The following is a 109,004-nucleotide window of genomic DNA, read 5'->3' on the forward strand; positions in this document are numbered from 1 at the left end:
ATTGTCGCGCGACTGGACGAGCATGCCGCCCGCGATCGTCTTCATCGTCAGGCCGGGGCGCGCCGGATCGGGCAGGTCGCCGGTGAGCAGCAGGCGGAGATTCTTCTTCTTGGCGAACACCGCCTTGGCGGCATCGTCGGCCGACGGCGCGGCGACCACCTCGGTGAAGATACCGGAGATCGCCTCGGCCGTCGGCCCGTCGAGCGGGCGGTTGACCGCGATGATGCCACCGAAGGCCGACACGCTGTCGCAGGCGAGCGCGGCCTCATAAGCCTCCACCAGCGTGGCGCCGGTGGCGACGCCGCAGGGGTTGGCGTGCTTGACGATCACCACGGTCGGCGGGCCGTCGCGGAACTCACTGACCAGTTCCAGCGCGGCGTCGGCGTCGTTGTAATTGTTGTAGCTGAGTTCCTTGCCCTGCACCTGCTCGGCCTGCGCGATGCCGCGCGCCGAGGGTCCGAGCGGCAGGTAGAGCGCGGCCTTCTGGTGCGGGTTCTCGCCGTAGCGCAGCTCCGTGCCCTTCTTGATCGGTACCGACAGCGACGCCGGAAAGCCCTCGCCCTGATCGGCGAACGCGAACCATGAAGAGATCATCGCGTCATAAGCGGCCGTCGCAGCGAACGCCTTGGCGGCGAGCCTGCGGCGCAGATCTAGCGTGGTGGCGCCCCCGTTGGCGTCCAGCTCCGCGATGATCGTGGCGTAATCGGCCGGATCGGTCGCGATCGCCACGTAATGATGGTTCTTGGCAGCAGAGCGCACCATCGAGGGGCCACCGATGTCGATATTCTCGATGATCTCGTCGCGCGCGGCCCCCTTCGCGACCGTCTGGGCGAAGGGATAGAGGTTCACCACCACCAGATCGATCGGGGCGATATTGTGCTCGACCATCGCCTGCGCGTGCGCCGCATCGTCGCGCACCGCCAGCAGGCCGCCATGGACCATCGGGTGCAGCGTCTTGACGCGGCCGTCCATCATCTCCGGGAAGCCGGTATGCTCGGACACGTCCTTCACGCTCAGCCCCGCATCGCGCAGCGCCTTGGCGGTGCCGCCGGTGGACAGCAGCTCGACGCCGTGGCGGGCGAGCGCCTGGCCCAGCTCGACGAGTCCGGCCTTGTCGGATACCGACAACAGCGCACGGGTGATTTTCACGTTCGACATGATGTGTTCCTCGAAGCCTTTGGACGCGCCTCTAGCGGCAACACTTCGTCATTGCGAGCGCAGCGAAGCAATCTCGATCTGCTGGCGCGGCGCCGATGGATTGCCGCGTCGCTGCGCTCGTCGCAATGACGATCGGAGTGTCAGCTCGCGCGCTTCAGCGCCCAGGAGATGCTGGTGCCGCCGGCCGGCGTCTCGCCGGTGACGACGAGCTGGCTGGTGGAGGCGGGGCGGCCATCGCCGTCGATCCAGATGCTTTCCTCGATGGAGAGCGCGCCGCCGCGGCAGCGGAATTGCCAGAGCGGGCCGCCATCGACGCGCAGCAAGGCGCCGAGGCCATCGGCGGTGGCGGTCGGCTCGACGCCGGGCGCGAGGTGGAAGCGCAGCGCGAAGGTGACGAGGCCGTTCGACTTGCGCGATCCGGCGGGCAGCAGCACGTCCTCGCCACCCAGTTCGCGCCCGTCGGCGGCAAGCGCCAGCTTGCGGCGGTGCTGGAGGCCCAGGCGGCGGACATAGCCGTCGTGCGTGCCCTCGATGCGGCTCGCCGTCTCCTCCTCCCGGCGATCGAGTTCGACGAGCGTCACGCCCTTGCCGAGCGAGCCGTCGGCGTGGATCGCGGTGGAGTTGGTATCGGCCAGCACCAGCGTCGAGTGCGCGGCGCTGGTGCGTAGCGCCTCGGTGATCGCGTGGGGCAGCGCCGCCCACGGTTTGTCGCCGCCGCAATTGACGATGATCCGCTGCGGCCCATCCGAAAGTTCGAAGGCGAGGGTCGAGGCGCAGCCGCCGCGTGCCAGCCGCGAGGCTGGCGGCGGTGCGCAATCGGCCACCACCACAGTCGCACCGCCCGAGAGCCGCTGGAAACCCCATTCGCGCGACTGGCGCAGCGGCCGGGTGCGGATGCCCGAGGCCGCCACCGCCCGCGCGACCCGCTCCGGCGTCAGCCCGCAGCCGCCCTGCCAGCTGGACAGCGCGCCGTCGCCCATCGTCACGCCGAGTAGCACCGGCACCGCCTTGGCGAGCGCGTTGACCACCGGCGTCGGCGGCTCGCGGCGGCGCTCCTCATAAACCGCCAGCAACTGCGCCAGCAGCTCGATCAGCTCGATCATCTCCACCGGCGAGCGGCTGACGATGCCGCCGTCGGGGTGGACGCCCTGCCCAAGAGCCTTGGCGATGCCCTGTTCGCCATGGATCAGGCGCGGATCGCCGCCGGGGATCAGCAGGCCGGCCGCGATGGTGCCGGCATAGGCGGCAATGCGGGGCAGGCCGATCGGCGCCTTGTCGGCGGTGCGATCGAGATGCCGTGCGCCCCGCGCCAGCGTGTTGAGCACCGCCGAGCGATACACGAGGTCCGACGAGGACAGGATCAGCGGCGCGTGAGCCGCCCAGTTGAGGATGCGCTTGCCCCACAGGTCCGCGCGCCAGCCCGACTCATCCACCGCCTCGCCATGGCGCGCCAGCCAGCGGCGCATCAGGCCTTCGGCATAAGGTGCGCTGTCGAGCCGGGTGCCGGCGGCGGCGAGATCGCGCAGCCAGGCGAAGCTCTGCAGATGATCGGCGAAGCCCGCCGGGCGACCGGGCGCGGCGAAATCGAGCGTGGCGGTGTCGGCGCGCTGGCGGCCGAGCGTCACCTCGCCGTCCATGATGTCCAGCCCCGCCTCGCGATCGCCGGGGATCGGATCTTTCGGCACGCCGAGCAGCTTCAACGGGAAGCGCCCGCGCAGGCGGAAGCTGTGGAAAGGCGTGTTCCAGGTCAGCCGGTTGAAGTGGGCGGCCAGCCGCTCGGCGAGGCTCTGGCCCTTGTCGTCGCCGACGCGGATCAGCCGGCGGCCCGGCTCGATGCCATCCTCGGCCGGGAGCGGCTCGTTGGCCTTCTCGATCCGGCGGGCGACGACCATTCTATAGACCCCTCAGCGCGCGGATGTTGGCGGCGTAGCGATCCGGCCCGCCCTTGAAGGTGGCGCTGCCGGCGACCAGCGCGTCGGCCCCCGCCTCGATGCAGAGCTTCGCCGTCTCGGCATCCACGCCGCCGTCGACCTCCAGATCGATGTTGCGGCCGGTGGCGTCGATCATCGCGCGGATGCGCTCGATCTTCTTCAACTGCGAATGGATGAAGCTCTGTCCGCCGAAGCCCGGATTGACGGACATCACCAGCACCAGGTCGATCGTGTCGAGCAGATAGTCGAGCACATCCTCGTTGGTGGCCGGGCACAGCACCACGCCCGCATGCTTGCCCAGCGCCTTGATCGTCTGGACGGTGCGGTGAATGTGCGGCCCGGCCTCGGGATGCACGGTGATGTGATCGGCGCCCGCCTCGGCGAAGGCTTCCAGATACGGATCGATCGGTTCGATCATCAGATGGACGTCGAACGGCTTGGTGGTGTGCGGACGCAGCGCCTTTACCACCGCCGGGCCGATCGTGATGTTGGGCACGAAATGGCCGTCCATGACGTCGACATGGATCCAGTCGGCGCCGGCCGCATCGATCGCGCGCACCTCCTCGCCCAGCCGGGCGAAGTCGGCGGACAATATGGACGGCGCGATACGGACTGGTTTCACCACGGTTAAAGCGCGTAGCCGGAAGCGGGGTTGCGCTTCAAGAGTCTCGACGCCAGCGGGCGATGAAGAAACCGTCACACCCGCCGACTTGCGCCAGCGAACCGGGCGGGATGCGGACGAAGCCTTGATCGTTGGGTGCGAGACCGACGGGCAATTCCTCGGGGCATACGGGATCGATTGCGAAGCCGGGCGCGGTGAAGGCGGAGGCGACATCCTCCCCCTCCTGCGGCTCCAGCGAGCAGACGGCGTAGACCAGATGGCCGCCGGGCTTCACCCATTGCGCGGCGCGGGCCAGCATCGCCCGCTGCACCTCGGCCAGATCGGCGACGGCGCGCGGGCGGACGCGGTGGAGCACGTCCGGGTGGCGGCGGAAGATGCCGGTCGCCGAGCAGGGTGCGTCGAGCAGCACCGCATCGGCGGGTTCCTGCGGTTCCCAGCGCATCACGTCGGCCTCGACCAGATCGGCCGAGAGATTCACGCGCGCGAGATTGTCGGAAAGTCGTGCGAGACGCTTGGCGGCCATTTCCACCGCCGTCACCTGCCAGCCGGCTGCCGCGAGCTGCATCGTCTTGCCGCCGGGCGCCGCGCACAGATCGAGCGCCGTCCCCTCGCCTCGCCCGATCAGCCGCGCGGGCAGCGAGGCGGAGACGTCCTGCACCCACCACGCGCCCTCCTCGAAGCCTGGCAGGCTGGTGACGTCGGCATTGTCGAGGCGAAGGTGGCCCGGCATAAGGCTCGTCGCGCCGAGCTTCTCGGCCCATTCCGCAGTGGCGGAAGGATCAGCCAGCGTCAGGTCGAGCGGCGGACGATCGGAGAAATTCGCGCGCGCAGCTTCGGCCGCTTCTTCGCCCCACGCCTTCGACCAGCGCTCCGCCACCTCGGGCAACAGATGCGGCGGTTCGGCCAAAGTCGCGCCGCTGCGCATCAGCGTCCCGAACACACCGTGGACCAGGCGGCGCGGGCCGCCATCGACCAAAGGCAGCGCGGTCGCAATCGCCGCGTGCGGCGGCGTACCCAGCGCCAGCGCCTGCACCAGCGCGATGCGCAGCGCGAAGCGGGCCTTGGCGTCGTCCGGCAGCACGCGATCGGTGGTCTCGTCGATCAGCGCGTCGAGATCGGGCAGGCGCCGCAGCACTTCCGACGCGATGGCGCGCGCCAGCCCGCGATCGGACGGGTTGGGCAGGCCGTTGGCCGCCCCGAGCGCGGCCTCCAGCGGAAGGCCCTGCCGCAGCACCGCATCAAGCAGCTTGAGCGCCGCGCGGCGCGCGGGCGTGCCGGGCGGATCGGGTTCGGCTTGCGCTTTGGCCGGCGGGGGTCGATTGGGTTTCCTCATGACGACACGCCAACCCGGTGAGCGCCCTGCGCATGTGAAGGCGCCAGCGCATCTTTCGCCCAGTCCGCCCGTGCCCGAGCCACGCGAGGTCGCGCCGCCACCGCCCGAAGGCACCGGCGAGCGCCGCGAACCCACCCGCTACGGCGACTGGGAGAAGAAGGGCATCGCGATCGATTTCTGATCATGCACGGACCTCGGCGCTCAGCGGGCGGGTGAGCAGGCGTTCGACCACGGCGCCGACCTCCGCCTCGCCGGAGAGCAGCGCGCACACCGCCTCGGCGATCGGCATGTCGACTCCGGCCGCCCTCGCCGCCTCGACGAGAACGGGTGCGGTCGCAGCGCCCTCGGCCACGGTGCGGCGATCGGAAAGGAGGTCTCGGGCAGACTTGCCCTGCCCCAGCCCGACGCCAAGACTGAAATTGCGCGAACTGGTGGACGAGCAGGTGAGCACCAGATCGCCCAGCCCTGAAAGCCCTGCCAGCGTCTCCGGCCGCGCGCCGCGCGCCATGCCGAAGCGGGTCATCTCCGCGAAGCCGCGCGCGATCAGCGCGGCGCGGGCGTTCTGCCCGAGGCCCGCCCCCTCGACGACACCGCAGGCGATCGCCAGCACGTTCTTTACCGCCCCGCCGATCTCGGCTCCGGCAAGGTCGGTCGAGACATAGGGCCGGAAGGTCGGCCGGGCGATCAGCGCGGCGAGCGCCTTCGCCTGCGCCTCGTCCCCCGCCGCCAGCGTGATCGCGGTCGGCAGGCCCGCCGCGACCTCGTGCGCGAAGGTCGGGCCGGACAATACCGCGATCGGGGAGTCGGGATGCTCCTCGTGCGCGACGTCATGCAGCAGCTTGAGCGTGCCCGCCTCGATCCCCTTGGCACAGAGGATCAGCGCTTGCCCCGTCGGCGCCAAGCCGCGCAGGACCGAGCGCATGTGCTGGGCCGGCGTCACCACCAGCACCGCCTCGGCGCCTGCGATCTCGCCGAGATCGGATGTCGCGCGGATCAACGGGGAGAGAGGGATCTTCGGGAGGAACAGCGGATTCTCGTGCGCACCGTTGACCGCCTCCACCACCTCGGACTCGCGCGCCCAGAGCGTCACGGGGCGATCCCCGCTGGCGATCACCTGCGCCAGTGCCGTGCCCCAGGCGCCGCCTCCCAGTACCGCGATCGTCATGCCTTCACTCCTGCTCCACGCGCCTTTTCGGCATTCGGGTCGAGCGGCCAGCGCGCCCGCGCCGGCGTGTCGAGCGGGTCGTTGGCGCCCGCCTGAAACCGCTCCAGCCCGGCCCAGGCGATCATCGCCGCATTGTCCGTGCAGAGCCAGAGCGGGGGCGCCGAGAACGGCAGACCATATTGCGACGCCAGAGCCTCCAGCGCACCGCGCACCGCCTTGTTGGCCGCGACGCCGCCGGCCACGACCAGCGCGGTGGCGCCATCGATCGAATCGAGCGCGCGCCTGGTGCGATCGACGAGGCAATCGACCACTGCCTGCTGGAAGGAGGCGGCGATATCCTCCGGCTTGTGGATGCCGGCGTCGCGCGCGCGCAGCACCGCGCTCTTGAGGCCGGCGAAGGAGAAATGCGGCTCCGCGGTGCCGACCAGCGGGCGCGGCAGCGGCACCGCCTTGGGATCGCCGGAGAGCGCCGCCCGCTCCACCGCCGGGCCACCGGGGAAGCCGAGGCCGAGCAGCTTGGCGGTCTTGTCGAAGGCCTCGCCCGCCGCATCGTCGATCGTCGTGGCGAGGCGACGGTACTGCCCGACCCCCTCCACGAAGAGCAGCTGGCAATGGCCGCCCGAGGTCAGCAGCAGCAGATAGGGGAATTGCAGCGCCCCGTCGGCGAGGCGCGGCGAGAGCGCGTGCCCCTCCAGATGATTGACCGCGATCAAGGGCTTGCCCGCCGAAAGCGCGATGCCCTTGGCCATGAGCAGCCCCACCATGACGCCACCGATCAGCCCCGGCCCCGCTGTCGCGGCGATCGCGTCGACATCGGCGAGCGTCTTGCCCGCATCGGCCAGCGCCGCCTCGATCAGCGGCCCGAGCGCCTCGACATGGGCGCGCGCCGCAATCTCCGGCACCACGCCGCCGAAGGGCGCGTGCTGGGCCTCCTGCCCCGCAAGGCGGTGGGCGAGAATAGTCCGGTCACCGTCGACGAGCGCGGCGGCCGTCTCGTCGCAGGAGGATTCGAGTCCGAGGATCAGGGGCATCGCGCGCTTCCCTGCACCGCTTCGACCCATTAGGGCAACTTTTCGATGATACGCACCCGTCCCCTGCGCCTCGGCACCCGTGGTTCGCCTCTTGCTCTGGTCCAGGCGAACATGGTCGCCGCAGCGCTTCGCACCGCCCATGGCTGGGACGAATCCGCCGTCGAGATCGTGCCCGTAAAGACCACCGGCGACCGCGTGCAGGATCGTCCGCTGGCCGAGATCGGCGGCAAGGCGCTGTGGACAAAGGAACTGGATCGCGCGCTGCTCGATGGCGATATCCACTTCGCGGTCCATTCGATGAAGGATGTCGAGACGATCCGGCCGGAGGCGATCCGCATCGTCGCCATGTTGCCGCGCGCCGATGTGCGTGACCGGCTGATCGGGGCGGAGAGCATCACGGCCCTGCCCCACCGCGCCCGCATCGGCACCTCCTCGCCGCGACGCGCCGCCCAGTTGCGGCATCTGCGGCCGGACGTGTCGATCGTGCCGTTCCGCGGCAATGTCGATACCCGCCTACGCAAGCTGGCCGATGGCGAGGCCGATGCCACGCTGCTCGCCGCCGCCGGGCTGGAGCGTCTGGAGCGGCCGGATATCGGCGTCGCGATCCCGCTCGACGTCATGCTGCCGGCGCCTGCGCAGGGTGCCGTCGGCATCGAGGCGCGGGCCGACGACAGCGAGACGCAGGCCCTCCTCGCCGCCATCGATCATGGCGAGACGCACGCCTGCGTCGCCACCGAGCGCGCCTTCCTCGCGGCACTCGGTGCGGACTGCCACTCGCCGGTCGCGGCACTGGCGACGACCGGCGGCGGGTTGCGCGGCGAACTGCTGAGCGAGGATGGCGCCTACCACGTCACCGGCCATAGGACTTCGGCCGACCCGGCGGCGGCGGCCGAACTGGCCGACTGGCTGCTCGGCCAGGCGCCGCCGGCGATCGCGCGCCTCTTCGCGGGCCGATGATCCGTCCGCTGCTCGTGCTGCGGCCCGAGCCGGGCGCTTCGGCGACGGTCGTCCAAGCGCGGGCGCTGGGGCTGGAGGCCGTGGCGGCGCCTCTCTTCACGATCCGGCCGCTGGATTGGGATCTGCCGGACCGACTCCCCGACGCGGTGCTGCTCACGAGCGCCAATGCCGCTCGCCATGGCGGGACGGGTCTGTCCAGGCTCACCGATCTGCCGGCCTATGCTGTCGGCGCGGCCACCGCCGGGGCTGCGCGCGAGGCCGGTTTCGGCCGGGTTGTGGCGGGGGATGGCGATGCGGAGGCGATCCTCGCATGTGCCCGCCGTGACGGCGTGCGCGCGATCCTTCATCTCGCCGGCCGCGAGCATCGTGAAGTCATGCCGGACGACATCGCCATCGATCGCCGCATGGTCTACGCCGCCGAAGCCGTGGAGAACCTGCCCGAAGCGGCGCGTGCAGCCTTGCCGGACGCCGTCGCCCTCCTCCACTCGCCTCGCGCCGCACGTCTTTTCGCGCGCCTCGTCGATCCCGCCCGCATCGCCATCGCTGCGATCAGCCCGGCCGCGCTCGCCGCCGCAGGCCCCGGCTGGCGGATCGCCGAGGCGGCCGAGCGGCCGACCGACGCCTCGCTGCTGGCGGTCGCGGCCAAGCTGTGCAATCAACGGCGCTGATGCAGACGGGTTCGGGCATGGACAGCGACGACTATCCGGAGGAGCGCCGCTCGCGCGCCTGGTTGTGGGTGCTGCTGTCGCTGGTCGTCGCCTTCGCGGGCGGCATGGCGCTGATGGGCTATGTCCTCACCCACGATCCGCGCACGGCGGGCTGGCTTCACCTCGAAACGATCGAGCAGGCGCAGGCGGAAAAGGCGCTCGCCCAGCGCATCGTCGTCCAGCAGGTGCAGAAGCGCGCCGCCCTGCAGCCGGCGGCACCCGCCCCCCTGCCCTCGCAGGCGCAGATGGCCGATCGCGTCACCACGCTGGAGGGCAAGGTCGACGACATCCAGGCGCAGGCGACCGAGGCGACCGGCGATGCCAGCCGTGCTGAAGGCCTGCTGGTCGCCTTCGCGGCTAGGCGCGCGCTCGATCGCGGGGTGGAACTGGGTTATATCGAGGGTCTGCTGCGCCAGCGCTTCGGCGGCACCCAGCCGCAGGCGGTCGCCACCATCCTGTCCGCCTCTCACCAGCCGGTGACGCTGGCCGACCTGCAGAACGGCCTCGACGCGATTGCGCCGACGCTTTCGGCGGGCGGGACCGCGCAGAAAAGCTGGTGGCAGTCCTTCCGCAACGGCCTGGCCGGCATGGTCGTCGTGCGCCGCGCCGACGAGCCTTCCACGCAACCCGCCGATCGCGTGTCGCGCGCGCAGCGGATGCTGGAAGCCGGACAGGTCGATACCGCGCTGGCCGAGGTGGTGCGCTTGCCCGATCATAGCGCCGCCGACAAATGGATCGTCGCGGCGCGTCGTTACATCGCCGGTCGCGGCGCGCTCGATCTGATCGAGACGGCGGCCCTGCTCGATCCGGCGACCTCGCAGGGCGCACCCTGGCCGGCACCCACCAGGCCGCAACCGGCCGCCAGTGCGCCTGCCACCACACCCCCCGCCAAGGCGCCGGCTGTGATGCCCGTTAGCCCGGAAGTCGCCAAAGCGGTGCATTGATTAGACCATTTCGGATTCGACTCGGTTTTTCAGACCGATAAGGTGACGGTTCTCGACAGGGGGCTGTCCGGGTGTCGTTCGATCCGATTATCGCATTGGGGGAGTGCGCGCGCGAACTGGCGCTGTTCGCGGCCGCCGGCTTTCTGATCGGCGGACTCGACGATCTCGTCATCGATCTGATCTGGCTGGCGCGGCGGCTGTGGCGCAGGCTTGCGATCTACAGTCGCCATGCGCGCGCGAACGCTGCCAGCCTGATGCCGCCGGCAAACCCCGGCCGCCTCGCCATCTTCGTCGCTGCCTGGCAGGAATCGGCGGTGATCGGTGCGATGGTCGAAACCGCGCTGGCGCGGCTCCATCATCCCGACTGGCGGCTTTATATCGGCTGTTACCCCAACGATCCGGACACGGTTTCCGCGATCGAACGCACGGCGCGGGGCGATCCCCATGTCCGCATCGTCGTCGGCGACGAACCGGGGCCGACCACCAAGGCGGGCTGCCTCAACTGGATCTGGCAGGCGATGTTGACCGATGAGGCCGGTATTATGTAGCAAACGCACCAAGCCTCTGGCGAACGTCATCGCCCATGATGGCGTCGGTCCGCGTTTGGGAGGCGGAGCGTGATTAGCATGGCACTAGCCTTGTGGGCGATGAGCCACAGTGCGGTTGATCTCGGCAAGCCAGTAACCAGCCTCAAGGGGGTAGAATACGCCGCTAAAGCTCAAGTCAGCCTTACCCATTGGCGTGGTGTAGGAGAGAAGTCCGTCGAAAGTAGTTTCGCCTTCTTCCGATCGTTCAACCGAGAATTTTATAGGCAAATCGCGAGTTTTTCCAGATTCAATGGCTTCATCGGCGTGGACAACTTCCATACCCAGCTTTATCAGAAGGATAACAGCGACAGATCGGCCAAGATTGGCTATGCTAATTTTGAACGTGAATTTTCCGGACCTTCGATCAAACCTCGTTTCTCTACATTTAATTTGCAGAGCGGCTCCTTCAAGATTTCGGAACGCCCACAAGTTCTCTTCCGCAATGTCGGCACTTCGTTTGGTGTGGTAGGAAGCGCTCCACGCGAAAACGGCTGCTGCGACGGCGGCGGCGAGAGTAAGCAATCCCACAGCGAATTGCGGCCAGAGCAGCGCAGTCCCTTTGTCCGCATCTCTGGCCTGATCGACCGACGCCTTGGCAGCGATACCGTCGCAGGAAACCCCTGGCTCGCTACCGGGGTAACATGGCTGTTCTGTCTGTTGGGCGGGTGGGGCGTGTGGCGCTTGTGGAACCACCGCTGGCTGACTGGCGCTGCGTTGGTGGCCGTGATGCTGATCGGGCCTCTTGCCCTGTTCAGCGTTCCCTAGGATCAGGCATCCGAGACACGCAAGGATGATGCGCCAATAGCTTCGAGGCATTGGACCAGAAACACCGCTGTGAATTTACCCCGAGCGAGCTTGTTCCTTATATTCGGCTCCGAGTCCATCACGCCGATGTCGGCGAGCTTCCCGACTAGCTGGGCGTAGGTCACGCCGCGTTTCTTCAGCTCGCCCTTCAGCAAGCCCTTCACCAGCTCTTCCCATTCCTTGTCGGTGCGGGCTTCCTGCATCTGTATCTCCATAGACAGCAAATGCCATCATACGCGATGCTTTTGCCGTTGACAACGATACGTCATGCCATCATATGAAGTGCATAAGCACTGGAAATGATGACATGCAGCACTTCCTTCTCTCCGCCGCCGCCCGCTCGATCAGCCTCAAGGCTGTTTTCAAGATGGGCGAGGACAAGGCGTATGAGACGTTCTGCCAGCTTCGTTGGCCGGAGACGGAAGGCGAGGCGGTTTGCCCGTCGTGCGGCTGCACCGAAGTTTACAACATCACGACCCGCCGCCGCTTCAAGTGCGTTGCCTGTCACAAGCAGTTCAGCGTCACCAGCGGCACGATCTTTGCCAGCCGGAAACTCTCGTTCACCGATCTGCTCGCTGCCATTGTGATCTTCGTGAACGGCGCCAAGGGCGTCTCTGCCCTGCAGGTCAGCCGCGATCTGGACGTGCAGTATAAGACGGCGTTCGTCCTCTCTCACAAGCTGCGCGAGGCGATGGCCCGCGAGCAGGCGGAAGCGGGCAAGTTGACTGGCGTGGTCGAGACGGACGGCGCCTATTTCGGCGGGTACGTGAAGCCCGCGAACCGCAAGGCCGATCGCAAGGACCGTCGCTTCCTCGTCAACCAGAACGGCAAGCGCCAGTCCGTCATCGTCATGCGCGAGCGTGGCGGCGACACCCTGACCTTCGTGGGCAAGAGCGAGGCCGCTGGCGTTGCCCTGGTGCGCCAGCACGTTGAGGCGGGCGCCGTGGTCCATGCGGACGAGGCTTCGCATTGGGATGCCCTGCACGGCGCTTTCGACGCGCGCCGGATCAATCATAGCGAGGCTTACAGCACGGCCGACGCCTGCACCAATCAGGCGGAGTCGTTCTTCTCCCGCCTGCGTCGCGCTGAGATCGGTACGCACCACCACGTCGCGGGTCCGTATCTCGCTGCCTATGCTACCGAAATGGCTTGGCGCGAGGATAACCGCCGCGTGTCGAATGGCGGGCAGGCCGCGATGGTGGCGGAAGCCGCTATGGCTGCTCCGCAGTCGCGGGCTTGGGCGGGGTATTGGCAGCGCGAAGCGTGAACAGTGGTGGAACGCCAAGAGGCCGACGCCGACATAAGGAATCCCTTATATGGCTGTGCGGATAAAATGGCCTCAAAAATCGCCTACGGAGGCCGTACAGCGCGATTAACTATCCCAGGGGTGTCACACCCTATCCGCAATCAAAAATCGACTCAGGAGGCGATTTTGGCGGAATCAACTTGCAACTGACTCTAAAAGCACGCAAAACAAAACCCGTGACGTTGGCGCGTCACGGGTTTTGCGTTTGGATGATAACCGCGATAGGGCGCGGTTGAATTTGCTGCAGCGACGCCATTTCTGGGCGTCAAAGCCGGGAATGTCAACTGCGTTCTATCGCCTTGCACTAAGGCATAGAACACATGGATCGTAAGAGTTCCCCTCCGATCAGCCCGGAAATGGCTGCCCATATCCGCTTCCTCATTAAGGATCGCGGTCTTTTTCAGCATCAAGCCGCAGCGCTCTGCGGCGTGAATCAGGGTCGCGTATCAGAAGTGATGCGCGGCTATCGCCATCCGGACGTGCCGCCTGCTCAGGGGGCGTTTCCGTTCTGAGGCTGGATCGAGTCTAGGCGTTTGAGGGTGGAGGCTCAGGAGCCTCCACCCTGTTATGCCGCGACGGACTCTCTTGGTAATGTCGAATAAAGGCGACGTGCGACTTTCTGCACCGTAGCCTCATCCGGTGACTTGCCCAACTGCTTAGAAAGCACATTTCGAGCGACCTCTTCGGCTCCTGCCTTAGCTTTCTGCTGCCTGGTCATTTTCGACTCCTTAGTTGATATCGTCCCAAACTCGTTCGAGAATGAGATTTGTGAAATATTTAGGCCAATATTGTTGTTTGAGTTTTTTCTGACTTAAGAACGTCTGCAGGTTTTTGTTTACCTCGACAACGCCGACCAACGACTTAGCCACGTCATCATGACGAACGATCGCGCCAGCAGGAAAGTTGCCTTTTAGGTAATCCAGTAGCTCCTTGGCGGACGCCTCAAACACGGCGCGATTGTTGTTAAAATATGTGATGAGGCCGGCCTTCTCAAGCCGCTGCTCCTCTTGCTGAGTAAGCGCCATTAGTCGATATCCCCAACCGTCAGCATGCCCAATGCGGCGATCAGAGCGAGGGCTACGACGAGAAGCCCTCCCGCTATAGCGGCCGCCCATGCCATTTCAAAAATTTCTGCGCCCAGCGCGGTTAGCGCCGAAAATAGGCAAGCGTAAAAGACTGAGAACGCAAACCACGCCCGCCGCCGGTAAACGGGTCTGACGTCTGATTGATCTGCGGAATTTCCGTAACTGTCATAGCTGGTGGCGGTGTTCCCAAGGAACACCAGAGTTAGTCCGCCAAGCGCTGTCGCTGCGGCGAGAATGTCAGGCGCCGACTCTACCAGCTTCACCTTGCCCCTCCGTTTGCCCCAATCCGAAGCGTGATTCATTTGGGAACGACAGGCAAGAGATACATCGCCGACTTAGACCATTTAGGATGCCAACCACCACCGCAGCATTCCGCTCGGATCGTCCTTCTCCGACCGCACATGCCCGTTCTGGCGGAGCTTCAAGAGGCTATGCCCTGTCCGCTTGTGGATGAGCCGCAGCGCCCGCTTGTCGGTCGGGTCCATCGCCCGATCGGCCATAATCGCCAGCGTCAATTCGTGCGTGGTGAGGCCGTGCGGGGCTTGGCGTAGCTGCCCGAGGAAGAACCGGGCCATTTCGCCCCGGAACGCCGCGTAGGCGGGCGGGATGCGGTTCTGAGGTAGCGCCTCAACATCCATGTCCGGATCGAACAGCCGCAGCGTGGTTTCGAGCGCGCGTAAGTCTGCCACCTTCTGCGCGGTCTGCTGCTGTAGGGCCTGTATCTCTGCCACCAACGACGCTCGCTTGCGGATCAATCCGGCCTTGGTCTGGTCGTAGCCGTCGCCGGTTTCGGTGAGGTGTTTGGTGATGTCCTTCATACGATGACACTACGCATCGCAGGCGATTACGTCTGTACGCGTGTTGGTGCATCTGCTACATAATACCGGATGAGGCGGAGACCGGCGTTCCGGTGAAGGCGGTGGTGCTGCATGATGCCGAGGACATCGTCCATGCCGACGAACTGACCGTCTACGATGCGCTGATCGAGCGGTTCGCGCTGGTGCAGATACCGGTCCATGCCGTGCCGGTGCGCGGCTTCGGGCGCTGGGCGGAACTCGTGTCCGGTCATTATTGCGGAGAGTTCGCCGAGGCGCACGGCAAGCAGGTGGTGGTGCGCGAGGCGGTCGGCGCGGCGGTGCCCTCCGCCGGGGTCGGCTGCGCGATTGGAAGAAACTGGCTGGAGCGCATCGCCGAGCGTGGCCGCGGCCCGTTCGATCCGGACAGCCTCACCGAGGATTACGAGCTGGGCCTGCGGATCGGCGCGATGGGCGGTCGCGGTGCCTTCGTGCGCCTGCCGGCAGGCGATAAGGCCGGGCTGGTCGCGGTGCACGCATGCTTCCCGCACAGCCTCATGGCATCGGTGCGACAGAAATCCCGCTGGATCACGGGCATCTCGCTCGCCGGGTGGGATCGGCTGGGATGGCAAGGTGGTCTCGCCGAGCGCTGGATGCGATTGCGCGACCGGCGCGCGCTGCTCGCCGCGCTGGTGCTGGCGGCGGCCTATGCGGCGTTGCCGGTGTGGGGCGTCGCTTCGGCCGCGTCATGGTTCGCCGGCCAGCCGGTGGATGTGACCATCCCGCCCCCGCTGGTAATCGCCAATCTCGCCCTGCTGGGGTGGCGGGTCGCGATGCGTATGGCGATCACGGCGCGCGCCTACGGCTGGCGCATGGCCCTGCTGACGCCGGTGCATCTGGTGATCGGCAATGTCGTGGCGATGATGGCGGCATGGCGCGCGCTTGGTCTTTATGCCGGACTGGTCCGCCACGGCCTGCTGCGCTGGGACAAAACGGCGCACGTGTTTCCCGCCACCGGGCCGGCTGCCCCTTGAGCGGATCGCTGGCCCGCGCCGCGCCGGTCCGCTTCCTGATCGGGGTGGGGTTGGTGTGGACGATGGGACGCGGTCTCGCGGTGGTCGGCTGGAGCGCGCCGTCGCCTGCGTCTCCGACGGCAGCACCGACCCGGTCGAATCGTTCGCCGCCGGTGCCGCCCTTGCTGGCCGAGAGGGCGATGCCGTCTGGCCGGCAGACGATCGGGCCGCTGGGGCTGTTGCGGCTGGCATCGTTCGATCCGCAGCGCATTCCGTCGCGGGGCCTAGTGCGAACCTCGCCCCGACCGCTGGGCTGGCCTGACGACGACCGCTATGGCGCAACGCAATCGCTGATACCGACGGCCTATGGGGGCGGTTCGGCGGAGGTCTACCGGCGATCGAGCGGCCTTGCCGAGACCGCCGTCAGCGCTGGACAGCCGGCGAACACGCGCTGGTCGGGATCGGCCTGGGCGTTGTTGCGTGGCGGCGGGCGCGCCACCGCGCTTTCACCGGGGCAGGTCGGCGGCGGGCAGGCCGGCGCGCGCATCCTCTATCGGATCGACCGGCATCTCTCGGCGGCGGCCCGGATTTCCACCGCGATCGGCGGCGCGCGACAGACCGAGGCGGCGCTGGGGATCGACTGGAAGCCGGTCGATGCGCTGCCCGTCCACCTGATGGCGGAACGGCGCATCGCGATCGATCGGGGCGGGCGCAACGCCTGGACACTGGGCGCGGCCGGGGGCGTGTATGACGTCCATGTCGCGACAGGCTGGCGGCTTGATGCCTATGGCGAGGCCGGTGTGGTCGGCGTGCATCGACGGGATCTCTACGCCGACGGCGCGGCACGGATCGCGCGGGCGATCGATATGGGCGGGGGCACGTCGCTGGCGATCGGTGGAGGCCTGTGGGCCGCCGCCCAGCCTGGCGCCTCCCGGCTCGACATCGGGCCGTCGGTCGTGCTGCGCCTGCCCGTCGAGCATCGCGCCGTCGCCGTTGCGCTCGACTGGCGCGAGCGGGTGCTGGGCCATGCCCGGCCCGGATCGGGGCTGGCGCTCACCATAGCCTCCGACTTCTAACGGTCGCGTCTGGCTCTGGGCGCCTCGATCGGTTAGCCCTGTCCCATGCACATCTACCTGCCCATCGCCGGTCTTTCGGTGAACATGCTGGTGATCGTGCTGCTCGGCGCCGGCGTCGGCCTGCTGTCGGGCATGTTCGGGGTCGGCGGCGGTTTTCTGACGACGCCGCTGCTGATCTTCTACGGCATCCCGCCGACCGTCGCCGTTGCCTCCTCCGCCACGCAGATCACCGGCGCGAGCGTATCGGGCGTGCTCGCGCAGATGCGGCGCGGCGGGGTCGATTTCCAGATGGGCGGCGTCATGGTCGCGGGCGGTATCGTCGGATCGGGGCTGGGCGCGCTACTGTTCCGGTTGCTGCAGCGGCTCGGCCAGATCGATACGGTGATCGCACTCGTCTATGTGCTGATGCTGGGTTCGATCGGCGGACTGATGGCACGGGAATCGATCGCGACCATTCTGGCGCAGCGGCAGGGGCGCAAGCCGGTACGCAAGCCGCGTCGCCACAATCCGCTGATAGCCGCCCTACCCGGCCGCTACCGCTTCTACCGGTCCGGTCTCTACATCTCGCCGCTCGCGCCCTTCCTGCTCGGCGTTTTGACAGGCGTGCTCACCGTGAGCCTCGGCGTCGGCGGCGGCTTCGTGATGGTGCCGGCGATGATCTACCTGCTCGGCATGGCGGCGCAGGTGGTGGTGGGCACCAGCCTGTTCCAGATCCTGTTCGTCACCGCTGCGACCACGCTCATCCACGCCGTCACCACCGAAGCGGTGGACCTCGTACTCGCCGTCCTGCTGCTGATCGGCTCGGCGACGGGCGCGCAGATCGGCAGCCGCTTCGCGATGACGATGAAGCCCGAATATCTCCGCCTGATGCTGGCGCTGATCGTGCTGGCGGTGGCGGTACGGATGGCGATCGGGCTGACCTGGCGGCCGGGCGAACTTTACAGCGTCGAGCTGGGATGAGGCGCCTCGCAGCGTTTGCGGCCCTCCTCTGCATGGGCGCGGCCAAGCCGGTGCTGGTGCCCGACGTGTCGGACAACGAGGTGCAGATCGTCTACAGCTTCACCGGTGCGGAGCTGCTGCTGTTCGGCGCGATCCTCTATCCGCACGGCCGCCAGCCCGATCATCCGGCCGACATCGCGGTGGTGCTGAAAGGGCCGACCCAGTCGATCCTGGTGCGCGAGAAGCAGAAGGTCGCGGGGATGTGGCTGAACGCGGACAGCGCGCGCTTCCGTTCCGCCCCCAGCTTCTATGCGGTCGCCAGTTCGCGCCCGCTGGGCGAACTGATCGACGCGCGCACCGCCGCCATCTACGAACTGGGTCTCGACAGCCTGCAGATGTCGCCGGCATCGGGCGCGCCGCCGGCCGAACAGGCGCGGTTCGAGAACGGTCTCGTCGATCTCAAGCGGCGATCGGGCCTCTATGTGGAGGATGCGCACGGCGTCTCGATCCGCGACGGGGCGCTCTACCGCGCGCAGATCGCGATCCCCGCGCGCGTGCCGGTCGGCCGCTACGTCGCCGAGACCTTTCTGATTCAGGACGGCAAGGTGGTGGCCGGCGCGGTGCGTGAGGTCGATATCGGCAAGCAGGGATTCGAGCGCTTCGTGACGCTTGCCGCGCACCGCTGGCCGTTCACATACGGCCTCGTCGCGGTGGCGGTGTCGCTGGCCATCGGCTGGGGCGCGGGCGCGCTGTTTCGGCGCAATTAACCGCGTTCTCAGTCAATTCTTTACCCATGGCGCGCTAGGAGCGGCGGCTCAGGGGAAAGGAATGCGCACGTGGACGGACTGGGCTGGCGGGGGTTTGCCGAAGAGAGTTCCACTCCGGTGGCGCCCGAGCCGCGCCGCGACTCGCCGCTGACCGAGATCGGCTTCGTCCTCGACGTCGGCGGCGGCTCCGCCCGCGTGGTGTTCGACGCGCGCGCCATCCAGCGCCTGCATGACGGCGCCGAGACCGGCGGCGGCGTCGCGCTCGCCGGCGAGGTCGGCAGCCAGATCAAGATGCGCTGCGGCGATCTTTGGCTGGCCGCCAACGTCCGCTCGCTCAGTCTCGAGCGCGGTGACGGCGATCGTATCGCCGCCGACATCGATTTTCTCGGTGAGGGCCGGGCTTGCCCTACCACCGGGCGGATGCTGGAATTCCGCCGTGGCGTGACGCGCTATCCGATGCCGGGCGTCTCGGTCTATCCGGCCGGGCATTCGGACATGATGCAGATTTTCGCCGCCGAGGATCGCGCCCATATCGAGATCGGCACGGTCTACCCGACGTCGGACGTGCGCGGCTCGCTCTATGTCGATTCGCTGCTCGGTCGCCATTTCGCGCTGGTCGGTTCCACCGGCACCGGCAAGTCGACCAGCCTCGCGCTGATCCTGCACCGCATCTGCGAGATGGCGCCGCAGGGCCATGTCGTGATGATCGATCCGCACGGCGAATATCCTGCCGCGTTCGACGGCTATGGCGAACTGTTCGACGTCGAGAATCTCCAGCTCCCCTACTGGCTGCTCACCTTCGAGGAGCATACCGAGGTGCTGATCGGCACCGAGGGCGCCGAGCGCCAGCGCGACATGGACGTGCTCGCCAAGTGCCTGCTCGCCGCGCGCCAGAAGAGCCGCGCGGCGGAGGGCATCGCCAAGGTCACCGTCGACAGCCCGATCCCCTATCTGCTGTCCGACCTGCTGAACTTCATCGTCACCGACATGGGCAAGCTCGATCGCGCCGGCGACACCAGCTCGCACATGCGGCTGAAGACCAAGATCGAGGAACTGCGCGCCGATCCGCGCTACGGCTTCATGTTCTCCGGTATGCTGGTGGCGGACACGATGGCAGCGACGATCGCGCGGCTGTTCCGCCTGCCGACCCACGGCAAGCCGATCTCGATCATCGACGTGTCGGGCGTGCCGTCCGAGATCACCTCGGTGGTGGTGGCTTTGCTCAGCCGCCTGGTGTTCGATTACGCGATCTGGTCGCGCCACGAGACGCCGCGCCCGATCCTGCTCGTCTGCGAGGAGGCGCACCGCTACATTCCGTCGGATCGCATCCCCGGCCAGTCCGCCGTGCGCCGCGTGCTCGAACGGATCGCCAAGGAAGGCCGTAAATATGGTGTTTCGCTGGGGCTGATCACGCAGCGGCCGTCGGATCTGGCCGAGGGCGTGCTTTCCCAGTGCGGTACGATCATCGCGATGCGCCTCAACAACGAGCGCGACCAGGCGCATGTGAAGGCGGCGATGCCCGAAGGCGCGCGCGGCTTCATGGAAACCATCCCGGCGCTGCGCAATCGCGAATGCGTGGTGTGCGGCGAGGGCGCCTCGATCCCGATGCGCATTTCCTTCGACAATCTCGAAGAGAACAAGCGCCCGGCATCCGGCGATCCGCTCTTCTCGGTGCTGTGGAAGAACCAGGGCGGCGAAGCGGAGATGATCAACCGCGTGATCGCACGGTGGCGCAAGGGGAAGTAATCTCCCCTCTGGTCATTGCGCGCGTAACGGAGCAATCTAGCAGCCGGAATGGATCGCCACGGCGCTTCGCGATGACGATGGAAATCAGCCCTTGGCCGGCACTGTCTGCGCGCCGCCGACCGGCAAGCCCGTCCACCGCGCCATCATCGCCTTGAACTTCGCGAGCGCCCCGCCGCCGATCCGCTCGGTGCGCTCGAAGCTGGCGCTCGCCGGATCGATCGCCTGCCCGCCGCGATAGACCTCGAAATGGCAATGCGGCCCGGTCGAAAGCCCGGTCGATCCGACATAGCCGATCAGCTCGCCCTGTTGGACGGTCTCACCCGGCCGCACGATGATGCGGCTCATATGGCCGTAGCCGGTGCCCATCCCGCCATCGTGCGCGATCTGGACGAAATTGCCGTGGCCGCCATGCCAGCCGGCGAAACGCACCACGCCGTCCGCCGCCGCGACGATCGGCGTGCCGTAAGGGGCTGCGAGATCGACGCCCTGGTGCATCCGGCTGAAGCCGAGGATGGGGTGGAAGCGCATCCCGAAGCCCGAGGACATGCGCGCGCCGGAGACCGGCATGGTGAAGCCGTCGCGCGTCTCGCCCGCGCCGGACGCATCGAACCATTGCTCGCGCCCGCCGAGCGTCCAGCGGGCAAGGCGGAGCGTTTCGCCCTCATGCACGATACCGGCATAGAGCAGCCGCCCGGTCTGCACCTCGCCGGTGGCGGCGCGCTTGTGCTCGAACACCATGTCGAAGCGGTCCGACGCCATGATGTCGTCGATGGCCACGCGCTTCGCGATCGCCTTGATGTAGTCGGCCACCACGGAGGGCGGCGCCCCGGCGTTGCGCTCGGCTTCGTAGAGGCTGCCGCCGATCGCACCGGTGAGCCGCATCGGCGTGGCATCCACCGCGATCGGCAGGCGCTGCAGCGTGAGCTCACCGTTCACGCGAGTGAGGTTGAGCGCGAGATCGAAGCGCGCGCGGAAGCTGAGCGCGTCGATCGGGCGGTCCACCCTACGGCTCGGGCGGCGGCCGAGCGTGATGGCGAGCTTCGTCCCGGCCGCGATGTCCGACAGCGGCACCGCGCTCGCCACGAGGCTCGCGGCCTTGACGGCATCGTCATGCGCGGCGCCCTCGCGCTCCAGCACGCGGGCGAGGCCGTCGCCGAAGCCGAGTGTAGACTGGATGTCGATCTGGGGCCGTTCGGGGGTGGAACTGAGCGGCCGGGCGCGATCGGTGGGGGCGAGGCGGCGGCCTGTGTCGGCGCCGTAAGCGGTCGGCGCGATGGCGAGCGAGCGCATCTCGTCATATTGCGCGGGCGCCATGGCGGCTGGCGCCGGGATCGTGATCGGCTTGATGCCGGGCGCCAGCCAGATCGTCGTGCCGATCATCGCCGCCAGCGTCGCGAGGCCGCGAAACCATTCGCCCGTGCCGATGCGCGAGCCGAGGTCGACGACGAGATCGATGTCGGCCAGGCTGCGGCGAGGTCTGTGGAACGATCCGGCACGGCCGAAACCGGCGGAGCTGGCGGCGATCGCGCCCGCGCCGCCGGCCGTCCCGAACCCGTGCTCCTCGCGCTGGTACAAAGCGCCCATCCCCTTTTTGCGAAGGGGCGACTCTGCCCCAACAGGGTTAAGGTCAAGTTGACCGGGGGTGGCCTGCGCCGAACGATTCCGCAGATGCGACGAAGCGAATCGCTTTGACTCCCAAGGACTCTTGCCTTCGCACGCGCGAGATACCACCTTGCATTTCGGGATGGGTGGCTTTGTCAACGAGCGGCTGATCGCCGTGTTGGGCCCGACGAATACGGGCAAGACCCACTATGCGATCGAGCGTATGGTGGCCCACTCCTCCGGCTGCATGGGCTTCCCGCTCCGCCTGCTCGCCCGCGAGGTCTATGACCGGGTCGTCGCGATCAAGGGCAAGGACCAGGTCGCGCTGCTGACCGGCGAGGAGAAGATCCTGCCGCCGGGCGCCCGCTACTTCCTGTGCACCGCGGAATCGATGCCGACCGACCGCGATTTCGCCTTCGTCGCTTTGGATGAGGCGCAGCTGGCGGCCGATCCCGAACGTGGCCACGTCTTCACCGATCGCCTGCTGCGCGCGCGGGGCCGCGAGGAAACGCTGATCCTCGGCTCCGAGACGCTGCGGCCGATGCTGCGCGCGCTGACGCCGGATGCCGAGATCATCGGCCGGCCGCGTTTCTCGACCCTGTCCTATGCCGGCCCGAAGAAGATTTCGCGCCTGCCCAAGCGTTCGGTGGTCGTCGCCTTCTCGGCCGAGGAGGTCTACGCCGTCGCCGAAATGCTGCGCCGGCTGCGCGGCGGCGCGGCGGTGGTGATGGGCGCGCTTTCGCCCCGCACCCGCAACGCGCAGGTCGCAATGTATCAGGCGGGCGAGGTGGATTATCTGGTCGCGACAGACGCGATCGGCATGGGCCTCAACATGGACGTCGCCCACGTCGCCTTCGCCTCGCTGCGCAAGTTCGACGGCAAGCGCGCGCGCCGCCTCACGATCCCCGAAATGGCGCAGATCGCCGGCCGCGCGGGCCGCCACCAGCGCGACGGGACGTTCGGGACGCTCGGCTCCGAAGGATCGGGTGCGAGCTTCGATCCCGAGGAAGTGCTGGCGATCGAGGGCCACCACTTCAAGCCGCTCGACCATCTCTACTGGCGCAACGGCACGCCGGATTTCTCGTCCGTCGGCAAGCTGATCGCCAGCCTCGAGGCCCGCCCCGACCGCGACGGCCTCCGCGCCGCGCCCGAGGCGATCGATCTCTCCGTCCTCAAGCGCCTCGCCGCCGAGCCCGACATCGCCCACCGCGCGCGGGGCCAGGCGATGACTGAGCGGCTGTGGGCGGCGTGCGGCCTCCCCGATTTCCGCAAGACCGGCAGCGAGGCGCATGCCCGGCTGGTGGCGCGCGTCTTCCAGCATCTCTCCGAGGGCGACCGCAAGCTCCCCGCCCAATGGTTTGCCGACGAGATCGCGCGGCTCGATACCGTGCAGGGCGACGTCGAGACGATCGCCGACCGCATCGCCTCCGCTCGCACCTGGGCCTATATCGCCCACCGTGCCGACTGGCTGGCCGAGCCGGCGCTGTGGGCCGAGCGCACCCGCCAGCTGGAGGAGAAACTCTCCGACGCGCTGCACGATCGCCTCACCCAGCGCTTCGTCGATCGCCGCACCTCGGTGCTGCTGCGCGATCTCGACAGGAAGGGCGCCGAGATGCTGCCCGTCACGATCGGCGCCGATGGCGAGGTGAGCGTCGCCGACGAGCCGATCGGCCATCTCACCGGCTTCCGCTTCGTCGCCGACGCCAACGCCCGCCACGCCGACATGAAGCGGCTGATGGCCGCCGCCGAACGCCGATTGGGCGACGAACTGGCGCGGAGGGCTAAAGCCCTCGCGGGCGATCCCGACAAGGCCTTCACGCTCGCCACCGACATCGGTCGCCCGGTGGCGATCTTCTGGCGCGGCGACGTCGTGGCGCGTCTCTCCAAGGGCCGGTCGCTCGCCGAGCCGCGCCTGACCCTCCACCGCACGCTCGATCCGCTGTCGGCCGATCACAAGGCGAAGGTGATCGAGCGGCTGGAGCGCTGGTTGCACGCCTCGATCGGCCGCCACCTCGCCCCGCTCGCGGCGATCGCGACCGCCGCGAGCGACAAGGCGACCGCGCCGGTGCTGCGCGGCCTGCTCGCCCCGGTCGCCGAGGCGGGCGGTATCGTCGCGCGCGAGACGGTCGCGGCCTCGCTCCCGGCGCTGGATCGCGACCAGCGGCGCGTCGCCGCCCATCTCGGCCTCAAGATCGGCACGCTCGATCTGTTCGTGCCCGCGCTGCTCAAGCCCGAGCCGATGCGCTGGCGCCTCGCTTTGCTGGCGGCGCGGGCCAATGCCACCATGCCGCCGGTACCGGCGCCCGGCGCGGCGATGATCGGCAATCCGGACCCGCTGCTCCGCGCCGCCGCAGTGCGAGCGGGTTTCCGCGATCTCGGCGACCAGATGCTGCGTGTCGATCTGGTCGAGCGGCTCGCCCGTCATGCGCATGACGCACGACAGGGGCATCGTCCGTTCGTGCCCGATCCGTCGCTGTCCACATCGCTGGGCCTCAAGCCGCCCGCCGTTGCGCGGCTGATGCGCACGCTCGGCTTCGCGCAGCACCGGCGCGGCGAGGGGCCAAAGGAAGGAGACGCGCCGATCGCCTGGCTGTGGCGCGGCCGTCGCCCCGATCGCGTCGATGCGCCGCGTGCCCGGCCGGGCAACGCATTCGGCGCGCTCGCCCGACTTCTTCCACCCCAAGCCCAAGGTGCCCATGGCTGACACGACGCTGCGTCTCGACCAGTTTCTCTGTTTCGCCCGCTTCGCCAAGACGCGAAGCCTCGCCCAGGCCCTGATCGGGGAAGGGCATATCCGCCTCGACGGGCGGGCCATCCACAAATCATCGGCCCAGGTGAAGGTCGGCTCGGTGCTGGGCCTGCCGGTCGGCGGGCAGGTGCGGGTGGTCCGGGTCGAGGCTATCCCGCTGCGACGCGGGCCAGCGCCGGAGGCGCAGTCCTGCTACACGGATCTGGTGTAGCTCGCCCCTTTCCCCGTTCGGGGCTGAGCCTGTCGAAGCCCTGCCCTTCTTCTTGTCGCGCGGGCAGAAGGAAGGACAGCCCTTCGACAAGCTCAGGGCGAACGGGATGCAATTCCCCTGACAATCGTTCGCAAAGACATTCGTTGACGACGGACGGCAGGCGGGCCTAGCAGGGCGCGTTCGTCACCCGTTCGGAAGATCGAAAGAAGAGACATGACCTACGTCGTCACCGATGCCTGCATCCGCTGCAAGTATATGGACTGCGTGGAGGTGTGCCCCGTGGATTGTTTCTACGAAGGCGACAACATGCTCGTGATCAACCCGAACGAGTGCATCGATTGCGGCGTGTGCGAGCCGGAATGTCCGGCCGAGGCGATCCTGCCCGATACCGAGGGCGGCCTTGAGAAGTGGCAGGAACTGAACGCCACTTTCTCCGCCCAGTGGCCCAACATCACCCGCAAGCGCGAGGCACCCGCCGACGCCGACGAGTTCAAGGGCCAGGACGGGAAGTACGACAAGTATTTCTCCGCAGAGCCCGGCCAGGGCGACTGATCCGGAGCGGTTCGCCGCAAGTTCCGGCGCGAATCCCTACACATTTCGGGAAAACTGTGTTACAAGCTGCTCCCGTGGGGGGCGGCTTGTGATCGCTTGAAGATCATGAAGCGCGCCCCCACTTCATCAATGTGGGTGGTCATCGGATCGCCAGCGGCTGCGGGACTAGGGGTGGAGTGCTGCGGACCGTGAGGGCCGAACGACCGGAACTTTACCGGAAAGGTACGAAATGGCTGCAAAGGCGTTGAGCTTCGACGTCGGCGACTATGTCGTCTACCCCAAGCACGGCGTGGGCCGCGTGATCGAGTTGCAGAGCCAGGAGATCGCTGGCGCCAAGCTCGAACTGTACGTGCTGCGTTTCGAAAAGGAGCGGATGACGCTCCGCGTGCCGACCAACAAGGCCGAGTCCGTCGGGATGCGTAAGCTCTCCTCGTCGGTGACGCTCAAGGAAGCGCTCGAGACGCTGAAGGGCAAGCCCAAGGTGAAGCGCACCATGTGGTCGCGCCGCGCGCAGGAATATGAAGCGAAGATCAACTCGGGCGACCTCGTGTCGATCGCCGAGGTGGTGCGCGACCTGTTCCGCGCCGAGGACCAGCCCGAGCAGAGCTATTCCGAGCGCCAGATCTTCGAGGCCGCGACCAGCCGGCTCGCCCGCGAACTGGCCGCGATGGAAGAGACCGATGAACCCCGCGCGCAGCAGAAGATCATCGAGATCCTCCGCGAAGCCGCGGTGGCGCTCGCGAAATAAGGCTGTTTGTTCAGCCTTGAGAGGGAAGGGCGGCTTCGGCCGCCCTTTTCTTTTGCGTCTTTGCCTTCGACGATGGCGATCGGAAAAAAGGCGTTGTGATCTTCGCGCGTCATTGCGAGGCGCAACCCGCCGTGGCGATCCACCCGCCACCGCATCTGGATTGATTCGCTCCGCTCGCAATGACGGGAAGCGGTGGGTAGCGATACCCGCCGCCCATCGTCACCCCGGAGTTGATCCGGGGTCCATAAGCCCGGCGCCCGATTCTGAAACGCAGCGCATATGGATTCCCGCGTTCGCGGGAATGACGGGAGGTGGTGGAAAGCGGCCGTTGAAGGCCGCCGAAAGAAAGTGTATTATCCTCCTATAACACGATGGCGTCGCCTGTTTAGACTTCTGTGGAATCCGGCGATCGATCGACCTCAAAATCGCTGGATGGTGAACGTCGCAGTCGGAATAGCGATCACCCCCGCTGCTATGCTTTTCCCATTCACAATCTTGTTCTTCGTCCATCCGCTTTGGATGTTTGACGGCTCCTCAACGTTCGCCCTCTTTGTGGGCTTCTATGTCATTCCATGGGCGGTTGCCGGATCGCTGTTCTATCTCGCAGCAACCCACGGCCCGTCCGCAGAGAGCATCGAAAACAGGTAGCAGTCGGCAGCGACTAGAACCCGCAGTTCCGCCACTGGGGCGTCAGTTGCCATAACCAACAAGCCGCGAACCGAGATCGGTCTTTTTGATCGGAAACCTGCCGAGAGGCGCAAGCAGCGGTTCGATGTCGGCTTCCACTTCGAGCCATTCGATCGACCGGAGTTCCGTCGGGCCAAACTCTATCGTGTCCATATATGCCAGCGGGCAGGCCAAGCTCGGCGGAAACCGCATCCTTTTCGGCTCATCGACATCGATAAACTTCACAAGCATTTCGCGAACGCCAACGGGCGCTTCCGCAATGGCTCGAAAGGCCTTCCGCCATTTGGTGTCAGACATAAATGCAGCGGAGAATCGCGCCCTAGCGGCACGACCATCGGCAGCTGGATCAAGCTGATTCAAGTGGTCCATCATGCGAGCATGACAAGCGGCGGGAATGTCCGCAACTGGGGCGATGTCCGCTCCTTCCCACGTAGGATTTCGTCTGTCACGGTCGCCGCACCGGACTACCGGGGCCGTTCTTTCTCATCGCCGATCCGCCTGTAGAAATGTCGTCTTTCGGCCGTCATGACTGTCAATGTTGTCAATTTCACCGGCCGCGACGGGCGGTAGGGATCACCCCGCCTTCGGATCGAACATGCCGTAGCGCGCCCGCCAGGCGGCGACCTCCTCGCGCCGATGCGGCGGCGGCATCGTATCGGCGATGACATGGCTGGCGACATCGCTTTCGGGATGGAGCAGCACCTTGCTCGATCCGTCGTGCAGCCACACCGGCACGAGGCCGTCGCACAGCAGATCGACCATCTCCTCCGCCAGATCGGTGCGGAACGCAGCGCCGCCATCGAGCGAGCGGACCACGATCGCCACGCCTTCCAGGCAGTTGCGCGGTTCGCGCATGATATCGAGCGAGACCATCAGGCCGCTGCGATCGGGCCGCGCGGCATCGGGCATGGCGGCGTTGCGGCGCCATCCGCAGAACCAGGCGCGGCAGATGTCCGGCCGCGTCGCGTGGATCGCGCAGCCTTCGGCCACCTGATTCACGCACGGGATGCCTGCGGGCTTGCGCAGATCGGGCGTGTCGATTCTGAGCACCTCGCAGCAGACCGCGCAGCCGCCGCAGTCGCGTCCTGCCACCACCTCGCCCAGCAGGGCGGTTTCCAGATCAACGTTCGCCACGGCGCGGGACTGCGCTCGCGGCGCGCCGAACGCAAGCGGCGAAGGCGCTTGCGCCGGTCGTTCCGTGCTGTATTATCACAACAATACAGTTGAGAGGCCGTGATGCGTATTTCCGCTTTGATTCTCGCCGCGCTTGCCGTCACTCCCGCCGCTGCGGCGACGCGCGATTTCCCGGCGCGCGGCTTCGACAGGGTCGAGCTGAAGTCGGCCGCCACCGTCGCGATCACGGCCGGCCCGCGCTTCGCCGTCCACGCGGAGGGCGATCCCGAACTGGTCCGCCGCCTGACCGCCGACGTGCGCGGCGATACGCTGGTGCTCGGCTGGCTAGAGGGCGGCAGCGTGCGCGGGCATAACGATCTGCGTGTCTCGATCACCATGCCGCGCGTCGCGGGTGCCGCGATTTCCGGCGCCGGCACGATGACGATCGATCGTGTGGACGGGCCGCAATTCGATGGCTCGGTGGGTGGCGCGGGTTCGATCCGCATCGCCCAGCTGCGCGCGCCGCGTACCTCGCTCGCGATGGGCGGCACCGGCACCATCGTCGCGGCCGGCCGCACCGCGCGGCTGGAGGCGAAAGTGTCGGGCGTCGGATCGATCGACGTCGCCAACCTCGCCGCCAACGCCGGCAATTTCGCGATGTCCGGCACCGGCCGGATCAGCGCGCGGGTCAACGGCCCGGCGGCCATCAGCCTGTCCGGCATGGGCAGCGTGGTGGTGGCGGGCAACGCGCAATGCGCTATCCAGAAGAGCGGCCTCGGCAGCGTTCGCTGCGGCCAGTGAGGAGACCGATCATGCCCCGTATCGCCGCCCCCTGGCTCCGTGGCGCCGCCTTGCTCGCGCTGCCGCTCGCCGCCTGCACCACCTCTGCGGAGGCCGCGACGCAGAATTACGGTGTCTCCGGCTTCAGCAAGATGCGGATCGCCGGCCCGTTCGACGTGCATGTCCACGTCGGCGGATCGCCGTCCGCGCGTGCGACCGGGCCGAAGGAGGCGCTCGATCGCCTCTCGGTCGAGCAGAACGGCGATACTCTGGTGGTGAAGACGCTGCCGGGTGGCTGGGGCGGCTGGCCGGGCGGATCGCAGGGCAAGGTGGTGGTCGAGGTGAACGCGCCGGGGCTGGAGGCGGTGGCGGTCACCGGATCGGGCGACGTGACGGTGGACCGGGTGCAGGGTGACGCGCTCGATCTCGCGCTGTCGGGATCGGGTGATCTCTCTGTCGGCACGGTCGACGTTGGGGCGCTGTCGGCGGTGATGACCGGATCGGGCGACATGAGCCTCGCCGGCAAGGCACGCACCGCCAACGCGACCGTCACCGGATCGGGCGACCTGAAGGCGGATGCACTGGTCAGCGACGATGCGCAGGCCAAGCTGGTCGGATCGGGCGATCTCGCGCTCGGCGCGCGGCGGACGGCCAAGGTGGTCCTGGCCGGATCGGGCGACGTGACCATCGCCGGCCCGGCCGCCTGCACCGTCAACCGTACCGGCTCGGGCGACGTCCATTGCGCGCGCGAGGCGAAGGACTGACGCGTCAGATCAGGGCGAGCGCCGCCAGTTCGGCGGCCATCGCGCCGGGGAGCGCCGACAGCCCCTCCGCCTCGGCACCGCCGAGATCGGGTGGGGCATCGGCGGCGGGCAGATAGCGCCAGCCCTGATGCGCGCGCTTGGGGTGGGCGCGGACGGGACGCAGATCGACGGAAAGCAGGATGCGGCAGCGCTTGCCATCCGGATCTTCCGCGAAACCGAGTATCTCCTGCCGCGCCACCAGCCGGTGCTTGATGATCCAGTAGACCGACCCGCCGACCAGCTCGCTCTCACGCTTCGGGCGGAAGCGGGTGATCAGATACGTCTCGCCATCGCTGGCGCGCGATTCCATTCGCTCGCGCAGCGTATCCAATTCGGTGCAACCGACCGCGACCTTGGTGATGTGCAGCGTCATCAGCCCCCGAAGATGGTGGCGGGTGCGCGCTCCGGCAACGTCACGAGACGTTGAAGGCGGTGGCGAGGCCGAGCAGCGCGAAGAAGCCCATACAGTCCGTCATCGTCGTCACGAACACGGTGGAGGTGACGGCGGGATCGATCTTGAGCTTCTCCAGCCCCAGCGGGATGAGCACGCCGGCAAGGCCCGCATTGATGCTGTTGATCACCATCGCGGCGAACAGGATCGCGGAGAGGCCGGTGTCATGGTAATAAACTTGGCAGCCGATCGTCATCAGCGCGCCCAGGCCGACGCCGTTGGCGACCGAGATCCACCATTCACGGCCGATCATGCGCCATGTGTTGGACGAGGTCAGCTGGTTGGTGGCGAGCGCGCGCACCGTCACGGCCATCGTCTGCGTCGCGGCGTTGCCGCCCATGCCCGACACGATCGTCATCAGCGCGGACAGAGCCACCAGCTTCTCGATCGCGCCCGAGAAAGCGCCGATCACCGAGGCGGCAAGGATCGCAGTGCCGAGGTTGATCAGCAGCCACAGCATGCGCGAGCGAATCGTACGGCGCAGCGGCTCGTTGATGTCGCCGTCGCCGGCGCCCGACATGGCGAGGATGTCCTCGCCGGCTTCCTGCTGGATGATGTGGAGGACGTCGTCGACCGTGATCATGCCGACCAGCCGCCCGGCGGCATCCACGACGGCCGCCGAGATTAGTGCGTATTTCTGGAAGCGGAGGGCGACCTCCTCCTGATCCATGTCGACCGGGATCAGGGTCTGCTCGCGTTGCATCACGTCGGCGATGGCGATGCTGCGGGGCGTGCGCAGCACCCAGCTCAGCTTGCAGGTGCCGACCGGGTGGTGGGCGTGATCGGTGACGTAGATTTCCCAGAAATCGGTCGTCAGATCCTCGTTGCGGCGCAGGTAATCGAGGACGTCGCCGACGGTCCAATGCTCGGGCACCGCAATCAGGTCGCGCTGCATCAGGCGGCCGGCGGATTCCTCCGGATAGCTGAGCGCTTCCTCGATCGCGGCGCGATCGTCCGGATCCAGCGCGCGCAGAACCTCGCGCTGGTCCTCGAGGTCCATGTCCTCGATGATCGCGACGGCGTCGTCGGTATCGAGTTCGGTGGCGAGGGCGGCGACCTGTCGTGCGGACAGTGCCTGCAGCACCTCGTCGCGCACCCAGTCGTTCATCTCGGCGAGAACGTCGCCGTCGAGCAGCTCGGCCAGCGCGGAGGCGAGCGGTGCGCGGGCATCGGCCGGCGCCAACTCGAACAGATCGGCGATGTCGGCGGGGTGGAGTGGGCGGACGAGGGCGCGCGCCTCCTCATTCTCGTCCTGCTCGACATGCTCGACGACGGTATCGACGAAATCGCGGGTGAGGCGGTTGTCCTCGTCGTGGCTCGGTTCGGGGCTTGCCTCGACGGTGTCGATTTCGGTCGGCTCGGGGGCCTCGAGGTCGGTGTCGCTCATAGGCCGCCTCCTTTTTCCTGACCGAAACAAACGCCTTTTGGCGCCTTAGACGCGTGCTGACGTGATGTCAGCCCTTTCATCGGGCGGATGCGACCCTAGATGGTCTCGCATGAACGCTCCCTATCGCCTGTCGGTGCTCGACCAGTCGCCGATCGCCGCCGGCTCCACCGCAACCCAGGCCTTGCAGAACACGCTCGATCTCGCGAGACTCTGCGACGATCTCGGCTATCACCGCTACTGGATGGCCGAGCATCATGCGACGCCCGCGCTGGCCGGCGCCGCGCCCGAGGCGCTGATCGGGCCGGTGTCGCAGGTGACCAAGCGGATGCGGATCGGCTCGGGCGGGATCATGCTGCCGCATTATTCGCCCTTCAAGGTCGCCGAGACCTTCAAGATGCTGGCCGCCCTCGCACCCGATCGCATCGACCTGGGGCTGGGCAGGGCGCCCGGCAGCGACCAGCGCACCGCGCTCGCCATGCGGCAGGACCGCTCACGCGGCTTCGGCGCCGAGGATTTCCCGGCGGCGCTGAACGAACTGCTCGCCTATCTCGACGATCGAACGGAGGAGGGGGCGGGGCTTCCCGACGATCATGTCTTCGCGCCGCTGCGCGCGACGCTGCCGAGCGGGGGCGGGGCTGTCCCGGTCTGGCTGCTCGGCTCCTCGCCGGACAGCGCGGTGCTCGCCGGGCGGCTCGGGCTGCCCTATGCGATCGCCGATTTCATCAATCCTGATGGCGTCGAGCTGGCGAAGCTCTACCGCGACATGTTCGTGCCCTCGCGCCACCTCGACGCGCCGCAAGTGCTTGCCACCGTCTGGGCGATCGCGGCCGATACGGCCGAGGAGGCGCAGCGCCTTTCCGCGCCCTCCGCGATGATGTTCGCGCATCTGACGCGCGGCGTCCTGATCCCGGTGCCGAGCATCGAGGAGGCGGTCGACTGGCTGGCGAGCACGCCGGCCGCGCTGTCGATGCGCCGCCGCCGGGTGATTACCGGCACCCCGGCCGAGGTGCGCGCCGGCATCGATCGGGTCGCCGAACTTTACGGCGCGCACGAGATGATGGTCGTCAACATCATGCCCGATCACGCCGCGCGGCGTCGCTGCTACGAGCTGCTGGCGGCCGAATATAAGCTGGCGGCGGCACCCATCCCCGCCTAGAGCGCGATCCATTCATTTCCAAAGGAGAGACGCATGTCCGATCCCGAGAACACCCTGACCTTCACCCTCGATGCCGGCGACGGCAAGGGTGGCGACGTGGTGATCCAGCTTCGCCCCGATCTCGCGCCCGGCCATGTCGAGCGCATCAAGGAGCTCGCCAGCGAAGGCTTCTACGACGGCGTGGTGTTCCACCGCGTGATCCCCGGCTTCATGGCGCAGGGCGGCGATCCGACCGGCACTGGCATGGGCGGTTCCAAGAAGCCCGACCTCAAGGCCGAGTTCAACGCCGAGCCGCACGTTCGTGGGGTCTGCTCGATGGCGCGCTCTTCCAACCCGAACTCGGCCAACAGCCAGTTCTTCATCTGCTTCGACGACGCCCGATTCCTCGATCGCCAGTATACGGTGTGGGGTGTTGTCACCTCGGGCATGGAGCATGTCGACGCGCTGCCCAAGGGCGAGCCGCCGCGTGCGCCCGGCAAGATCGTGAAGGCGACCGTCGGGGCCTGAACCGGACAGGCCCTCTCCCGCCCGCGCGGGAGGGGGCTATTGCCCGTCGCCCACCAGCCAGTCGTGGAACAGCCGTACCGGGCGGCGCGACAGGGCAGGCCGGCGGCAGACGAACCAATATTGCGATTCCGCCTCCGCCTCTTCGGCGAACAGCTTGACCAGGCGGGGGTCGCTCGCGCCTTCCAGATGGAAGTCGAGCATGAAGGCGACGCCGAGACCTTCGGCCGCCGATTCGAGGATGAGCTGGCCCGAATCGAACATGTCGATCGCGCGCGGCTCCAGCCCCGGCATCCCGATCGCCTGCCGCCACAGAACGAAATTGTCCTGCATGTCGCGGTGGAGCAGGATCGTCTCCTTGGCGAGTTCGGTCGGGTCGGTGAGCGGGTTCGGCCCTTCCTGCCGCGCGCGATTGCCGATCGCGACGATGCGGTTGCGCCCGAGCTTGCGGCCGTAGAGCGGCGGCTCGATCTCACGCGCCAGCACGATCGCGGCGTCCAGCCCGTCGCCGAGCCGCGTCAAGGCGTGGGCGCCGGTATCGATGTCGATGTGGAGATGCGGGTAGCGCGCCCGCAGGTCCGGCAGGCGGTGGATGAGCTGGCGTGAGGCGTAAAGCGGCAGCACGCCCAGTTTCAGGCGCATCAGCTCGGCTTCACCGGTCACCTGCTCGATCGCTTCACCCAGTGCATCGAGCGCTGGTGCGATGCGGCTGAGCAGCATCTCGCCGTCACCATTGAGCAGCATCGCCTGATGACGCCGCGCGAACAGGGGCCGCCCGATGAAGCGCTCCATGGCCTGCACGCGACGGCTAAGTGCCGGAGAAGACAGGGCCAGTTCTTCGGCGGCGGCCTTAACCGAGCCCAGGCGGGCAACCTGAACGAAGGCCTCGACGGCGGTCAGTGGTGGCAATCGTCGCATCGGCAGCCTCGCTTCGGACCCATTTTGGCGGCGCCTGTTGTGCATCGCAAATACGATAAATCTTTCAGCGTTGCAACGCACGCACGCCAAAACGACGTGGAAAGGCGATTGATGGTTGCGCAGTTTGCATCCGTATACCGTTCTTTTCGCACTTGCACAAAACACTGAGCAAGTGCACAAAGAGCGTGCCTTTCAGGCATCCTCTCCTAAAACTTCAGGCCGTCCTTCGGGGCGGCCTTTTTTTTGATCGCCGACTGCCACTCGCAGAGCGCACGTGCGTTGCCTATCTTTCCGGGGCCTCCAGACCATAACGGAGCGGGAACGATGGCAGACGCCGATACACTCGATCAAACCAACGCTGCACGCCTGCAGGTCGCCAATGCGCGGCCCGACGATAGCGGCCACGGCCTCGCCCGCCTGCCGCGCGGCGCGATGCAGACGCTGGGCGTAGTGGAGGGCGACGTCGTCGAGATCGTCGGCAAGCGTTCCACGCCCGCGCGCGCGGTGCAGCCCTATCCGGAGGACGAGGGGCTGGACATCCTGCGGCTCGACGGGCTGCAGCGTGCCAATGCCGGTGTCGGTTCGGGCGACTTCGTCGAGGTGCGCAAGGCCGAATCGAAGCCTGCGCAGCGCGTGGTTTTCGCGCCGGCACAGCAGAATTTACGCCTGCAAGGTTCGGGGGCGGCGCTGAAGCGCAGCTTCCAGATGAAGCCGCTGACCGCTGGTGATGTTGTCGCCACCACCGGCCAGCAGAAGGTGACGCAGGAGGATCTGCCGCCGCAGCTGCGGCAGATGCTCAACCGGCCGGCCTATTCGCTGCAGGAAATCCGGCTCGTCGTCGTTTCCACGACGCCCAAGGGCATCGTCCATATCGACCAGAGTACCGAGGTCGAGCTGCGTGCCGAATATGAGGAGCCCAAGGAGGCCCGTCGCGCCGATGTGACCTATGACGATCTTGGCGGCCTAGGCGACACGATCGACCAGATCCGCGAGATGGTCGAGCTGCCGCTGCGCTATCCCGAGCTGTTCGAGCGGCTCGGCGTCGAGCCGCCCAAGGGCGTGCTGCTCCACGGCCCGCCCGGCACCGGCAAGACGCGCCTCGCCCGCGCTGTCGCCAACGAAAGCGACGCGGAGTTCTTCCATATCGCCGGTCCCGAGATCATGGGATCGGCCTATGGCGAGAGCGAACAACGCCTGCGCCAGGTGTTCGAGGAGGCGACCAAGGCCGCGCCCTCGATCATCTTCATCGACGAGATCGATTCGATCGCGCCCAAGCGCGGGCAGGTGCAGGGCGAAGCCGAAAAGCGCCTCGTCGCGCAGCTGCTGACGCTGATGGACGGTCTGGAGAAGCGCGCCAACCTCGTCGTCATCGCCGCCACCAATCGGCCCGAGGCGATCGATGAAGCTCTGAGAAGGCCCGGCCGTTTCGATCGCGAGATCGTGATCGGGGTGCCCGACGAGCGCGGTCGCCGCGAGATCCTGGGTATCCACACGCGCGGTATGCCGTTGGGCGACAAGGTGGATCTCAAGGAGCTGGCGCGCACCACCTACGGCTTCGTCGGTGCCGATCTGGCGGCCTTGTGCCGCGAGGCGGCGATCGAGGCGGTACGGCGGATCATGCCGCGCCTCAATCTCGAGGAGCGGACCATTCCGGCCGAGGTGCTGGAGGAGCTTTCGGTCACCCGCGAGGATTTCCTCGAAGCGCTGAAACGCGTCCAGCCCTCTGCGATGCGCGAGGTGATGGTGCAGGCGCCCAACGTCGGCTGGGACGATGTCGGCGGCCTCGACGATGCGCGCGAGAAGCTGCGTGAGGGTGTCGAGCTGCCGCTGAAGCATCCGGACGCCTTCCGCCGCATGGGCATCCGCGCCGCCAAAGGCTTCCTGCTCTACGGCCCGCCCGGCACCGGCAAGACCCTGCTGGCGAAAGCGGTGGCGCGCGAGGCGGAGGCGAACTTCATCGCCACCAAATCGAGCGACCTGCTCTCCAAATGGTATGGCGAGAGCGAGCAGCAGATCGCCCGGCTGTTCGCCCGCGCGCGGCAGGTGGCGCCGACCGTGATCTTCATCGACGAGCTCGACAGCCTCGTTCCCGCGCGCGGCGGCGGACTGGGCGAACCAGCGGTGACGGAGCGGGTGGTCAACACCATCCTCGCCGAGATGGACGGGCTGGAGGAATTGCAGTCGATCGTCGTGATCGGCGCGACCAACCGGCCCAACCTGATCGATCCGGCGCTGCTCAGGCCCGGCCGGTTCGACGAGCTGGTCTACGTCTCGGTGCCCGACGAGAAGGGCAGGCGGCATATCCTTGGCATCCATACGGCCAAGATGCCGCTTGGCCTCGATGTCGATCTCGATGCGCTGGCGGCGCGGACCGATCGCTTCACCGGCGCCGATCTCGAAGACCTGACGCGCCGCGCCGGCCTGATCGCGCTGCGCACGTCGCTGGAGGCCAAGGCCGTCTCCATGGCGGACTTCGACAAGGCGCTGGAGGAGACCCGCGCGTCCGTCACCCCCGAGATGGAACGCGAATATGGGCAGATGGCGGCGCGGTTGAAGCAGGATGCGATGGCGCTGGAGCCGATTGGCTTCGTGTCGCCCGGCATGTTCAAGCCGCGCGAGGATTGAGCCTCATCCGTCGGTCGGCCGCGTCCAGCCATAGGCGCGGTCGACCGTCGCGACGATCACGCGATACCAGTCGTACCAGATCGCCCGGCCCTGGTCGCGGATGCGCGCGTGATCGGGGTCGTCGCGCCAGGCGATCGCGGCGGTCTCGTCCTGCCACCAGCTGATCGTGATGCCGACGCCATCCGCGTCGCGCGCGGAATCGATGCCGAGATAGCCGGGCATACGGGCCGCGGCATCGGCCATCGCTTCGGCGGCCTGCCCGTAACCCTGCGGATCGGCAGCGCTCCGTCCCGAAAGGAAGATCACCGCGATCGCGCCGGGAGGAGGATTGGGCATGGCCGCGCGGGATAGACCGGCCCGCCTCCGCGATGAAGCGGAAAGTGACCGGCATCCGTCACTTGAAGGACACGGCACCTCAATCGCATAGTCGCGTTTTCGTCACGAAGGCTTGCCTTCGTGGGCCGAGCTTGCCAACGCTGCGGCGGGCATCGGCCGAAGCGGACGAGGCCCAGGTGGAGACGACATGACCGGTTTTTCGGCGGAGCAGGCCGCATATCGCAAGCGTAAGGGTATGCTCGGCCCGATGGCGATGTTCTTCCGGGGCTTCCTCAAGCATCCGGTGATGGTGGGTTCCATCATCCCGTCGTCCAAGGCGACGATCGACCGGATGCTCGCGCCCGTCGATTGGGCCAACACCAGGCTGATGGTCGAATATGGCCCCGGCGTCGGCACTTTCACCCGCCCGATCCTCGAGCGGCTGGCGCCCGATGCGACGCTGGTGGCGATCGATACCAACCCGGATTTCTGCGATTATTTGAAGCGCTCCATTCCGGATTCGCGGCTGCAGATCGTCAACGGTTCGGCCGCCGACGTGAACGAGATCCTGGCCCAGCTCGGTTTCGACAAGGCCGACTACGCCATTTCCGGCCTGCCCTTCACCACGCTGCCGACCGGTGTCGGCCCGGCGATCGCCAAGGCGACGGCGGAGGCCCTGAAGCCGGGCGGCACCTTCATGGTCTATCAGTTCCGCCCGAAGGTCCGTTCGATCGTCGAGCCGTTCTTCGATCGTGTCGATCAGGAGTTCGAATTCTGGAACGTGCCGCCGGCGCAGCTCTGGTGGTTCCACAAGGACTGACGCGGCGGGCGGTCAGGTGATTTCCGCGCCCGGATTGCGGAAGTTCAGACGCCGGGTGACGGTGTAGTCGACGAACGCGACGACGAAATAAGCCAGCTTCCACTTCGCGCGCATCCACCAGCCGGCGCGCTCGCGGATCATCTCCAGGCTCGCTTCGCGCGACTGGCCCGTCTCGCTCTCGAAGTGGCGGTGGAGGCGGTCGGCGAGGGGCCGGTCTTCGATGCGCAGCATGATCTCGCAGTTGATGTAGAGGCTGCGCATGTCGAAGTTGGAGGAGCCGATATAGCTCACGTCGTCCGCGACGAAGAGCTTGGTGTGCAGCTTCTGCGGCTGATACTCCCAGATCTGGCTGCCCCGCCTGAGCAGGCGGACGTAGCAGTTGCGTGCCGCTGCGATCGTCATCGTGTTATCCGAATGCGCCGCCGAGATGATGCGCAATGTACCGCGCTGGGCGAGCCGGCCGATCCGGCGCAGCGTACCGGGGTTGGGCGCGAAATAGGCGGCGATGATATCGAGGCGGCGACTCACCCCGATGTCGCGCTTGAGCGATCGTGCCCAGGGGGAGAGCCGCTGCGTCGGGCCGCCGAACAGCCAGCGCAGCTTGCCCTTTTTCTGGCTGTGGCGCCGCAGGCAGCGCGTGAGATCGCGCATCTTGGCGCCCGGATCGTGCGCCCAGCGCATTACCATGTCGAAATACCCATCGAGATGCGCGGCGACCGGCCCTTCCACCAGCACCCCGAGGTCGCGCCAGTTTTCCGGCCCGTCGCCGAAATAGCCGGCGGCCACATTGAATCCGCCGATCAGCGCCTTGCCGCCGTCGGCCAGCGCCATCTTCTGGTGGTTGCGCAACAGGTAGCGGCGCCCTTTGCGTGGCAGGAAGCGGCAGACCGCGGCGCCGGCATCGCGCAGCGGCTGAAAGAATCCGTCCGCCGTCCGCTCGCTGCCGAAGCCGTCGACCAGCAGCGACACCTTCACGCCGCGCTCTCGTGCCGCGATCAGGGCGTCACGCACCGCAACGCCCACCGGATCGTCCCAGAAGATGTAGTAGAGCAGGCGCAACTCGGTGCTGGCTTGCCCGATCAGATCGAGCAGCGCCTTCAACCGCAACTCACGATCGATCAGCAGGTGCAGCCGGTTGCCCTCGATCTCGAACAGATCGGCGGTGCCGCTTTCCCCCGGTTCAGCTTTGGTGGCCATATAGCCAGATGCGTCACCTGCCCGGATGGTTGCAACCCGCCGCGCTTTCGTTGACAAAATTGCCGGTCGTCGCTACCTGCGGCCCTTCATCCGACATTCCGTCCCAGCATTTACGGAGCCCATATGGCGCGCGTCACCGTCGAGGATTGCGTCGACAAGGTCCCCAACCGTTTCGATCTGGTGCTGCTCGCCGCGCACCGTGCCCGCCAGATTTCGGGCGGCGCCGAGCTGACCATCGATCGCGACCGCGATAAAAACCCGGTCGTCGCGCTGCGCGAGATCGCCGACGAGACGATCACGCCGAATCACCTGTCCGACTCGGCCATTTCCGGCCTGCAGCGCGTCCAGGTCGACGAGGACGATGCGATCGACGAGATGGGTTCGCTCGCCCAGTCGGCCGAGGCTCTGCGCCTCACCGCCGCCGCACCGGCGCGCAACCAGAATGTCGGGCCGGACTACGAATAAGCCGGCCTGAGCCGTTCTGAAGAAAGATCAGCCGGCCGCAGCGATGCGGCCGGCTTCTTCATGCTCGGTCCCGTTCGCCGGCTCTTCCTCGGTGACGATCCAGTGCAGTTCGTGCAGGCCGAGCCTGCGACCGTCGGCGGCGTGTACCGCAACCTCCTGCACCGGCAGGCCGTCGCGATTGTCGACCAGCCGCGTGTTCGCGGGCTGGCACGAGGCCCAGCGGGCGCCCCATTGACGCAGCGCCACCAGCGCCGGCAGCAATGCCGCGCCTTTCTCGGTCAGCCGATATTCGACCTTGCGCTTGTCGTCGGTGCAGGGGCAGCGCTCCATCAGGCCATGTGCCACCAGCCTTGAGAGGCGATTGGCGAGGATGTTGCGCGCGATGCCGAGCGTGCCCTGGAACTGTTCGAAATGGCCCAGGCCGTTGAACGCTCCGCGCAGGATCAGGAACGACCATCGCTCGCCCACCACCTCCAGGGCGGCGGTCAGGCTGCAGCCGGTCACGATCCGGCGAATGACGTCGGTGTCCTCCAATGTCCCTCTCCTCCGCCGCCCTAGATAGGGTGAGTCGGGCGAAAACCCAAATGCCGTCGCGCGGCGGACACGAACGCGCAGAAAAAGCGCCCCGCACCGGCCTTCGCGGTTGCCTTGACTGCCATAAAACCCACATCATGGGCGCGTGCTGAGACAGTATGAACTCGTCGAGCGGGTCCGCCGCTATGATCCCGATGCGAACGAGGAGCTGATCAACCGCGCCTACGTCTTTTCGATGCAGGCGCATGGATCGCAGAAGCGTGCCTCGGGCGATCCTTATTACAGCCACCCGATCGAGGTGGCCGGTATCCTGACCGACCTGAGGCTCGACGACGAGACGATCGCCACCGCGATCCTGCACGACACGATCGAGGATACGGTCGCCACGCCTGAGCAGATCGAGAAGCTGTTCGGCCCGAACGTCGCGCGGATGGTCGACGGCGTCACCAAGCTCTCCAAGATCGAGGCGCAGTCCGAGAACGAGCGCGCCGCCGAAAACCTGCGCAAGTTCCTGCTGGCGATGTCCGACGACATCCGCGTGCTGCTGGTGAAGCTGGCCGACCGGCTGCACAACATGCGGACGCTCCATTACATCCCGAGCGAGGCCAAGCGCCGCCGCATCGCGAAGGAGACGATGGACATCTACGCGCCGCTCGCCGAGCGCGTGGGCATGTACGAGTTCATGAAGGAGATGCAGACGCTCGCCTTCCAGCAGCTCGAACCCGAAGCCTACGAGTCAATCACCAGGCGGCTCGATCAGCTGAAAGAAGGCGGCGGGGACCGGATTGCGCGCATCGCGTCCGGCCTCACCCTGCTGCTCGGTCGCCACGGCATCCAGGCCGAGGTGACGGGGCGCGAAAAGCATCCCTATTCGATCTGGCGCAAGATGACCGAGCGCCACATCAGCTTCGAGCAACTGAGCGACATCATGGCGTTCCGCGTGGTCGTCGCGGATACCGAGCAATGCTATCGCGCGCTCGGCCTCATCCACGAGCGCTGGCCGATGGTGCCGGGCCGCTTCAAGGACTACGTCTCGACGCCCAAGCGGAACGGCTACCGCTCGCTCCACACGTCCGTGATCCACAACGAGAAGGTCCGGATCGAAATCCAGATCCGCTCCGAGGCGATGCACGCGCAGGCCGAATATGGCTACGCCGCGCACTGGGCCTACAAGCAGGGCACCGCCGCCGACGTGGGCGGCACCAAGGTCAGCTGGATCCGCGACCTCGTCGAGATCCTCGACCATGCCGACAGCCCCGAGGAGCTGCTCGAGCACACCCGCATGGCGATGTACCAGGATCGCATCTTCGCCTTCACCCCGAACGGCGAGCTGATCCAGCTGCCCAAGGGATCGACGCCGATCGATTTCGCCTATGCCGTCCACACCGATCTCGGCAATCAGGCGGTGGGCGCCAAGGTGAACGGGCGGCTGGTGCCGCTGCGCACGCCGATCCAGAATGGCGATCAGGTGCAGATCCTGAAATCCGCCGCCCAGAAGCCGCAGCCCGAATGGATGAACTTCGTCGTCACCGGCAAGGCCAAGGCGACGCTGCGCCGCTTCGTCCGCCAGAAGGAGCGGGTCGAGATGATCGCGCTCGGGCGGAAATTCTACGACGAGATCGTCTCGCGCCTGCCTGCTCCGCTCGGCGCCGATGCGCTGGCGCAGGCGGTGAAGCGCCTGCATCTCGGCGACGAGAATGCGCTGATGGAGGCGATCGCGCGCCGCACGATCGATGATGCGGCGGTGGCGGAGGCGCTGATGCCTGGCACCGACGCGGCATCCCGCCCGGTGCCCCAGCGCGACAAGGTTTCGATCAAGGGGCTGACTCCGGGTGTCGCCTTTCGGCTCGCCGACTGCTGCCACCCGGTGCCGGGCGATCGCATCGTCGGCCTGCGCCGGCCGGACGCGCCGGTCGAGGTTCATGCGATCGACTGCCCGACGCTCGCCGCGCTGCCGGAAGACACCGACTGGGTCGATCTCGCCTGGGGTGACCAGTCGGACGGAGGCACCGCGCGGCTGGCGGTGATCATCCGCAACGAGCCGGGTTCGTTGGCGACGATGGCGGGTATCCTCGGCCAGCACGCCGCCAACATCCTCAACCTGTCGCTGGTCCACCGCGATTCGAGCTTCCACACCTTCCACGTCGATCTGGAGGTGCATGATCTCGCCCACCTGATGCGCATCCTCGCGGCACTGCGCGCGGCCGAGCCGGTGAGCCAGGCCGAGCGTGTACGGATCGGCGAAGAGGAGAGGTGGGAGGCGGCCTGAATCGCCGCCGTGGACGTTAGTCCGGAATCACCCGCGCGTCGGTGACGGCCTCCAGCGGGATGGTGCCGTAGACGTGCGGAAAGAGTTGTCCGCCGCGCGATGGCTCCCACACGACCGTATCGCCCAGCTGGTCGAGATCGACCTCGGCGAGCACCAGATCGTGCAGTCCCTCGAAATGCTTGGCGTGGGTCTCAGCCACCTGCTCGGCGGTGGAGAGGTGGATGTAGCCGTCCTCGATATCGATCGGCGCGCCGCTGAACGCGCCCTTGTCCTGCCAGCCCGCCCACTGGCCCGCGGTGAGGATCTTGTACGCCTTGCTCATGCCAAAAACCAAATCATGGATGCAGATGCCCCGTCTCGCAGCACGGCCCTTGCTCGAGCTGGAGAGTCACATGGCGAACCGAGAAGCGCACGTCCAGCATGCGGATCAAAGCCACACGCACGCCTTCGGGTTCCACATCGTCGACCAGTTCGACATGCGCCGTCAGCGAGGCATCGTCGCCGGCCAGCGACCAGAGGTGGAGATCGTGCACGCCGCCGACGCCGTCATGGCCCGCCAGCGCCTCGCGCACCTCGGTGAGCGACAGTCGCGCCGGTACGCCCTCCAGCAGGATCTGCGTGGTGTCGCGCAACAGCGCCCAGGTGCGTGGCAGCACCCACAGCGCGATACCGATGCCGATCAGCGGATCGATCCATTGCAGCCCGGTCGCCCAGATCGCGCCCGCGCCGATGATGACGGCGAGCGAGCCGAGCGCGTCGGCCATCACCTCCAGATAGGCGCCCTTCACCGCCATCGAATGGCCGCGTCCGCCCGACAGCACCGCCATGGCGATGATATTGGCGACGAGGCCCAGCCCCGCCACCGTCATCATGCCGAGCGAGGCGACCGGCACCGGATCGAAGAAGCGCCGGATGCCCTCGACCAGCACGAAGCCGCCGACGATGAACAGCAGCACGGCGTTGAAGGCGGCCGCGAGGATCTCGAAGCGGCGATAACCGAAGCTGCGCTTGTCGTCGGCCGGTCGCTTGGCGATGGCGAGCGCGGCGAGCGCGATGGCAAGGCCCGCCGCATCGGTGAACATGTGCGCGGCGTCGGAGAGAAGCGCGAGGCTTCCGAAATACCAGGCGCCAAGCAGCTCCGCACCCAGCACCGAGAGGTTCAGCCCCAGCGCGATCGCGATCCGATTGGCGCTGGCGCCGGCGGCATGATCGTGATGGCCGCCGGGGCCGTGATGATGGTGGCCATGGCCGTGGCTATGCCCGTGACCATGACTATGCCCATGATCGTGGTGGTCATGGCGGTGGTCATGGTGGTCGTTGCCGTGATGGTCGTGCGCGCTCATGCCGCCTGCTTAGCGCAAAGCGCCACGCCGCAACATGACAAGTCGGTCAGACTATGGTGTCCATCGCTGCCAGCATCGCCGATCCGCCCTTCTCCGCCTCGTCGGCACCGATGCGCATGAAGGCGAACAGTTCGCGGCCGGTGCCGAGCGGCGGCGGGGGCGCGTCCGCGATCTGGCGGGCTTCCCACTCGTCGAAATCGACCAGCGCCTCCAGCGAGCCTTCCTCGGCCGACAGGCGGATCATGTCACCGTCCTGCACCTTGGCGAGCGGTCCGCCGCCGAGCGCTTCCGGGGAGACGTGGATCGCCGCCGGCACCTTGCCCGATGCGCCGGACATGCGCCCGTCGGTCACCAAAGCGACGCGGAAGCCGCGATCCTGCAGCACGCCGAGCGGGGTGGTCAGCTTGTGCAGTTCGGGCATGCCGGTGGCGCGCGGGCCCTGGAAGCGCACGACGACGACGACGTCGCGCTCCAGCTCGCCCGCCTTGAACGCGGCCAGCACCTCGTTCTGGTCGGCGAAGACGCGCGCCGGCGCCTCGATCGTCCAGCGTGCGGGATCGACCGCGCTCGTCTTGAACACGGCGCGGCCGAGATTGCCCTTCACCAGCCGCATCCCGCCATCGGGCTGGAACGGGTTGGAGGCGGGGCGGACCATCGCCTCGTCGAGCGGCTGGTCGGGCGTCGGCTCCCACACCAGTTGGTCGTCGATCAGGCGGGGATCGGCGGTGTAATCGGCGAAGCCACCCTTCGCGATCGTCAGGATGTCGCCGTGGAGCAGGCCATGCTCCAGCAGCGTCTTGGTGATGTAGGCCAGCCCGCCCGCCGCCTGAAAGTGGTTCACGTCGCCCGATCCGTTGGGATAGACGCGCGCCAGCAGCGGCACGGTGGAAGAGAGGCGATCGAGATCCTCCCAGTCCATCACGATCCCCGCCGCGCGCGCGATGGCGGGCAGGTGGATGGCATGGTTGGTCGAGCCACCCGTGGCGAGCAGGCCGATCGCGGCGTTCACGATCGCCTTCTCGTCGACGACATGCCCCAGCGGCCGGTAGTCCGAACCGCCCAGCCCGATCTCGGCGAGTCGGTGGACGGCGGCGCGGGTCAGCGCCTGGCGCAGCTTGGTGCCCGGATTGACGAAGGCGGACTGCGGCACGTGCAGCCCCATCATCTCCATCATCATCTGGTTGGAGTTGGCGGTGCCGTAGAAGGTGCAGGTGCCGGCGCCGTGGTAGGAGGCCGATTCGGCCTCCAGCAGCTCCTCGCGCCCGCATTTGCCCTCGGCATAGAGCTGGCGGACGCGCTGCTTCTCCTTGTTGGCAAGGCCCGAAGGCATCGGCCCGGCCGGGATCAGCAGCGCCGGCAGGTGGCCGAAGCGCAGCGCGCCGATCAGCAGGCCCGGCACGATCTTGTCGCAGATGCCGAGCATCGCGACGCCCTCGAACATGCCGTGCGACAGGCCGACGGCGGTGGAGAGCGCGATCGTGTCGCGGCTGAACAGCGACAGGTCCATGCCCGGCAGACCCTGCGTCACGCCGTCGCACATCGCCGGCACGCCGCCCGCCACCTGCGCGGTGGCGCCGACCTCGCGCGCCCACAGCTTCATCTGCTCGGGGTAGCGATAGTAAGGCTGATGCGCCGACAGCATGTCGTTATAGGCGGTGACGATGCCGATGTTCATCGCGCCGCCGTCGCGGATCACGGCCTTGTCCTCGCCCGAGGCGGCGAAGCCGTGAGCGAGATTGCCGCAGCCCATGCGCGACCGGTCCACCCCGCGCTCCCGCTCCCGCTCGATCAGATCGAGATAGCGCTCGCGCGTCGGCTTGGACCGCTCGACGATGCGCTGGGTGACGGCGTGAACGGCGGGGTGGAGAGTGGTCATCTCAGTCTTTCGTGCGGCGGGGCGTCACTTCTTCCGCCAGTGGATGTCGATGGACTGTTCGGCGTCGGCCAGCACGCGGCCGATCGGCCAGTCGGACTTGGCGCCTTCCTCCAGCGCTTCTTCCAGCACGCGCTTCTTCTCGTCGCCGTCGATCGTGATGAAGATCGAGCGGGCCGCCAGGATCGCCGAGCGGGTCAGCGTCACGCGGGCCACGGGGGCTTCGGGCGGCAGCGGATCGGGGGTGAGACCGATCGCCTTCTTCTTGGACGACAGCGCCTCGTCATAATCGGGGCCGTGGAAGATCGAGGCAGTGTGGCCGTTGGTGCCCATGCCGAGCCAGACGAGATCCGGCGGCCAGTGCAGGTCGGCAAGGCGCGCATCCGCCGCCTCGCCCGCCTGCCGCACGCCAAGATTGGCGGACGCCAGCGGGATCACGCGGGCGCCCAGCGGCATGAAGTTGCGCGCCAGCAGGTTGGCGTTGCTCAGCGGATCGGTGACGTCGACCAGCCGGTCGTCGCCCGGCACGATCGTGATCTTCTTCCAAGGGAATTTCTGGGTCTTCAGCTTCTCGAACACCGGGATCGGCGACTTGCCGCCGGGCAGCGCCAGCAGACATTCGTTGCGCGCGTCGATCGCGCTTTCGATGATGAAGCCGATATCGCCGGCGAGCTGTTCGGCCAGCTCCTCGGCATTATCGTAATCCCACCATTCGGCCTCAATCATTCCAATGCACTCCATCGCGTTCGGTGAGGGCAATCGCGGCGGACGGCCCCCAGGTTCCCGCCGAATAGGGGCGGGGGGTGACGTTCGCGGCGTCCCAGCCGTCGCGGATAGCATCGATCCACTGCCATTGCGCCTCCACCTCGTCGCGGCGGACGAACAGGGTGGGATCGCCCTCGATCAGATCGAGCAGCAGCCGCTCATACGCTATACGGCGACGGAAACCGGCGAAGGCGGTGGTAAGCGAGAGATCGAGCGGAACCTCGCGAAGCCGGATGCCCTCGCGATCGAGGCCCGGCTCCTTGGCCATCACCGTCAGCCGGATATTCTCTTCCGGCTGGAGGCGGATGACCAGCTTGTTCGATTGCAGCACCGCGCCGCGCCCGGCGAAGATCGAGTGGGGCACCTCGCGGAACTGGATGACGATCTCGCTGTGCCGGTTGGGCAGGCGCTTGCCGGTGCGCAGGTAGAAGGGCACGCCGTGCCAGCGCCAGTTGTCGACATGCGCCTTCACCGCCACGAAGGTTTCGGTGCCGGAAGGCTGCTTCAGCTCGTCGATATAGCCGGGCACCGATTTCCCGCCGACGGCACCCTCGGTATATTGGCCGCGCACGGTGTGGGTCGCCACCGTGGCCCGGTCGATCGGCCGGAGCGAGCGCAGCACCTTCACCTTTTCGTCGCGCACGGACCGCGGACCGAATCGCGCCGGGGCCTCCATCGCCACCAGCGCGAGCAGCTGGAGCATGTGGTTCTGCAGCATGTCGCGCAGCGCGCCGACGCCGTCATAATAAGAGACGCGGCCTTCCAGGCCGACCGTCTCCGAGACGGTGATCTGGACATGCTCGATATTCTCGGCATTCCACAGCGGCTCGAACATGCGGTTGCCGAAGCGCAGCGCCAGCAGGTTCTGGACGGTTTCCTTGCCGAGATAGTGATCGATGCGGAACGTCTGCCCCTCGGTATAAGCGGCCGCCACCGCGTCGTTGATCACCGCGGAGGAGGCGAGATCGTGGCCGAGCGGCTTTTCGAGGCCGATGCGACAGTTCGGGCCGTCCAGCCCCGCCTTCTGCAGCCCCGCGATCGTCGATCCGAAGAGTGACGGTGCGGTCGACAGATAGATGGCGGTGTGCTGGTTGGGATCGTCGCCCATTACGCCGGACAGGGCCGAGAAGCTCTCCGGCTTGGAGGCGTCGAGCGGCACATAGTGCAGCCGGTCGAGGAAGGAGGGGATCGCGTCGGGCACGCGCGCCTCGGGCGACAGGAACTTGTCCAGCGCTTCGGCGGCGGCGGCGCGGAAGCCCGCATCGTCCAGATCGGACCGCGCGGTGCCGATGATCTTGAGGTCCGGGCCGATCAGCTTTTCGGCATGGAGCGAGAAAAGCGACGGCAGCAGCATCCGCTGCGACAGGTCGCCGGTCGCGCCGAACAGCAGTAGGCGAGTCGCCGGAAGGACGGCGGAAGGCGGGGTACGGGCGAAAGCGTCGGTCATGCAGGCTCCCTCGACGCGGCTTCTGACGAGCGCGGCACCCCTTTGGCGCAACGCCGCGCAAAAGGCCAGATGGCAGCGTTGTCTTTATTCGATCTCTCCATGTCGTTCGCCTTGGCTGGATCTCGCGAAGGGTGTCGCGAGGCAGAATATGGGCGTTAACCCTGCTTTTTCACGAGTCGTTAGGCATTCCGCGCAATTATCCCGCGCATGACCCAGGCCGCCATTCCCAGCTTCGCCCGCCGCTCGCGTTTCGCGTTTGCCGCCGCCGTGCTGCTCGCGCTGCTCGTCACGGTGGTCGAGGTGCCGCGCGCCGCGCCTGTCACCGCATCGGCGCCCGCGCTCATCGCCTGATTGATCGATGCGCGCCCGCTTGCTATGCGGCGGCTCGTGAGCAACCAACCGCCCGAAACCATCCGCGTCAATGCCTCGCGCGTCATCTGCGACGGCGCCAGCGACATTCCCACCGGTGCCGCGCTCGGCCATCCGCGCGTGTTTCTGGAAATCGACGAGGAAGGCTTCGTCGAATGCGGCTATTGTGATCGCCGCTTCGTGCTGATCGGCGGCCCGGCGGACCATTCGGAAGCCGCCTGACGGCTTTGGCTTCGGTGGGTTTCACTGGCGCCTGCCCGCGCCTATATCGGCAGGCATGATCAGCCTCTCCGATCCCCGCTCCTTCCTCTATCGCGACGGGCTGGACCCGGATGCGGCCCAGCGTCTCGCCGCCAGCACGCTCGGCGCCTGCGACGATGGCGAACTCTACCTCCAATATCTGGCGTCGGAGAGCTTCGGGTTCGACGACGGCCGGTTGAAGACCGCCGATTTCACCACCCAGTCCGGCTTCGGCCTGCGCGGTGTGTCGGGCGAGACGACCGCCTTCGCTCACGCCAACGAGATCAGCGAACGCGCCATCCTGCGCGCCGCCGAGACGATGCGTCTGCTCGATCCGGCCAAGGGGCAGAAGTCCGCGCCGCCGACGCGCACCAACCGCCATCTCTACGGCGAGGCGAATCCGCTCGATCTGGTGCCCTTCGCCAAGAAGGTCGATCTGTGCCAGCGTATCGACGCGATGGCCCGTGCGCGCGATCCGCGCGTCGCGCAGGTCTCGGTCGGTCTCTCCGGCTCGTGGAGCGTGGTCGAGATCGTGCGGCCGGACGGCTTCCTCGCCACCGACGTACGCCCGCTGGTGCGCCTCAACGTCTCGATCGTCGCCGAGCAGAACGGCCGACGCGAGGCGGGCTTCTTCGGGCTGGGCGGCCGCTACCTTTACGATCGCCTGTTCGAGACCGCGACGTGGGAGCGCGCGATCGACGAGGCGCTGGCGCAGGCCTTGGTCAATCTGGAAGCGGTCGCGGCGCCGGCCGGCGAGATGACCGTGGTGTGCGGCTCCGGCTGGCCCGGCGTGCTGCTCCACGAAGCGATCGGCCATGGCCTCGAAGGCGATTTCAACCGCAAGGGCTCGTCGGCCTTCTCGGGCCGCATCGGCGAGCGGGTGGCGGCGCCGGGCGTCACCGTGATCGACGATGGCTCGCTCGGCGAGCGGCGCGGCTCGCTCTCGATCGACGACGAGGGCACGCCGACCCAGGCCAACACCTTGATCGAGGACGGCATCCTGAAAGGCTATATGCAGGACCGGCTGAACGCCCGGCTGATGGGCGTGCCCGCCACCGGCAACGGCCGTCGCGAGAGCTTCGCCCACGCCCCGATGCCGCGCATGACCAACACCTTCATGCTGGGCGGCCAGGACGACCCAGCCGAGATCCTTGGTCGCGTGAAGAATGGCATCTACGCCAAGAGCTTCGGCGGCGGGCAGGTGGACATCACGTCGGGCAAGTTCGTCTTCTCCTGCACCGAGGCTTACCGGATCGAGAACGGCAAGCTCGGCGCCCCGATCAAGGGCGCGACTTTGATCGGCGACGGCCCGTCGGTCCTCACCCGCGTCCAGGCGATCGGCAACGACATGGCGCTGGACGAGGGCATCGGCATCTGCGGCAAGGGCGGGCAGTCGGTGCCGGCCGGGGTCGGCCAGCCGACCCTGCTGATCGATCGCCTGACGGTCGGCGGTACGGCCGCCGCCTGATGGCTCTGGTCGAGGTCGAGACCTTTCCCAATGCGATGATCGCCGAGATGGCGCGCGCCCGGCTGGCGGCCGAGGGGATCGAGGCGGTGCTGTTCGATGGTGGCGTCGCCAGCATCGGCCTCGGCGGCCTCACCCCCGCGCGGCTGATGGTGCCCGAGGCGGACGAGGCGCTCGCGATGCGGTTGCTTGGCGAGCCCGACTAGATCGGGATCAGATCACGAAGTCGTGCACGAACGGCGTCGCGGGATTTTCCTCGACCTGCTTGGGCGTGTCATACTGTTCGATCTTGCCGTTCGACAGGATCGCCACCTTGTCGGCCAGCGCGAAGGCCTCCTCGCGATCGTGCGTCACGAAGATCGAGGTGAGGCCGACGCGATCATGGATCTCCCGCAGGGCCACGCGGAGTTCGCGGCGGACCTTGGCGTCGAGCGCGCCGAAGGGTTCGTCGAGCAACAGGATGTCCGGCTCACGGGCCAGCGCGCGGGCGAGCGCCACGCGCTGCCGCTGGCCGCCCGACAGCTGCGAGGGGAAGCGCTTGCCGAGATCGGGCAGCTGGACGAGATCGAGCAGTTCCTGCACCCGCGCCGCGATCGCAGCCTTTTTCGGCCGCGCCTTGCCTTTCATCACGGTCAGCCCGAACGCGATGTTTTCGGCCACCGTCATGTGACGGAACAGGGCATAGTGCTGGAACACGAAGCCGATCTTGCGATCCTGCACCGATCGGTCGGTCACGTCCTCGCCGTGGAAGAGGATATGGCCCGAATCGGCCGTCTCCAGCCCCGCGATGATGCGCAGGAGGGTCGTCTTGCCCGAGCCCGAGGGACCGAGCAGCGCGACGAAGCTGCCATCCTCGATCTCGAGGCTGACGCCGTTGAGCGCCGAGCTTGTGTCGAAGGTCTTGGTGATGGCGTCGATGGTAATCGTCATCTCAGGTCTCTGTTGGTCGCGATCGGCAAGCGATCGCTTAGTGTCCCGTCGCCGAAAGCTGGTCGGCGTAGCGCCACTCCAGCAGCGCCTTCACGCCCAGCGTCACCAGCGCGAGGCCGGCGAGCAGCGAGGCGACGGCGAACGCGGCCGTGAAATTATATTCGTTGTAGAGCACTTCGACGTGCAGCGGCATCGTGTTGGTGAGGCCCCGGATATGGCCCGACACCACCGACACCGCACCGAACTCGCCCATCGCGCGCGCGTTGGTGAGCAGCACGCCGTAGAGCAGCCCCCAGCGGATGTTGGGCAAGGTCACGTGCCAGAAGGTCTGGAAGCCGCCCGCGCCAAGCGTCAGCGCCGCCTCCTCTTCTGCTCGGCCTTGCGCGGTCATGAGCGGGATCAGTTCGCGCGCCACGAAGGGGAAGGTGACGAAGGTGGTCGCGATCACGATCGCCGGCACCGCGAACATGATGCGGATGCCGTGGCTCATCAGGAACGGCCCGAACCAGCCGTTGGCGCCGAACAGCAGCACGAACATCAGCCCAGCCACCACCGGCGAGACAGAGAAGGGCAGGTCGATCAAGTTGACCAGCAGCTGACGTCCCCGGAAATCGTGCTTGGAGATCGCCCAGGCGGCGGCCATGCCGAACACGCTGTTGATCGGCACCGTGATCGCGGCGGTGAGCAGGGTGAGTTTGATCGAGGCCCAGGCATCGGGTTGCACCAGTGCGTCGGCGAACGCACTCAAGCCCTTGGAAAAGGCCTGCGCGAAAACGGCGACCAGTGGCGCGAAGATGATCAGTGCCAGCCACAGGAAAGCAATGCCGATGAGGAGTGCGCGGATCGGCGCCGGCTCGGTGGTCGCCTTCCTCACTGGCCGGTACTCCGCCATTTGCGCTCGCGCGCCTGGATGCCGTTGATCGCCGCCAGCATCAGGAAGGAGACGACCAGCATCACCGCCGCGATGGCGGTGGCGCCCTCATAATCGAACTGTTCGAGTTGCGTCACGATCAGCAGCGGCGCGATCTCGGACTGGAAGGGCATGTTGCCGGCGATGAAGATCACCGAGCCATATTCGCCCACCCCGCGCGCGAAGGCGAGCGCGAAGCCGGTGAGCAGGGCCGGCATGATCTCGGGCAGCAGCACGCGGCGGAAGATGGTGAGCCGGTTCGCGCCGAGCGTCGCGGCGGCCTCTTCGATATCCTTGCCCAGATCGGCCAGCACCGGCTCGATCGTGCGGACCACGAAGGGCAGGCCGATGAACACCATCGCCACCACCACGCCGGCCGGCGTGTAGGCGATCTTGATGCCGACCTTCTCCAGCGCCCCGCCGACGAAGCCGGTGTTCGCGTAGATGGCGGTGAGCGCGATGCCCGCCACCGCCGTCGGCAATGCGAAGGGCAGATCGACCAGCGCGCTCGCCAGCTTCTTGCCGGGGAAGGAATAGCGCACGAGCACCCAGGCGATCAGCGTGCCGAACACGCCGTTGATCGCCGCCGCGCCCAAAGCGGCGCCGAAGCTCAGACGATAGGCGGCGAGAGCGCGCGGCGAAAACGCCACCTCCGCGAAATGGACCGGGCCGAGGCTGAGCGAGCGGATCAGCACTGCTGCCAGCGGCAGCAGCACGAGCAGCCCCAGCCACAGCATCGTCATGCCGAGCGTAAGGCCGAGGCCCGGCATGGCCGAGCGCGCCCGTTTGCGCCGGCTCGCCGTCACGGGCGTGGAGAGAGCCGGCGCAGTGGTCATCAGAAGTCGAAATGCAACCTCGTCGCGAAGGCATCGCCCTTCGCGGTGGTGCCGTTGAGCGAGACGGGGGCCGCGACGAGCGGCGAATTCTGCCCTTCAAAGCGGATATAGTTGAAGAGCACCTTCACGTTCCCCGTCAGATACCAGTTCAGCGCGGCGGTCCACGCATGGGCGTCATGATCGAGCGGCGACAGCGCGTGCTCGGTCAGGTTGAGGCGGTCGTAGCGCACGGCCAGCTCGAAGGCACCCCAGTTTCCCTTGAGGGGGTCAAAGGGACGGATGGGCTTGAGCCGGTCGATCGCGCCGCCGCGGAAGGTGCGCGATTCGCCGGTGAGGAACAGCGACCCGAAGGCGTACCAGCCGTCGAAGTTGAGCGACGGCGCTGCCCCGAACTGGTCGAGGTGCATGTGGTTATATTCGCCCTGCACCGAGAAGGGGCCGTACACGGCGGCACCCTCGAACCCGTAATAGGTCGCGTTGCTGACGCCGGTCTGCGGGCCGCCGGCGGGGTTGGTGCCGGCGATCGTCACCGATTCGATATTGCCGTTGTCGACGCGCACATTGGGGCGATCGGCGAGCGTCACCGAATTTCCGGCGAGATCCTTCACGTGATAGGCGGACGCGCCGAGGTGGATCAGGTGGCGCGCGTCGTTGATCGGCTCGACCGTCACGCGGCCGTTATAGCCCCACACCTCGTCCGGTGTGGTGGCGTTGCGGCTGATCGATTCGTTCGCGCCGTAGAGGCCGCCTGTCGCGGTCAGCCATTTGTTCGCGTAGCCGACGGTCAGGCCGACGCGGCGCTCGCCGCCCACCGCGCCGAACGCGGTGTTGGCCATGCCGCGTTCCATGAACTCGTTGAACGCGTCCGGGCTGTTGGCTTCCAGGCCCGCCGGTATCTTAAGCTGGCCGGCGGTGATGGTGAGGTTCTTCACCCCGGTATAGGCGACATAGGCATCGAGCAGGGTGGTTTGCCCGCCGACCCACTCGGCCTCGAGCCGCCAGGCGATCTGTTTGAACGCGGTGCCGTCGAAGCCGAAGCGGCCGCGCCGGATCTGAGTGCCGTTATTATAGTCGTAGCCGCCCTTGCGCTCGTTGAAGGCGGCATAGTCGACATCGAGGATGCCGCGCGGCTTAAAGGTGAAATTGCCGTCCGGCGAAGTGAATTGCGGCACGTAGGACCAGGCGGTCTGCGTCTGCTTGGGCAGCGCCGGGACGGGCGGCGGCGGTGGAGGGGCTGCGGCAGCGACCGCCGTCGTCACCTGCGAAGGGATGGTGGCGACCGTCGCCTGCTGCTGGTCGAGCTGGCGGTGGAGGTCCGCATTCTCGGCCTGAAGCGCGTCGACCTTGGCTTCGAGCGCGTTCAGGCGCTCCAGAATGGCGGCATTGGAGACGGGTTTGGCGGCAAGCGCCGGGGAAGCGGCGAGCGCCACGATGGACGCCCCGCCGAGCAGCAGGTTTCGCATGATGAAAAGCCCCTCTTTATCTCGTTCTCAGGCGGGGCGGGGGTGCTGCGCTCTCAGCGCCCCCGCCTGGCCTGCGCACTGTACCTCAGTGCTTGGCAGCGGCGAAGATCTGGTCGAAGGCCGCGCCGTCGGCGAAATGCGCGGCCTGCGCCCTGGCCCAGCCGCCGAAATTGCGATCGATGGTGAAAAGCTGGAGGCGCGGGAACTTGGCGGCATATTGCTTCGCCACCACCGGATCGATCGGCCGGTAATAATCCTTGGCGATGATCTGCTGCGCGGGCCGCGTGTAGAGATAGTTCAGATAGGCGGTCGCCACCTTGCGCGTGCCCTTCTGGTCGACATTCTTGTCGACGATTGAGACCGGCGGCTCGGCGCGGATCGAGACCGACGGCACCACGATGTCGAACTTGCCCTGGCCGAGCTGGTTGACCGCGAGGAACGCCTCGTTCTCCCACGCCAGCAGCACGTCGCCCTGCCCGCGCTCGACGAAGGTGGTGGTCGCCCCGCGCGCGCCCGAATCGAGCACCGGCACGTTCTTGAACAGCTTGATCATGTAATCCTTGGCCTTGGGGCCATAGGTCTTCTGCGCGTAGCCCCACGCTGCCAGATAATTCCAGCGCGCCCCGCCCGAGGTCTTGGGGTTGGGCGTGATCACCTGCACGCCCGGCTTGATCAGGTCGCCCCAGTCCTTGATGCCCTTGGGGTTGCCCTTGCGGACGAGGAACACGATCGTCGAATAATAAGGCGTGGAATTGTGCGGCAGGCGGCTCTGCCAGTTGGCCGGCAGCAGCTTCGCCTTCTGCGCGATCGAATCGATATCGTAGCCGAGCGCCAGCGTCACCACGTCGGCGGGCGATCCCTCGATGACCGAACGCGCCTGCGCGCCCGAACCGCCGTGGCTCTGGCGGATGGTGACGTCCTGCCCGGTCTTCGCCTTCCAGTCCTTCGCAAAGGCGGCGTCGATATCCTGATAGAGTTCTCGGGTCGGATCGTAGGAGACGTTGAGGATCTCGACGGGCGCAGGCGCGGCGGCGGCGGCGGACAGCGCGATCGGCCCGGCGACCAGCGAAGCGGCGATGCCGGCAAGAATGAAGCGGCGATACATGACGGTTCCTTCCCCGATAAGGTCGCGAGAAGGCTATTTCCTATTTCTACAGTCGAGAAATAGAGAAAACTTCACCAACCCCAAGCCGCGCTTTCTACCAGCGTCGCATGACAGGTTCAGGCGGCGAGCGTCTCGATCGCGGCGGCGTCGGCCAGAGTCGTGCCGGAAAGGATGCGATCGGCCTCGGTGCGCACCTGTGCCATCACCCTGCGGATCGCGCAGGTCGCCTCGTCGTGGCAATCGCCGCAGCGCGCGTAGAAATTGAGGCTGGCGCAGGGCACCAGTGCCAGCGGGCCGTCCATCAGCCGGATCACCTCGGCGAAGCTGATCTCCGCAGGCTTGCGCGCCAGCACGTAGCCGCCGCCGGGGCCGCGCCGGCTCGTCACCATGCCCGCCTTCTTGAGATCGAGCAGGATCAGCTCCAGATACTTTCGCGGCACCTGCTGTGTCGCGGCGATGTCAGCGACCTGCACCGATCGGCCGTGATCGGCTTCTGCGAGGTAGAGCAGCGCACGCAGCGCATAGCGGGTCTTCTGGGCGAGCATGACGGGGACCGCCTTATTCCCCAGCACCTTGCTCGGCAATGAAGCAGTTCGTCGAAAAAGCGATTTCGTCTTGACGCGGCGAAATGGCCTCACCGCGCGACGCTTTCCTTATTGCGCGCCAGCGGCTATGGCGCGCGCCAATTGTAAGACGCTTTGAACGTACGAGGATTGATGGCGAAAGAAGAACTTCTCGAGATGCGTGGCCAGGTGGTGGAGCTTCTGCCCAACGCCATGTTCCGCGTGCGCCTCGAAAATGACCACGAGATTCTGGGTCACACCGCCGGCAAGATGCGCAAGAATCGCATCCGCGTGCTGGTCGGCGACGAGGTGCTCGTCGAGCTGACGCCCTACGATCTCACCAAGGGCCGCATCACCTACCGCTTCAAGTAATCGGAGCGCGGGGGTGACCTGCGCTTCGCAAAACGGGGGTTCCGATATGCGCTTCGTTCTGGCGTCCGCCAGTCCGCGCCGGCTGGAGTTGCTGGCGCGGCTCGGCATCGCGCCCGACGCCATCGACCCCGCCGACGTGGACGAGAGTCCGCGCCGGCTGGAGCTGCCACTGCCCCATGCCCGCCGCCTCGCTGCCGAGAAGGCGGCCGTTGTGGCCGCACGTCACCCCGGCGCGCTGGTGCTCGCCTCCGATACGGTGGTTGCTTGCGGGCGCCGCATTCTGCCCAAGGCCGAGGACGAGCGCACCGCGCGCCAGTGTCTGGACCTACTCTCCGGCCGCCGCCACCGCGTCCATTCGACGGTGACGCTGATCGATGGCGAGGGACGGGCGCGCCATCGCGAATCGACCAGCGTGCTGGCCTTCAAACGCCTCTCCCCGCAGGAGATCGACGCTTATGTCGCGGGTGGCGAATGGCACGGCAAGGCGGGCGGCTACGCCATCCAGGGCTTTGCCGAGAGCTTCGTGAAGAGCCTTGCCGGCAGCCATTCGGGCGTGATGGGGTTGCCCTTGTTCGAGACGCGCGCCCTGCTTGTTGCCGCGGGACTGACCCTTGGCTGAATGGATCCTCGACGAGGGAATCGGAGAACATCGCGCCGCCCTTGTCGAAGGCGACACCATTCTCGAAGCGGCGATCGACCGGCTCGACGATCGCCTGCGCGTCGGCGCGATCGTCGCCGCCAAGATCGGCGAACGGGTGGGGCAGGGGGCGTGGCTCGCCACCGCGCAGGGCGATGCCGTGCTCGAATCGGTGCCGCGTGGATTGTCCCAGGGTCGTACCCTGCTGGTCGAGATCGTGCGCGAGGCGATTCCCGAGCCGGGCCGCCTCAAGCCGCCGCGTGCCCGTGCCAGCGACGCGACCGAGGAGCGCGCCGCGCCCACGCTGGCCGAGCGCTTTCCCGATGCCCGTCGCTTGTCCGCGCACGATCCGGACCTGCTGGAGCGCGCCGGCTGGTCCGAGCTGATCGAGCAGGCCGATACCGGGGAGATCGACTTTCCCGGTGGGGCGCTGCGCCTCTCCCCCACGCCGGCCATGGCGCTGTTCGATGTCGATGGTCCGCTGCCGGCGGCGGAACTGGCCGTGCTTGGCGCGCGCGCGTCGGCACAGGCGGTACGCCGGCTGGCGATCGGCGGATCGATCGGCATCGATCTTCCGACGCTGGGTTCCAAGGCGGAGCGCGCCGCTGCCGCCGAGGCGATCGACGCCGCCTTGCCGCAGCCGTTCGAGCGCACGGCGGTCAATGGCTTCGGCTTCGTCCAGATCGTCCGGCCCCGCCCCCGCGCCTCGATCCCCGAGCTGATCCGCGCCGATCCGGCGCTGGCCGCAGCCCTGGGGTTGCTGCGCGGTGCGAGCCACGGCCATGGCGCGCGCACGCTCGTCGGTGCGCCTGCCGTGATCGATCGCGTCCGCTCCCAGTGGATCGATCAGCTCGCCCGGCGGATCGGCGGCGCCGTCGCCTTGCGGGCCGAGCCGGTGCTCGCCATATCGGCCGGGCATGTCGAACCCTGATCCCATCCGTCGCGCGGAGCGCTGCCCGGTCTGCGGCAAGCCCGTCGCCACCGCGCACGCCCCCTTCTGCGGCCAGGGCTGCCGTGATCGCGATCTGCTGCAGTGGCTGGGCGAAGGCTATCGCATGCCCGGCCCGCGCGCCGAGACGGACGAGCAGGAATAGGGCTGGACAGGCACGGTTCCATGTCCCTATAGGCGCCGCTCGCTTCGCTTCAGACGCGACGCCCGGGTAGCTCAGTTGGTAGAGCACGTGACTGAAAATCACGGTGTCGGCGGTTCGATTCCGTCCCCGGGCACCATTTCCCAAGAGCGCTGAAACCGTCAGCCTGCCTCGACGAACGGATGGCGGGCACGCAGGCCGTCGCTGGCCCGCTCGACCACCGCGATCTCGAAGGCGGTGCCGGTCGGCCGCGCTTCCCAGTTGCAGTGCGCGTGCGTGTCGCGCGAATAGACCTTGATCGTGCCGGCGACCTTGCGCCAGCGCTGCGCGCCGCCGCCATGGGTGCGCGCGATTTCGCGGACCAGCAGGTCGCGCAATTCGGTTCCTGTCATGGCCGCCCCGTGCCGCGATCCGCCGCGTCTGTCGAGTGGCGGCGCGCAGCGGCGGCTGTTAGGAAGCGATCATGCGTTCGCTGATCCTCCTGCTGTTCGGCCTCGTCGCGGGCGCCGTGCTGTTCCATGTCTATTATCTGGGGCTCGCGCCGACGGCACGCTGCGGCTGGGATCACCCGATCGACGGGCAGGCGCGCAAGGCCTGCGTCGCGACCGCCACCTTCACGGGATACGCCAATGGCGCGCGCAAGGCGCTCGATCACCTGATCGACGACGTGGACAACTGAGGAGAAGAACCGGCGGGCGTGGTGGAGCTGAGGGGAATCGAACCCCTGACCTCTGCAGTGCGATTGCAGCGCTCTCCCATCTGAGCTACAGCCCCGCACCGCCGGTGGGCGCTCCCTTTAGCGGCGCTTTTCCGGCCTTGCAACGCGCAAAAGCGGCGTCTCCCAAAATGATCGCCAGCGGTCGCCTGGTCATTGGTCGCGAACCGCTCTCCGCTGGCCGCTCCGACGCTTCGACGCGCCCGTAACGATCGGAACGGCAAGGCTTTTCTCCCGTTTTAGCCCAACGATCGCACGGACGCCGCGACAGCGGCTGATACCGTGCGACAGGCTTGTCCCCATTCGCAGGAGAAAGGACGTCCCCATGGGCTATGAACGCAACGACCGCTACGGCGCCGACCGCAATTATCGCAGCGAGTTCCGCGATCCGCGCTACGACAACCCCAACGATCGCGGCTTCTTCGAGCGTGCGGGCGACGAGATCCGCTCCTGGTTCGGCGATGAGGATGCCGAGCGTCGCCGCCGTATGGATGAGCGGTTCGACGAGCGCTACGACCGCGAATATGGCAGCCGCGACCGCTACGAGACCGGCGGCCGCTATGCCGATTATGCGCCGGGCGGCTATCGCAGCCCCGATCGCTATCCGAGCTGGAGCCGCTCGAACCGCGACGAGGGTTATCGCGCCTCCGGTTATTCGCGCGGCTATGCGCCGAGTTCCTATCATTATCAGGCGACGGGCGAGGATCGTCAGTTCGAGACCGGCTACCCGGATAGCTATCGCTCGCGCGGCAGCTATGCGGATACCGGCTATCGCTACGGCAGCGACCGCGACCGCGACTCGCGTGACGACGAATATCGCGCTTATTATGCCGGCGCTCGCGACGAGCGCGGCAATGACGTCCACGGCTACGGCAACTGGCGCAACCGCCAGCTCAGCCAGTTCGACCGCGATTATGACGAATATCGCCGCGAACATCAGAGCCGCTTCGAGAACGAGTTCGCGAGCTGGCGGCAGAACCGCCAGACCCAGCGCGATTCGCTCGGCTCGGTGACCGAACATATGGAAGTGGTCGGCTCGGACGGCACGCATGTCGGCAAGGTCGATCATGTGCGCGGCGATCGCATCCTGCTGACCAAGACCGATCGCGACGCCGGTGGCCACCACCATTCGATCCCGTCGTCTTGGATCCAGTCGGTCGACGACAAAGTCCACCTCGCCAAGACGGCGGTCGAGGCGCAGCAGGCGTGGCGCGACGAGGACAGCAATCGCGGCCTGTTCGGGCGCGACCGCGATGACGATGATCGCGGTGCGACCAATCTCAACCGGAGCTTTTCCGGCACCTACTGAGGGGCGCGTGACAGCATCCTGAGGGCGAAGGCCCGGCCGAGCGATCGGCCGGGCCTTTTTGCTTATGCGATGCTCACGCGGCGCGCACGAACCGCTCCTCGAACGCTGATGCGGGCCGGGCCTATCGGACGCCGTGTAGTGCGGTGCGGCGTCCTGTCGCGCGCCTGTCGTTCGAGGATCTCGTCGCCATGCAGGATTTTCTATGGATCGCCGCGATGCTGGGGCTGCTCGCCCTGACGCTCGCTTATGTCCGCCTCTGCGATCATGCGTGAGGACCGGCCATGACCCTCGACCTCTGGCTCGCCGCGATCACGGCGATCGGCCTGCTCCTCTATCTCGTCGCGGTCCTGCTGCGGCCCGAGAAATTCTGAGCCTGGAGACCCCATGATGACCGCTTCAGGCTGGATCCTGATATTCGCCTTCGTGGCTGTGCTGCTGGCGCTGACCAAGCCGGTCGGTGTCTGGCTGTTCGCCCTTTACGAAGGCCGTCGTACCCCGCTCCACACCGTACTCGGCCCGGTCGAGCGCGGCTTCTACAAGCTCTCCGGCATCGATCCGACGGAAGAGCAGAGCTGGCGCCGCTACGCGGTGCATATGCTGGTGTTCAACGCGGTGCTGATGCTGTTCACCTATGCGGTGCTGCGGCTGCAGGCGGTGTTGCCGCTCAACGCGGGCGGGCTCGCCGGCCTGCCGCAGCATCTCGCGGCGAACACGGCGGTGAGCTTCACCACCAACACCAACTGGCAGAGCTATTCGGGCGAGTCGACGATGTCGAACCTCAGCCAGATGCTCGGCCTCACCATCCACAACTTCCTGAGTGCCGCGACCGGCATCGCGCTGGCCTTCGCGCTGTTCCGTGGCTTCGCGCGTCGCGAGATGAAGACGATCGGCAATTTCTGGGCGGATTGCACGAGGATCACGCTCTATCTGCTGCTGCCGATCTCGATCGTCTATGCGTTGTATCTCGCCGCCAGCGGCGTGCCGCAGACGCTCGCGTCCTCGGTGGACGTCACCACGCTGGAGGGCGCCAAGCAGACCTTGATGCTCGGGCCGGTCGCTTCGCAGGAAGCGATCAAGATGCTCGGCACCAACGGCGGCGGCTTCTTCAACGCCAACTCCGCCCATCCGTTCGAGAATCCGAGCGCGATGACGAACTTCATCCAGATGCTGTCGATCTTCCTGATCGGATTCGGCCTCACCTGGTGCTTCGGCAAGGCGGTGGGCAACACGAAGCAGGGCTGGGCGATCTTCTCGGCGATGGTGCTGATCTTCCTCGCCGGCGTGGCGGTCTGCTATTCGCAGGAGGCGGCGGGCAATCCGGTGCTCCATCATCTCGGCGTCCCCGGCGCCAACATGGAGGGCAAGGAGGTGCGCTTCGGCGCGGCGGCCTCGGCCTTGTTCGCGGTGGTGACGACGGCGGCATCGTGCGGCGCGGTCAACGCCATGCACGACAGCTTCACCGCACTCGGCGGGCTTGTGCCGCTGTTCAACATCCAGCTCGGCGAAGTCGTGGTCGGCGGCGTCGGCGCGGGCATCTACGGCTTCCTGCTGTTCGCCATCCTCGCCGTGTTCGTCGCCGGGCTGATGGTGGGCCGCACGCCCGAATATGTCGGCAAGAAGATCGAAAGCCGCGAGGTGAAGCTGTCGGTGCTGGCGATTGCGGTGCTGCCGCTCGTGATTCTCGGCATGACGGCGATCTCCAGCGTCGTGGCGCCCGGTCTCGCCGGGCCGCTCAACAAGGGGCCGCACGGCTTTTCGGAGATCCTCTACGCCTTCACCAGCGCCGTCGGGAACAACGGCTCCGCCTTCGCCGGCCTGACCGCCTCGACACCTTATTATGACGGGATGCTGGCGGTGGCGATGTGGATCGGCCGCTTCTTCATCATCGTGCCGATGCTGGCGGTCGCGGGATCGCTCGCCGCCAAGAAATACACGCCGGAAAGCGCGGGATCCTTCCCGACGACCGGCCCACTGTGGGTGGGCCTGCTGGTTGGCATCGTGCTGATCCTCGGCGGCCTCACCTTCCTGCCGAGCCTCGCGCTCGGCCCGATCGCCGATCATCTCGCGATGATCAACGGCCAGCTCTTCTGAAGGTCACAACCATGGCCCGTTCCGCCACTCTCTTCACGCCCGAGCTGATCCTGCCTGCGGTGGGCGATTCGTTCCGCAAGCTCAATCCGAAGGAGCTGGTCCGCAACCCGGTGATGTTCGTCACCGCCTGCGTGGCTGCCCTGCTCACCATCCTGCTAATCGTCGGGCACGACAGCCTCGGCGTGGGCTTCAAGCTGCAGCTGGTCGTGTGGCTCTGGCTGACCGTGCTGTTCGGTACGTTTGCGGAAGCCTTGGCCGAAGGACGCGGCAAGGCGCAGGCCGCCTCGCTGCGCGCCACCAAGGCGGAACTGACGGCCAAGCGCATCAAGGGCAGTGGCATCGAGCCGGTCCCCGCCAGCGGCTTACGCAAGGGCGATATCGTGCTGGTCGAGACCGGTGACCTGATCCCCGCCGATGGCGAGGTGGTGGACGGTGTCGCCTCGGTCAACGAGGCCGCGATTACCGGCGAGAGCGCGCCCGTGATCCGCGAGGCGGGCGGAGATCGCTCGGCCGTCACTGCGGGCACGCGTGTCATCTCCGACCAGATCAAGGTGCGCGTCACCGTCGATCCCGGCCAGGGCTTCCTCGATCGCATGATCGCGCTGGTGGAAGGCGCCGAGCGGCAGAAGACGCCCAACGAGATCGCGCTGACCATCCTGCTCGTCGGCCTGACGATCATCTTCCTGATCGCGGTGGGCACGATCCCAGGCTTCACTGCCTATGCGGGTGGCGCGGTGCCGGTGGCGATCCTCGCCGCGCTGCTGATCACCTTGATCCCGACGACGATCGCGGCCCTCCTTTCGGCGATCGGCATCGCCGGCATGGACCGGCTGGTGCGTTTCAACGTGCTCGCCAAATCGGGCCGTGCGGTGGAAGCCGCTGGCGACGTCGACACTTTGCTGCTCGATAAGACCGGCACGATCACCATCGGCGACCGTGCCGCGACCGAATTCCGTCCCGTCAGCGGCGTCACCCGCAACGAGCTGGCCGAAGCGGCGCTACTGGCGAGCCTCGCCGACGAGACGCCCGAGGGCCGTTCGATCGTCGTCCTCGCCCGCGAACAGTTCGGCGTGACGACCGAGGCGCTCCCCGCTGGTGCCGAGATCATCCCCTTCACCGCGCAGACTCGCATTTCGGGCGTGAAGTTCGGCGATACGCTGATCGAGAAGGGTGCGGTGGATTCGATCCTCAAGGCGCATGCCGGTCTCGGCGGCTCCACCGCCGCCGCCGATCTGCGTCGCTCCACCGAGGAGATCGCCCGCGCCGGGATGACTCCGCTCGCGGTGGCGAAGGACGGGCGCCTGCTCGGCTCGATCGCCCTCAAGGACATCGTGAAGGCCGGCATCAAGGAGCGGTTCGGCGAGCTGCGCAAGATGGGCATCCGCACTGTGATGATCACCGGCGACAACCCGCTCACCGCCGCCGCCATCGCCGCCGAGGCGGGCGTCGACGATTTCCTCGCGCAGGCGACGCCCGAGGACAAATTGGACCTCATCCGCAAGGAGCAGGCCGGCGGCAAGCTGGTGGCGATGTGCGGCGACGGCACCAACGACGCTCCCGCACTTGCCCAGGCCGATGTCGGCGTGGCGATGAACACCGGCACGCAGGCGGCGCGCGAGGCGGGCAACATGGTCGATCTCGACAGCGATCCGACCAAGCTGATCGAGGTGGTCGGCCTCGGCAAGCAATTGCTGATGACGCGCGGCGCGCTCACCACCTTCTCAGTCGCCAACGACGTCGCCAAATATTTCGCGATCATCCCGGCGATGTTCGTGGCGATCTATCCGGGGCTTAAGGTGCTCAACATCATGGGCCTGTCATCGCCCCAGTCGGCGATCCTGTCGGCGATCATCTTCAACGCGCTGATCATCCCGCTGCTCGTGCCGCTCGTGCTCAAGGGCGTGACGTACCGGCCGATCGGCGCTGGCCCGCTGCTCCGCCGCAACCTCGCCATCTATGGCCTCGGCGGCCTGATCGCGCCCTTCATCGGCATCAAGCTGATCGACCTGCTGGTCGGCGGCCTGCACCTCGCCTGAGGACATCATCATGAGCAAAGACCTCACCACCTCGCTCCGCCCCGCGCTGGTCATGACCGGGCTGTTCGCGCTGACGCTCGGCATCGCCTATCCGCTCGCCATCACCGGCGTCGCCCAGCTCGCCTTCCCCCGCCAGGCAAATGGCAGCCTCGTCGAGCAGAACGGCAAGGCGATCGGATCGGAACTGATCGGCCAGAACTTCGCAGAGGACCGGTATTTTCACCCCCGCCCGTCGGCCGCCGGCAAGGGCTATGACGCGACCGCCTCGTCAGGCTCCAATTTCGGGCCGACCTCCCAGGCGCTTGTCGACCGGGTGAAGGGCGACGTCGCCAAGGTTTCCGTACCAGGGAAAATCATTCCACCCGACCTGGTCACGGCCTCCGCCTCGGGGCTCGACCCCGATCTCAGCCCCGAGGCGGCTTTGTATCAGGTGGACCGGGTGGCCGCCTCGCGCCACCTCCCGGCGGCGCAGATCGAGGCGCTGGTACGCCGCTCGATCGATACGCCGCTCATCCCGTTTCTCGGCGATCGCCACGTCAACGTGCTGGCGCTCAACCAGGCGCTCGATCATCTGGCGGCCACTGGACACTGAAGGCTGCTTTTGTCCGTGCGCCGCGGCGGTCAGCCGCGGCCACGCCCGTAATGGCTGGGCGGCACGCCGAGCACGCGATGGAACATCGCGGTGAACGAGCTCGGGCTTTCATAGCCGACATCGTAGGCGATGTTGGTGATCGGACGGCCCTCGCCGAGCATCGAGAGCGCCGCCATCAGCCGGATCTGCTGGCGCCACATCGCGAACGCCATGTCGGTTTCCGCCCGGAAGGCGCGCGTGAAGGTACGCCGCCCCATGCCGGCCTCGCGGGCGAGCGCGTCGAGGTCGCGCTGGTCGGCCGGATCGGCGATGATGATGTCGCACACCCGCTTCAGCCGCCGGTCGTGCGGGATCGGTGCCGAGAGCGGGATGGCCGGCGCGCGCGCCACCTCGTCGAGCAGCAGCCGGACGATCTGGCCCTCGCGCCCGTCCGCCTCATAGCCATCGCCGAAACCCAATACCTCCTGAATCAGCGCGCGGACGAGTAGCGACACGTCGAACACGCGAGCCTCGCTCAGTTGGCCCGGCATATCGGGATCGATCTGGACGAGATTGAACGTCACCGGCCCGCGGCACGAAATCTCGTGCATGGCCTCGGCCGGCAGCCAGATCGCGCGGTGCGGGGGCAGTACGTAGCTCGCGACCTCGGTCACCACCGATATCACGCCCGTGAGCACATAGACGACGAGCGCGCGATCGCGGCTGCCAAAAGCATCGACATGGCCCGCCGGATAGTGATCGGTCACCCCGACCACCGGCCCGATCGTCAGCGGCAAATCCGCACTGCGCTTCATGACGCGTGAGCGTAGCTCAAGTTCGGGCCCATGCCCATGGGTGTCAGAGTGTCCGCAGACCGCTTGCGTGGGCGTGGTTTCCGATCCATGACCCATAGACGGAGGGGACAAGACGGAACCGCAGCGCGACAGGCTTGGCGAGCAGACGGCGAGGGAGACGATCCTCTCTCGGCTGGCGCATCGTTACGGCCAGGCGCTGGGCCGCTTCTTCGAGCGGCGGGTGGCGGTGAAGGCCGATGTTCCCGATCTGGTGCAGGACGTGTTCCTGCGGCTCAGCAGGATGCCGGATCCGGCGGCGATCGAGAAGCCCGAGCATTTCCTGTTCGTCACCGCCGCCAACGTGCTCAAGGACCGCGCGCGTCGCGAGGCGGTGCGCGGCGCCGGCCTGCACGACGAATTGCTCGACGATGGTCTGATCGGTTCGGAGATTCCGCCGGACCGCGTCTTGGAAAGCAGGGAGGCGGCGGAACGCCTGCAGGCGGTCCTGCTCGAGCTTCCCGAACGGACCCGCGACGTCTTCGTGCTGCGCGTGCTGGAGGGAGTGAAGATGGCCGACGTCGCCCGCGCCCTCGGCATCTCGACGCGCGCTGCCGAGAAGCATCAGGCCAAGGCGCTCGCCCGCGTCACCGCCGCGCTGGAGGATTGGCGCCATGGGTGACGCCCTCCTTGCCGAAGCGGCGCTCTGGCACGAGCGGATGCTGGACCCGAGCGACGCGACGCGCGCCGCCTTCGCGGCCTGGCGCTCGATGAGCGCGGATCATGCCGAGGCCTATGCGCGGGTCGGTGCGGCGCGAGAGACTGCAAGCGCGCTCGGCGAGCAGCCGGCCCTGCTCTCGCTTCGCCAGCAGACGCTCGCCCGCACGATGCTGGGCCGCAGGTCGAGGCGCATCCCGCCGCGCGCGGTGGCCGCCGCCGCCCTGCTGCTGGCCGGCGCGCCGCTCGCCGCGCTCGGCATCCATGCATGGGTTCCGCACAAGGTGGAGCAGGCCGACACCCAGACCTTCCGCACCGGCATCGGCCAGCAGACCGATGTGACCCTGCCCGACGGCTCCGTCGTCACGCTCGATACGGCCAGCCGGCTGGCCGTATCCTATGATGGCGGCACCCGACATCTGCGGCTCGACGGGCAGGGCTGGTTCAGGCTCAAGCCTTCCGGCACCCCGTACGTGATCAGCGCCGGCGGGCATGATTTCTCCGCCGGTCAGGGCCAGTTCGATCTCCGCACCGATCCGGGGCAGGTCCGCGCCTTCGCCGCGCAGGGGCAGCTCACCCTCACGGGCGGCGATTCCTCGGTGACGGTGGAGCCGGGCCACTTGCTTTCCGCGCAGGGCAGCGACGTGCTGATCCGCCGGCTCGACAACCCGGCGAGCATCACCGGCTGGCGGAGTGGCCTGCTCCAGTTCGACAACCTGACGCTGGCGGACGCGGCCAGCGAAATCAACCGCTACCGCCGCCGGCCGATCCGCATCGCGGACAACCGCGCGGCGAGCCTGCGTGTCTCCGGTGCCTTCCATACGGCGGAGACCCCCGCCTTCGTCGATGCCCTCACCACGGGCTTCCCCCTGCGCGTGAAGCAGGATAGCAGCGAGGCTGTCGTCATCGCCTCACGCTGAGGTGACAAAAAAGTTTCGGTAGGGGGTTCGGCTTTTGGAAGGCCTTGCGTCTTGTCCCTTGAAGGTCCCGCGTACGACGGGATCGCGAGGGAGGAGGCAGGTGCCATGGCGATACCGTTCCAGCGCTGCGCTCGCGATTCTGCTCGTCACCGCTCTGTGGCCCGGTCGCTCGATCGCGGCACCGCCACTTTCCTTCGACATTCCCGGCACCACTTTGTCGGACGCACTGGCCCGGTTCGCGCGGCAGAGCGGACGGCAATTGCTGTTTGCGCCGTCGGATGTGGCGGGCCGGCGAGGCGCGTCCGTGCATGGTTCGCTCGATCCGGATCGGGCGCTTGCGAAACTGCTCGCGGGATCGGGCCTGCGCGCCCGCGCGGCGCCGGGTGGCGCCATCCTGCTGGAGCCGGTGCCCATGGCTAAGGCGGCGCCTCGCACCCTGATCGATCCGGAGGCGATCGCGCCCGCCGAGGTGGCGAAGGCGCCCGACATCGTCGTGGTCGGCACGCCGGGTGGCGGGCGGCGCCGACAGGAAGCGGCCTTCGCCGTGACCAGCATCGACCGGATCGCGATCGATCGTCTCGCGCCGGCCAGCACTGCCGACGTGCTCAAGCTGGTGCCCGGCCTCACCATCGAAAGCTCGGGCGGCAAGAACGGCGCCAACATCTTCGTGCGCGGCTACCCGTCCGGCGGCGATGCCGAATATGTCACCTTCCAGACTGAGGGCGTGCCTTTCTTCCCGCCGGCGACGCTTTCCTTCCTCGAAAACTCGCAGCTTTACCGGATCGACGAGACGGTGCAGCGGGTCGAGGCGGTGCGTGGTGGCACCGGTGCGCTGTTCGCCTCGGGCCAGCCGGGCGTCACCGTCAACCTCGTCCAGCGCGAGGGCGGCGACCATCTGGAAGGCGTCGCCAAGCTCGATGTGATCGACGATGGCGAAGTGCGGGGCGACGCCCTGCTGTCCGGCCCGCTGGGCAAGGACACGCGCTTCATGATCGGTGGCTACTATTCGCAGGGCGACGGAATCCGCTCGCCGCGCTTCGATGGCGATCGCGGCGGACAGATCACCGCCAATTTGCGCCATGACTTCTCGCGCGGATCGGTTCTGGTCTTCGCCCGCTACCTGAACGATCGCTCGCAGTGGCTGCTGCCGATTCCCGTGGAGCAGAATGGTCGCCACATCAGCGCCTATCCGGGGTTCGACGCGGGCACCGGCACGCTCGCCGGACCGGACACCCGCACCGGCGCGCTGAACGACGGCCAGCGTTACGATCTGGAGGACGGGCGCGGTGCGCGGATCGTCAATCTGGGCGCCAATCTGGAAGGTGATCTCGGCGGCGGTTTCACCGTCCGCGACAAATTGAGCTGGCTTTCCGGCCATGCCGACACCACCGGCCTCGTCTCCGGCGATGTCGCGCCGGAAAGCGCCTCGGCCTTCTCCGCGAGCCTTGGCGGGACCATCGCTTCGCTCACAACCGTGTCGGATGGGCGCGCCGTCTCGCCCGATCAGGCGGTGGTCGAAGCCGGGGTATGGACGGTGCGCAAACGCATCCACGCGCTGGTCAACGACGCGACGCTGGAGTGGAAGGCGGGGCCGAGCAAGGCGACGGTCGGCCTCTATGCGACGCGCTACGGATCGCGCGACCTGTGGAACACCGGCAACGACCTGCTGCTCACCGCCACGCCTAATGCCGAGCGGCTGAACATGACGCTCACCAACGGCGATATCGTGACGCGCGACGGGTTCGCCAGCGGTGCGAGCTTCCTCGTCAATGCGCGCTACACCGGCACCGACCTCGCTTTCTACGGTGCCGAGGAGCTGAAGCTCAGCGACCGGGTGCGAATCGATGCCGGCGTTCGCCACCAACATCATCGTGTCGACGGCACGGTCGCCGACAATCAGGCGGCGGGGCCGGGCGGCCTCGATGGCAATCCGCTCACCCTCTACGACAATGACGACGTGGTGCTCTCCGGTACCAGCACGCGCCTGCGCTATCGTGGCGGCGCCTGGTCGTGGACGGTCGGCGTTAACGTCGACATCACGCACAGCCTCGGCACCTTCGCGCGGTTCAGCCACGGCAACAGCTTCCCCTTCTTCGACAATCTGCGCGACGGCATCACTGTCGTGCCGCAGGTCGATACGGTGGAGGGCGGCATCAAGCTCTCGACCCGACCGCTCAGCCTCTACGCCACGCTCTTCCACAACAGTTTCCGGGGCCTCGCCACCACCGTGATCACCAACGGCGCGCCGCTCGCCTCGATCGGCGGCGCGCGCGCGACCGGCGTGGAGCTGGAAGGCGTGTGGCGGCCCACGAAGCCGATCTCGGTCACCTTCTCGGGCACCTGGCTCGACGCGCATTACCGCCATTTCTACACCGACGACGGTCTGACCGATCTCACCGGCAACCGCGTCCAGCGCCAGCCCGAATGGCAATGGCGGGTGACGCCCGCCTGGGACTTCGCGATCGGCGGCCGCAAGGCGAGCCTTTCCACTACCGTCAGCTATATGGGCGATCGCTGGTCCGACGTGCAGAACGCGCAGCTGCTCCCGCGCTTCTGGAAGTGGGATGCGGGCCTCAGCATCGACATGACGTCGCGCCTGCGCCTGCAGGCTACCGCCGACAACATCACCAACGCCATCGGGCTGACCGAAGGCAATCCGCGCATGCTCGGCGCGCAGGGGACGGGGGCGATCTTCGCGCGCCCGATCCTCGGCCGCTCGCTCGAGCTCAGCGCAAGATACGGTTTCTAGATCATGGCGCGCAGCCCGCCCTAACCCCGTCCAGGTCCTCCGGATTCCCCAAGACCGACATCGCGCAGCCGACGTGCTTCGCGAGCCGGGCGGCTGTCGCCGGAACAGCCGCTCCCAATGACACAAGACCCTCTTCAGGAAGGTAAGACATGACCCACAAGACCCTCATCCTCGCGCTGCTGGCGGGTGCCGCCACGCCGGCGCTGGCGCAGGCCGACACCGCGCCCGCAGCAGCGGCGCCCGCCGCCGACGCCGCGCCGCCGCAGGAAATCGTCGTCACCGGCAACGCCAACCGCGAAGGCCTGCGGAAGCTCGACGCCAGCTACTCGATCTCCACCGCGACGGCCGAGCAGATCCGCCAGGTGCAGCCGGTCTCGACCGCCGACCTGCTCAAGATCGTGCCGGGCGTGTGGGTGGAAACCTCGGGCGGCCAGAGCGGCGCCAACGTCTTCATCCGCGGCTTTCCCTCCTCGGGCGACGCGCCTTTCCTCACGCTCGAGATGAACGGCTCGCCGATCATCGCGCCGTCGTCGCTCTCCTTCCTCGAGGACAGCTCGGTCTTCCGCCTCGACGATACAGTCGAGCGCATGGAGGTGCTGCGCGGCGGCCCCAGCCCGATCTTCGCCAACGGCCAGCCCGGCGCCACCACCAACTTCATCCTGAAGGAAGGCACGCAGGATCCGCACCTGTCGCTGCGCGCGACCTACGGCACCGAGGGCACCTATCGCGGTGACTTCGTGGCGCAGGGCCCGATCGACGCCAACACCACCTACATGGTCGGCGGCTTCTACCGCTATTCGGATGGTTTCCGTCACACCGGCTTCACCGGCGATCTCGGCGGCCAGATCACCGGCAGCGTCACCCACAAGTTCGACGCCGGCAAGCTGACCGTCTACGGCCGCTACCTCGACGACCATAACGCCTTCTACACGCCGATGCCGCTCGCCACCGACGGCAACGGCCATGTCAGCACGCTGCCGGGCTTCGACGCGCGCACCGACACGCTGGTCGGCAAGGAGATCGAGAACACCCAGATCGAGGTGGGACCGGGCGTCGATGGCGGCCCGACCCAGAAGAAGTCGGTCGATCTCTCCAAGGGTCGTGGCGCAAAGATCTACACCTTCGGCTCCACCTTCAACTACGAGCTGGGTGACGGCTTCACCGTCCAGAACAACATCAACTTCACCAAGGGTCAGGCCAACACCTTCGCGCTGTTCACGGGCGACAATCCGCAGACCGTCGACCAGTATCTGGATGGTCGCGCGGGCAGCGTGACCTATGCCGACAGCGGCCAGACGCTCGCGGGCAATGCCGAGACGATCCAGGCCGGCATCTGGGCGGTCGAGAAGCACATCCAGAGCTTCACCGACGAACTGAAGCTCTCCAAGGAGCTGTTCGAGGGCAACACGCTGACCGTCGGCGGCTATTACGCCCACGTGAAGGATCACGACGTCTGGAACCTCGGCAACAGCGTGCTGCTGGCGCTGGAGCCGCAGGCGCGCGTGCTCAACGCCAGCCTCGACGACGGCACCCAGTTGACCCGCGACGGTTTCACCAGCGCCAGCAACTATGCCGTGAACGCCTATTACAAGAGCGACAACGTCGCCGGTTACGTCAGCGACGAGTGGAAGATCGGCAAGCTGCGCCTCGATGGCGGTGTGCGCGTCGAACACACCAAGATCACCGACCACTATGAAAACAGCTCGACCGGCGATCTCGATGGCAACCTGCTGACCGCCTACAATAACGGCGCCACCTACCTGAACGGCACGTGGAGCGACCTGACCTACAAGAAGACGCAGGTCTCGTGGACGGTGGGCGCCGATTACGCGATCACCAACCGCCTCAACGTCTTCGTCCGCGCGAACCAGGGCGCGCTGCTCCCGCAGTTCGACGATCTGCGTAACAACGCCAGCACGCCGGACAACATCAAGCCGCAGAAGGCACGTCAGTACGAGGTCGGCCTCAAGACCTCGACGCGCTTCTACGACCTGTACCTCACCGGCTTCTACAACCGCTTCCACGATCTGCTGCTCACGCAGATCCTGGCGGACGGCACCAGCGTGGTGGGCTTGAGCGGATCGCGCGCCTACGGCGTCGAGTTCGAAGGCGCGGTGCGGCCGATCAACGGCGTGCAGATCGGCTTCCGCGGCGTCTACCAGAACGGCAAGTATCTGGATTACGCCACCAAGTCCGGCAATCAGGTCCCCCGCCAGCCGAAGTTCCAGTTCGCGATCATGCCGCAATACACGTTCCGCACCGATTGGGGTCAGGCGCGCGTGTTCGGCACCTACACCCATGTCGGCAAGCGCTTCGCCGACGATTCGAACCTCCAGCCGCTCGCCAAGTACGATACGCTGGATCTCGGCGCCTCGATCGACCTGAAGGAGAATTTCTCCATCCAGGCCACCGTCGAGAACGTGACCAACACGCTGGCGCTGACCGAGGGCAATGTCCGCACGCTCACTTCGGGCACGGACAACGGCTATTTCCTCGGCCGTCCGATCTTCGGGCGCCATGCGACCATCACGGCCGCGTACAAGTTCTGACGTCTACCCCCGCCGGCTGGAGCAGCGTATCCGCTCCAGTCGGCACCCTGTTTTCCGCGAGTATTTCCCGCATGACGATCGCCCGCCTGCTTGCCCTCCCGCTCCTCGCGCTACCGTTGATGGCGGCGGCGCCCGCTCCCGATCCGGCGCGGCAGGTGATGGAGGTGTCGCGCAGTGCCGGCACGCCCGAGGACGTCTATGGCCCGCTCTACAGGGCGGTCGAGCTGGCGCACGTCTTCCCCGATTCCAAGACCTTCGCCGACATGGTGCCGCTTGATAAGCCGGACGCGATCATGGTGGCGTTCCGGTCCGAGAACCCGCAGGGCAAGGAGGCGCTCGCCGCCTTCGTGGCGATGCATTTCCGCAAGATCGGCGACACCGACCAGCAGAAGCTGTCGATGCGCGAGCATATCAAGGCGCTGTGGCCGATCCTCGCCAAGCCGCCGATGGCCGTCGTCCCCGGCTCCTCCGCGATCCAGCTGCCTTATGCCTATGTCGTGGCGGGCGGGCGCTATCAGGAGATGTATTACTGGGACAGCTACTTCACCATGCTGGGCCTGAAGGCGGATGGCGAACAACCGCTGATCGATTCGATGCTCGCCAATTTCGTCTCGATGATCGATCGCTACGGCCACATCCCCAACGGCACGCGCACCTATTACCTCAGCCGTTCGCAGCCGCCCTTCCTGGCGCTGATGATGGACCTCTCCGACGCGCATGATCCCGCGCTCGACCGCCATCGGCTCGATGCGCTGAAGGCCGAGCATGCCTATTGGATGGCGGGCGCGTCCTGCCTCGATGCGGGCGGCGCCTGCCAGCATGTCGTGAAGATGCCCGACGGCAGCCTGCTCAATCGCTACTGGGACGCGCGCGATACGCCCCGCGACGAATCCTATGCCGAGGACGTCGCCACCACGGCCGAGGCGGCGCCGCGTCCCGTCAATCGCGATCTGCGCGCGGGCGCCGAGAGCGGCTGGGATTACAGCTCGCGCTGGCTCAAGGACGGCAAGACACTCTCCACGATCCACGCCACCGACATTGTGCCGGTCGATCTCAACAGCCTGATGTGGAATCTGGAGATGTCGATCGCACGGCGCTGCACGGCGCTGGGCGACACCGCCTGCGCGACGGACTTCACGAAGCAGGCGGATGCGCGCAAAAAGGCGATTGCCAAGTATTTGTGGAGTGCGAAAGACAAACGCTTCGCAGATTGGGACCACTCGACGGGCAAGCCCACCGCCGCGATCAGTGCCGCCATCCTCTACCCGCTATTCGTCGGCCTCGCGACGCCAGCGCAGGCCGATGCGACCGCGAAGCTGACGCAAGCGCAACTGTTGGCACCTGGCGGCCTCAAGACCACCACCGTCCACACCGGCCAGCAGTGGGACGAGCCGAACGGCTGGGCGCCGCTCCTGTGGGTCGGGGTGACCGGCCTTGATCGCTACGGCAAGACGACGCTAGCCGACATGCTGGCGCAGCGCTGGGTGAAGACGGTCTCCACCTTCTACGCCTGCACCGGCCGCATGGTGGAGAAATACGACGTCGATAGCGGGCAAGCGGGTGGCGGCGGCGAATATCCGGTGCAGGACGGCTTTGGCTGGACCAACGGCGTGACGCGCTCGCTCCTCGACCGGCCGGGCATTGGGGCGGCTGTGGTGGAGGCTTGCCCCGCCCACTAGGCCGGAGCGCGCGGGCGGAGTAAGGCGCGGCCATGCTTCGCCTGACCGAACTCAAGCTGCCGCTCGATCACTCGCCGGAGGCGCTGCCCGCCGCCATCCTCGCGCGGCTGGGCATCGCGCCGGAAGAGCTGGTCGACTTCACCGTCTGGCGGCGCGGCAACGATGCGCGCAAGAAATCGGCGATCCTGCTGGTCTATACCGTAGACGTGACGCTGCGCGACGAAGCGGCGGTGCTCGCCCGCTTTGCTGGCGACCAGCATGTCAGGCCGACTCCCGACACAAGCTATACCCCGCCCGTCACCGCCCCCGCCGGATGGTCCGGCAAGCGCCCGGTGGTGATCGGTGCCGGCCCCTGCGGCCTGTTCGCGGGCCTGATCCTCGCGCAGATGGGCTTCCGCCCGATCATCGTCGATCGCGGCAAGGTGGTGCGCGAGCGCACCAAGGACACCTGGGGCCTTTGGCGCCGATCGCAGCTCAATCCCGAAAGCAACGTCCAGTTCGGCGAGGGCGGTGCCGGCACCTTCTCCGACGGCAAGCTCTATTCGCAGATCAAAGATCCGCGTTTCCTCGGCCGCAAGGTGCTCGACGAGTTCGTGAAGGCCGGCGCACCGGAGGACATCCTCACCGAAGCGCACCCGCATATCGGCACCTTCCGCCTCGTCTCGATGGTCGAGAGCATGCGCGAGACGATCCAGTCGCTCGGCGGCGAATATCGCTGGCAGCACCGCGTCGAGGATATCCTGATCGGCACCCGCCCCGACGGCACGCGCCGCATAGAGGGCCTGCGCTTCCAGACCGGCGAAACGCTGGAAGCGGATCATGTCGTCCTCGCGGTCGGCCATTCGGCGCGCGACACGTTCGAGATGCTCCACGATCGCGGCGTGTATATCGAGGCCAAGCCCTTCTCGATCGGCGTGCGCATCGAGCATCCGCAAAGCTGGATCGACAAGGCCCGCTTCGGCGCCTGCGCGGGCAATCCGATTCTCGGTGCCGCCGCCTATGCGCTCTCCCACCATTGCCAGAACGGGCGCACCGTCTACAGCTTCTGCATGTGCCCCGGCGGGCGCGTGGTGGCGGCGACATCGGAGGAAGGCCGCGTCGTCACCAACGGCATGAGCCAGTATTCGCGCGCCGAGTTCAACGCCAATTCGGGCTTCGTCGTCGGCATCGATCCGGAACGCGACTATCCCGGCCACCCGCTCGCCGGCATTGCCCTCCAGCGTGCGCTGGAGGAGAAGGCGTTCGTGGCGGGCGGCTCCAGCTACGCCGCGCCGGGGCAGACGGTGGGCGACTTCCTCGCCGGCCGCGCGTCCACGCAATTCGGCGAGGTGCAGCCCAGCTACAAGCCCGGCGTGACGCCGACCGACCTCGCGACGATCCTGCCCGATTTCGTGACGGAGGCGTTCCGCGAGGCGCTCCCCGTCTTCGGCCGCCAGATCGCCAACTACGATCACCCCGACGCGATGATGACCGGCGTCGAGACCCGCACCTCCTCCCCGATCCGCATCACGCGCGGCAAGGACGGCCAGAGCCTGACGCTCCCCGGCCTGTTTCCGGCGGGTGAGGGCGCCGGCTATGCCGGCGGCATCCTCTCGGCGGGGGTGGACGGGATCAAGGCGGCGGAGGCGGTGGCGGCGAGCCTGACCCGCCAATAGCGATCCGTTCGTGCCGAGCGTAGTCGAAGGACATGCGGCAGGCGCGGCGCTCGGGGCACGCACTTCGACTACGCTCAGTGCGAACGGGTTATGAGCTAGGGTGGAGGCCCTCGACCGCCTCGATGAAGCGCATCAACGAAATCGGCTTGGACACATAGGCGGCCGCCCCCGCCGCCCGCGCGGCCTCTTCGTCGGCGGGCGAGGCGTAGGCGGTCACCGCCAGGATCGGGATCCCTGCCAGCTCCTCGTCGGCCTTAAGCGCCGCGATCAGTTCCAGCCCGCTGATGTGCGGCAGCTGGATGTCCATGATGATGAGGTCCGGCATCACCGCGCGCGCGGTGTCGATCGCCTCCAGCCCGTCGCGCACCGGCGTCGGTTCGTAGTCATGGACCTCGAGCAGGTCGCAGAACAGCTTCAGATTGAGTTCGTTGTCCTCGACAACGAGCACCTTGCCGGGCAAAGCCGCGATCCTCCCGAGTGAGAGGTTCGAGATAGGCGATGCGCGCGGCTGACACAAACAATCCCGACAGCGCGGCGCTGGCGCTCTCCGCTTTGGCTTGGACGCTGTCCGACCAGCCGCGCGCCGAGCGGCTGCTGGCACTGACGGGCCTCGATTCGGCCGAACTGCGCGCGCGGGCCACCGATCCCAGCCTGCTCGCTGCCGTCCTCACCTTTCTCGAATCGCACGAGCCGGACCTGCTCGCCTGCGCCGGCGCGCTGGGCGTGAAGCCTGAAACCCTGATCGCCGCCCACAAGGAATTGGAAGCATGACCCGTCCCCTCCTCATCACCGATTGCGACGAGGTGCTGCTCCACATGGTCGCCCACTTCCGCGACTGGCTGGCCGAGGCGCACGGTATCGACTTCGCGCTGGAGCATGAGAATTGGGGCGAGGCGCTGGTCCGCAAGGATACGGGCGTGAAGGTGGCGGTGGAGGAGGTGTGGCCCTTCGTCGACGGCTTCTTCGACACCGAGATGGAGCGGCAGACGCCGGTGAAGGGGGTGATCGAAGCGCTCGACCGGATCACCGCCTATGCCGACATCGTGGTGCTGACCAATCTGCCCGATCACCGTCGCCAGCCCCGCATCGATCAGCTCGCCCGCCACGGCATCGGCCATGAGGTCTATACCAACCAGGGCGGCAAGGGCGCGGCGCTCAACGCCATATTGGAAGCGCACAAGCCGCCGGTCGCGGTGTTCGTCGATGATCTTTCCTACCAGCATCATTCGGTCGCCAAGGCGGCGCCGCAGGTCTGGCGGTTGCACATGGTCGCCGAGCCGATGGTCGCCGTGCATCGCGAGCAGGCGGCCGATGCTCACGCGCGGATCGACGACTGGGCGGAGGCGGCCGACTGGATCCTCGCGCGCTTCGCGGATGGCGCGCCGGCGCCCTTGACCGAAGCCGCTAACCAAGCCTAGCGCTCGCCCATGGATATCGACGCGAAGCTGGCCGAACTCGGCCTTACACTCCCGAAGGCGGCGGCTCCGGTCGCGGCCTATGTGCCGGCGGTCGAAGCTGGCGGGTTGCTCCACATTTCGGGGCAGATTCCGTTCACCGAGACAGGCGAACTGATCAAGGGCCGGCTCGACGGCGCCGACGACGTCGCCAGGGGGCAGGAGGCCGCCAAGCGCTGCGCGCTGATGCTGGTCGCGCAGATCAAGGCGGCGCTGGGCGGATCGCTCGATCGGGTCGAGCGGATCGTCAAGCTCGGCGGCTTCGTCGCCTCGGGGCCGGACTTCTTCGATCAGCCCAAGGTGGTGAACGGCGCGTCGGAGCTGATGGTCGCGCTGTTCGGCGATGCGGGGAAACACGCCCGTTCGGCGGTGGGCGTCGCCGCCTTGCCGCTCGGCGTATCGGTGGAAGTGGATGCGATCGTCGCCCTTCGCGGCGCTTGATCGCAGGCTCGTCGCGGCGCCGGACCCGGCCCGCGTCGGCTTCCTACATTCCCACGACATCGCGCACCGCGGCCTGTGGGGCGGCCCGGTGCCGGAGAACAGCCTGGCCGCCGCGCGAGCGGCGGTGCAGGGCGGCTTCGGCATCGAATGCGATGTCCGCCTGTCGCGCGACGGCACGGTCATAGTCTTCCACGACGCCGACACCGAACGGCTGACGGGCTGTGCCGGCGGAATTGCCAACATGGCGACGCACGACATCCAGGCCCTTCGCCTCGGCGGTGGCGAGGAACGGGTGCCGACGCTCGCGCAGTTGATTGGGCTGATAGCGGGGCGGGTGCCGCTGTTGATCGAGATCAAGACCGACACGCTGGCGCAAACCGCGCCGCTCTGTCTCGCGGTAAGGCGGGTGCTGGAAGGCTATCGCGGGCCGGTCGCGGTGATGGGCTTCAATCCCGAGGTGTGCCGCTGGTTTCTCAACCACGCGCCGAAGATCGTACGGGGCCTCGTGATGACCGAGCACCGCGAGAGCCGGGGGCGCGCGATCCGCGATGCCATCACGCGACGCCTTGCAGTGAAGCGGGCGAGACCCGATTTCCTCGCTTATGACGTGCGCTTCCTCTCTTCGTCCCTGCCCGCGGCGCTTCGCTCGAAGGGTTTGCCCGTGCTGAGCTGGACGGTGCGCAGCGAGACGGATCGCGCAGCGGTGGCGGCATATGCCGACCGCCCGATCTTCGAGCGGCCTCGCGCCGCATGAGCGAGATCTTCGCGCGCGTCGCGCCCGGTATCGGATCGATCGCGGCGGCGGACTGGGATGCCTGCGCCGGCGCCGACAACCCCTTCCTGAGCCACGCCTTCCTTTCCGCGCTCGAAGATTCGGGCAGCGCGGTATCGCGCGCGGGCTGGCAGCCGGTGCCGATCGTCGTCGACGGTGACGACGGCAGGCCCGACGGCATCCTCCCCGCTTATGCCAAGAGCCACAGCCAGGGCGAATATGTGTTCGACCACGCCTGGGCCGATGCGTGGGAGCGGGCCGGCGGGCAATATTACCCGAAGCTGCAGATCGCGGTGCCCTTCACCCCCGTCCCCGGCCCGCGCCTGCTGCTGCGCGATCCTGCCGCCGCGCCCGCGCTGATCGCAGCGGCTGAGGCGCTGGTCGGCGAGCACGATCTGTCTTCCGCGCACGCGACCTTCATTACCGAGGATCAAAAGCCGCTGTTCGAGGCGGCGGGCTGGATGATCCGTACGGGAAGCCAGTTCCATTGGCACAATGAAGGCTATCGCGATTTCGACGATTTCCTGGCGGCGCTCTCCTCCCGCAAACGCAAGGCGATCCGCAAGGAACGCGAGGCGGCGCAGGGCGCGGTCGAGATCCGCCACCTCACCGGCGCGGAGATCGGCGAGGCGGAATGGGACGCCTTCTGGGCCTTCTACCAGGACACCGGCAGCCGGAAATGGGGCCAGCCCTATCTCACCCGCCCCTTCTTCACCATGCTCGGGCAACGGATGGGCGACCGGGTGCTGCTGATGCTCGCCTATCGCCACGGCAAGCCCGTCGCGGGCGCGCTCAACCTGATCGGTGGCGACACGCTTTACGGGCGGTACTGGGGCTGTACGGAGGAGATACCCTTCCTCCACTTCGAGCTGTGCTACTATCAGGCGATCGATGCCGCGATCGCGAAGCGGTTATCCCGCGTCGAAGCCGGGGCGCAGGGCGAGCACAAGCTCGCGCGCGGCTACCGGCCGGTGCCGACATGGTCGGCGCATTATATCCCGCATGCCGGATTCCGGCGGGCGGTGGAGGATTTCATCGTACGGGAAGCCCGCGCGATGGAAGAGCAGATCGAGCTGCTCGACGAGATGGCCCCCTTCCGCAAGGAAGGGTAAGAAACTCAGGCGGCGGCGCGGCGGTTGGCGGCGAGCCAGGCGCGGGCCATCTTCTGCGCTTCCACGATTTCGCGCGCGGTCATCTCGTCGGCGATCTCGGCGCGCATGTCCTGCGCATCCACCGAACCCGCCGCGCAGGCGAGGTTGAACCACTTGTGCGCCTCGATCAGATCGATCTCGACCCCACGGCTGCCGGTCGAATAGGCGATGCCCAGCTCGAACAGCGTCTCGGGATCGAACGCGGCCTCGGCGAGGCGGCTCTCGATCAGGAAGGCGGCGGATTTGAAACTGCTTGCCATCTGCGTTGGTCCTTTCCCACGCAGGTGGTTTTGGCGGTTCGCAGCAAACAAATGGTTAACGCCAAAATTGACACGATTTAGACGTTGGTCGAAACGCGCCCGTTACTTGTCGTTACTTGTCGTTACATGGACCGGCAGATTGTCGATCAGCCGGGCATTTCCCATCCTGGCCGCTGCGAGCAGCCGCGCGGGACGTTCGCCCAAAGTCTCGATCGGGGCCAGCGTCTCGGCATCGCGCAGCGAGACATAGTCGATCGGATCGAAGCCGGCCTCGGCCAGCCGCGCCACCGCCGCCGTGAGCGCACCCGCCACAGGCTCCCCCCGCCCGATCGCGGCGGCCGCCTCGCCGAGCGCGCGGGGCAGGGTGCGCGCGCTGGCCAGTTCCTCCTCGTCCAGATAGGCGTTGCGCGAGGAGAGGGCGAGGCCCTGGTCGTCGCGCACGGTCGGCACGCCGGCGATCTCGATGTCCAGATCGAGGTCGGCCGCCATCCGGCGGATCACCGCAAGCTGCTGCCAGTCCTTCTCGCCGAACAGGGCGACGTCGGGCTTCACCTGCTGGAAGAGCTTGAGCACAACCGTCGCGACGCCGTCGAAATGGCCCGGTCGCGCGGCGCCGTCGAGCACCTGCGAAACGCCGGAAACGGAGACGGTCGTGGCGAAGCCCTGCGGGTAGATCTCCTCCACCGACGGCGCCCACAGGATCGCTGCGTTCGCCTTCTCCAGCAATTGCGCGTCGGCCCGCTCGCGACGGGGATAGCGATCCATATCCTCGTGCGGGGCGAACTGCATCGGATTCACGAAGATCGAGGTGACCACCGCGTCGGCCCGGCGCAGCCCGTCCTCGACCAGCGCGATATGCCCGGCGTGGAGCGCGCCCATCGTCGGCACCAGCGCGATTCGCTGGCCCGCGTCGCGAAGCGCCCGAACGGCGTCCCGCAGGGCGCCAAGTTCACGGATGATTTGCACGGGCGACGGGCCTCCGATATGGCTGGGGCAGGCTCTGTGCGGCGGCATCGGGGTCAAATCAAGGGCCGCCGATAGCCGTTTGGGGACAATTTCGAGACTTATGACACAGCGCGCGCATCTGATCGTTTTCGCCAATGAGAAGGGCGGCACCGGCAAATCGACCACCGCCGTTCACGTCGCCGTGGCGCTCGCCGCGCAGGGTCGCCGGGTCGCCGTGATCGACCTCGACACCCGCCAGCGCACCATGGTCCGTTACCTGGAGAACCGGGCCGCCTCGGCACGCAAGGAGCAGGTCGAGCTCGCTTCGCCGCGTTTCGAGGTGTTCGATCCGGAGAAGGACGCCAATATCCTCGGCCGCATCGATGCGCTGGCGGAGGATGCCGAATTCGTCATCGTCGACACGCCGGGGCGCGACGATCCCTATGCGATGAAGGCGGTGACGCGCGCCGACACGCTGGTGACGCCGATCAACGACAGCTTCATCGACTTGGATCTGATCGGGCAGGTCGATCCCGACACCTACCGGATCAAGCGGCCGAGCTTCTATGCCGAAGTGGTGTGGGACGCGCGCAAGGTTCGCGCCAAGACCGACGGCGGGACAGTCGACTGGGTGGTGCTCAGGAACCGGCTCCAGCATCTCGAGGCGAAGAACATGCGCCGTGTCGGGCAGGCGGTGGACGAACTGTCCAAGCGCGTCGGTTTCCGCGTCATCCCCGGCCTCGGCGAGCGCGTCATCTATCGCGAGCTGTTCCCCAAGGGCCTGACCCTGCTCGATCTCGGCGCGATCAAGGAGGTCGGCCTCAGCCATGTCGCCGCGCGGCAGGAGCTGCGCGAGATGGTGGCGGGCCTGCAGCTTCCCGAGCCGGCCGATCTGTTCAACCGGCCCGCGCCGACGCCCGCGGCTTCCGTCGCCGCCTCGGCCTGAGCGGCCAGCCGTGAAGCTGCTCGTCGCGCTCGCGGTCATCGCCGCCATCTGGTGGCTGGGCCAGCGTCGCAAGGAAACGGCGTTGACCGCATCCGAGGCGCGAGACCTGCTCGGCGTTTCGCCGCGTGCCGGCGAGGAGGAGATCCGCGCCGCGCATCGCCGCCTGATCGGCCGCGTCCACCCCGATGCCGGCGGATCGGATGCGCTGGCCCGCCGCGTCAACGCGGCGCGTGACATTCTTGTCGCGGAATTGAACCAGAACCGTCGCTAAGAGTCCTGCCCGGCAGATATCCCAGGGAGTTGCACCACATGACCCATCGTTTCGATCCGACCTCGCTGCGCGAATATGACATCCGGGGCATCGTCGGAAAGACTCTGGGTCCGGCCGACGCGACCGCGATCGGTCGTGGCTTCGGCACCCGCATCCGGCGTGCCGGCGGCACCCGCGTGGCGGTCGGTTATGACGGCCGCACCCATTCGCCGCTGCTCGAGGCTGCGCTGGTCGATGGCCTGACGAAGAGCGGTGTCGACGTCGTCCGCATCGGCCTCGGCCCCACGCCGATGCTCTATTATGCCGAGGCGACGCTGGAGGTGGACGGCGGCGTCCAGATCACGGGCAGCCACAATCCGGGCGATTACAACGGCTTCAAGATGGTGCTGCAGCACAAGCCCTTCTTCGGCGCCGACATCCAGAATCTCGGCAAGCTGGCCGCAGAGGGCGACTGGGAAGAGGGCCAGGGATCGATCTCCAACTACGAGATCATGGAGGATTATGTCGCCCGCCTGATGGTCGGCTATGCCGGCGGCGCGTTCAGGATCGGCTGGGATGCGGGCAACGGCGCCGCCGGCCCGATCGTCGATCGCCTCGTCAAGCTGCTGCCGGGCGAGCATCATACGCTCTACACCGAGGTGGACGGCAATTTCCCCAACCACCATCCGGATCCCACCGAGGAGAAGAACCTCGCCGACCTGAAGATGCTGGTCGCCGACAAGGGCCTCGATTTCGGCATCGCCTTCGACGGCGACGGGGACCGGATCGGCGCGGTGGATGGCGAAGGCCGGGTGGTGTGGGGCGACCAGCTGCTCGCCATCCTCGCCGAGCCGGTGCTGCGCGAGGAGCCGGGCGCCACGATCATCGCCGACGTGAAGGCCAGCCAGGCGCTTTACGATCGCGTCGCCGAGCTTGGCGGCAAGCCGCTGATGTGGAAGACCGGCCACAGCCTCATCAAGACCAAGATGAAGGAAACCCACTCCCCGCTGGCCGGCGAGATGAGCGGCCACATCTTCTTCGCGCACGATTATTACGGCTTCGACGATGCGCTCTATGCCGCGATCCGCCTGATCCGCGCGGTACGCCTGCTGGGCGGGTCGCTGACCGACATCAAGTCGGCGATGCCGGTGATGGTCAACACGCCCGAGATGCGTTTCCAGTCCTCCGAGGACCGCAAGTTCAAGGTGGTGGAGGAGGTGCTGGACCGGCTGGCCGCCGACGGCGCCGATGTCAACCGCACCGACGGCGCGCGGGTGAACACGGCGGACGGCTGGTGGCTGCTGCGCGCCTCCAACACGCAGGACGTGCTTGTCGCCCGCGCCGAGGCGAAGGACGAGGCCGGGCTGGAGCGGCTGATGGCCCAGATCAACGACCAGCTCGCCAAGAGCGGCGTCGAGCCGGTGCTGGCCGGCGGCCACTGATCGGCCGGCCCTCTCCCGCCGGGCGGGAGGGGGCTACCGCTTGCCGAAGCCGCCCATCCTGAGCGCCCATTGCGCGCCGATCACGGCGCCCTTCGCCGGGCGGATCATCGCCACCGCGATCACGATCGCGAGCAGCGACCACGCGATCATCTGCGGCACCAGCGGAACGTCCCACGCGATGTTCACCGCCACCACGATCGGCACCAGCACGTGGCCCAGGATCAGGATCACCAGATAGGCCGGGAAATCGTCGGCGCGCTGATGGCTCCAGTCCTGCCCGCAGGCGGGGCAGTGCGGCACCGTCCGCAGACCGCGCGCGAAGAGATGCGCCTGCCCGCACGATGGGCAGCGATCGGCCATGCCGGCCAGCACCGCCTTCTTCCAGTCGCGCCTGTCGAGCAATTCGGTGTCGGTCATGGTCGACCCTCTATCGTGCTGGCGATCCGCCGACCCGACAGATAGGCTTTCTTCGACGATTTGGGAGGGGCCGATGAAAACCGAACGGATGACTGCCTTCACCGATGGAGTGGTCGCGATCATCATCACCATCATGGTGCTGGAACTGAAGGTGCCGGAAAGCGGGGAGCCGCGGGCGCTGCTGGCCGCCATGCCGATCCTCGCCGCCTATGTGCTGAGCTACATCAACGTCGGGCTCTACTGGAACAACCACCACCACCTGCTGCAATCGGCCGAGCATACCGACGGGCGCGCCCTGTGGGCGAACCTGACCTTCCTCTTCTGGCTGAGCCTCGTGCCCTTCGTGATCCGCTGGATCGACGAGGCCGGGTTCGTGGCCATGCCGGTGGCCGCTTATGGCGTCGTCCTCGGCATGGCGGGGGCCAGCTATCTCTGGCTGCAGCACCAGATCATGTGCGTGAACGGCGGCCGTTCCTCGGCGCTGGCGGAGGCGCTCGGTCGCGACTGGAAGGGGCGGCTGTCGATCGCGGGCTATCTGCTGGCGATACCGCTTTCCTTCGTGGAGCCGTTGATCGCGATCGCCATCTACGTCCTGATCTCGATCGTCTGGCTGGTGCCCGACCGGCGGATCGAGCGCCGGCTGCGCTGACGATCAGAAGAAACGGGTGTCGGGCGTGTCGAAGCGCGGCGGGCCGGCCGGAATGGTGCCGCGCAGGCCGTAGACCGCGTAACCGTGTCCGACGTCGCCATAGAGATAGAGCAGACGGTAATCCGTCTTGAGAATGCGGTAGATCACGGCCCGCGATGCGGGATTCTCGCCGTCATAGGCCGGCTCCATGGTCATCACCCGCTCGGGCCGGAGCGCCATCACCCGCGCGACTTCCGCCGCCTCGTCGATGCCCGTCGCGCCCAGCTCGTTCAGCGACTGGAGATGCGCCGAAAAGACATGGTTCGTCAGGAAGCAGGAGTTGGTGGCGTCGTAGAAGGCCGGCATTCCGTCATAGACGAAGAAGCAGCCCCTGGCGCCGCGCGTCGCCTCCACCGCGTGCGCCAGCGTCGTGGCGGTACCCCGCGTGATGGTGTGGCGCCACAGCACGCGCTGGCCCCACACGCCGCTGCAGAAAAGCAGGGTCGCGATCCAGATGCGCCCGGCCCGGCGATTGGCGAGCGGCGTGGCGATCACCGCGAAGGGCGGAAAGAGCGGGAGCGCATAATGGTTGAACCAGCTTCCGAACAGCACCACGCCGAGCAGCGCGGACGCCGCCCACCCATCGAGGAAGCGGAGATCGCCGCGCACGGACAGGTCGGCGGGGCTGCATCCCAGCCAGCGGCGCAGCGGCACGCTGGCCACCAGCGGCACCGTCAGCATCGCCATCACCTCGATCCGCATCCGGACCATGTCCGGCTGTTCGGACTTGCGCGCCAGGATCGAGGTTGCGTTGGCGTACCACCAGTCGCCGAAATGCCCCATGGCGGCATAAGCGGCGGCGGCGGCGGCGGTCGGCGCCAGCGCGCAGCCGATCCAGATCGCCGCGTCGATCGCCAGCTTCGGGATGGGCCTGCCGCCGCGCCAGGCGAGCCACAGCAGGACAATCCCGGCGAAGACCCCCTCGAACACCGCGCTGTATTTGATCTGCAGCGCGATGCCGAACAGCAGCATGGCCGCGGCGCCCGTCGCGCGCAGGTCTCCGCCATTGGTCGCGGCTTCGTGCCGCCGGAACAGGATCAGCGCGATCGCGCCCGCCACCGGCAGATTGTAGAAAACCGGAGCCTGCCCGCCTTCTCCCCCGGCGAGGTTCAGGCAAAGAACGTAGAGAATCGCGCCGGCGAGCGCTGCGCCTGCGGGCGCTATGCGTCGCCCCATCGCGAACAGGATCAGGCCGGTCAGCCAGACGCAGAGGAGCGCCCCCATCTGATAGGCGATCGCGCCGTTCCCGCCGATCGCGCGAAGGCCGGCGAACAGCAGGAAAAGGCCGATCGGCTTGCGGTCCCATATGTCGATATAAGGGATGGCGCCGTGCAGCATCCGGCCACCGACGAGCCAGTAGAACTGCTCGTCGATGTGGATGACCGGGTTTCCGAATGTCCGCCAGCGCGCGACGATCGCCACCAGCAGGATGGCGATCGCCGCATGTCCCAGCCCGATGGTGCGGGTCGGGCGGCGAACGGCCGCTTCCGCAGGGGCGCCGATCGGCGCCGTCAACGCCGTCGCCACGTCACCAGCATCGAGGCCGCGAAATTCCAGACCGAGCCGACCGCGGCACCCGCCACGCCGGCCGCCCACCAGCCATGGTGTTCGGCGAACAGGACGACGCCCGTACCGATATTGGCCAGCGCGCCGAGACCGCACACCGCATAGAAACTCGCCAGCCCGGCCAGCATCCGCAGCCCCTTTAGCCGGCGATCGCGGAAGGTGATGCTGTTGTTGACGAGGAAGTTGAAGGCGATGGCGGCCAGCACGGCGACCGTCTGCGCGGCGCCGAACGACAGCCCGCCCCAGCCCAGCGCGGCCTTGAGCACCGCGAGATGCACGCCGAGGCCGAGCGTGCCGACGATCGCGAACATCACCGGGCGCGGCGGCACGTAGCGGCGGATCAGCCGGTCGGCGATCGTCACCAGATAATCGAGCGCCACGCCCGCGCCGAGCTTGCTCTCGCCCGCCGTCCGCGTGCGGAACTCGAAAGGCAATTCCACGGCGCGTAGTGGCTCCGGGCTGGAAGTCAGCAGGTCGAACAGGATCTTGAAGCCGCGACCGGAGAGGCGTGGCAGCAGCGCCTCCACCTTGTCGCGACGCACCGCGAAGAAGCCGCTCATCGGGTCGCTCACCGGTGACTGCAGCACCAGCCGCGACAGGTTGGTCGCCGCCCGGCTGCATTTCAGGCGGAAGCTGTCCCAGTTGCCGGTCGATCCGTTCTGGCAATAGCGCGATCCGATCGCGACGTCGGCCGATCCGCCGCGCACCATCGAGAAGAGGCGTGGCAGCAGTCTCTCGTCATGCTGGCCGTCGCCGTCGATCACCGCCACCACCGGCGCCATCGTGGCCATCATGCCCTCGATCACCGCAGAGGCGAGGCCGTTGCGCCCGAATCGGCGCAACACGCGGATGTCTGAACGCCCCTTCGCCAGTTCCCCGATCCGTTCGGCGGTGCCGTCGCGGGACCAGTCGTCGACGAAGATCACCTCGCTGCGGATTCCGGCGAGCGCCGTGTCCAGCCCATCGATGATCCGCTCGACATTGTCGGCTTCGTTATAGGTGGGGACGATGACAGCGAACTCATAACCGCCTGTGGAGGGCGCCGCCAAAGGCGTCCTGCCTGATATCGCGACGGTGGCAATCGACATACGCTCGTACCCCGGCAAGGGGCATACACGCCCCGGAACTGGCTTCCGTCAGGGCCGTCACGCGGTGAACCCGACATGAAGCAAGACGACGTCATCGCAGGCCAGCCTTGATCCGCACGGGGATTGCGGTGCGCTGCAGTATCTGCGGGACGGACGGGGCTCAGTCGTCTTCGTCTTCGTATCCGACGAGCGCCAGCGCCTTCGCCCGAATCTGGCGGGTCATGCACCAGTGCACGAGCGCGTCTTCGCGCCCGTGGGTGACCCAAAGTTCCTGCGGCGCGAGTTCTTGCACCGTCGATGTGAGTTCATCCCAGTCGGCATGATCCGAGACGACCAGCGGCAGTTCGACATTCCTCTGCCGCGCGCGCTGGCGCACCCGCATCCAGCCGGACGCCATGGCGGTGATCGGATCGGGAAGGCGGCGGGACCAGCGATCGTTGAGCGCGCCGGGCGGGCACATCACGATCGTGCCGCGCAGTTGCTCCTTGGACGCGGCGGTCGCCGACACCAGTTCGCCGAGATCGACGCCCAGTTCCTGATAGAGCGAGCACAGCCGTTCCATGGCGCCATGGATGTAGATCGGGTCATGATGCCCGCGCAGGCGCAGTTCCGCGATCAGCCGCTGCGCCTTGCCCAGCGCATAGGCACCGACCAGCACGCAGCGATCGGGGTTGGCGTGCAGCGCCTCCAGCAACCGATCGACCTCCGCCCCGGTATCGGGATGGCGGAAGACCGGCAGGCCGAAAGTGGCCTCGGTGATGAAGATGTCGCACGGGACCGGCTCGAACGGGACGCACGTGGGATCGGGCCGTCGCTTATAGTCGCCTGAGACGACTATTCGTTCGCCCTTATGCTCCAGAACGATCTGCGACGAACCCAGCACATGCCCCGCCGGCACGAAGTGTGCGGTCACGTCGCCCAGGACGACCGTCTCGCCATAGGCCACGCCCTGCCCCGATTGCGGGCCGTATCGTGTCGCCATGATCGCCAGCGTCTCTGGCGTCGCCAGCACCGCTCCGTGGCCGCCCCGCGCATGGTCCGCGTGCCCGTGGGTGACGAGCGCGCGCGGCACCGGCTGCGAAGGATCGATCCACGCATCGGCGGCGGGCACGTAGATGCCTTGCGGATGCGGTTCGATCCAGGAGCCGAGGCGGGCCATTCCTGTTAGATGGATGGCGCGCGCGTCGGTTCCATCACCGCAGCTTGGCGATCTTCAAACCGTCCTGCTTGGCGCGCGCCTGCACCGATTCCTCGCTGCGGGTGAGTGCCTTGCCGATCGCCTTGAGCGCCATGCCCTTGGCGGCGAGGCGGTGGAGTTTCTGGACCTCGTCGGTGGTCCAGGGTTGTTTGTGGCGGACGAAACCCTCGGCCATCGGGCGATCTCCTTTGGTGTCCGCTCTAGCGGTTCGACCGGACGCTGGCGAGGGCTGGCGGAGAAGCGGCCAAGTCCCGATAATCGTGAACGAATGTCCGATCTTCCTCCGATTCTCGGCGACTGGTTCGCATCGCGCGGCTGGCGGCCCCGCCGACACCAGCTGGCGATGCTGGACGCGGCGCGGGCGGGAAAGAGCGCGCTGCTCGTCGCCCCCACCGGCGCGGGCAAGACGCTGGCGGGATTCCTGCCGAGCCTCGTCGAACTGATCGAGACTCCGAGCGAGGGGCTGCACACCCTTTACGTCTCGCCGCTCAAGGCGCTGGCGGTGGACATCCAGCGCAACCTGCTGGGGCCGATCGAGGAGATGGGACTGGATATCCGAGTGGAGACTCGCACCGGCGACACTCCGTCCGATCGCAAGGCGCGCCAACGGGTGAAGCCGCCGCAGATGCTGCTAACGACGCCCGAGTCGCTCAGCCTGCTGCTTTCCTATCCCGATGCCGCGCAGCTCTTCGCGAACCTCAGGACGATCGTAATCGACGAGGTCCACGCCTTCGCCCCCTCCAAGCGGGGCGACCTGCTGTCGTTGTGCAAGGCCCGCCTGCAGCGCCTCGCACCGAAGATGCGCCGCGTCGCGCTCTCCGCCACCGTCGCCGATCCGGATCTCTATCGCGGTTGGCTGTCCGGCGACGGCGATCTCGACAAGGTCGCGCTGGTCGAAGGCGATCCCGGCGCCGATCCGGACATCGCGATCATGCTCCCGCAGGAGCGCATTCCCTGGTCCGGCCATTCGGGTCGCTACGCCGCCGAGCAGGTGATGCGCCAGATCGAGGCCCATAAAATCTCGATCATCTTCTGCAACACGCGTAGCCTCGCCGAACTGATCTTCCAGGATCTCTGGGCGGTGAACGAGCAGCACCTCCCCATCGGTATCCACCACGGCAGCCTCGACATCGAGGCGCGGCGCAAGGTCGAGGCGGCGATGGCGGCGGGCAAGCTGCGCGCGCTGGTCGCCACCGCCAGCCTCGACCTCGGGGTGGACTGGGGCGATGTCGATCTCGTCATCCAGATGGGCGCGCCCAAGGGATCGTCGCGCCTGCTCCAGCGCATCGGCCGCGCCAACCACCGCCTCGACGAACCGTCCAAGGCGCTGATCGTGCCGGGCAACCGCTTCGAATATCTGGAGGCGCGCGCCGCCGTCGATGCGGTGGAGGCGGGCGAGCGTGATCCTGACGTATTCCGCCCCGGCGCGCTCGACGTGCTGGCCCAGCATCTGATGGCGTGCGCGGCGGCCGAACCCTTCGCGCAAGGCGCAATGCTGGCGGAAGTGCGCGAGGCCGCGCCCTATTCCACTTTGCCCGAGGACGTGTTCGATCGCGTGCTGAGCTTCGTCGCCACCGGCGGCTACGCGCTGCGCGCCTACGACCAATACAAGCGCCTGACGCTGGATGCGGATGGCCTGTGGCGCGTCAGCCACCCGCGTTTCATCACCCAATACCGCCTCAACGCCGGGATCATCGTCGAAGCCGCGATGCTCACCGTCCGTTTCCGGAACGGCCGCTCGCTGGGCAAGGTGGAGGAAGGCTTCGCCGCCAGCCTTGCGCCCGGCGACACCTTCTTCTTCTCGGGCCTGAGCCTCGAAGTGGAGGGGGTGAAGGGCGAGGATCTCTACGTCCGCGCCACCGCGAAACCCGCCCGCATCCCCACATATGGCGGCGCGCGCATGCCGATCTCGACCAACCTCGCCGATCGCGTCCGCCACTTCCTCCACGAGCCGGAGGAATGGCCCCGCTTCCCGCCCGACGTGCGCGAATGGCTGGAGATGCAGCAGCGCCGCTCGGTGCTCCCCGCGCCCGACAGGCTCCTGATCGAAACCTTCCCGCGCGAGGGGCGGCACTACATGGTGGTCTACAGCTTCGAGGGCTGGAATGCGCACCAGTCGCTCGGGATGCTGGTCACGCGCCGGATGGAGACGGCGGGCCTCCAGCCGATAGGATTCGTTTCCAGCGACTATGCCATCGCGACCTATTCGTTAAAGCCCGTCATCGACCCTCGACCGCTCTTCTCGCCCGACATATTGGAGCATGAATTCGTCGACTGGGTGCAGGAATCGGCGCTGCTGAAACGCGCCTTCCGCGAGGTTGCGGTGATCGGCGGCCTCGTCGAGCGCCAGCATCCCGGCAAGCGCAAGACCGGGCGGCAGGTCACCTTCTCGACCGACCTGATCTATGACGTGCTGCGGCGCTACGAGCCGGAACACCTGCTTTTGCAGGCCGCCTGGGCGGATGCGAAGGCGCGGATGACCGATGTCGGTCGCCTCGGCCGCCTGCTCGATACCGCCGCCGAGCGAATCGAACATGTCGATCTGGCGCGTGTTTCGCCGCTTGCAGTGCCGGTGCTGGTGCTGATCGGGCGGGAGCGGGTCGCCGCCGGAACGGTCGACGACGCGCTGCTGATCGAGGCCGAGGCACTGGTCGCCGAGGCGATGCGTGGCGACTCCGATTTTAACCATATCGCTTAACCCACTTCTTCACGATTCGGGCTAGGGCAGGTCTCCGGTCGGGGGAGCAATCGACCAGGGATGTGCGCGTGAAGGGGTTTTGGCTTAAGGCTCTCGCAGGACTTGCGGCGCTGTGCGCGACGCCCGCGATCGCCCAGGACAGTTATGACGGCCGCATCGGCACGGGCCTCGAATGTGTGCCCTATGCCCGCCAGATGTCGGGCATCCAGATCTACGGCAATGCCTGGACCTGGTGGGAGCAGGCGGCCGAGCGCTACGAAGAGGGCGCCCGCCCGCAGGTCGGCGCGGTGCTCGTCTTCCGCCCGCATGGCGTGATGAAGCTCGGCCACGTCGCCGTCGTCAGCAAGATCGTCTCCAGCCGCATCCTGATGGTCAGCCACGCCAACTGGTCGCGGATCGGCGGCGTGCGCGGCCAGATCGAGCGCGACGTGACGCTGGTCGATGTCAGCGAGAATAACGACTGGAGCGAGGTACGCGTCTGGTGGCGCGACAATCAGGGCCTCGGCACCACGCGCTACCCGGTCTACGGTTTCATCTACGGCAACAGCGCCGCCACCGGCGAGCATATCGCGCATGTCAGCAAGGATCTGGTCAGCGCCTCGCCCGATGTCGTCGGTGCGGTGATCGATTCGCTGGGCGCGACGCCCGCCAACTGAGCGATCAGCTAAAGGTCTTCGACAGGCTCTCGCGCAGCAGCCGCTTCGCGCGCAGCGCCATCTCCAGCCGTGTCGCGCTGTAGAGGCCGAGTGCGAAGGCCATGCCGATGTCGGTGGCGAGCAAAGCGGCCGGACTGTGCGGGTTGCCGCCGCCCAGTTCCTCCCCGGCGGCCTTCCGCAGGACGACGAGCACGATCAGGATCAGGAAGGCGGCGGGCGAGGCCTTCTGGTTCAGCGTGTGGGTCGCGGGATCGACGGTGATCTGCATCGTCCGCCCGCGATACCAGCCGCCGGCTATGCCAAAGACCAGCGCCACTGCGGACCACAGCCAGCCCATCGGCGACGGCGGCGCGGCATAGAAGACGAAGTCGACGATCAGCAGGTAGATGGCCGGCACGATCCACAGCGTTTCGATCTTGAGCGGCCGTGCGCGGCTCATTCGCCGCCAGCGCAGCGCCATCACCACCGCGATGACGATGACCGGCATCACATATTGCATCCAGGTCGGACCGGCTTCGGTGTGCATCGCTACGCTCCCCGTTTGACTCCCCACCGCTGTGCTAAGGGAGCAAGGCACCCGTCGCAAGCGGCTTGCGCGCTCCCCCCCGCCTGCTATGCGACGGTGCATGGTTCCCTTTTCGTTCGCAGGCACGGAACTGGTCGCGCTGGCGCCCGGCGCGCTCTTCTGGGAGCGGCGCCGTGCCCTGCTGTTCGCCGATCTGCATCTGGAGAAAGCGAGCTTCTACGCGCGCGGCGGGCAGATGCTGCCGCCTTATGATTCGGATGCGACACTGCGCGAACTGGCCGACCTCGTCGCGCGGACCGGCGCCGGAGAAATCTGGTGCCTGGGTGACAGCTTCCACGATGCCGAGAGCTGCGAGCGGCTGGCCGACGATACGCGCGATCTGCTGCGCGGGCTGACGGCATCAACGCGCTGGACGTGGATCGCGGGCAATCATGACATCGGCGCGGTCCGCCTTGCCGATCATTGCGGCGGGCGCGTGCTCGGCGAGGCGGAGGTTGACGGGTTGCTGCTCCGCCACGAGGCGGACCCGCGCGAGCAACGGCCCGAATTGTCCGGCCATTATCACCCCAAGCTGCGCATGACGCTCAAGGGCCGCCATGTCGCGCGGCGCTGCTTCGTGGCGACGGCGACCAAGCTGATCCTGCCGGCCTTCGGCGCGCTCACCGGCGGCATGGACGCGGGCGATCCAGTGATCCGCAAGGCGCTGGGCGGCCGGGCGGCGCAGGCGCTGGTGCCGCTCGCCGATCGGCTGCTCCGCTTCCCGCTGGCGGCATGATCTTTCCCCCTCCCTGAAAGGGAGGGGTTAGGGGTGGGTTCTTCTCCGGATCGAGGTCATGCCTGCCACTGGCGAACCCACCCCCGGCCCCTCCCTTTCCGGGAGGGGAGAACGCGTCACGCCTTCCAGCTCATCGGAAAGAGCCGCTTCAGCGCCTCGACCTTGGGCCGATCGTTGATCACGATGTACGGATAGTCGGGATTTTTCGCCATGAAGTCCTGATGATAGGATTCGGCCGGGAAGAAGCCCCGCGCCGTCTCGATCCGCGTCACGATCGGGCGGGGATAGACGTGGGCGGCGGTCAGTTGGGCGATATAGGTTTCGGCCACCTTCGCCTGCGCGGGCGACTGCGGGAACAGGGCGGAGCGATATTGCGGGCCATGATCCGGCCCCTGTGCGTTCAGCCGGGTCGGATCGGCGACCACCGAGAAATAGATGCGCAGCAGGTCGGCGTAATTCACGCGTGCCGGATCGAACACGACCTTCACCGATTCGGCGTGGCCGGTCGTGCCGGTCGAAACATCCTCATATTGCGCGGTCGATCCCTTGCCGCCGGCATAGCCGGACGTGGCGCTCATCACGCCTTTCACGTGGGAAAAGACGCCCTGCACGCCCCAGAAGCAGCCGCCCGCGAAGATCGCGGTCTCGCGATGGCCGGAGACCGGCTCGATCAGGGTGGGCCGGGGGGCATTCACCGCCGTTTCGGCGGCGAAGCTCGGCATGAGGCCGAAGAACAGGGCACCGCCGGCGGCGAGCGCGGCGGCGAAAGGCAGGATGCGGGACATGGGCGCACTCCTCATGAGGGGCATGTCCCCTCATTCGGTGCGCGCCCGATGCCGGTTACATCATTTCAGCGCGGCGCAGGCCTCGGCGATGCGGTTGCACGCCTCGGTCAGCAGCGCGTCCGAAGTCGCGTAGCTGATCCGGAAGGCCGGGGAGAGGCCGAAGGCCGCGCCCTGCACCGGGGCGACTTTCGCCTCGGTCAGCAGATAGCCGACCAGCGCCTCGTCGTCCGCGATCTTCACGCCCTTGGGCGTGGTCTTGCCGATCAGACCGGAGACGTCCGGATAGACGTAGAAGGCGCCCTCGGGCGTCGGGCAATGGATGCCCGGCACTTCGTTCAGCCCCTTCACCACCAGATCGCGGCGACGCTGGAAGGCGACGTTCCGCTCCTTGAGGAAGCTGTGGTCGCCGTTCAGCGCCGCGGTCGCCGCCGCCTGCGCGATCGAGCAGGGGTTGGAGGTCGATTGCGACTGCAGCTTCGACATCGCCTTGATCAGCCAGGACGGGCCGCCCGCGAAGCCGATCCGCCAGCCGGTCATCGCATAGGCCTTCGACGTGCCGTTCACCGTCAGCGTGCGCTCGTAGAGCGACGGGCACACCTGTGCGATCGTCGCGAACTGGAAGTCATCGTAGAGGATGTGCTCGTACATGTCGTCGGTGAGCACCATCACCTGCGGGTGGCGCTCCAGCACTTCACCCAGCGCCTTCAGCTCGGCGGCCGAGTAGGCGGCGCCCGTCGGGTTGGACGGCGAGTTCAGGATCACCCAGCGGGTCTTGGGCGTGATCGCCTGCTCCAGCTGCTCGGGCAGGATCTTGTACTGCTGGTTCGCGCCCGCCGAGACGATGACCGGCGTCCCGCCCGCATAGGCGACGATGTCCGGATAGCTCACCCAGTATGGCGCCGGGATGATCACCTCGTCGCCCTTGTCGATGGTCGCAACCAGCGCGTTGAAGAGCGTGTGCTTGCCACCGACGTTCACGCTGATCTCGTTGGCTGCGTAGGTGAGGCCGTTGTCGCGCTTGAACTTGGCGGCGACGGCGGCCTTCAGCTCGGCGGTGCCGTCGACGTTGGTATATTTGGTCTTGCCGGCGCGAATCGCCTCAATCGCGGCGTCCTTCACGTAATCGGGCGTGTCGAAATCCGGCTCGCCGGCGGCCAGGCCGATGATGTCGAGACCCTGCGCCTTCAGCTCCAGCACGCGGCTGGTCATGGCGAGCGTGGGGGACGGCTGGATGCGGTCGAGCGCTTCCGACGTGGTTCGCATGGGGGTTCGGCTTTCCGGCAGGAGGAGACGCGCGCGCCTATGACGGATGTCGCCGCTCAGGGCAACCGCGCTCGAATCAATCCCCGGAGCGCATTGCCGAGAAAGAATCCGTCGCTCAGATCGGTGGCCGTGAGATCCTGTTCGATCGCCTCGCCATCGGCCAGCAGGCGTTCGCGCAGGATGCCTGGAAGGAGGCCGCGTGACGCCGGCGGGGTGAGCAGCTTGCCGTCGCGCTCGACGAACAGATTGGTGAAGCTGCCCTCGGTCAGGAAGCCATCGGGCCGGGCGAACACCACTTCGACATGGCCCGCTCGCGCCGCATCGTAGAAATCGCGATCGCTGGTCTTGTGGCGCAGGCGGAAGTCGTCCAACGAGACCGGCAGTGGCACGATCGGTGCCACGATCTCCTCGATCTCCGCGGGAGCGTCGCGCACCTCGATCGCCACCTTGCCGGTCGGAGAGAGGCGCACGCGGATCCGGGCGGGATCGCGCAGGCGGAAGGTCGCGGCCTGCAGCTCGTTGCGGCAATCATGGCGATCGAACGCGAAGCCCAGCGCGTCGGCCGATCGCTTCATCCGTCCGAGATGGCGCTCGAGATCGGTGAAGCCCTCGTGCGGATCGAACGGCATCGTTTCCAGCAGATCGAAGCGCGGGCAGGCGGCGGAAACGAACGCGCCCTTGGCGAGGCATTCGGCCCACTCGGCATCGACTTCGCTGTCCGCCACCACACCCGACCCCAGACCAAGGGTCGCGCGCTCACCCTCCACCACCAAGGTGCGAATCGCGACGTTGAAAGCGGCGTCGCCGCCCGCATCGAGCCGCCCGATCGCACCGGTGTAGAGGCCGCGCGACCCCGCCTCGACCTCGGCGGCTATCTCCATCGCGCGCAGCTTGGGCGCGCCGGTGATCGATCCGCAGGGGAAGGTGGCCTCCAGCAGTGAGACCGCATCGGCGCCGTCGGCCAGTTCGGCGGTGACGGTCGAGGTCATCTGCAGGATCGTCGGATAGCGCTCCACCGCGAACAGCTCCGGCACCGCCACGCTCGCCGGCGCGGCGACGCGGGAGAGATCGTTGCGGATCAGGTCCACGATCATCAGGTTCTCGGCGCGCTGCTTGGGGTCTTCGGCCAAGGCGGCGGGATCGCTGTCGCGCGCGGCGGTTCCCTTCATCGGGCGGGCCTCGATCCGGCGACCGTCGAGGCGCACGAACATTTCGGGCGAGAAGCTGAGCAGGGTTCGTGTGCCGTCATGCACGATCCCGCCCCACCCCGCCGCCGCCGCGCCCCGGATCCGGGCGTAGAGCGCCAGCGGATCGCCCGCGACCGGCATCCCCGCCTGGAAGGTGAGGTTCGCCTGATAGATATCGCCCGCCGCGATATACGTCTTCACCCGGTCGAAGGCCGCGGTGTAGGCGGCCCGGTCGATCAGCGGTTTCGGCGGGCCGGCCCATGCTCCGGCAGGATCGGGCAGCAGCGCTGGCACCCGTTCGGGCGCGACGGCCTCGTGGCGCTCGAACAGGCCGAACCAGAGGAGCGGCGTGCCCGGCGCGCCCTGGGGCGGCTCCGACAGGGCGCCCGCATCATAGGCGATCCACCCCGCCGCGTGCAGGCCGTGCGCCTGCGCATATCGCAGCGCACTCAGGCAATTGGCGAGCTTGGCGGAATCGCGGCAGGCGATCGTATCGACCGGGTCGCAATACAGGCGCGCCATCGCCGCCCCTTCGGCGCGGGCATCGTCCAACAGCACGAAGGGGGTGGAACGATCGAGCATCGCCCCCTCCTGCAAGGCTTTGGCTTGCGTGGCAACGCCGCGATGCGCATCTGGAGGGCATGGACAAGCCCCTCCCGCCTCTTCGCGCCGCCGTCGTGCCGGTCACGCCGTTCCAGCAGAACTGCACGCTTCTGTGGTGCACGAAGACGATGCGCGGCGCCTTCGTCGATCCGGGCGGCGATCTCGACAAGCTCAAGGCGGCGGCTACCCAGCATGGCGTGACGATCGAGAAGCTGCTCGTCACCCACGGCCATATCGATCATTGCGGGCAGGCGGGTGTGCTGGCGAAGGAACTCGGCGTGCCGATCGAAGGGCCGCAGGAAGAAGATCGCTACTGGATCGCGCGGCTCAACGACGATCGCGCGAGCTTCGGGCTGGAGGGCAGCCCGTTCGAGCCGGATCGCTGGCTTCAGGATGGCGACGAGGTGACGGTCGGCGATCTGACTCTCAAGGTCCGCCACACGCCGGGGCATACGCCGGGCCACGTCGTCTTCTTCCATGAGCCGTCGCGATTCGCGATCGTCGGCGATGTGCTCTTTCGCGGATCGATCGGCCGCACCGACTTCCCGCTCGGCGACCACGACACGCTGATCGCGTCGATCACCGAGCGGTTGTGGCCGATGGGTGACGACGTGGCCTTCGTGCCGGGCCATGGCCCGACCTCCACCTTCGGCACCGAGCGGGCGACGAACCCGTTCGTCGCCGATTCGCGATTCGGCTGATCAGAGGTAATGGATCGCCGCCGGCGGATGCGATCCGATCCAGATCGCCCACACCGCCAGCGTCAGCAGCACCGCCCAGGTGAGGCACGCGCCCACCGCGCGCATCGCGCCCATCTTCTGCGCATCCATGCCGAGCATGTGGACGAGGCGGGCCAGCGTGAACGCCGCGCCAATCCCCCACAGCCAGGATTTCGATCCGCCGGCCAGCTCGATCAGGCCCATCAGGATCAGTACGAACGGCGCATATTCGACGAAGTTCGACTGCGCGCGCATCCGGCTGAGCAGCAACGGATTGTTGCCGTCGCCGTGCAACACCTTACCCGAACGGCGAATCGCGACGATGCGGAAAGCGAGCCAGAGATTGATGAGCGCGGCGGCGCCGGCGAAGGTGAGCGTGACGGGAAGCATGGGAAACCCCGGAATATGCGTGACGATGTCCCTCGCTCGCACGCAACGCGGCGGGTTGCAACAGCGCGGAAATCCGGTATAGGGCGCCCTTCGCGACGAGGCCGGCCGCTGATGGTCCGCGGCCGTTCTGGCCGTGGCGATTCGGATGGTATGCGGCCCCGCACCCATTGAACACTAGGATTAGGTGCCGGTATGGCCGTTCCCAAGCGAAAGACCTCGCCCTCGCGGCGCAACATGCGTCGCAGCCACCATGCGCTCTCCGTGGAGTCGTTCCAAGAGTGCCCGAACTGTGGCGAGCTGAAGCGCCCGCACAACCTGTGCAACGCGTGCGGCCACTATAACGGCCGCGAGATCGTCTCGGTCGAGGCCTGAGCCTCACGGAACGGACAGCTCGAGTGGACGCGCCGCGGATCGCCATCGACGCGATGGGAGGAGACGGGAGCGCGGCCACGATGCTGGCGGGCGCCGCCCTGGCGCTCACCCGGTTTCCTGATCTTCGCTTCCTGATCGTCGGCGATGACGCCGCGATCCAGGCCGAGCTTGCGCGCCACAAGGCGCTGGCCGCCGCCAGCGAGATCCTGCACGCGCCCGAAGCGATCAGCGGTGACGACAAGCCGAGCCAGGCGATCCGCCGCGCCAAGACCACCTCGATGGGCCTCGCCATCCAGGCGGTGAAGGAGCGCGAGGTCGGCGCTGCCGTCTCTGCCGGCAACACCGGCGCGCTGATGGCGATGGCGAAGCTGGCGCTGCGCACGCTGCCCGGCATCGATCGCCCGGCGCTCGCCGCGATCATGCCGACGTTGGGCGACAATGATGTCGTCATGCTCGATCTCGGCGCCAATACCGAGTGCGATGCCAACAATCTCGTCCAGTTCGCGCTGATGGGTGCCGCCTATTCGCGGGTCGCGCTCGATATCGAGAAGCCCAAGACCGCGTTGCTCAATATCGGCTCGGAAGAGCTGAAGGGCACCGACGAGCTGAAAGAGGCCGCCGCCAAGCTGCGCGCCCATCCCTCGCTGCCGCTCGAATTCGTCGGCAATATCGAGGCGGACCGGATCAATCGCGGCGCGGTCGATGTCGTCGTGTCGGATGGTTTTTCGGGCAATATCGCGCTGAAGGCGGTCGAAGGCACCGCGCGCTTCGTCACCGATCTGCTGCGCCGCTCCTTCTCGTCAAGCCTCCGCTCGAAAGTCGGCTTCCTGATCTCGCGCCCGGCGATGCACCTGCTGCGCGTCCATCTCGATCCGAACAACCACAATGGCGCGGTCTTCCTCGGCCTCAACGGCATCGTCGTGAAGAGCCACGGCAGCGCCGACGCCAAGGGCGTGGCCAACGCCATCGCCGTCGCCGCCAAGCTGGTGCGCGACGATCTCAACCGCCTGATCGCCGAGGACATGGCTGAATATCGCGCCGCCTCGACGCCGGTCCAGGCTGCCTGATGACTGTCCGCGCCATCCTTGCCGGCACCGGCTCCGCCCTGCCCGTTCGCCGCGTCACCAACGAAGAGCTGGCCGCGCAGGTCGATACCTCGGACGAGTGGATCGTCGAGCGCACCGGCATCCGCAGTCGTTATATCGCGGGCGAAGGCGAGACGACCGCGAGCCTGGCCGCCGATGCCGCGCGCAAGGCGCTCGCCGACGCGGGCATGGACGCGAGCGAGATCGGCCTGATCGTGCTCGCCACCGCGACGCCTGACCAGACCTTCCCGTCGTCGGCCACCAAGGTGCAGGCGATGCTCGGCATCGACGACTGTGTGGCGTTCGACGTCGCGGCGGTCTGCTCGGGCTTCCTCTACGCGCTGTCGGTGGCCGAGAGCATGATCCGCGGCGGCTCCGCCAAGGCGGCGCTGGTGATCGGCTCCGAGACGTTCAGCCGCATCCTCGACTGGGAAGATCGCGCGACCTGCGTGCTGTTCGGCGACGGCGCCGGTGCGGTGGTACTCAAGGCCGAGGACGGCCCCGAGAATCCCGCCGAGGCGCGTGGCGTGCTGTCGGCCAGGCTCCATGCCGACGGGCGCCACAACGAACTGCTCTATGTCGATGGCGGCCCGTCCACCACGCAGACGGTGGGCAAGGTCCGCATGAAGGGCCGCGAGGTGTTCCGTCATGCGGTCGTCAACCTCGCCAGCGTGCTGACCGAGGTGCTGGAGGCGGTGAACCTCACGTCGGCCGACATCGACTGGCTGATCCCGCACCAGGCCAACGCCCGCATCCTCGATGCGACCGCGAAGAAGCTGAACCTCTCGCCCGATCGGGTGGTGGTGACGGTCGATCAGCACGCCAACACATCGGCCGCGTCCGTCCCGCTGGCGCTCGACGTCGCCAAGAAGGATGGCCGCGTGAAGCCCGGCGATCTGCTGGTGCTGGAGGCGATGGGCGGCGGCTTCACCTGGGGCGCTGCGGTCGTCCGACTCTGATCTGCGACACGCTGCCGCAACGATCTAGGCGCGGCGCCCAACCGGTATTATGATCCCGCCCTCAATCGAACCTGAGGGGGTGGCCTTGGCCGAGTTGCAGACCTTGACCCGTGCGGACCTGAGCGATGTCGTGCATCGCGAAATCGGCCTTTCGCGCGCCGATTCCGCCACGATGGTGGAGAATGTGCTCGACCTGATGTGCGCGGCGATGTCGGGCGGCGAGAACGTCAAGATCTCGGGCTTCGGCACCTTCGTGCTGCGCGACAAGGGCGAGCGCGTCGGCCGCAATCCGAAGACCGGCATCGAGGTGCCGATCGCGCCGCGCCGGGTGCTGACCTTCCGCGCGTCCAACATGCTGCGCGATCGTATCGCGGCGGCGGACTGAGCCGATGGCCGAAAAGTCCGAAGCCGCCTTCCGCACCATCGGCGAGGTCTCGGACGAGATCGGCGTGAAGCAGCATATCCTGCGCTATTGGGAGAGCTGTTTCCCGGAGCTCAAGCCGATCACGCGGGCCGGCAACCGGCGCTATTACCGGCCCGAAGATGTCGCGCTGGTCCGCCGTATCGACGGCCTGCTCAACACGCAGGGCTATACGGTGAAAGGCGTGCAGAAGCTGCTGTCGGGCAAGGGGGGCGAGGAGCCGCCTGCCCCGGCAACCGCCGTTCCGGCCTTGCCGATCGATGAGCTGAAGGCGATCCGCGCGATGCTGGCAGACGCGCTGGCGGCCGCCTGATCAGTCGATCCGGTCCGGTCCCAGCGCCGGATCGATATCGCGCGGGCGCACGAAGCGGACGAGGTGGCCGCTGCCCTCGTCGACCTCCGCCCAGCGATCGACCTCGAAGGTCAGCTCGGCGATGCTGGCGGTGGGATATTTCTCCTCCACTTCGCCGCGCGCGCGGATTTCCTCCTCGCCGGCATCGGTGGAGAGGCTGAGCACCAGTTCCTCGATCCCCGGATTGTGACCGGCGAGCAGGATGGTGCCGGCGCTGTCCGGCGCCTCCTGCACCACTTCGAGCAGATTGGAGGCCGACGCGAGATAGACGCGGCGGTCCCACCCCACGGCGGGGCGCTTGCCATAGCCGTCGAACATTGCGTCGAGGGTTTCGACCACCCGCACCGCCGGTGAGGCGATCACCGCGTCGAAGCCGAGGCCCAGCGATTTCATGTGGCGGCCCATGGTGATCGCGGCGCGCTTGCCCTTGTCGTTGAGCGCACGGTCGAAATCGCGGGTGGCGGGCTGATCCCAGCCGGACTTGGCGTGGCGGAAGGTGATGAGCCTCTTCATTCCGCCTCTCCGCTCCCGGTCGATTCGGGGGCGTGATGCCCGATATGGGCCGGGTTGGGAAGGCCCGAGGCGACCGATCGCACCGCCTCGTCGAGCGTCACCCGGCGGATCGGCACGCCGGCCGGAAAGGCATCGAGCAGGCGCGACGGCGTGGCGGAGGAAAGCAGGACGAAGCGCCCGCGATCGTCGCCGCGCCGGATCAGCCGGCCGAACGCCTGCGCCAGCCGCGCGCGCACCACCTCGTCGTCATAGGCCGATCCGCCGCCGACCGCACGGCGTGCCGCGTGGAGCACGGTGGGGCGCGGCCACGGCACCTGCTCCATCACGACGAGGCGCAGCGAATGGCCGGGCACGTCGATGCCGTCGCGCAGCGCATCGGTGCCGAGCAGCGAGGCGCGCGGATCGTCGCGGAAGATGTCGATCAGGGTGCCGGTGTCGATCGGATCGACATGCTGAGCATAGAGCGGCAGCCCCTCGCGCGCCAGTCGATCGGCGATCCGCGCATAGACCGCCTTCAGCCGCGAGATCGCCGTGAACAGGCCGAGCGTGCCGCCCTGCGACGCCTCGACCAGCCGCGCATAGGCATGGGCGAGGCCCGCCATGTCGCCGCGCTTCACGTCGGTGACGATCAGCACCTCGGCCTGCGCCGCATAATCGAACGGGCTCTTTGCGCGAAACCGCTCGACCGCCGTATCGAGATGGCGGGTGCCGGTGCGCGCCTCGGCCCGCGCCCAGTCGCCGCCGGGGCCGGTGAGGGTCGCGGAGGTGACCAATACGCCCTGCGCGGGCGCTAGCACCGTCGCCGCCAGAGGCCGGCCGGGATCGAGCCAGTGGCGGCGGATACCGATGTCGAATTCACGCCCCTCGACGCGATCGACCGCCAGCCAGTCGACGAAATCGGGGTCGGGCGGCCCACCGATCCGGCCGAGCAGCGCCTGCCACGCCGAGATCATCCGCGCACGCAGCTGCAGCCCCGCCATCGCGCCCTCGATGCGCGCCCGTGCGGGGCCGTCGAGCCAGTCCGGCCCCTCTTCCAGCACCGCGAGCAGACGGCCGCCCAGCGCCACCATCGGGCGCATCAGCTGCTCCAATGCTGCGGAGGCATCGCCCGCCGCCTCGACGATCGGGCCGTCGAGCGCCGCCGCCTCGGTCTCGATGCCGTAGCCCGCATCCGCTGCCGTCGCGCGCGCCATGACGATGTCGCGCACCGCCGAGAGCAGTTTCTCGATCGGGCCGAGCGGCATCCCCTCGGCGATCCGCGCCAGCCAGTCGGTCGCGACCAGCGCCTGCGATCCGGCGATCACGCCCTCGAGCGCGATGGCGCCCGCCTCGTCGTAGGAAACGACGTCGGCCAGCCTTGCGGCGAGGCCGCGCCGTCGCCCGCGCGAGGCGCGTTCGGGGCCGACGATCCAGCGGCGCAGCTCGATCGCCTCCTGCCCGGTCAGTCCGGCCGAGAAGGTGGTGTCGGCGGCGTCGTGGAGGTGATGGCCCTCGTCGAACACGATGCGGCCCAAGGCCCGTCCGCCCTGCTCGTCGCGCCGCCGTTCGGCGAGCAGCATGACCAGCGCGTGGTTGGCGATGACGATGTCCGCCTCCTCGGCGCGGCGGATCGATCGCTCGATGAAGCAGCGTCGGTAATGCGGGCAGCCGGCATAGACGCATTCGCCGCGCCGGTCGGTGAGCGCGGTCGATCCGGCGCGACGGAAGAGGGTGGTCAGCCAGCCGGGCAGATCGCCGCCCACCATGTCGCCGTCGCGCGTATAGGCCGCCCAGCGTGCCACCAGCTGCGCCAGCACCGCCGCGCGGCCCTGGAAGCCGCCATAGAGCGCGTCCTCCAGATTGAGCAGGCAGAGGTAGTTCTCGCGCCCCTTGCGCACCGCCACCCGGCGGCGGCGCTCGGCCGGATCGGGGAAGACCCGCTCGGTCTCGCGATCGAGCTGGCGTTGCAGGGCGCGCGTGTAGGTGGAGATCCATACCGTTCCCTCGGCGCGTTCCGACCACAGGCTGGTCGGCGCGAGATAGCCGAGCGTCTTTCCGATGCCGGTGCCGGCCTCCGCCAGCATTACGCGCGGTCTGCCCTCGCCCGCGCGCGGGGCGAAGGCATGGGTCGCGGCGGCGGCGTAAAGACGCTGGCCCTCGCGCGCCTCTGACGCCGTGCCGGTGAGCTGGCCGAGCCGCTCCACCGCATCATGTTCCGAGATGGTGACCGTGCGAGGCTGCGGCTTCGGCGCGGCCTCCTCCCATTCGGGCAGCTTGGCGAACAGGCCCCGTTCGGGTCGCTCGGGCTCCTTCATCCGCTGGATCAGCGCCTGTGCCCAGGGCCAGCGCAGCCGGCCGAGCGCGTGCGCGACATCCCAGGCGCCATGCTTTTCGGGCCAATCCTGCTCGACCGTGCCGAGGATGACGTCGGCGATGTCCAGCAGCGTTGCCGTCGCCGCCGCGTCGCTCTCCGGCGGATCGAGGCCGAGCGCGCGCGCCATGCCCGCCGGCGTCGGCACCGCGAAGCGCGCCGGCGCCACGAAGGCGAACAGTTCGAGCAGATCCAGCCCGCTGATCTCGGCATAGCCCAGCCGCTGCCCGACCAGCGGCGCATTCAGCATCACCAGCGGTCGCTCGGCGGCGAGCGCGATCGCCTCGCCTCGCGCAAGGCCGCGCACACCCCGCCCGCGCTCGGCGAGCCAGATGCCGCCATGGGTGGCATGAAGCGCGAGGGGAGGGAGTGGGAAGCTCACCCGGTTCCTATAGGCACTGCGGAACGGATGGGAAACGCCACATTCAGCCGCGGTGCAGCCAAGGCGGGCTAGGAGGCGCCGTCATCTCGAAGGTTTCCCGACATGCTGAAGATTTCCGCTTTGCTTGCCGCCTCGCTGTTCGCCACCGCCGCTTCCGCGCAGGCGCTGCCCGATCGCCCGATCACGCGCGCCGAGGTGGTCGCCGCGGCCAAGGCGCAGTTCCAGAAGATCGACGCCAATCACGACGGCATCGTCACCCGCGAGGAGTTCGAGGCCTATCGCCAGAAGCAGGCTGCGGCGGGCGGGGACGACAATCCCTTCACCCATGTCGGCAGCCACTGGTTCGATCATGCCGATCCGGACGGCACCGGCCGCGTGACGCTCGACCAGGCCGAGCAACACCCGCTCAAGCTCTTCGACATGGCCGACATGAACCATGACGGGGTGATCAGCCCGACCGAGGCGCGCATGGCGATGGCGTTCCGCAGCTTCGGAAAATGAGGGGATGGGGCCGGCCGAGGGAGGCCGGCCCCGTGCACACACCGCCAATTGGGGTCGCGCGGCGCGTGCAGCATGGGGCGACAGGGGTGCGCTCGATGCAGGTCCCGTCTAGCGCGGTAATGTCGCGGGCGATTTGCGGGATGTGTCCCGATCATGTCCGTGCGGCGGGCGGTGGCGGAACGGCTCGGCGTCGGCTAGTAGCGCCAGCGTTATGACCGACACCGAAACCCTCCGCACCGCCGCTCTCGCGTCCAAGGCCTGGCCCTATGAAGAGGCCCGCAAGCTGATGAAGCGCTGGCCGGAGGGGAAAGCGGAGGCCGTGCTGTTCCAGACCGGCTACGGCCCGTCGGGCCTGCCGCACATCGGTACCTTCACCGAGGTCGCGCGCACGTCGATGGTGCGCAACGCGTACGAGGAGATGACGGGTGGTGCCGCGACGCGCCTCGTCGCTTTCTCGGACGACATGGACGGGATGCGCAAGGTGCCGGGCAACCTGCCCAATCCCGAAAGCCTGCTGCCCTATCTCGACCAGCCGCTCAGCCGCGTGCCTGATCCGTTCGGCACGCACGACAGCTTCGCCGCGCACAACAACGCCCGGCTGCGCAGTTTCCTCGATGCCTTCGGTTTCGACTATGAATTCCTCGCCGCCTCGACCGCCTACCCGGAAGGTCGCTTCGACGACACTCTGCGCGCGATCCTGAAGAATTACGATGCGATCATGGGCATCATGCTGCCCACGCTGGGCGAGGAGCGGCGCAAGACCTATTCGCCGATCTTCCCGATCCACCCCGAGACCGGCAAGGTGCTGCAGGTGCCGATCGAGGTGGTCGATCCGCAAGCCGGTATCATCGCCTATGTCGATCCCGAGACCGGCGCGCGCCGCGAACAGTCCGTGCTCGGCGGGCAGGCCAAGGCGCAGTGGAAGGTCGACTGGGCGCTGCGCTGGGTGGCGCTCGGCGTCGATTATGAGATGGCGGGTAAGGATCTGATCGATTCGGTCACCCAGTCCGGCAAGATCGCCCGCGCACTCGGCGCCAAGCCGCCCGAGGGCTTCAACTACGAGCTGTTCCTCGACGAGCAGGGCGCCAAGATTTCCAAGACCAAGGGCAACGGCCTGACGATCGAGGAATGGCTCACCTACGCGCCGATCGAGAGCCTCGCTTTCTACATCTATCGCGAGCCCAAGAAGGCGCGCCAGCTGAGTTTTGCGGTCATCCCCAAGGCGGTGGACGAATATTACCAGTTACTCGCTGCCTATCCGGGCCAGCCGATCGAGCAGCAGCTCGGCAATCCGGTGCATCATGTCCATCTGGGCAAGGTGCCGGCCGCCGATATGCCGGTCAGCTTCGCGCTGCTGCTCAACCTCGTCAGCGTGGCGCTGACCGACGACAAGGCTCTGCTGTGGCGTTACCTGCAGCGCTACGCCGCGAACGTGTCACCCGAGACGCATCCTGCGCTCGACCGGCTGCTCGACTACGCCATCGCCTATTTTCGGGACTTCATCGCGGATTCGCTGCGCCGTCGCGCGCCGACCGAGCAGGAGGCGGCCGCGCTGAAAGAGCTGGACGCGTTGCTCGCCGAGGATGACGGCACCGGCCGCGCCGACGAGGAACCGGCGGCCGTCCTGCAGAACCATGTCTACGAGATCGGCAAGACGCATTATGGCAAGGAAGGCCTGCGCGACTGGTTCAAGGTGCTCTACGAGACGCTGCTCGGCTCGTCGCAGGGGCCACGCATGGGTTCGTTCATCGCGCTCTATGGCGTTTCGGAGACACGTGCGCTGATTTCCGACGCGCTCGCACGACAAGCCTGAACCGAACCGACGCTGACGCGTTCTCGCGCGCGGTCCACCCCTTTCGGACTGGTGTGCGTGCGCCTTTTTGGCGTACCGCATCGGCCGCGCCGTTTCCGCACGGCGCGGCCACCGGGGGGTGGCCATCGACCCGCCGGCGCGGGAGCCGGCATGCTTCATGTCAGCTTCATCGCCGGTGGCGTAGGGAGAGGACATGCGTTTTCAAAGCCTTGCCGTAGCCGCTACCGTCGTTGCCGTCGTCAGCACCGCTCCCGCTTTGGCTGCCTCGCCGCGCGAGGAGCTGATCCGCGCCGCCTTCGCCACCCACGACAAGTCGCAGGCACTGGCGCTGGTCGACCAGGCGATCGCCGAATCCCAGTCGATTCTCGCGAAATCGCCGGGCGATCGCGAGGCGAAGCTGCAGCAGGCGCTCGGTATCGGCTATCGCGGCCAGCTCAAGCGCTCGCCAACGGACGCCAAGGCCGCACATGGCCTGCTCCAGTCGCTGGCGAGCGCCGATCCGCGCGATCCCGAGGCGCAGGTCGCAGTCGCCGGCTGGCACCTGACGGCGGTGGGCGATCTCGGCAATTTCCTCGCCCGCACGATCCTCGGCGCGGACCGTGCCACGGGCTTCGCGGCGCTCGACAAGGCGGTGGCGCTCGGCGGCAACCGCGCTTTCTTCTCAGGCTACGCCGCGCTGATCCGGATCAAGCTGGACAGTTCGGATACGGCGGTCGCGCTCCGCTACGCCCAGCGTGCGGCGAGCGCGCAGGCGCCGACGCCGATCGACCGCGTGATGCAGCAGGCGGCGCGGCGGATCATTCCGATGCTGCAGGCGGGCGACGGCTCCGGCGCATCGAAGCTGGCGAAACAATTGCTGCCATTCGGGACGCTGAGCTGACGCGCAGCGCCCCGAGGCGCGTTCACTTCCCCTTCTGCGTCTCGATCCAGGCGTCGATCTTCTTCTCCAGCACACTCATCGGCAGCGCGCCGGTATCGAGCACCTGTGCGTGGAAAGCGCGCGGATCGAACCTGGCGCCGAGCGCCGCCTGCGCCTTGGCCTTCTCCTTCAGGATGGTCAGCTGGCCGATCTTGTAGGCGAGCGCCTGGCCCGGCATCGCGATGTAGCGCTCCACCTCGGCGGTCGCGTCGGTCTTCGACATCGGCGAATTGGCGAGCATGTAGGCGATCGACTGGTCGCGCGTCCAACCCATGGCGTGGATGCCGGTGTCGACCACCAGCCGCATCGCGCGCAGCATGTCGTCCGACAGGCCACCCATCCGCTGATAGGGATCGGTCTCCAGCCCCATCGGCCCCCACAAAGTCTCCGCGTACAGCGCCCAGCCCTCGACATAGGCGGTGTTGCCGCCGAAGCGCATGAACGCCGGCAGCGACGCATTCTCCTGCGCGATGCTGATCTGGAAATGGTGGCCGGGGATCGCCTCGTGCAGGAAGAGCGAGTTGGTCTCCCAATTGTAGCGCGAGGGCAGATCGTAGGTGTTGTAGTTGAAGACGCCCGGCCGCGAACCATCCGGCGTGCCCTGCATGTAATCGCCCCCGGCCGAGGTCTTCTCGCGATAATCGGGGGTCGCGCGGATATCGAGCGGGGTCTTGGGCACGAGGCTGAACTGTTCCGGCACGTGCTTCATCACGATATCGCGGATCGCTAGGTACTCGTTGCGCAGCTCCTCCTTGCTCTTGGGCTGGAAGCGTGGATCGGTGCGCAGATAATCGAAGAATTGCGGCAGCGTGCCCTTGAAGCCGACCTTCTCCTTCTGGACCTCCATCTCTTTCAGGTCGCGCGCCACTTCGGACAGGCCCAGCTTGTGGACGTATTCGGCGGTGAGCGGCAGCGTCGTGTTGCTCTCGATCAGGTAGGCGTAGAGCTTGGCGCCGCCCGGCATCGCCGACAGGCCGACCGTGTCGCGCGCGTGTGGCAGATATTCGGTCTTGAGGAAGTCGCGCAGGCGGGTCTCGGCGGGGATGATGCCGGTGCGGATCGCGTCGGCATATTCCTTCGTCAGCCGCGCCTGATCGGCGGCGGAAATGCCGGCCGGGAATTTCTTGACCGGCCCGTAATAAGGCGAACCCTCGACGCCGGCGGCGATCTGCTGGTCGAGCTGGTCGATGACGTTGTTCACCACCAGCTTGGGCTGGACGATGCCGTCCTTCATGCCCTGCCGGAAGCGGACGATCGCCTCATCGAGGTTGCGGATGAAGTCCTGGTGGCGCTTCAGGTTGTTTTCATAGTCCGCCACCGTGTTGAACGGCGCGGCGCCCTGTCCCGAGGCGATGTCGGGGTAGAAGATGTGGATGCCGTTGAAATGGTCGATCGGGCGCTCGATCGTCTCCTTCAGGATATCCGGCGCGTAGCTGCGCAGATCGAGATCGGTCTGCCACTTGAACACGTCATAGGCGATCTGGTCGGTGGGGGTGAGCTTCGCTCGGTCGATCGTGGCGAGCGCCTTGAGGTCGCTCTCGTCCGCCGCCTTGTTCGCGGCCTGCGCCTGATCGGTGAAGAAGTCGCCCAGCCGGTCGGCATAGCGCAGGTCGCCGCGCACCAGCGCCTGGATCGGCTGACGCTTGAGCATCGCCTCGTCGCTGTCGTGGAAGAGCTTGAGCAGCCGCGCATCCTCGGGTGCGGCGGCGGGGGCGGCAGTCTGGCAGAAAGTGGGCGTGGCGAGCAGGGTCGCCGCGAGCAGCATCGCGAATGAGCGCATGAAACCTCCGAAGGTGATGCGCGCGACGCTAGGACCGGTTGGCCATCGGGGCAATAGGTGTCTTAGCGAAGTGAACCACCCCGCCCGGAGGAGCGGGGTGGCGACGCGGCCTCAGTAGAAGAAGCCGTTGTTGACCTCGATCACGCGGCCGGTGCGGACGTTCACCAGCAGCACGTCGTTGCCGTAGCGGATCCAGCGCAGGCCGGACGCGGCCGGGCGCAGATGATAGCGGACCGGATCGATCCAGTAGCGCTGGCCGTAGAAGACCGGATCGAAGCGATGGCCCACCGCCACC

Annotated in this window: 117 protein-coding genes and 2 tRNA genes (2 of these 119 running past the window's edge); 69 read left to right on the forward strand and 50 right to left on the reverse strand. The window is 67.4% G+C overall.

The genetic code is table 11. The features are described 5' to 3' along the window. The 4 genes from purH to QGN17_RS16285 form a co-directional block, all read right to left on the reverse strand. A protein-coding gene (purH, locus tag QGN17_RS16270) for a bifunctional phosphoribosylaminoimidazolecarboxamide formyltransferase/IMP cyclohydrolase (protein ID WP_281045644.1) crosses the window boundary here: on the reverse strand, positions 1-1,158 show its 5' portion. Its footprint begins 432 nt before the window's first position; 1,158 of the gene's 1,590 nt are visible here — the first part of the coding sequence; it begins with the start codon at positions 1,156-1,158; the stop codon falls past the left edge of the window. A 140-nt stretch (positions 1,159-1,298) separates the two neighbouring features. Next, positions 1,299-3,050, reverse strand: a complete 1,752-nt coding sequence (locus QGN17_RS16275) for a heparinase II/III family protein (RefSeq protein ID WP_281045645.1) — start codon at positions 3,048-3,050, stop codon at positions 1,299-1,301. Position 3,051: 1 nt separating this feature from the next. Then, complete coding sequence (rpe, locus tag QGN17_RS16280; RefSeq protein ID WP_390902709.1) at positions 3,052-3,711, reverse strand: ribulose-phosphate 3-epimerase; 660 nt, start codon at positions 3,709-3,711, stop codon at positions 3,052-3,054. A 37-nt stretch (positions 3,712-3,748) separates the two neighbouring features. Continuing rightward, entirely contained in the window at positions 3,749-5,044 is a 1,296-nt protein-coding gene (locus tag QGN17_RS16285) for an RsmB/NOP family class I SAM-dependent RNA methyltransferase (RefSeq protein WP_281045647.1), read from the reverse strand. Between QGN17_RS16285 and QGN17_RS16290 the strand changes: the two genes are divergently transcribed. Further along, positions 5,043-5,225 carry a DUF1674 domain-containing protein gene (locus QGN17_RS16290; protein ID WP_281045648.1) on the forward strand — a complete coding sequence of 61 codons (183 nt, stop codon included), beginning with the start codon at positions 5,043-5,045 and terminating at the stop codon, positions 5,223-5,225. The genes QGN17_RS16285 and QGN17_RS16290 overlap by 2 nt on opposite strands. Here QGN17_RS16290 and QGN17_RS16295 read toward each other — a convergent pair whose 3' ends face one another. Both QGN17_RS16295 and tsaD read right to left on the reverse strand, forming a co-directional pair. After that, on the reverse strand, positions 5,226-6,209 hold the full coding sequence (locus QGN17_RS16295; protein WP_281045649.1) for an NAD(P)H-dependent glycerol-3-phosphate dehydrogenase: 984 nt from the start codon (positions 6,207-6,209) through the stop codon (positions 5,226-5,228). Continuing rightward, on the reverse strand, positions 6,206-7,240 hold the full coding sequence (tsaD, locus tag QGN17_RS16300) for a tRNA (adenosine(37)-N6)-threonylcarbamoyltransferase complex transferase subunit TsaD (protein WP_281045650.1): 1,035 nt from the start codon (positions 7,238-7,240) through the stop codon (positions 6,206-6,208). The genes QGN17_RS16295 and tsaD overlap by 4 nt, the downstream gene beginning before the upstream one ends. A 45-nt stretch (positions 7,241-7,285) precedes the next feature. Here tsaD and hemC point away from each other — a divergent pair, with 45 nt between their 5' ends. The 5 genes from hemC (at position 7,286) to QGN17_RS16325 (ending at position 11,200) form a co-directional block, all read left to right on the forward strand. Beyond that, entirely contained in the window at positions 7,286-8,197 is a 912-nt protein-coding gene (gene hemC, locus QGN17_RS16305; protein ID WP_281045651.1) for a hydroxymethylbilane synthase, read from the forward strand. Then, entirely contained in the window at positions 8,194-8,865 is a 672-nt protein-coding gene (locus tag QGN17_RS16310; protein WP_313790165.1) for a uroporphyrinogen-III synthase, read from the forward strand. The genes hemC and QGN17_RS16310 overlap by 4 nt, the downstream gene beginning before the upstream one ends. Next, the gene (locus tag QGN17_RS16315; RefSeq protein ID WP_281045652.1) at positions 8,865-9,848 is read left to right on the forward strand and encodes a hypothetical protein; all 984 of its coding nucleotides are present in this window, start codon (positions 8,865-8,867) and stop codon (positions 9,846-9,848) included. Before QGN17_RS16310 ends, QGN17_RS16315 begins: the two co-directional genes overlap by 1 nt. A gap of 71 nt (positions 9,849-9,919) precedes the next feature. Next, positions 9,920-10,396 carry a glycosyltransferase gene (locus QGN17_RS16320; RefSeq protein ID WP_281045653.1) on the forward strand — a complete coding sequence of 159 codons (477 nt, stop codon included), beginning with the start codon at positions 9,920-9,922 and terminating at the stop codon, positions 10,394-10,396. Positions 10,397-10,474: 78 nt separating this feature from the next. Beyond that, complete coding sequence (locus QGN17_RS16325) at positions 10,475-11,200, forward strand: hypothetical protein (RefSeq protein ID WP_281045654.1); 726 nt, start codon at positions 10,475-10,477, stop codon at positions 11,198-11,200. 2 nt (positions 11,201-11,202) lie between these two features. Here the strand turns inward: QGN17_RS16325 and QGN17_RS16330 are convergent, their stop codons facing one another. After that, the gene (locus QGN17_RS16330; protein WP_281045655.1) at positions 11,203-11,442 is read right to left on the reverse strand and encodes a DUF6471 domain-containing protein; all 240 of its coding nucleotides are present in this window, start codon (positions 11,440-11,442) and stop codon (positions 11,203-11,205) included. Between the two features lie 104 nt (positions 11,443-11,546). On the opposite strand from QGN17_RS16330, the gene QGN17_RS16335 reads away from it, so the two are divergent. Beyond that, a complete protein-coding gene (locus tag QGN17_RS16335; protein WP_281045656.1) occupies positions 11,547-12,506 on the forward strand; it encodes an IS1595 family transposase in 960 nt (319 codons plus the stop codon). Between the two features lie 395 nt (positions 12,507-12,901). Next, positions 12,902-13,057, forward strand: a complete 156-nt coding sequence (locus tag QGN17_RS16340) for a hypothetical protein (RefSeq protein WP_281045657.1) — start codon at positions 12,902-12,904, stop codon at positions 13,055-13,057. 216 nt (positions 13,058-13,273) lie between these two features. On the opposite strand, the gene QGN17_RS16345 is transcribed toward QGN17_RS16340, so the two are convergent. The 3 genes from QGN17_RS16345 to QGN17_RS16355 form a co-directional block, all read right to left on the reverse strand. Beyond that, positions 13,274-13,570, reverse strand: a complete 297-nt coding sequence (locus QGN17_RS16345) for a hypothetical protein (RefSeq protein ID WP_281045658.1) — start codon at positions 13,568-13,570, stop codon at positions 13,274-13,276. Beyond that, positions 13,570-13,893 carry a hypothetical protein gene (locus QGN17_RS16350; RefSeq protein WP_281045659.1) on the reverse strand — a complete coding sequence of 108 codons (324 nt, stop codon included), beginning with the start codon at positions 13,891-13,893 and terminating at the stop codon, positions 13,570-13,572. The genes QGN17_RS16345 and QGN17_RS16350 overlap by 1 nt, the downstream gene beginning before the upstream one ends. 81 nt (positions 13,894-13,974) lie before the next feature. Then, positions 13,975-14,448, reverse strand: a complete 474-nt coding sequence (locus QGN17_RS16355) for a hypothetical protein (RefSeq protein WP_281045660.1) — start codon at positions 14,446-14,448, stop codon at positions 13,975-13,977. Positions 14,449-14,540: 92 nt separating this feature from the next. Here QGN17_RS16355 and QGN17_RS16360 point away from each other — a divergent pair, with 92 nt between their 5' ends. The 5 genes from QGN17_RS16360 to QGN17_RS16380 all read left to right on the forward strand — a co-directional run bounded on the left by QGN17_RS16360 (position 14,541) and on the right by QGN17_RS16380 (position 19,965). Then, positions 14,541-15,458: a glycosyltransferase family 2 protein gene (locus tag QGN17_RS16360; RefSeq protein ID WP_281045661.1), complete on the forward strand. Its 918-nt coding sequence runs from the start codon at positions 14,541-14,543 to the stop codon at positions 15,456-15,458. Next, positions 15,455-16,513: a hypothetical protein gene (locus QGN17_RS16365; protein WP_281045663.1), complete on the forward strand. Its 1,059-nt coding sequence runs from the start codon at positions 15,455-15,457 to the stop codon at positions 16,511-16,513. The genes QGN17_RS16360 and QGN17_RS16365 overlap by 4 nt, the downstream gene beginning before the upstream one ends. A 45-nt stretch (positions 16,514-16,558) precedes the next feature. Next, a complete protein-coding gene (locus tag QGN17_RS16370) occupies positions 16,559-17,473 on the forward strand; it encodes a sulfite exporter TauE/SafE family protein (protein ID WP_281045665.1) in 915 nt (304 codons plus the stop codon). 32 nt (positions 17,474-17,505) lie between these two features. Next, positions 17,506-18,219: a TIGR02186 family protein gene (locus tag QGN17_RS16375; RefSeq protein WP_390902710.1), complete on the forward strand. Its 714-nt coding sequence runs from the start codon at positions 17,506-17,508 to the stop codon at positions 18,217-18,219. A 117-nt stretch (positions 18,220-18,336) separates the two neighbouring features. Then, positions 18,337-19,965 carry an ATP-binding protein gene (locus QGN17_RS16380; RefSeq protein WP_281045776.1) on the forward strand — a complete coding sequence of 543 codons (1,629 nt, stop codon included), beginning with the start codon at positions 18,337-18,339 and terminating at the stop codon, positions 19,963-19,965. A gap of 84 nt (positions 19,966-20,049) precedes the next feature. Here the strand turns inward: QGN17_RS16380 and QGN17_RS16385 are convergent, their stop codons facing one another. Next, positions 20,050-21,549, reverse strand: a complete 1,500-nt coding sequence (locus QGN17_RS16385; RefSeq protein WP_281045667.1) for a M23 family metallopeptidase — start codon at positions 21,547-21,549, stop codon at positions 20,050-20,052. Between the two features lie 160 nt (positions 21,550-21,709). Between QGN17_RS16385 and QGN17_RS16390 the strand changes: the two genes are divergently transcribed. The 5 genes from QGN17_RS16390 (at position 21,710) to QGN17_RS16410 (ending at position 26,475) form a co-directional block, all read left to right on the forward strand. Next, positions 21,710-24,271 (forward strand): helicase-related protein, encoded by a 2,562-nt coding sequence (locus tag QGN17_RS16390; RefSeq protein ID WP_281045668.1) that lies wholly within the window; start codon positions 21,710-21,712, stop codon positions 24,269-24,271. Beyond that, entirely contained in the window at positions 24,264-24,527 is a 264-nt protein-coding gene (locus QGN17_RS16395; protein ID WP_281045669.1) for an RNA-binding S4 domain-containing protein, read from the forward strand. The genes QGN17_RS16390 and QGN17_RS16395 overlap by 8 nt, the downstream gene beginning before the upstream one ends. 213 nt (positions 24,528-24,740) lie before the next feature. Further along, the gene (gene fdxA, locus QGN17_RS16400; protein ID WP_022690933.1) at positions 24,741-25,079 is read left to right on the forward strand and encodes a ferredoxin FdxA; all 339 of its coding nucleotides are present in this window, start codon (positions 24,741-24,743) and stop codon (positions 25,077-25,079) included. A 229-nt stretch (positions 25,080-25,308) separates the two neighbouring features. Next, a complete protein-coding gene (locus tag QGN17_RS16405; RefSeq protein ID WP_022690932.1) occupies positions 25,309-25,827 on the forward strand; it encodes a CarD family transcriptional regulator in 519 nt (172 codons plus the stop codon). 432 nt (positions 25,828-26,259) lie between these two features. Beyond that, positions 26,260-26,475 carry a hypothetical protein gene (locus QGN17_RS16410; RefSeq protein ID WP_281045670.1) on the forward strand — a complete coding sequence of 72 codons (216 nt, stop codon included), beginning with the start codon at positions 26,260-26,262 and terminating at the stop codon, positions 26,473-26,475. 42 nt (positions 26,476-26,517) lie between these two features. On the opposite strand, the gene QGN17_RS16415 is transcribed toward QGN17_RS16410, so the two are convergent. Next, on the reverse strand, positions 26,518-26,874 hold the full coding sequence (locus QGN17_RS16415; RefSeq protein ID WP_281045672.1) for a hypothetical protein: 357 nt from the start codon (positions 26,872-26,874) through the stop codon (positions 26,518-26,520). A 213-nt stretch (positions 26,875-27,087) separates the two neighbouring features. Continuing rightward, complete coding sequence (locus QGN17_RS16420) at positions 27,088-27,648, reverse strand: YkgJ family cysteine cluster protein (protein ID WP_281045673.1); 561 nt, start codon at positions 27,646-27,648, stop codon at positions 27,088-27,090. A gap of 102 nt (positions 27,649-27,750) precedes the next feature. Here QGN17_RS16420 and QGN17_RS16425 point away from each other — a divergent pair, with 102 nt between their 5' ends. Continuing rightward, positions 27,751-28,428 (forward strand): GIN domain-containing protein, encoded by a 678-nt coding sequence (locus tag QGN17_RS16425; protein WP_281045674.1) that lies wholly within the window; start codon positions 27,751-27,753, stop codon positions 28,426-28,428. Between the two features lie 11 nt (positions 28,429-28,439). Then, entirely contained in the window at positions 28,440-29,171 is a 732-nt protein-coding gene (locus QGN17_RS16430; protein WP_281045675.1) for a head GIN domain-containing protein, read from the forward strand. Positions 29,172-29,175: 4 nt separating this feature from the next. On the opposite strand, the gene QGN17_RS16435 is transcribed toward QGN17_RS16430, so the two are convergent. Further along, positions 29,176-29,583: a DUF1489 domain-containing protein gene (locus QGN17_RS16435; protein WP_281045677.1), complete on the reverse strand. Its 408-nt coding sequence runs from the start codon at positions 29,581-29,583 to the stop codon at positions 29,176-29,178. A 40-nt stretch (positions 29,584-29,623) separates the two neighbouring features. Then, complete coding sequence (mgtE, locus tag QGN17_RS16440; RefSeq protein WP_281045678.1) at positions 29,624-31,048, reverse strand: magnesium transporter; 1,425 nt, start codon at positions 31,046-31,048, stop codon at positions 29,624-29,626. A gap of 109 nt (positions 31,049-31,157) precedes the next feature. On the opposite strand from mgtE, the gene QGN17_RS16445 reads away from it, so the two are divergent. Beyond that, positions 31,158-32,204: an LLM class flavin-dependent oxidoreductase gene (locus QGN17_RS16445; RefSeq protein ID WP_281045679.1), complete on the forward strand. Its 1,047-nt coding sequence runs from the start codon at positions 31,158-31,160 to the stop codon at positions 32,202-32,204. A 33-nt stretch (positions 32,205-32,237) separates the two neighbouring features. Beyond that, on the forward strand, positions 32,238-32,711 hold the full coding sequence (locus QGN17_RS16450) for a peptidylprolyl isomerase (protein WP_281045680.1): 474 nt from the start codon (positions 32,238-32,240) through the stop codon (positions 32,709-32,711). Positions 32,712-32,747: 36 nt separating this feature from the next. Here the strand turns inward: QGN17_RS16450 and QGN17_RS16455 are convergent, their stop codons facing one another. Further along, positions 32,748-33,626, reverse strand: coding sequence for a LysR substrate-binding domain-containing protein (locus tag QGN17_RS16455; RefSeq protein ID WP_281045681.1), 879 nt, complete (start codon positions 33,624-33,626; stop codon positions 32,748-32,750). Positions 33,627-33,950: 324 nt separating this feature from the next. Here QGN17_RS16455 and QGN17_RS16460 point away from each other — a divergent pair, with 324 nt between their 5' ends. Then, complete coding sequence (locus QGN17_RS16460) at positions 33,951-36,251, forward strand: CDC48 family AAA ATPase (RefSeq protein ID WP_281045682.1); 2,301 nt, start codon at positions 33,951-33,953, stop codon at positions 36,249-36,251. Positions 36,252-36,254: 3 nt separating this feature from the next. On the opposite strand, the gene QGN17_RS16465 is transcribed toward QGN17_RS16460, so the two are convergent. After that, positions 36,255-36,587, reverse strand: a complete 333-nt coding sequence (locus tag QGN17_RS16465) for an antibiotic biosynthesis monooxygenase family protein (protein ID WP_281045683.1) — start codon at positions 36,585-36,587, stop codon at positions 36,255-36,257. Between the two features lie 187 nt (positions 36,588-36,774). On the opposite strand from QGN17_RS16465, the gene QGN17_RS16470 reads away from it, so the two are divergent. Beyond that, on the forward strand, positions 36,775-37,386 hold the full coding sequence (locus tag QGN17_RS16470; protein WP_022690916.1) for a class I SAM-dependent methyltransferase: 612 nt from the start codon (positions 36,775-36,777) through the stop codon (positions 37,384-37,386). 12 nt (positions 37,387-37,398) lie between these two features. On the opposite strand, the gene QGN17_RS16475 is transcribed toward QGN17_RS16470, so the two are convergent. Further along, on the reverse strand, positions 37,399-38,583 hold the full coding sequence (locus tag QGN17_RS16475) for a phospholipase D-like domain-containing protein (RefSeq protein ID WP_281045684.1): 1,185 nt from the start codon (positions 38,581-38,583) through the stop codon (positions 37,399-37,401). Between the two features lie 123 nt (positions 38,584-38,706). Here QGN17_RS16475 and rpoZ point away from each other — a divergent pair, with 123 nt between their 5' ends. Then, positions 38,707-39,048, forward strand: coding sequence for a DNA-directed RNA polymerase subunit omega (rpoZ, locus tag QGN17_RS16480; RefSeq protein ID WP_022690914.1), 342 nt, complete (start codon positions 38,707-38,709; stop codon positions 39,046-39,048). A gap of 27 nt (positions 39,049-39,075) precedes the next feature. Here rpoZ and QGN17_RS16485 read toward each other — a convergent pair whose 3' ends face one another. Then, positions 39,076-39,582 carry a winged helix-turn-helix transcriptional regulator gene (locus QGN17_RS16485; RefSeq protein WP_281045685.1) on the reverse strand — a complete coding sequence of 169 codons (507 nt, stop codon included), beginning with the start codon at positions 39,580-39,582 and terminating at the stop codon, positions 39,076-39,078. Between the two features lie 145 nt (positions 39,583-39,727). On the opposite strand from QGN17_RS16485, the gene QGN17_RS16490 reads away from it, so the two are divergent. Then, the gene (locus QGN17_RS16490; RefSeq protein WP_281045686.1) at positions 39,728-41,851 is read left to right on the forward strand and encodes a RelA/SpoT family protein; all 2,124 of its coding nucleotides are present in this window, start codon (positions 39,728-39,730) and stop codon (positions 41,849-41,851) included. Between the two features lie 16 nt (positions 41,852-41,867). Here the strand turns inward: QGN17_RS16490 and QGN17_RS16495 are convergent, their stop codons facing one another. From QGN17_RS16495 to zwf, 5 genes are read right to left on the reverse strand one after another with little or no spacing between them, the layout of a single operon-like run. After that, entirely contained in the window at positions 41,868-42,173 is a 306-nt protein-coding gene (locus tag QGN17_RS16495; RefSeq protein ID WP_281045687.1) for a DUF952 domain-containing protein, read from the reverse strand. Positions 42,174-42,186: 13 nt separating this feature from the next. Beyond that, positions 42,187-43,194 (reverse strand): cation diffusion facilitator family transporter, encoded by a 1,008-nt coding sequence (locus QGN17_RS16500; protein ID WP_281045688.1) that lies wholly within the window; start codon positions 43,192-43,194, stop codon positions 42,187-42,189. 46 nt (positions 43,195-43,240) lie between these two features. Beyond that, complete coding sequence (gene edd / locus QGN17_RS16505) at positions 43,241-45,070, reverse strand: phosphogluconate dehydratase (protein WP_281045689.1); 1,830 nt, start codon at positions 45,068-45,070, stop codon at positions 43,241-43,243. Positions 45,071-45,094: 24 nt separating this feature from the next. Then, a complete protein-coding gene (gene pgl / locus QGN17_RS16510; RefSeq protein WP_281045690.1) occupies positions 45,095-45,793 on the reverse strand; it encodes a 6-phosphogluconolactonase in 699 nt (232 codons plus the stop codon). Next, positions 45,786-47,279, reverse strand: coding sequence for a glucose-6-phosphate dehydrogenase (zwf, locus tag QGN17_RS16515; protein WP_281045691.1), 1,494 nt, complete (start codon positions 47,277-47,279; stop codon positions 45,786-45,788). Before zwf ends, pgl begins: the two co-directional genes overlap by 8 nt. A gap of 207 nt (positions 47,280-47,486) precedes the next feature. Between zwf and QGN17_RS16520 the strand changes: the two genes are divergently transcribed. Genes QGN17_RS16520 through QGN17_RS16535 form a run of 4 tightly spaced genes read left to right on the forward strand, consistent with a single transcriptional unit; the run spans position 47,487 to position 49,559 of the window. Next, positions 47,487-47,630 carry a hypothetical protein gene (locus QGN17_RS16520; protein WP_281045692.1) on the forward strand — a complete coding sequence of 48 codons (144 nt, stop codon included), beginning with the start codon at positions 47,487-47,489 and terminating at the stop codon, positions 47,628-47,630. 24 nt (positions 47,631-47,654) lie between these two features. Beyond that, positions 47,655-47,870 (forward strand): zinc-finger domain-containing protein, encoded by a 216-nt coding sequence (locus QGN17_RS16525; RefSeq protein WP_281045693.1) that lies wholly within the window; start codon positions 47,655-47,657, stop codon positions 47,868-47,870. Positions 47,871-47,925: 55 nt separating this feature from the next. Next, the gene (tldD, locus tag QGN17_RS16530; RefSeq protein WP_281045694.1) at positions 47,926-49,356 is read left to right on the forward strand and encodes a metalloprotease TldD; all 1,431 of its coding nucleotides are present in this window, start codon (positions 47,926-47,928) and stop codon (positions 49,354-49,356) included. Further along, complete coding sequence (locus QGN17_RS16535; RefSeq protein WP_281045695.1) at positions 49,356-49,559, forward strand: putative signal transducing protein; 204 nt, start codon at positions 49,356-49,358, stop codon at positions 49,557-49,559. Before tldD ends, QGN17_RS16535 begins: the two co-directional genes overlap by 1 nt. 7 nt (positions 49,560-49,566) lie before the next feature. Here the strand turns inward: QGN17_RS16535 and QGN17_RS16540 are convergent, their stop codons facing one another. The 6 genes from QGN17_RS16540 to QGN17_RS16565 form a co-directional block, all read right to left on the reverse strand. Continuing rightward, entirely contained in the window at positions 49,567-50,283 is a 717-nt protein-coding gene (locus QGN17_RS16540) for a sulfate/molybdate ABC transporter ATP-binding protein (protein ID WP_051034895.1), read from the reverse strand. Between the two features lie 37 nt (positions 50,284-50,320). Continuing rightward, positions 50,321-51,157 (reverse strand): sulfate ABC transporter permease subunit CysW, encoded by an 837-nt coding sequence (gene cysW, locus QGN17_RS16545; RefSeq protein ID WP_281045696.1) that lies wholly within the window; start codon positions 51,155-51,157, stop codon positions 50,321-50,323. Next, positions 51,154-52,029 carry a sulfate ABC transporter permease subunit CysT gene (cysT, locus tag QGN17_RS16550; protein WP_281045697.1) on the reverse strand — a complete coding sequence of 292 codons (876 nt, stop codon included), beginning with the start codon at positions 52,027-52,029 and terminating at the stop codon, positions 51,154-51,156. The genes cysW and cysT overlap by 4 nt, the downstream gene beginning before the upstream one ends. Next, positions 52,029-53,492, reverse strand: a complete 1,464-nt coding sequence (locus QGN17_RS16555; RefSeq protein WP_281045698.1) for a porin — start codon at positions 53,490-53,492, stop codon at positions 52,029-52,031. The genes cysT and QGN17_RS16555 overlap by 1 nt, the downstream gene beginning before the upstream one ends. Positions 53,493-53,577: 85 nt before the next feature. Then, positions 53,578-54,597, reverse strand: coding sequence for a sulfate ABC transporter substrate-binding protein (locus QGN17_RS16560; protein ID WP_281045699.1), 1,020 nt, complete (start codon positions 54,595-54,597; stop codon positions 53,578-53,580). Positions 54,598-54,713: 116 nt separating this feature from the next. Beyond that, positions 54,714-55,142, reverse strand: coding sequence for an RrF2 family transcriptional regulator (locus QGN17_RS16565; RefSeq protein WP_026094916.1), 429 nt, complete (start codon positions 55,140-55,142; stop codon positions 54,714-54,716). A gap of 171 nt (positions 55,143-55,313) precedes the next feature. On the opposite strand from QGN17_RS16565, the gene infA reads away from it, so the two are divergent. The 5 genes from infA (at position 55,314) to QGN17_RS16590 (ending at position 57,399) form a co-directional block, all read left to right on the forward strand. Continuing rightward, entirely contained in the window at positions 55,314-55,532 is a 219-nt protein-coding gene (gene infA / locus QGN17_RS16570; RefSeq protein ID WP_003049127.1) for a translation initiation factor IF-1, read from the forward strand. Positions 55,533-55,578: 46 nt separating this feature from the next. Continuing rightward, positions 55,579-56,151 carry a Maf family protein gene (locus tag QGN17_RS16575; protein ID WP_281045700.1) on the forward strand — a complete coding sequence of 191 codons (573 nt, stop codon included), beginning with the start codon at positions 55,579-55,581 and terminating at the stop codon, positions 56,149-56,151. Next, positions 56,144-57,100, forward strand: coding sequence for a ribonuclease (locus tag QGN17_RS16580; protein WP_281045701.1), 957 nt, complete (start codon positions 56,144-56,146; stop codon positions 57,098-57,100). The genes QGN17_RS16575 and QGN17_RS16580 overlap by 8 nt, the downstream gene beginning before the upstream one ends. Then, the gene (gene yacG / locus QGN17_RS16585) at positions 57,087-57,263 is read left to right on the forward strand and encodes a DNA gyrase inhibitor YacG (protein ID WP_281045702.1); all 177 of its coding nucleotides are present in this window, start codon (positions 57,087-57,089) and stop codon (positions 57,261-57,263) included. Before QGN17_RS16580 ends, yacG begins: the two co-directional genes overlap by 14 nt. Positions 57,264-57,323: 60 nt before the next feature. After that, a tRNA-Phe gene (locus QGN17_RS16590) sits at positions 57,324-57,399 on the forward strand. Positions 57,400-57,421: 22 nt separating this feature from the next. On the opposite strand, the gene QGN17_RS16595 is transcribed toward QGN17_RS16590, so the two are convergent. Next, positions 57,422-57,652 carry a hypothetical protein gene (locus QGN17_RS16595; RefSeq protein ID WP_022692729.1) on the reverse strand — a complete coding sequence of 77 codons (231 nt, stop codon included), beginning with the start codon at positions 57,650-57,652 and terminating at the stop codon, positions 57,422-57,424. 71 nt (positions 57,653-57,723) lie between these two features. On the opposite strand from QGN17_RS16595, the gene QGN17_RS16600 reads away from it, so the two are divergent. After that, a complete protein-coding gene (locus tag QGN17_RS16600; RefSeq protein ID WP_281045703.1) occupies positions 57,724-57,939 on the forward strand; it encodes a hypothetical protein in 216 nt (71 codons plus the stop codon). Between the two features lie 19 nt (positions 57,940-57,958). Here QGN17_RS16600 and QGN17_RS16605 read toward each other — a convergent pair. Further along, positions 57,959-58,034 (reverse strand) — tRNA-Ala (locus QGN17_RS16605). Between the two features lie 266 nt (positions 58,035-58,300). Between QGN17_RS16605 and QGN17_RS16610 the strand changes: the two genes are divergently transcribed. The 6 genes from QGN17_RS16610 (at position 58,301) to kdpC (ending at position 64,003) form a co-directional block, all read left to right on the forward strand. Next, entirely contained in the window at positions 58,301-59,284 is a 984-nt protein-coding gene (locus tag QGN17_RS16610) for a DUF2171 domain-containing protein (protein ID WP_281045704.1), read from the forward strand. Positions 59,285-59,427: 143 nt separating this feature from the next. Further along, the gene (locus QGN17_RS16615) at positions 59,428-59,556 is read left to right on the forward strand and encodes a hypothetical protein (protein WP_281045705.1); all 129 of its coding nucleotides are present in this window, start codon (positions 59,428-59,430) and stop codon (positions 59,554-59,556) included. Positions 59,557-59,565: 9 nt separating this feature from the next. Continuing rightward, a complete protein-coding gene (gene kdpF, locus QGN17_RS16620; protein WP_022692732.1) occupies positions 59,566-59,655 on the forward strand; it encodes a K(+)-transporting ATPase subunit F in 90 nt (29 codons plus the stop codon). A gap of 16 nt (positions 59,656-59,671) precedes the next feature. Continuing rightward, entirely contained in the window at positions 59,672-61,375 is a 1,704-nt protein-coding gene (gene kdpA / locus QGN17_RS16625) for a potassium-transporting ATPase subunit KdpA (RefSeq protein WP_281045777.1), read from the forward strand. Between the two features lie 11 nt (positions 61,376-61,386). Next, positions 61,387-63,411 carry a potassium-transporting ATPase subunit KdpB gene (gene kdpB / locus QGN17_RS16630; RefSeq protein ID WP_281045706.1) on the forward strand — a complete coding sequence of 675 codons (2,025 nt, stop codon included), beginning with the start codon at positions 61,387-61,389 and terminating at the stop codon, positions 63,409-63,411. 10 nt (positions 63,412-63,421) lie between these two features. Continuing rightward, a complete protein-coding gene (gene kdpC / locus QGN17_RS16635) occupies positions 63,422-64,003 on the forward strand; it encodes a potassium-transporting ATPase subunit KdpC (RefSeq protein ID WP_281045707.1) in 582 nt (193 codons plus the stop codon). 29 nt (positions 64,004-64,032) lie between these two features. On the opposite strand, the gene QGN17_RS16640 is transcribed toward kdpC, so the two are convergent. Next, entirely contained in the window at positions 64,033-64,797 is a 765-nt protein-coding gene (locus tag QGN17_RS16640) for an AraC family transcriptional regulator (RefSeq protein WP_281045708.1), read from the reverse strand. A gap of 94 nt (positions 64,798-64,891) precedes the next feature. Between QGN17_RS16640 and QGN17_RS16645 the strand changes: the two genes are divergently transcribed. From QGN17_RS16645 to QGN17_RS16670, 6 genes are all read left to right on the forward strand, one after another. Next, on the forward strand, positions 64,892-65,455 hold the full coding sequence (locus tag QGN17_RS16645; RefSeq protein WP_281045778.1) for an RNA polymerase sigma factor: 564 nt from the start codon (positions 64,892-64,894) through the stop codon (positions 65,453-65,455). Next, positions 65,448-66,410 (forward strand): FecR family protein, encoded by a 963-nt coding sequence (locus QGN17_RS16650; RefSeq protein WP_281045709.1) that lies wholly within the window; start codon positions 65,448-65,450, stop codon positions 66,408-66,410. Before QGN17_RS16645 ends, QGN17_RS16650 begins: the two co-directional genes overlap by 8 nt. A 100-nt stretch (positions 66,411-66,510) precedes the next feature. Beyond that, entirely contained in the window at positions 66,511-69,159 is a 2,649-nt protein-coding gene (locus QGN17_RS16655; RefSeq protein ID WP_281045710.1) for a TonB-dependent siderophore receptor, read from the forward strand. 149 nt (positions 69,160-69,308) lie between these two features. After that, positions 69,309-71,708, forward strand: a complete 2,400-nt coding sequence (locus QGN17_RS16660; protein ID WP_281045711.1) for a TonB-dependent receptor — start codon at positions 69,309-69,311, stop codon at positions 71,706-71,708. A gap of 71 nt (positions 71,709-71,779) precedes the next feature. Continuing rightward, the gene (gene treF, locus QGN17_RS16665) at positions 71,780-73,387 is read left to right on the forward strand and encodes an alpha,alpha-trehalase TreF (RefSeq protein ID WP_281045712.1); all 1,608 of its coding nucleotides are present in this window, start codon (positions 71,780-71,782) and stop codon (positions 73,385-73,387) included. Positions 73,388-73,419: 32 nt separating this feature from the next. Further along, complete coding sequence (locus QGN17_RS16670; protein WP_281045713.1) at positions 73,420-75,042, forward strand: NAD(P)/FAD-dependent oxidoreductase; 1,623 nt, start codon at positions 73,420-73,422, stop codon at positions 75,040-75,042. Positions 75,043-75,130: 88 nt separating this feature from the next. On the opposite strand, the gene QGN17_RS16675 is transcribed toward QGN17_RS16670, so the two are convergent. Further along, a complete protein-coding gene (locus QGN17_RS16675; RefSeq protein ID WP_281045714.1) occupies positions 75,131-75,502 on the reverse strand; it encodes a response regulator in 372 nt (123 codons plus the stop codon). A 38-nt stretch (positions 75,503-75,540) separates the two neighbouring features. On the opposite strand from QGN17_RS16675, the gene QGN17_RS16680 reads away from it, so the two are divergent. Genes QGN17_RS16680 through QGN17_RS16700 form a run of 5 tightly spaced genes read left to right on the forward strand, consistent with a single transcriptional unit; the run spans position 75,541 to position 78,821 of the window. Then, complete coding sequence (locus tag QGN17_RS16680; RefSeq protein ID WP_281045715.1) at positions 75,541-75,813, forward strand: DUF3572 family protein; 273 nt, start codon at positions 75,541-75,543, stop codon at positions 75,811-75,813. Continuing rightward, positions 75,810-76,460 carry an HAD family hydrolase gene (locus tag QGN17_RS16685; RefSeq protein ID WP_281045716.1) on the forward strand — a complete coding sequence of 217 codons (651 nt, stop codon included), beginning with the start codon at positions 75,810-75,812 and terminating at the stop codon, positions 76,458-76,460. The genes QGN17_RS16680 and QGN17_RS16685 overlap by 4 nt, the downstream gene beginning before the upstream one ends. A 9-nt stretch (positions 76,461-76,469) precedes the next feature. Beyond that, positions 76,470-76,937, forward strand: a complete 468-nt coding sequence (locus QGN17_RS16690) for a RidA family protein (RefSeq protein ID WP_281045717.1) — start codon at positions 76,470-76,472, stop codon at positions 76,935-76,937. Continuing rightward, complete coding sequence (locus QGN17_RS16695) at positions 76,909-77,691, forward strand: glycerophosphodiester phosphodiesterase family protein (protein ID WP_281045718.1); 783 nt, start codon at positions 76,909-76,911, stop codon at positions 77,689-77,691. The genes QGN17_RS16690 and QGN17_RS16695 overlap by 29 nt, the downstream gene beginning before the upstream one ends. Next, positions 77,688-78,821 carry a GNAT family N-acetyltransferase gene (locus tag QGN17_RS16700; RefSeq protein WP_281045719.1) on the forward strand — a complete coding sequence of 378 codons (1,134 nt, stop codon included), beginning with the start codon at positions 77,688-77,690 and terminating at the stop codon, positions 78,819-78,821. The genes QGN17_RS16695 and QGN17_RS16700 overlap by 4 nt, the downstream gene beginning before the upstream one ends. Positions 78,822-78,826: 5 nt before the next feature. On the opposite strand, the gene QGN17_RS16705 is transcribed toward QGN17_RS16700, so the two are convergent. Together QGN17_RS16705 and panC are read right to left on the reverse strand one after the other, a co-directional pair. Beyond that, positions 78,827-79,120, reverse strand: a complete 294-nt coding sequence (locus tag QGN17_RS16705; protein WP_022690516.1) for an SEL1-like repeat protein — start codon at positions 79,118-79,120, stop codon at positions 78,827-78,829. A gap of 102 nt (positions 79,121-79,222) precedes the next feature. Next, positions 79,223-80,086 (reverse strand): pantoate--beta-alanine ligase, encoded by an 864-nt coding sequence (gene panC / locus QGN17_RS16710; protein ID WP_281045720.1) that lies wholly within the window; start codon positions 80,084-80,086, stop codon positions 79,223-79,225. A gap of 100 nt (positions 80,087-80,186) precedes the next feature. On the opposite strand from panC, the gene QGN17_RS16715 reads away from it, so the two are divergent. From QGN17_RS16715 to pgmG, 3 genes are read left to right on the forward strand one after another with little or no spacing between them, the layout of a single operon-like run. After that, entirely contained in the window at positions 80,187-81,011 is an 825-nt protein-coding gene (locus tag QGN17_RS16715) for a division plane positioning ATPase MipZ (RefSeq protein WP_281045721.1), read from the forward strand. Positions 81,012-81,021: 10 nt separating this feature from the next. Next, entirely contained in the window at positions 81,022-81,282 is a 261-nt protein-coding gene (locus QGN17_RS16720; RefSeq protein WP_022690513.1) for a DnaJ domain-containing protein, read from the forward strand. 38 nt (positions 81,283-81,320) lie between these two features. Next, positions 81,321-82,703 carry a phosphoglucomutase/phosphomannomutase PgmG gene (gene pgmG, locus QGN17_RS16725; RefSeq protein WP_281045723.1) on the forward strand — a complete coding sequence of 461 codons (1,383 nt, stop codon included), beginning with the start codon at positions 81,321-81,323 and terminating at the stop codon, positions 82,701-82,703. 33 nt (positions 82,704-82,736) lie between these two features. On the opposite strand, the gene QGN17_RS16730 is transcribed toward pgmG, so the two are convergent. Further along, positions 82,737-83,120, reverse strand: coding sequence for a DUF983 domain-containing protein (locus tag QGN17_RS16730; protein WP_281045724.1), 384 nt, complete (start codon positions 83,118-83,120; stop codon positions 82,737-82,739). A gap of 73 nt (positions 83,121-83,193) precedes the next feature. Between QGN17_RS16730 and QGN17_RS16735 the strand changes: the two genes are divergently transcribed. Continuing rightward, on the forward strand, positions 83,194-83,769 hold the full coding sequence (locus tag QGN17_RS16735) for a TMEM175 family protein (protein ID WP_281045725.1): 576 nt from the start codon (positions 83,194-83,196) through the stop codon (positions 83,767-83,769). Between the two features lie 3 nt (positions 83,770-83,772). Here the strand turns inward: QGN17_RS16735 and QGN17_RS16740 are convergent, their stop codons facing one another. The 4 genes from QGN17_RS16740 to QGN17_RS16755 form a co-directional block, all read right to left on the reverse strand. Further along, entirely contained in the window at positions 83,773-85,335 is a 1,563-nt protein-coding gene (locus tag QGN17_RS16740) for a hypothetical protein (RefSeq protein WP_281045726.1), read from the reverse strand. Next, a complete protein-coding gene (locus QGN17_RS16745) occupies positions 85,320-86,423 on the reverse strand; it encodes a glycosyltransferase family 2 protein (RefSeq protein ID WP_281045727.1) in 1,104 nt (367 codons plus the stop codon). Before QGN17_RS16745 ends, QGN17_RS16740 begins: the two co-directional genes overlap by 16 nt. A 199-nt stretch (positions 86,424-86,622) precedes the next feature. Then, positions 86,623-87,621, reverse strand: a complete 999-nt coding sequence (locus QGN17_RS16750; protein WP_281045728.1) for a ligase-associated DNA damage response exonuclease — start codon at positions 87,619-87,621, stop codon at positions 86,623-86,625. A gap of 34 nt (positions 87,622-87,655) precedes the next feature. Beyond that, on the reverse strand, positions 87,656-87,835 hold the full coding sequence (locus tag QGN17_RS16755; protein WP_110155342.1) for a hypothetical protein: 180 nt from the start codon (positions 87,833-87,835) through the stop codon (positions 87,656-87,658). Positions 87,836-87,928: 93 nt separating this feature from the next. Between QGN17_RS16755 and QGN17_RS16760 the strand changes: the two genes are divergently transcribed. After that, complete coding sequence (locus QGN17_RS16760; protein ID WP_281045729.1) at positions 87,929-90,358, forward strand: ligase-associated DNA damage response DEXH box helicase; 2,430 nt, start codon at positions 87,929-87,931, stop codon at positions 90,356-90,358. A gap of 68 nt (positions 90,359-90,426) precedes the next feature. Further along, entirely contained in the window at positions 90,427-91,014 is a 588-nt protein-coding gene (locus tag QGN17_RS16765; RefSeq protein ID WP_281045730.1) for a CHAP domain-containing protein, read from the forward strand. A 4-nt stretch (positions 91,015-91,018) separates the two neighbouring features. On the opposite strand, the gene QGN17_RS16770 is transcribed toward QGN17_RS16765, so the two are convergent. Then, positions 91,019-91,540, reverse strand: a complete 522-nt coding sequence (locus tag QGN17_RS16770) for a CcdC protein domain-containing protein (protein WP_281045731.1) — start codon at positions 91,538-91,540, stop codon at positions 91,019-91,021. 100 nt (positions 91,541-91,640) lie between these two features. Between QGN17_RS16770 and pdeM the strand changes: the two genes are divergently transcribed. Further along, positions 91,641-92,315, forward strand: a complete 675-nt coding sequence (pdeM, locus tag QGN17_RS16775; RefSeq protein WP_281045732.1) for a ligase-associated DNA damage response endonuclease PdeM — start codon at positions 91,641-91,643, stop codon at positions 92,313-92,315. A 116-nt stretch (positions 92,316-92,431) separates the two neighbouring features. Here the strand turns inward: pdeM and msrA are convergent, their stop codons facing one another. The 3 genes from msrA to pabB are packed head-to-tail and all read right to left on the reverse strand — an operon-like array spanning position 92,432 to position 96,132. After that, positions 92,432-93,100: a peptide-methionine (S)-S-oxide reductase MsrA gene (gene msrA, locus QGN17_RS16780; RefSeq protein ID WP_281045733.1), complete on the reverse strand. Its 669-nt coding sequence runs from the start codon at positions 93,098-93,100 to the stop codon at positions 92,432-92,434. Positions 93,101-93,160: 60 nt separating this feature from the next. Continuing rightward, the gene (locus QGN17_RS16785; protein WP_281045734.1) at positions 93,161-94,363 is read right to left on the reverse strand and encodes a pyridoxal phosphate-dependent aminotransferase; all 1,203 of its coding nucleotides are present in this window, start codon (positions 94,361-94,363) and stop codon (positions 93,161-93,163) included. Positions 94,364-94,419: 56 nt separating this feature from the next. Further along, on the reverse strand, positions 94,420-96,132 hold the full coding sequence (gene pabB / locus QGN17_RS16790; RefSeq protein WP_281045735.1) for an aminodeoxychorismate synthase component I: 1,713 nt from the start codon (positions 96,130-96,132) through the stop codon (positions 94,420-94,422). A 59-nt stretch (positions 96,133-96,191) separates the two neighbouring features. On the opposite strand from pabB, the gene QGN17_RS16795 reads away from it, so the two are divergent. Next, entirely contained in the window at positions 96,192-96,854 is a 663-nt protein-coding gene (locus QGN17_RS16795) for an MBL fold metallo-hydrolase (protein WP_281045736.1), read from the forward strand. On the opposite strand, the gene QGN17_RS16800 is transcribed toward QGN17_RS16795, so the two are convergent. Then, the gene (locus QGN17_RS16800; RefSeq protein WP_281045738.1) at positions 96,855-97,262 is read right to left on the reverse strand and encodes an MAPEG family protein; all 408 of its coding nucleotides are present in this window, start codon (positions 97,260-97,262) and stop codon (positions 96,855-96,857) included. A gap of 192 nt (positions 97,263-97,454) precedes the next feature. Here QGN17_RS16800 and rpmF point away from each other — a divergent pair, with 192 nt between their 5' ends. From rpmF to QGN17_RS16825, 5 genes are all read left to right on the forward strand, one after another. After that, complete coding sequence (gene rpmF, locus QGN17_RS16805; protein ID WP_281045739.1) at positions 97,455-97,634, forward strand: 50S ribosomal protein L32; 180 nt, start codon at positions 97,455-97,457, stop codon at positions 97,632-97,634. Between the two features lie 23 nt (positions 97,635-97,657). After that, positions 97,658-98,701, forward strand: coding sequence for a phosphate acyltransferase PlsX (plsX, locus tag QGN17_RS16810; protein ID WP_281045740.1), 1,044 nt, complete (start codon positions 97,658-97,660; stop codon positions 98,699-98,701). Continuing rightward, entirely contained in the window at positions 98,701-99,678 is a 978-nt protein-coding gene (locus QGN17_RS16815) for a beta-ketoacyl-ACP synthase III (RefSeq protein WP_281045741.1), read from the forward strand. Before plsX ends, QGN17_RS16815 begins: the two co-directional genes overlap by 1 nt. Before the next feature lie 85 nt (positions 99,679-99,763). Next, positions 99,764-100,063, forward strand: a complete 300-nt coding sequence (locus QGN17_RS16820; protein ID WP_281045742.1) for an integration host factor subunit alpha — start codon at positions 99,764-99,766, stop codon at positions 100,061-100,063. Positions 100,064-100,067: 4 nt separating this feature from the next. Further along, positions 100,068-100,412, forward strand: a complete 345-nt coding sequence (locus QGN17_RS16825; protein WP_281045743.1) for a MerR family transcriptional regulator — start codon at positions 100,068-100,070, stop codon at positions 100,410-100,412. On the opposite strand, the gene QGN17_RS16830 is transcribed toward QGN17_RS16825, so the two are convergent. Together QGN17_RS16830 and QGN17_RS16835 are read right to left on the reverse strand one after the other, a co-directional pair. Beyond that, positions 100,413-100,964: a SixA phosphatase family protein gene (locus tag QGN17_RS16830; protein ID WP_281045744.1), complete on the reverse strand. Its 552-nt coding sequence runs from the start codon at positions 100,962-100,964 to the stop codon at positions 100,413-100,415. It abuts the gene before it with no gap. Next, entirely contained in the window at positions 100,961-103,696 is a 2,736-nt protein-coding gene (locus tag QGN17_RS16835; protein ID WP_281045745.1) for an ATP-dependent DNA helicase, read from the reverse strand. Before QGN17_RS16835 ends, QGN17_RS16830 begins: the two co-directional genes overlap by 4 nt. A 102-nt stretch (positions 103,697-103,798) precedes the next feature. Here QGN17_RS16835 and QGN17_RS16840 point away from each other — a divergent pair, with 102 nt between their 5' ends. From QGN17_RS16840 to QGN17_RS16850, 3 genes are all read left to right on the forward strand, one after another. After that, complete coding sequence (locus QGN17_RS16840) at positions 103,799-104,197, forward strand: EF-hand domain-containing protein (RefSeq protein ID WP_281045746.1); 399 nt, start codon at positions 103,799-103,801, stop codon at positions 104,195-104,197. 211 nt (positions 104,198-104,408) lie between these two features. Further along, positions 104,409-106,010: a lysine--tRNA ligase gene (locus QGN17_RS16845; protein WP_281045748.1), complete on the forward strand. Its 1,602-nt coding sequence runs from the start codon at positions 104,409-104,411 to the stop codon at positions 106,008-106,010. 193 nt (positions 106,011-106,203) lie between these two features. Next, positions 106,204-106,890: a hypothetical protein gene (locus QGN17_RS16850; protein ID WP_281045750.1), complete on the forward strand. Its 687-nt coding sequence runs from the start codon at positions 106,204-106,206 to the stop codon at positions 106,888-106,890. Positions 106,891-106,912: 22 nt separating this feature from the next. Here the strand turns inward: QGN17_RS16850 and QGN17_RS16855 are convergent, their stop codons facing one another. Together QGN17_RS16855 and QGN17_RS16860 are read right to left on the reverse strand one after the other, a co-directional pair. Next, entirely contained in the window at positions 106,913-108,709 is a 1,797-nt protein-coding gene (locus QGN17_RS16855) for a DUF885 domain-containing protein (RefSeq protein ID WP_281045751.1), read from the reverse strand. A 111-nt stretch (positions 108,710-108,820) separates the two neighbouring features. Then, a protein-coding gene (locus QGN17_RS16860; protein ID WP_281045752.1) for an RcnB family protein crosses the window boundary here: on the reverse strand, positions 108,821-109,004 show its end. 293 nt of this gene lie beyond the right edge of the window; only the last 184 of its 477 coding nucleotides appear in the window; the start codon falls outside the window, past its right edge; its stop codon occupies positions 108,821-108,823.

The sequence above is a fragment of the Sphingomonas oryzagri genome (genome assembly GCF_029906645.1).
GTDB lineage: Bacteria > Pseudomonadota > Alphaproteobacteria > Sphingomonadales > Sphingomonadaceae > Solisphingomonas > Solisphingomonas oryzagri.

Bases quoted from the DNA above. Each gene is read 5' to 3' on its own strand.
- kdpA (WP_281045777.1), top strand. From the start codon at position 59,672: ATGACCGCTTCAGGCTGGATCCTGATATTCGCCTTCGTGGCTGTGCTG.
- QGN17_RS16375 (WP_390902710.1), top strand. From the start codon at position 17,506: ATGGGCGCGGCCAAGCCGGTGCTGGTGCCCGACGTGTCGGACAACGAG.
- QGN17_RS16275 (WP_281045645.1), bottom strand. From the start codon at position 3,050: ATGGTCGTCGCCCGCCGGATCGAGAAGGCCAACGAGCCGCTCCCGGCC.
- QGN17_RS16395 (WP_281045669.1), top strand. From the start codon at position 24,264: ATGGCTGACACGACGCTGCGTCTCGACCAGTTTCTCTGTTTCGCCCGC.
- QGN17_RS16595 (WP_022692729.1), bottom strand. From the start codon at position 57,652: ATGACAGGAACCGAATTGCGCGACCTGCTGGTCCGCGAAATCGCGCGC.
- rpmF (WP_281045739.1), top strand. From the start codon at position 97,455: ATGGCCGTTCCCAAGCGAAAGACCTCGCCCTCGCGGCGCAACATGCGT.
- edd (WP_281045689.1), bottom strand. From the start codon at position 45,070: ATGACCACTCTCCACCCCGCCGTTCACGCCGTCACCCAGCGCATCGTC.
- QGN17_RS16650 (WP_281045709.1), top strand. From the start codon at position 65,448: ATGGGTGACGCCCTCCTTGCCGAAGCGGCGCTCTGGCACGAGCGGATG.
- tsaD (WP_281045650.1), bottom strand. From the start codon at position 7,240: ATGCCCCTGATCCTCGGACTCGAATCCTCCTGCGACGAGACGGCCGCC.
- QGN17_RS16670 (WP_281045713.1), top strand. From the start codon at position 73,420: ATGCTTCGCCTGACCGAACTCAAGCTGCCGCTCGATCACTCGCCGGAG.
- tldD (WP_281045694.1), top strand. From the start codon at position 47,926: ATGATCAGCCTCTCCGATCCCCGCTCCTTCCTCTATCGCGACGGGCTG.
- cysT (WP_281045697.1), bottom strand. From the start codon at position 52,029: ATGACCACTGCGCCGGCTCTCTCCACGCCCGTGACGGCGAGCCGGCGC.
- QGN17_RS16855 (WP_281045751.1), bottom strand. From the start codon at position 108,709: ATGCGCTCATTCGCGATGCTGCTCGCGGCGACCCTGCTCGCCACGCCC.
- QGN17_RS16850 (WP_281045750.1), top strand. From the start codon at position 106,204: ATGCGTTTTCAAAGCCTTGCCGTAGCCGCTACCGTCGTTGCCGTCGTC.
- QGN17_RS16335 (WP_281045656.1), top strand. From the start codon at position 11,547: ATGCAGCACTTCCTTCTCTCCGCCGCCGCCCGCTCGATCAGCCTCAAG.
- pgmG (WP_281045723.1), top strand. From the start codon at position 81,321: ATGACCCATCGTTTCGATCCGACCTCGCTGCGCGAATATGACATCCGG.
- hemC (WP_281045651.1), top strand. From the start codon at position 7,286: ATGATACGCACCCGTCCCCTGCGCCTCGGCACCCGTGGTTCGCCTCTT.
- QGN17_RS16730 (WP_281045724.1), bottom strand. From the start codon at position 83,120: ATGACCGACACCGAATTGCTCGACAGGCGCGACTGGAAGAAGGCGGTG.
- QGN17_RS16755 (WP_110155342.1), bottom strand. From the start codon at position 87,835: ATGGCCGAGGGTTTCGTCCGCCACAAACAACCCTGGACCACCGACGAG.
- QGN17_RS16525 (WP_281045693.1), top strand. From the start codon at position 47,655: ATGCGGCGGCTCGTGAGCAACCAACCGCCCGAAACCATCCGCGTCAAT.
- QGN17_RS16465 (WP_281045683.1), bottom strand. From the start codon at position 36,587: ATGCCCAATCCTCCTCCCGGCGCGATCGCGGTGATCTTCCTTTCGGGA.
- QGN17_RS16445 (WP_281045679.1), top strand. From the start codon at position 31,158: ATGAACGCTCCCTATCGCCTGTCGGTGCTCGACCAGTCGCCGATCGCC.
- zwf (WP_281045691.1), bottom strand. From the start codon at position 47,279: ATGACCGACGCTTTCGCCCGTACCCCGCCTTCCGCCGTCCTTCCGGCG.
- pdeM (WP_281045732.1), top strand. From the start codon at position 91,641: ATGGTTCCCTTTTCGTTCGCAGGCACGGAACTGGTCGCGCTGGCGCCC.
- QGN17_RS16660 (WP_281045711.1), top strand. From the start codon at position 69,309: ATGACCCACAAGACCCTCATCCTCGCGCTGCTGGCGGGTGCCGCCACG.
- QGN17_RS16840 (WP_281045746.1), top strand. From the start codon at position 103,799: ATGCTGAAGATTTCCGCTTTGCTTGCCGCCTCGCTGTTCGCCACCGCC.
- yacG (WP_281045702.1), top strand. From the start codon at position 57,087: ATGTCGAACCCTGATCCCATCCGTCGCGCGGAGCGCTGCCCGGTCTGC.
- QGN17_RS16715 (WP_281045721.1), top strand. From the start codon at position 80,187: ATGACACAGCGCGCGCATCTGATCGTTTTCGCCAATGAGAAGGGCGGC.
- QGN17_RS16770 (WP_281045731.1), bottom strand. From the start codon at position 91,540: ATGCACACCGAAGCCGGTCCGACCTGGATGCAATATGTGATGCCGGTC.
- QGN17_RS16800 (WP_281045738.1), bottom strand. From the start codon at position 97,262: ATGCTTCCCGTCACGCTCACCTTCGCCGGCGCCGCCGCGCTCATCAAT.
- QGN17_RS16845 (WP_281045748.1), top strand. From the start codon at position 104,409: ATGACCGACACCGAAACCCTCCGCACCGCCGCTCTCGCGTCCAAGGCC.
- QGN17_RS16340 (WP_281045657.1), top strand. From the start codon at position 12,902: ATGGCTGCCCATATCCGCTTCCTCATTAAGGATCGCGGTCTTTTTCAG.
- QGN17_RS16575 (WP_281045700.1), top strand. From the start codon at position 55,579: ATGCGCTTCGTTCTGGCGTCCGCCAGTCCGCGCCGGCTGGAGTTGCTG.
- QGN17_RS16310 (WP_313790165.1), top strand. From the start codon at position 8,194: ATGATCCGTCCGCTGCTCGTGCTGCGGCCCGAGCCGGGCGCTTCGGCG.
- QGN17_RS16475 (WP_281045684.1), bottom strand. From the start codon at position 38,583: ATGGCCACCAAAGCTGAACCGGGGGAAAGCGGCACCGCCGATCTGTTC.
- QGN17_RS16425 (WP_281045674.1), top strand. From the start codon at position 27,751: ATGCGTATTTCCGCTTTGATTCTCGCCGCGCTTGCCGTCACTCCCGCC.
- QGN17_RS16830 (WP_281045744.1), bottom strand. From the start codon at position 100,964: ATGAAGAGGCTCATCACCTTCCGCCACGCCAAGTCCGGCTGGGATCAG.
- QGN17_RS16760 (WP_281045729.1), top strand. From the start codon at position 87,929: ATGTCCGATCTTCCTCCGATTCTCGGCGACTGGTTCGCATCGCGCGGC.
- QGN17_RS16700 (WP_281045719.1), top strand. From the start codon at position 77,688: ATGAGCGAGATCTTCGCGCGCGTCGCGCCCGGTATCGGATCGATCGCG.
- QGN17_RS16785 (WP_281045734.1), bottom strand. From the start codon at position 94,363: ATGCGAACCACGTCGGAAGCGCTCGACCGCATCCAGCCGTCCCCCACG.
- QGN17_RS16390 (WP_281045668.1), top strand. From the start codon at position 21,710: ATGGGTGGCTTTGTCAACGAGCGGCTGATCGCCGTGTTGGGCCCGACG.
- QGN17_RS16325 (WP_281045654.1), top strand. From the start codon at position 10,475: ATGGCACTAGCCTTGTGGGCGATGAGCCACAGTGCGGTTGATCTCGGC.
- QGN17_RS16355 (WP_281045660.1), bottom strand. From the start codon at position 14,448: ATGAAGGACATCACCAAACACCTCACCGAAACCGGCGACGGCTACGAC.
- QGN17_RS16430 (WP_281045675.1), top strand. From the start codon at position 28,440: ATGCCCCGTATCGCCGCCCCCTGGCTCCGTGGCGCCGCCTTGCTCGCG.
- QGN17_RS16450 (WP_281045680.1), top strand. From the start codon at position 32,238: ATGTCCGATCCCGAGAACACCCTGACCTTCACCCTCGATGCCGGCGAC.
- QGN17_RS16705 (WP_022690516.1), bottom strand. From the start codon at position 79,120: ATGGCAAGCAGTTTCAAATCCGCCGCCTTCCTGATCGAGAGCCGCCTC.
- QGN17_RS16680 (WP_281045715.1), top strand. From the start codon at position 75,541: ATGCGCGCGGCTGACACAAACAATCCCGACAGCGCGGCGCTGGCGCTC.
- fdxA (WP_022690933.1), top strand. From the start codon at position 24,741: ATGACCTACGTCGTCACCGATGCCTGCATCCGCTGCAAGTATATGGAC.
- QGN17_RS16435 (WP_281045677.1), bottom strand. From the start codon at position 29,583: ATGACGCTGCACATCACCAAGGTCGCGGTCGGTTGCACCGAATTGGAT.
- QGN17_RS16565 (WP_026094916.1), bottom strand. From the start codon at position 55,142: ATGCTCGCCCAGAAGACCCGCTATGCGCTGCGTGCGCTGCTCTACCTC.
- QGN17_RS16815 (WP_281045741.1), top strand. From the start codon at position 98,701: ATGACTGTCCGCGCCATCCTTGCCGGCACCGGCTCCGCCCTGCCCGTT.
- msrA (WP_281045733.1), bottom strand. From the start codon at position 93,100: ATGTCCCGCATCCTGCCTTTCGCCGCCGCGCTCGCCGCCGGCGGTGCC.
- QGN17_RS16535 (WP_281045695.1), top strand. From the start codon at position 49,356: ATGGCTCTGGTCGAGGTCGAGACCTTTCCCAATGCGATGATCGCCGAG.
- QGN17_RS16500 (WP_281045688.1), bottom strand. From the start codon at position 43,194: ATGAGCGCGCACGACCATCACGGCAACGACCACCATGACCACCGCCAT.
- pabB (WP_281045735.1), bottom strand. From the start codon at position 96,132: ATGCTCGATCGTTCCACCCCCTTCGTGCTGTTGGACGATGCCCGCGCC.
- QGN17_RS16735 (WP_281045725.1), top strand. From the start codon at position 83,194: ATGAAAACCGAACGGATGACTGCCTTCACCGATGGAGTGGTCGCGATC.
- QGN17_RS16690 (WP_281045717.1), top strand. From the start codon at position 76,470: ATGGATATCGACGCGAAGCTGGCCGAACTCGGCCTTACACTCCCGAAG.
- QGN17_RS16370 (WP_281045665.1), top strand. From the start codon at position 16,559: ATGCACATCTACCTGCCCATCGCCGGTCTTTCGGTGAACATGCTGGTG.
- QGN17_RS16330 (WP_281045655.1), bottom strand. From the start codon at position 11,442: ATGCAGGAAGCCCGCACCGACAAGGAATGGGAAGAGCTGGTGAAGGGC.
- rpoZ (WP_022690914.1), top strand. From the start codon at position 38,707: ATGGCGCGCGTCACCGTCGAGGATTGCGTCGACAAGGTCCCCAACCGT.
- QGN17_RS16600 (WP_281045703.1), top strand. From the start codon at position 57,724: ATGCGTTCGCTGATCCTCCTGCTGTTCGGCCTCGTCGCGGGCGCCGTG.
- QGN17_RS16285 (WP_281045647.1), bottom strand. From the start codon at position 5,044: ATGAGGAAACCCAATCGACCCCCGCCGGCCAAAGCGCAAGCCGAACCC.
- QGN17_RS16455 (WP_281045681.1), bottom strand. From the start codon at position 33,626: ATGCGACGATTGCCACCACTGACCGCCGTCGAGGCCTTCGTTCAGGTT.
- QGN17_RS16685 (WP_281045716.1), top strand. From the start codon at position 75,810: ATGACCCGTCCCCTCCTCATCACCGATTGCGACGAGGTGCTGCTCCAC.
- QGN17_RS16695 (WP_281045718.1), top strand. From the start codon at position 76,909: ATGCGATCGTCGCCCTTCGCGGCGCTTGATCGCAGGCTCGTCGCGGCG.
- QGN17_RS16385 (WP_281045667.1), bottom strand. From the start codon at position 21,549: ATGGGCGCTTTGTACCAGCGCGAGGAGCACGGGTTCGGGACGGCCGGC.
- kdpF (WP_022692732.1), top strand. From the start codon at position 59,566: ATGACCCTCGACCTCTGGCTCGCCGCGATCACGGCGATCGGCCTGCTC.
- kdpB (WP_281045706.1), top strand. From the start codon at position 61,387: ATGGCCCGTTCCGCCACTCTCTTCACGCCCGAGCTGATCCTGCCTGCG.
- QGN17_RS16315 (WP_281045652.1), top strand. From the start codon at position 8,865: ATGCAGACGGGTTCGGGCATGGACAGCGACGACTATCCGGAGGAGCGC.
- QGN17_RS16410 (WP_281045670.1), top strand. From the start codon at position 26,260: ATGGTGAACGTCGCAGTCGGAATAGCGATCACCCCCGCTGCTATGCTT.
- pgl (WP_281045690.1), bottom strand. From the start codon at position 45,793: ATGATTGAGGCCGAATGGTGGGATTACGATAATGCCGAGGAGCTGGCC.
- QGN17_RS16560 (WP_281045699.1), bottom strand. From the start codon at position 54,597: ATGTATCGCCGCTTCATTCTTGCCGGCATCGCCGCTTCGCTGGTCGCC.
- QGN17_RS16795 (WP_281045736.1), top strand. From the start codon at position 96,192: ATGGACAAGCCCCTCCCGCCTCTTCGCGCCGCCGTCGTGCCGGTCACG.
- QGN17_RS16295 (WP_281045649.1), bottom strand. From the start codon at position 6,209: ATGACGATCGCGGTACTGGGAGGCGGCGCCTGGGGCACGGCACTGGCG.
- QGN17_RS16610 (WP_281045704.1), top strand. From the start codon at position 58,301: ATGGGCTATGAACGCAACGACCGCTACGGCGCCGACCGCAATTATCGC.
- QGN17_RS16540 (WP_051034895.1), bottom strand. From the start codon at position 50,283: ATGACGATTACCATCGACGCCATCACCAAGACCTTCGACACAAGCTCG.
- QGN17_RS16290 (WP_281045648.1), top strand. From the start codon at position 5,043: ATGACGACACGCCAACCCGGTGAGCGCCCTGCGCATGTGAAGGCGCCA.
- QGN17_RS16555 (WP_281045698.1), bottom strand. From the start codon at position 53,492: ATGCGAAACCTGCTGCTCGGCGGGGCGTCCATCGTGGCGCTCGCCGCT.
- QGN17_RS16825 (WP_281045743.1), top strand. From the start codon at position 100,068: ATGGCCGAAAAGTCCGAAGCCGCCTTCCGCACCATCGGCGAGGTCTCG.
- QGN17_RS16470 (WP_022690916.1), top strand. From the start codon at position 36,775: ATGACCGGTTTTTCGGCGGAGCAGGCCGCATATCGCAAGCGTAAGGGT.
- mgtE (WP_281045678.1), bottom strand. From the start codon at position 31,048: ATGAGCGACACCGACCTCGAGGCCCCCGAGCCGACCGAAATCGACACC.
- QGN17_RS16640 (WP_281045708.1), bottom strand. From the start codon at position 64,797: ATGAAGCGCAGTGCGGATTTGCCGCTGACGATCGGGCCGGTGGTCGGG.
- QGN17_RS16495 (WP_281045687.1), bottom strand. From the start codon at position 42,173: ATGAGCAAGGCGTACAAGATCCTCACCGCGGGCCAGTGGGCGGGCTGG.
- QGN17_RS16750 (WP_281045728.1), bottom strand. From the start codon at position 87,621: ATGGCCCGCCTCGGCTCCTGGATCGAACCGCATCCGCAAGGCATCTAC.
- QGN17_RS16345 (WP_281045658.1), bottom strand. From the start codon at position 13,570: ATGGCGCTTACTCAGCAAGAGGAGCAGCGGCTTGAGAAGGCCGGCCTC.
- treF (WP_281045712.1), top strand. From the start codon at position 71,780: ATGACGATCGCCCGCCTGCTTGCCCTCCCGCTCCTCGCGCTACCGTTG.
- QGN17_RS16460 (WP_281045682.1), top strand. From the start codon at position 33,951: ATGGCAGACGCCGATACACTCGATCAAACCAACGCTGCACGCCTGCAG.
- infA (WP_003049127.1), top strand. From the start codon at position 55,314: ATGGCGAAAGAAGAACTTCTCGAGATGCGTGGCCAGGTGGTGGAGCTT.
- QGN17_RS16520 (WP_281045692.1), top strand. From the start codon at position 47,487: ATGACCCAGGCCGCCATTCCCAGCTTCGCCCGCCGCTCGCGTTTCGCG.
- kdpC (WP_281045707.1), top strand. From the start codon at position 63,422: ATGAGCAAAGACCTCACCACCTCGCTCCGCCCCGCGCTGGTCATGACC.
- QGN17_RS16405 (WP_022690932.1), top strand. From the start codon at position 25,309: ATGGCTGCAAAGGCGTTGAGCTTCGACGTCGGCGACTATGTCGTCTAC.